106 protein-coding genes, 1 tRNA gene and 1 other RNA gene (1 of these 108 only partly in view) are annotated in these 112,722 nt (G+C 65.1%); 54 read left to right on the plus strand and 54 right to left on the minus strand.

The window, feature by feature from the left end; genetic code table 11:
* The first annotated feature begins 91 nt into the window (after positions 1-91).
* From cpaB to GIW81_RS14550, 7 genes are read left to right on the plus strand one after another with little or no spacing between them, the layout of a single operon-like run.
* Complete coding sequence (cpaB, locus tag GIW81_RS14520) at positions 92-892, plus strand: Flp pilus assembly protein CpaB (protein ID WP_324615050.1); 801 nt, start codon at positions 92-94, stop codon at positions 890-892.
* A gap of 42 nt (positions 893-934) precedes the next feature.
* Positions 935-2,629 carry a type II and III secretion system protein family protein gene (locus tag GIW81_RS14525; protein WP_154740087.1) on the plus strand — a complete coding sequence of 565 codons (1,695 nt, stop codon included), beginning with the start codon at positions 935-937 and terminating at the stop codon, positions 2,627-2,629.
* Positions 2,630-2,650: 21 nt separating this feature from the next.
* Positions 2,651-3,394 carry a CpaD family pilus assembly protein gene (locus GIW81_RS14530; RefSeq protein ID WP_229309314.1) on the plus strand — a complete coding sequence of 248 codons (744 nt, stop codon included), beginning with the start codon at positions 2,651-2,653 and terminating at the stop codon, positions 3,392-3,394.
* Between the two features lie 27 nt (positions 3,395-3,421).
* Entirely contained in the window at positions 3,422-4,738 is a 1,317-nt protein-coding gene (locus GIW81_RS14535) for an AAA family ATPase (RefSeq protein ID WP_154740088.1), read from the plus strand.
* A gap of 9 nt (positions 4,739-4,747) precedes the next feature.
* The gene (locus tag GIW81_RS14540) at positions 4,748-6,214 is read left to right on the plus strand and encodes a CpaF family protein (RefSeq protein WP_154740089.1); all 1,467 of its coding nucleotides are present in this window, start codon (positions 4,748-4,750) and stop codon (positions 6,212-6,214) included.
* On the plus strand, positions 6,207-7,199 hold the full coding sequence (locus GIW81_RS14545) for a type II secretion system F family protein (RefSeq protein ID WP_154740090.1): 993 nt from the start codon (positions 6,207-6,209) through the stop codon (positions 7,197-7,199). The genes GIW81_RS14540 and GIW81_RS14545 overlap by 8 nt, the downstream gene beginning before the upstream one ends.
* A 34-nt stretch (positions 7,200-7,233) precedes the next feature.
* Positions 7,234-8,202 carry a type II secretion system F family protein gene (locus tag GIW81_RS14550; RefSeq protein WP_154740091.1) on the plus strand — a complete coding sequence of 323 codons (969 nt, stop codon included), beginning with the start codon at positions 7,234-7,236 and terminating at the stop codon, positions 8,200-8,202.
* Positions 8,203-8,250: 48 nt separating this feature from the next.
* Here GIW81_RS14550 and GIW81_RS14555 read toward each other — a convergent pair whose 3' ends face one another.
* A complete protein-coding gene (locus GIW81_RS14555) occupies positions 8,251-9,471 on the minus strand; it encodes a tetratricopeptide repeat protein (protein ID WP_154740092.1) in 1,221 nt (406 codons plus the stop codon).
* Positions 9,472-9,564: 93 nt separating this feature from the next.
* Positions 9,565-10,230 carry a glutathione S-transferase family protein gene (locus tag GIW81_RS14560; RefSeq protein WP_154740093.1) on the minus strand — a complete coding sequence of 222 codons (666 nt, stop codon included), beginning with the start codon at positions 10,228-10,230 and terminating at the stop codon, positions 9,565-9,567.
* A 190-nt stretch (positions 10,231-10,420) separates the two neighbouring features.
* Here GIW81_RS14560 and GIW81_RS14565 point away from each other — a divergent pair, with 190 nt between their 5' ends.
* Together GIW81_RS14565 and GIW81_RS14570 are read left to right on the plus strand one after the other, a co-directional pair.
* Entirely contained in the window at positions 10,421-11,770 is a 1,350-nt protein-coding gene (locus tag GIW81_RS14565; protein WP_229309422.1) for a leucyl aminopeptidase family protein, read from the plus strand.
* Positions 11,767-12,681: a C40 family peptidase gene (locus tag GIW81_RS14570; protein ID WP_154740094.1), complete on the plus strand. Its 915-nt coding sequence runs from the start codon at positions 11,767-11,769 to the stop codon at positions 12,679-12,681. Before GIW81_RS14565 ends, GIW81_RS14570 begins: the two co-directional genes overlap by 4 nt.
* On the opposite strand, the gene GIW81_RS14575 is transcribed toward GIW81_RS14570, so the two are convergent.
* From GIW81_RS14575 to GIW81_RS14610, 8 genes are all read right to left on the minus strand, one after another.
* The gene (locus GIW81_RS14575; protein ID WP_154740095.1) at positions 12,678-13,142 is read right to left on the minus strand and encodes a hypothetical protein; all 465 of its coding nucleotides are present in this window, start codon (positions 13,140-13,142) and stop codon (positions 12,678-12,680) included. The genes GIW81_RS14570 and GIW81_RS14575 overlap by 4 nt on opposite strands.
* A gap of 237 nt (positions 13,143-13,379) precedes the next feature.
* Positions 13,380-14,021, minus strand: a complete 642-nt coding sequence (locus tag GIW81_RS14580; protein WP_154740096.1) for a glutathione S-transferase family protein — start codon at positions 14,019-14,021, stop codon at positions 13,380-13,382.
* Positions 14,022-14,046: 25 nt separating this feature from the next.
* Complete coding sequence (locus GIW81_RS14585) at positions 14,047-15,675, minus strand: ABC transporter ATP-binding protein (RefSeq protein ID WP_154740097.1); 1,629 nt, start codon at positions 15,673-15,675, stop codon at positions 14,047-14,049.
* A gap of 5 nt (positions 15,676-15,680) precedes the next feature.
* Positions 15,681-16,790 (minus strand): ABC transporter permease, encoded by a 1,110-nt coding sequence (locus tag GIW81_RS14590; RefSeq protein WP_154740779.1) that lies wholly within the window; start codon positions 16,788-16,790, stop codon positions 15,681-15,683.
* Positions 16,791-16,909: 119 nt separating this feature from the next.
* Positions 16,910-18,031 (minus strand): microcin C ABC transporter permease YejB, encoded by a 1,122-nt coding sequence (locus GIW81_RS14595; RefSeq protein ID WP_154740098.1) that lies wholly within the window; start codon positions 18,029-18,031, stop codon positions 16,910-16,912.
* A 10-nt stretch (positions 18,032-18,041) separates the two neighbouring features.
* Positions 18,042-19,865: an extracellular solute-binding protein gene (locus GIW81_RS14600; RefSeq protein ID WP_154740780.1), complete on the minus strand. Its 1,824-nt coding sequence runs from the start codon at positions 19,863-19,865 to the stop codon at positions 18,042-18,044.
* Positions 19,866-19,888: 23 nt separating this feature from the next.
* On the minus strand, positions 19,889-21,931 hold the full coding sequence (locus GIW81_RS14605) for an extracellular solute-binding protein (protein ID WP_324615051.1): 2,043 nt from the start codon (positions 21,929-21,931) through the stop codon (positions 19,889-19,891).
* 197 nt (positions 21,932-22,128) lie between these two features.
* Positions 22,129-22,671, minus strand: coding sequence for a c-type cytochrome (locus GIW81_RS14610; protein WP_154740100.1), 543 nt, complete (start codon positions 22,669-22,671; stop codon positions 22,129-22,131).
* Between the two features lie 150 nt (positions 22,672-22,821).
* Between GIW81_RS14610 and GIW81_RS14615 the strand changes: the two genes are divergently transcribed.
* Positions 22,822-23,559, plus strand: coding sequence for a 3-deoxy-manno-octulosonate cytidylyltransferase (locus tag GIW81_RS14615; protein WP_324615052.1), 738 nt, complete (start codon positions 22,822-22,824; stop codon positions 23,557-23,559).
* A gap of 5 nt (positions 23,560-23,564) precedes the next feature.
* On the opposite strand, the gene GIW81_RS14620 is transcribed toward GIW81_RS14615, so the two are convergent.
* The 3 genes from GIW81_RS14620 to GIW81_RS14630 all read right to left on the minus strand — a co-directional run bounded on the left by GIW81_RS14620 (position 23,565) and on the right by GIW81_RS14630 (position 26,030).
* Complete coding sequence (locus GIW81_RS14620; protein ID WP_154740101.1) at positions 23,565-24,131, minus strand: hypothetical protein; 567 nt, start codon at positions 24,129-24,131, stop codon at positions 23,565-23,567.
* Between the two features lie 5 nt (positions 24,132-24,136).
* A complete protein-coding gene (locus GIW81_RS14625) occupies positions 24,137-25,276 on the minus strand; it encodes an SMP-30/gluconolactonase/LRE family protein (RefSeq protein ID WP_324615053.1) in 1,140 nt (379 codons plus the stop codon).
* Positions 25,277-25,388: 112 nt separating this feature from the next.
* On the minus strand, positions 25,389-26,030 hold the full coding sequence (locus GIW81_RS14630) for a tetratricopeptide repeat protein (RefSeq protein WP_210251944.1): 642 nt from the start codon (positions 26,028-26,030) through the stop codon (positions 25,389-25,391).
* A gap of 219 nt (positions 26,031-26,249) precedes the next feature.
* On the opposite strand from GIW81_RS14630, the gene GIW81_RS14635 reads away from it, so the two are divergent.
* Positions 26,250-27,155 (plus strand): prephenate dehydratase, encoded by a 906-nt coding sequence (locus GIW81_RS14635; protein WP_154740104.1) that lies wholly within the window; start codon positions 26,250-26,252, stop codon positions 27,153-27,155.
* 12 nt (positions 27,156-27,167) lie between these two features.
* Positions 27,168-27,917, plus strand: a complete 750-nt coding sequence (locus GIW81_RS14640; protein ID WP_154740105.1) for an SDR family oxidoreductase — start codon at positions 27,168-27,170, stop codon at positions 27,915-27,917.
* Between the two features lie 2 nt (positions 27,918-27,919).
* Here GIW81_RS14640 and GIW81_RS14645 read toward each other — a convergent pair whose 3' ends face one another.
* The 4 genes from GIW81_RS14645 to GIW81_RS14660 form a co-directional block, all read right to left on the minus strand.
* Positions 27,920-28,300, minus strand: a complete 381-nt coding sequence (locus GIW81_RS14645; RefSeq protein WP_154740106.1) for a hypothetical protein — start codon at positions 28,298-28,300, stop codon at positions 27,920-27,922.
* Between the two features lie 14 nt (positions 28,301-28,314).
* Positions 28,315-28,857 carry a hypothetical protein gene (locus GIW81_RS14650; RefSeq protein ID WP_154740107.1) on the minus strand — a complete coding sequence of 181 codons (543 nt, stop codon included), beginning with the start codon at positions 28,855-28,857 and terminating at the stop codon, positions 28,315-28,317.
* 20 nt (positions 28,858-28,877) lie between these two features.
* Positions 28,878-29,387: a hypothetical protein gene (locus tag GIW81_RS14655; RefSeq protein ID WP_154740108.1), complete on the minus strand. Its 510-nt coding sequence runs from the start codon at positions 29,385-29,387 to the stop codon at positions 28,878-28,880.
* Positions 29,388-29,455: 68 nt separating this feature from the next.
* Positions 29,456-31,564, minus strand: coding sequence for an alpha/beta hydrolase (locus GIW81_RS14660; protein ID WP_154740109.1), 2,109 nt, complete (start codon positions 31,562-31,564; stop codon positions 29,456-29,458).
* A 193-nt stretch (positions 31,565-31,757) separates the two neighbouring features.
* Between GIW81_RS14660 and ffs the strand changes: the two genes are divergently transcribed.
* From ffs to GIW81_RS14695, 7 genes are all read left to right on the plus strand, one after another.
* Positions 31,758-31,853: signal recognition particle sRNA small type (ffs, locus tag GIW81_RS14665), an RNA gene on the plus strand.
* Positions 31,854-32,073: 220 nt separating this feature from the next.
* Positions 32,074-33,912: a DNA polymerase III subunit gamma/tau gene (locus GIW81_RS14670; protein ID WP_154740110.1), complete on the plus strand. Its 1,839-nt coding sequence runs from the start codon at positions 32,074-32,076 to the stop codon at positions 33,910-33,912.
* Between the two features lie 24 nt (positions 33,913-33,936).
* Positions 33,937-34,257, plus strand: coding sequence for a YbaB/EbfC family nucleoid-associated protein (locus tag GIW81_RS14675; protein ID WP_154740111.1), 321 nt, complete (start codon positions 33,937-33,939; stop codon positions 34,255-34,257).
* A 10-nt stretch (positions 34,258-34,267) separates the two neighbouring features.
* The gene (locus GIW81_RS14680) at positions 34,268-34,729 is read left to right on the plus strand and encodes a YbhB/YbcL family Raf kinase inhibitor-like protein (RefSeq protein WP_154740112.1); all 462 of its coding nucleotides are present in this window, start codon (positions 34,268-34,270) and stop codon (positions 34,727-34,729) included.
* Between the two features lie 18 nt (positions 34,730-34,747).
* Positions 34,748-35,485 carry a M15 family metallopeptidase gene (locus GIW81_RS14685; RefSeq protein ID WP_154740113.1) on the plus strand — a complete coding sequence of 246 codons (738 nt, stop codon included), beginning with the start codon at positions 34,748-34,750 and terminating at the stop codon, positions 35,483-35,485.
* Between the two features lie 53 nt (positions 35,486-35,538).
* Positions 35,539-35,751 (plus strand): hypothetical protein, encoded by a 213-nt coding sequence (locus GIW81_RS14690; RefSeq protein ID WP_154740114.1) that lies wholly within the window; start codon positions 35,539-35,541, stop codon positions 35,749-35,751.
* 63 nt (positions 35,752-35,814) lie between these two features.
* Entirely contained in the window at positions 35,815-36,156 is a 342-nt protein-coding gene (locus GIW81_RS14695) for a cupin domain-containing protein (RefSeq protein ID WP_154740115.1), read from the plus strand.
* A 2-nt stretch (positions 36,157-36,158) separates the two neighbouring features.
* Here GIW81_RS14695 and GIW81_RS14700 read toward each other — a convergent pair whose 3' ends face one another.
* The 3 genes from GIW81_RS14700 to GIW81_RS14710 all read right to left on the minus strand — a co-directional run bounded on the left by GIW81_RS14700 (position 36,159) and on the right by GIW81_RS14710 (position 39,058).
* Complete coding sequence (locus GIW81_RS14700; RefSeq protein ID WP_154740116.1) at positions 36,159-37,235, minus strand: glycosyltransferase family 4 protein; 1,077 nt, start codon at positions 37,233-37,235, stop codon at positions 36,159-36,161.
* Entirely contained in the window at positions 37,235-38,032 is a 798-nt protein-coding gene (locus tag GIW81_RS14705) for a UDP-2,3-diacylglucosamine diphosphatase (RefSeq protein ID WP_154740117.1), read from the minus strand. Before GIW81_RS14705 ends, GIW81_RS14700 begins: the two co-directional genes overlap by 1 nt.
* Positions 38,033-38,179: 147 nt before the next feature.
* Positions 38,180-39,058: a transporter substrate-binding domain-containing protein gene (locus GIW81_RS14710; RefSeq protein WP_154740118.1), complete on the minus strand. Its 879-nt coding sequence runs from the start codon at positions 39,056-39,058 to the stop codon at positions 38,180-38,182.
* Between the two features lie 114 nt (positions 39,059-39,172).
* On the opposite strand from GIW81_RS14710, the gene GIW81_RS14715 reads away from it, so the two are divergent.
* Positions 39,173-40,684, plus strand: a complete 1,512-nt coding sequence (locus tag GIW81_RS14715; RefSeq protein ID WP_154740119.1) for a glycosyltransferase — start codon at positions 39,173-39,175, stop codon at positions 40,682-40,684.
* 110 nt (positions 40,685-40,794) lie between these two features.
* Here the strand turns inward: GIW81_RS14715 and GIW81_RS14720 are convergent, their stop codons facing one another.
* The 8 genes from GIW81_RS14720 to mscL all read right to left on the minus strand — a co-directional run bounded on the left by GIW81_RS14720 (position 40,795) and on the right by mscL (position 47,467).
* Complete coding sequence (locus GIW81_RS14720) at positions 40,795-41,616, minus strand: nucleotidyl transferase AbiEii/AbiGii toxin family protein (protein WP_195930581.1); 822 nt, start codon at positions 41,614-41,616, stop codon at positions 40,795-40,797.
* Positions 41,603-41,818: a hypothetical protein gene (locus tag GIW81_RS14725; protein WP_154740121.1), complete on the minus strand. Its 216-nt coding sequence runs from the start codon at positions 41,816-41,818 to the stop codon at positions 41,603-41,605. The genes GIW81_RS14720 and GIW81_RS14725 overlap by 14 nt, the downstream gene beginning before the upstream one ends.
* Positions 41,819-41,894: 76 nt before the next feature.
* The gene (gene ligD, locus GIW81_RS14730) at positions 41,895-43,745 is read right to left on the minus strand and encodes a DNA ligase D (RefSeq protein ID WP_154740122.1); all 1,851 of its coding nucleotides are present in this window, start codon (positions 43,743-43,745) and stop codon (positions 41,895-41,897) included.
* Between the two features lie 57 nt (positions 43,746-43,802).
* Positions 43,803-44,213, minus strand: coding sequence for a response regulator (locus tag GIW81_RS14735; RefSeq protein ID WP_154740123.1), 411 nt, complete (start codon positions 44,211-44,213; stop codon positions 43,803-43,805).
* A gap of 112 nt (positions 44,214-44,325) precedes the next feature.
* Positions 44,326-45,465, minus strand: a complete 1,140-nt coding sequence (gene nspC, locus GIW81_RS14740) for a carboxynorspermidine decarboxylase (RefSeq protein ID WP_154740124.1) — start codon at positions 45,463-45,465, stop codon at positions 44,326-44,328.
* An 83-nt stretch (positions 45,466-45,548) separates the two neighbouring features.
* Positions 45,549-46,763, minus strand: a complete 1,215-nt coding sequence (locus GIW81_RS14745) for a saccharopine dehydrogenase family protein (protein ID WP_154740125.1) — start codon at positions 46,761-46,763, stop codon at positions 45,549-45,551.
* Between the two features lie 180 nt (positions 46,764-46,943).
* A tRNA-Gly gene (locus GIW81_RS14750) sits at positions 46,944-47,018 on the minus strand.
* 71 nt (positions 47,019-47,089) lie between these two features.
* On the minus strand, positions 47,090-47,467 hold the full coding sequence (mscL, locus tag GIW81_RS14755) for a large conductance mechanosensitive channel protein MscL (protein WP_195930693.1): 378 nt from the start codon (positions 47,465-47,467) through the stop codon (positions 47,090-47,092).
* A gap of 132 nt (positions 47,468-47,599) precedes the next feature.
* Between mscL and GIW81_RS14760 the strand changes: the two genes are divergently transcribed.
* From GIW81_RS14760 to GIW81_RS14775, 4 genes are all read left to right on the plus strand, one after another.
* Positions 47,600-47,935 (plus strand): DUF4212 domain-containing protein, encoded by a 336-nt coding sequence (locus GIW81_RS14760; protein WP_229309320.1) that lies wholly within the window; start codon positions 47,600-47,602, stop codon positions 47,933-47,935.
* Between the two features lie 32 nt (positions 47,936-47,967).
* Positions 47,968-49,800 carry a solute symporter family protein gene (locus tag GIW81_RS14765; RefSeq protein ID WP_154740127.1) on the plus strand — a complete coding sequence of 611 codons (1,833 nt, stop codon included), beginning with the start codon at positions 47,968-47,970 and terminating at the stop codon, positions 49,798-49,800.
* 23 nt (positions 49,801-49,823) lie between these two features.
* Positions 49,824-50,801 (plus strand): prolyl aminopeptidase, encoded by a 978-nt coding sequence (gene pip, locus GIW81_RS14770; protein WP_154740128.1) that lies wholly within the window; start codon positions 49,824-49,826, stop codon positions 50,799-50,801.
* 100 nt (positions 50,802-50,901) lie between these two features.
* On the plus strand, positions 50,902-51,363 hold the full coding sequence (locus GIW81_RS14775; RefSeq protein ID WP_154740129.1) for a hypothetical protein: 462 nt from the start codon (positions 50,902-50,904) through the stop codon (positions 51,361-51,363).
* A 266-nt stretch (positions 51,364-51,629) separates the two neighbouring features.
* Here the strand turns inward: GIW81_RS14775 and GIW81_RS14780 are convergent, their stop codons facing one another.
* Positions 51,630-51,932 (minus strand): hypothetical protein, encoded by a 303-nt coding sequence (locus GIW81_RS14780; RefSeq protein WP_154740130.1) that lies wholly within the window; start codon positions 51,930-51,932, stop codon positions 51,630-51,632.
* Between the two features lie 314 nt (positions 51,933-52,246).
* A complete protein-coding gene (locus tag GIW81_RS14785; protein WP_154740131.1) occupies positions 52,247-53,704 on the minus strand; it encodes a coniferyl aldehyde dehydrogenase in 1,458 nt (485 codons plus the stop codon).
* A gap of 115 nt (positions 53,705-53,819) precedes the next feature.
* On the opposite strand from GIW81_RS14785, the gene GIW81_RS14790 reads away from it, so the two are divergent.
* Entirely contained in the window at positions 53,820-54,422 is a 603-nt protein-coding gene (locus GIW81_RS14790; RefSeq protein ID WP_154740132.1) for a TetR/AcrR family transcriptional regulator, read from the plus strand.
* Positions 54,423-54,480: 58 nt separating this feature from the next.
* Here GIW81_RS14790 and GIW81_RS14795 read toward each other — a convergent pair whose 3' ends face one another.
* Positions 54,481-54,918: a secondary thiamine-phosphate synthase enzyme YjbQ gene (locus GIW81_RS14795; RefSeq protein ID WP_229309325.1), complete on the minus strand. Its 438-nt coding sequence runs from the start codon at positions 54,916-54,918 to the stop codon at positions 54,481-54,483.
* 215 nt (positions 54,919-55,133) lie between these two features.
* Here GIW81_RS14795 and GIW81_RS14800 point away from each other — a divergent pair, with 215 nt between their 5' ends.
* The 3 genes from GIW81_RS14800 to GIW81_RS14810 all read left to right on the plus strand — a co-directional run bounded on the left by GIW81_RS14800 (position 55,134) and on the right by GIW81_RS14810 (position 60,164).
* Positions 55,134-58,169: a tetratricopeptide repeat protein gene (locus tag GIW81_RS14800; RefSeq protein ID WP_154740134.1), complete on the plus strand. Its 3,036-nt coding sequence runs from the start codon at positions 55,134-55,136 to the stop codon at positions 58,167-58,169.
* Positions 58,170-58,386: 217 nt separating this feature from the next.
* A complete protein-coding gene (locus GIW81_RS14805; RefSeq protein WP_154740135.1) occupies positions 58,387-59,316 on the plus strand; it encodes a sulfite exporter TauE/SafE family protein in 930 nt (309 codons plus the stop codon).
* The gene (locus tag GIW81_RS14810; protein ID WP_154740136.1) at positions 59,316-60,164 is read left to right on the plus strand and encodes a TIGR02186 family protein; all 849 of its coding nucleotides are present in this window, start codon (positions 59,316-59,318) and stop codon (positions 60,162-60,164) included. The genes GIW81_RS14805 and GIW81_RS14810 overlap by 1 nt, the downstream gene beginning before the upstream one ends.
* Before the next feature lie 4 nt (positions 60,165-60,168).
* On the opposite strand, the gene pdeM is transcribed toward GIW81_RS14810, so the two are convergent.
* Positions 60,169-60,891 carry a ligase-associated DNA damage response endonuclease PdeM gene (pdeM, locus tag GIW81_RS14815; protein ID WP_154740137.1) on the minus strand — a complete coding sequence of 241 codons (723 nt, stop codon included), beginning with the start codon at positions 60,889-60,891 and terminating at the stop codon, positions 60,169-60,171.
* Positions 60,879-63,455, minus strand: coding sequence for a ligase-associated DNA damage response DEXH box helicase (locus GIW81_RS14820; protein WP_154740138.1), 2,577 nt, complete (start codon positions 63,453-63,455; stop codon positions 60,879-60,881). The genes pdeM and GIW81_RS14820 overlap by 13 nt, the downstream gene beginning before the upstream one ends.
* Positions 63,456-63,567: 112 nt before the next feature.
* Here GIW81_RS14820 and GIW81_RS14825 point away from each other — a divergent pair, with 112 nt between their 5' ends.
* Entirely contained in the window at positions 63,568-63,867 is a 300-nt protein-coding gene (locus GIW81_RS14825) for a DUF6460 domain-containing protein (protein ID WP_154740139.1), read from the plus strand.
* Here the strand turns inward: GIW81_RS14825 and GIW81_RS14830 are convergent.
* Both GIW81_RS14830 and GIW81_RS14835 read right to left on the minus strand, forming a co-directional pair.
* Positions 63,864-64,946 (minus strand): quinone-dependent dihydroorotate dehydrogenase, encoded by a 1,083-nt coding sequence (locus tag GIW81_RS14830; protein ID WP_407658207.1) that lies wholly within the window; start codon positions 64,944-64,946, stop codon positions 63,864-63,866. The genes GIW81_RS14825 and GIW81_RS14830 overlap by 4 nt on opposite strands.
* Positions 64,943-65,305 (minus strand): DUF952 domain-containing protein, encoded by a 363-nt coding sequence (locus tag GIW81_RS14835; protein WP_154740141.1) that lies wholly within the window; start codon positions 65,303-65,305, stop codon positions 64,943-64,945. Before GIW81_RS14835 ends, GIW81_RS14830 begins: the two co-directional genes overlap by 4 nt.
* A 242-nt stretch (positions 65,306-65,547) precedes the next feature.
* Between GIW81_RS14835 and GIW81_RS14840 the strand changes: the two genes are divergently transcribed.
* Positions 65,548-67,305, plus strand: coding sequence for a DUF262 domain-containing protein (locus GIW81_RS14840; protein WP_154740142.1), 1,758 nt, complete (start codon positions 65,548-65,550; stop codon positions 67,303-67,305).
* 9 nt (positions 67,306-67,314) lie between these two features.
* Here the strand turns inward: GIW81_RS14840 and GIW81_RS14845 are convergent, their stop codons facing one another.
* Positions 67,315-68,967 (minus strand): lysine--tRNA ligase, encoded by a 1,653-nt coding sequence (locus tag GIW81_RS14845; RefSeq protein WP_154740143.1) that lies wholly within the window; start codon positions 68,965-68,967, stop codon positions 67,315-67,317.
* Between the two features lie 146 nt (positions 68,968-69,113).
* Between GIW81_RS14845 and GIW81_RS14850 the strand changes: the two genes are divergently transcribed.
* The 3 genes from GIW81_RS14850 to GIW81_RS14860 all read left to right on the plus strand — a co-directional run bounded on the left by GIW81_RS14850 (position 69,114) and on the right by GIW81_RS14860 (position 72,579).
* Positions 69,114-69,545 (plus strand): tellurite resistance TerB family protein, encoded by a 432-nt coding sequence (locus GIW81_RS14850; protein ID WP_154740144.1) that lies wholly within the window; start codon positions 69,114-69,116, stop codon positions 69,543-69,545.
* A gap of 213 nt (positions 69,546-69,758) precedes the next feature.
* Positions 69,759-71,915, plus strand: a complete 2,157-nt coding sequence (locus tag GIW81_RS14855; protein WP_195930582.1) for a putative bifunctional diguanylate cyclase/phosphodiesterase — start codon at positions 69,759-69,761, stop codon at positions 71,913-71,915.
* Between the two features lie 115 nt (positions 71,916-72,030).
* The gene (locus GIW81_RS14860; RefSeq protein WP_154740146.1) at positions 72,031-72,579 is read left to right on the plus strand and encodes an SRPBCC family protein; all 549 of its coding nucleotides are present in this window, start codon (positions 72,031-72,033) and stop codon (positions 72,577-72,579) included.
* A 288-nt stretch (positions 72,580-72,867) separates the two neighbouring features.
* On the opposite strand, the gene GIW81_RS14865 is transcribed toward GIW81_RS14860, so the two are convergent.
* Both GIW81_RS14865 and GIW81_RS14870 read right to left on the minus strand, forming a co-directional pair.
* Positions 72,868-74,469, minus strand: a complete 1,602-nt coding sequence (locus tag GIW81_RS14865; RefSeq protein WP_195930583.1) for a helix-turn-helix domain-containing protein — start codon at positions 74,467-74,469, stop codon at positions 72,868-72,870.
* Between the two features lie 426 nt (positions 74,470-74,895).
* Complete coding sequence (locus GIW81_RS14870; protein WP_324615054.1) at positions 74,896-75,540, minus strand: alpha/beta family hydrolase; 645 nt, start codon at positions 75,538-75,540, stop codon at positions 74,896-74,898.
* 108 nt (positions 75,541-75,648) lie between these two features.
* Here GIW81_RS14870 and mepA point away from each other — a divergent pair, with 108 nt between their 5' ends.
* Positions 75,649-76,806 (plus strand): penicillin-insensitive murein endopeptidase, encoded by a 1,158-nt coding sequence (gene mepA / locus GIW81_RS14875; RefSeq protein WP_154740148.1) that lies wholly within the window; start codon positions 75,649-75,651, stop codon positions 76,804-76,806.
* Positions 76,807-76,811: 5 nt separating this feature from the next.
* Here the strand turns inward: mepA and msrA are convergent, their stop codons facing one another.
* Positions 76,812-77,471, minus strand: a complete 660-nt coding sequence (gene msrA, locus GIW81_RS14880) for a peptide-methionine (S)-S-oxide reductase MsrA (RefSeq protein WP_154740149.1) — start codon at positions 77,469-77,471, stop codon at positions 76,812-76,814.
* 152 nt (positions 77,472-77,623) lie between these two features.
* On the opposite strand from msrA, the gene GIW81_RS14885 reads away from it, so the two are divergent.
* Positions 77,624-78,469 carry a hypothetical protein gene (locus tag GIW81_RS14885; RefSeq protein ID WP_154740150.1) on the plus strand — a complete coding sequence of 282 codons (846 nt, stop codon included), beginning with the start codon at positions 77,624-77,626 and terminating at the stop codon, positions 78,467-78,469.
* Positions 78,470-78,476: 7 nt separating this feature from the next.
* Here GIW81_RS14885 and GIW81_RS14890 read toward each other — a convergent pair whose 3' ends face one another.
* Together GIW81_RS14890 and GIW81_RS14895 are read right to left on the minus strand one after the other, a co-directional pair.
* A complete protein-coding gene (locus GIW81_RS14890; protein ID WP_154740151.1) occupies positions 78,477-78,791 on the minus strand; it encodes a hypothetical protein in 315 nt (104 codons plus the stop codon).
* Between the two features lie 36 nt (positions 78,792-78,827).
* Positions 78,828-80,726: a methylmalonyl-CoA mutase subunit beta gene (locus tag GIW81_RS14895; RefSeq protein WP_154740152.1), complete on the minus strand. Its 1,899-nt coding sequence runs from the start codon at positions 80,724-80,726 to the stop codon at positions 78,828-78,830.
* Between the two features lie 270 nt (positions 80,727-80,996).
* Here GIW81_RS14895 and GIW81_RS14900 point away from each other — a divergent pair, with 270 nt between their 5' ends.
* Complete coding sequence (locus GIW81_RS14900) at positions 80,997-82,484, plus strand: helicase HerA-like domain-containing protein (RefSeq protein ID WP_154740153.1); 1,488 nt, start codon at positions 80,997-80,999, stop codon at positions 82,482-82,484.
* Positions 82,485-82,565: 81 nt separating this feature from the next.
* Here GIW81_RS14900 and GIW81_RS14905 read toward each other — a convergent pair whose 3' ends face one another.
* Positions 82,566-83,165 carry a superoxide dismutase gene (locus GIW81_RS14905; RefSeq protein ID WP_154740154.1) on the minus strand — a complete coding sequence of 200 codons (600 nt, stop codon included), beginning with the start codon at positions 83,163-83,165 and terminating at the stop codon, positions 82,566-82,568.
* A gap of 553 nt (positions 83,166-83,718) precedes the next feature.
* Between GIW81_RS14905 and GIW81_RS14910 the strand changes: the two genes are divergently transcribed.
* The 5 genes from GIW81_RS14910 (at position 83,719) to GIW81_RS14930 (ending at position 89,488) form a co-directional block, all read left to right on the plus strand.
* Positions 83,719-84,030: an H-NS histone family protein gene (locus GIW81_RS14910; RefSeq protein ID WP_154740155.1), complete on the plus strand. Its 312-nt coding sequence runs from the start codon at positions 83,719-83,721 to the stop codon at positions 84,028-84,030.
* Between the two features lie 139 nt (positions 84,031-84,169).
* Complete coding sequence (locus GIW81_RS14915) at positions 84,170-84,727, plus strand: type 1 glutamine amidotransferase domain-containing protein (RefSeq protein ID WP_154740156.1); 558 nt, start codon at positions 84,170-84,172, stop codon at positions 84,725-84,727.
* A 227-nt stretch (positions 84,728-84,954) separates the two neighbouring features.
* Positions 84,955-85,269, plus strand: coding sequence for a co-chaperone GroES (locus GIW81_RS14920; RefSeq protein WP_154740157.1), 315 nt, complete (start codon positions 84,955-84,957; stop codon positions 85,267-85,269).
* Between the two features lie 44 nt (positions 85,270-85,313).
* Complete coding sequence (gene groL, locus GIW81_RS14925; protein ID WP_154740158.1) at positions 85,314-86,960, plus strand: chaperonin GroEL; 1,647 nt, start codon at positions 85,314-85,316, stop codon at positions 86,958-86,960.
* Positions 86,961-87,193: 233 nt separating this feature from the next.
* On the plus strand, positions 87,194-89,488 hold the full coding sequence (locus GIW81_RS14930) for a L,D-transpeptidase family protein (RefSeq protein WP_154740159.1): 2,295 nt from the start codon (positions 87,194-87,196) through the stop codon (positions 89,486-89,488).
* Positions 89,489-89,493: 5 nt separating this feature from the next.
* Here the strand turns inward: GIW81_RS14930 and GIW81_RS14935 are convergent, their stop codons facing one another.
* Genes GIW81_RS14935 through GIW81_RS14945 form a run of 3 tightly spaced genes read right to left on the minus strand, consistent with a single transcriptional unit; the run spans position 89,494 to position 91,708 of the window.
* Positions 89,494-90,768, minus strand: a complete 1,275-nt coding sequence (locus tag GIW81_RS14935; protein WP_154740160.1) for a CCA tRNA nucleotidyltransferase — start codon at positions 90,766-90,768, stop codon at positions 89,494-89,496.
* A gap of 14 nt (positions 90,769-90,782) precedes the next feature.
* Positions 90,783-91,049: a DUF6111 family protein gene (locus GIW81_RS14940; RefSeq protein ID WP_154740161.1), complete on the minus strand. Its 267-nt coding sequence runs from the start codon at positions 91,047-91,049 to the stop codon at positions 90,783-90,785.
* Positions 91,046-91,708, minus strand: coding sequence for a CoA pyrophosphatase (locus GIW81_RS14945; RefSeq protein ID WP_154740784.1), 663 nt, complete (start codon positions 91,706-91,708; stop codon positions 91,046-91,048). Before GIW81_RS14945 ends, GIW81_RS14940 begins: the two co-directional genes overlap by 4 nt.
* A 202-nt stretch (positions 91,709-91,910) precedes the next feature.
* On the opposite strand from GIW81_RS14945, the gene GIW81_RS14950 reads away from it, so the two are divergent.
* Positions 91,911-93,071, plus strand: a complete 1,161-nt coding sequence (locus GIW81_RS14950) for a hypothetical protein (RefSeq protein ID WP_210251945.1) — start codon at positions 91,911-91,913, stop codon at positions 93,069-93,071.
* Positions 93,072-93,182: 111 nt separating this feature from the next.
* Complete coding sequence (locus GIW81_RS14955) at positions 93,183-93,857, plus strand: outer membrane protein (protein ID WP_154740163.1); 675 nt, start codon at positions 93,183-93,185, stop codon at positions 93,855-93,857.
* A 16-nt stretch (positions 93,858-93,873) separates the two neighbouring features.
* On the opposite strand, the gene hemF is transcribed toward GIW81_RS14955, so the two are convergent.
* Positions 93,874-94,800, minus strand: coding sequence for an oxygen-dependent coproporphyrinogen oxidase (hemF, locus tag GIW81_RS14960; protein ID WP_154740164.1), 927 nt, complete (start codon positions 94,798-94,800; stop codon positions 93,874-93,876).
* 181 nt (positions 94,801-94,981) lie between these two features.
* On the opposite strand from hemF, the gene GIW81_RS14965 reads away from it, so the two are divergent.
* The 5 genes from GIW81_RS14965 to GIW81_RS14985 all read left to right on the plus strand — a co-directional run bounded on the left by GIW81_RS14965 (position 94,982) and on the right by GIW81_RS14985 (position 100,783).
* Positions 94,982-96,847 carry an ABC transporter ATP-binding protein gene (locus GIW81_RS14965; RefSeq protein WP_324615055.1) on the plus strand — a complete coding sequence of 622 codons (1,866 nt, stop codon included), beginning with the start codon at positions 94,982-94,984 and terminating at the stop codon, positions 96,845-96,847.
* A gap of 247 nt (positions 96,848-97,094) precedes the next feature.
* The gene (petA, locus tag GIW81_RS14970; protein WP_324615056.1) at positions 97,095-97,667 is read left to right on the plus strand and encodes a ubiquinol-cytochrome c reductase iron-sulfur subunit; all 573 of its coding nucleotides are present in this window, start codon (positions 97,095-97,097) and stop codon (positions 97,665-97,667) included.
* Between the two features lie 17 nt (positions 97,668-97,684).
* Complete coding sequence (locus GIW81_RS14975; RefSeq protein ID WP_154740166.1) at positions 97,685-98,959, plus strand: cytochrome b; 1,275 nt, start codon at positions 97,685-97,687, stop codon at positions 98,957-98,959.
* Positions 98,960-98,972: 13 nt separating this feature from the next.
* Positions 98,973-99,860: a cytochrome c1 gene (locus GIW81_RS14980; RefSeq protein ID WP_154740167.1), complete on the plus strand. Its 888-nt coding sequence runs from the start codon at positions 98,973-98,975 to the stop codon at positions 99,858-99,860.
* A gap of 44 nt (positions 99,861-99,904) precedes the next feature.
* Positions 99,905-100,783 carry an S-methyl-5'-thioadenosine phosphorylase gene (locus tag GIW81_RS14985; protein ID WP_324615057.1) on the plus strand — a complete coding sequence of 293 codons (879 nt, stop codon included), beginning with the start codon at positions 99,905-99,907 and terminating at the stop codon, positions 100,781-100,783.
* Between the two features lie 63 nt (positions 100,784-100,846).
* Here GIW81_RS14985 and GIW81_RS14990 read toward each other — a convergent pair whose 3' ends face one another.
* A complete protein-coding gene (locus GIW81_RS14990) occupies positions 100,847-101,599 on the minus strand; it encodes an SDR family oxidoreductase (protein WP_154740169.1) in 753 nt (250 codons plus the stop codon).
* A 100-nt stretch (positions 101,600-101,699) separates the two neighbouring features.
* On the opposite strand from GIW81_RS14990, the gene GIW81_RS14995 reads away from it, so the two are divergent.
* Both GIW81_RS14995 and GIW81_RS15000 read left to right on the plus strand, forming a co-directional pair.
* On the plus strand, positions 101,700-102,614 hold the full coding sequence (locus GIW81_RS14995) for an AraC family transcriptional regulator (RefSeq protein ID WP_154740786.1): 915 nt from the start codon (positions 101,700-101,702) through the stop codon (positions 102,612-102,614).
* A gap of 95 nt (positions 102,615-102,709) precedes the next feature.
* Positions 102,710-104,137 (plus strand): OprD family outer membrane porin, encoded by a 1,428-nt coding sequence (locus tag GIW81_RS15000; RefSeq protein WP_154740170.1) that lies wholly within the window; start codon positions 102,710-102,712, stop codon positions 104,135-104,137.
* Here GIW81_RS15000 and GIW81_RS15005 read toward each other — a convergent pair.
* Complete coding sequence (locus GIW81_RS15005; RefSeq protein ID WP_154740171.1) at positions 104,134-105,063, minus strand: ketopantoate reductase family protein; 930 nt, start codon at positions 105,061-105,063, stop codon at positions 104,134-104,136. The genes GIW81_RS15000 and GIW81_RS15005 overlap by 4 nt on opposite strands.
* Positions 105,064-105,192: 129 nt before the next feature.
* Positions 105,193-105,483: a YARHG domain-containing protein gene (locus GIW81_RS15010; RefSeq protein WP_154740172.1), complete on the minus strand. Its 291-nt coding sequence runs from the start codon at positions 105,481-105,483 to the stop codon at positions 105,193-105,195.
* A gap of 130 nt (positions 105,484-105,613) precedes the next feature.
* Here GIW81_RS15010 and pip (GIW81_RS15015) point away from each other — a divergent pair, with 130 nt between their 5' ends.
* On the plus strand, positions 105,614-106,573 hold the full coding sequence (pip, locus tag GIW81_RS15015; protein ID WP_154740173.1) for a prolyl aminopeptidase: 960 nt from the start codon (positions 105,614-105,616) through the stop codon (positions 106,571-106,573).
* A gap of 3 nt (positions 106,574-106,576) precedes the next feature.
* Here the strand turns inward: pip (GIW81_RS15015) and GIW81_RS15020 are convergent, their stop codons facing one another.
* The gene (locus GIW81_RS15020) at positions 106,577-106,795 is read right to left on the minus strand and encodes a hypothetical protein (RefSeq protein ID WP_154740174.1); all 219 of its coding nucleotides are present in this window, start codon (positions 106,793-106,795) and stop codon (positions 106,577-106,579) included.
* A gap of 77 nt (positions 106,796-106,872) precedes the next feature.
* Here GIW81_RS15020 and GIW81_RS15025 point away from each other — a divergent pair, with 77 nt between their 5' ends.
* On the plus strand, positions 106,873-107,691 hold the full coding sequence (locus GIW81_RS15025) for a cytochrome c (RefSeq protein WP_154740175.1): 819 nt from the start codon (positions 106,873-106,875) through the stop codon (positions 107,689-107,691).
* Here GIW81_RS15025 and GIW81_RS15030 read toward each other — a convergent pair.
* From GIW81_RS15030 to GIW81_RS15045, 4 genes are all read right to left on the minus strand, one after another.
* Positions 107,688-108,545: a hypothetical protein gene (locus GIW81_RS15030; RefSeq protein WP_154740176.1), complete on the minus strand. Its 858-nt coding sequence runs from the start codon at positions 108,543-108,545 to the stop codon at positions 107,688-107,690. The genes GIW81_RS15025 and GIW81_RS15030 overlap by 4 nt on opposite strands.
* Positions 108,546-109,073: a hypothetical protein gene (locus tag GIW81_RS15035; protein ID WP_154740177.1), complete on the minus strand. Its 528-nt coding sequence runs from the start codon at positions 109,071-109,073 to the stop codon at positions 108,546-108,548.
* 72 nt (positions 109,074-109,145) lie between these two features.
* A complete protein-coding gene (locus tag GIW81_RS19385; protein WP_210251946.1) occupies positions 109,146-110,288 on the minus strand; it encodes a DMP19 family protein in 1,143 nt (380 codons plus the stop codon).
* 116 nt (positions 110,289-110,404) lie between these two features.
* The gene (locus GIW81_RS15045) at positions 110,405-110,785 is read right to left on the minus strand and encodes a hypothetical protein (RefSeq protein ID WP_324615058.1); all 381 of its coding nucleotides are present in this window, start codon (positions 110,783-110,785) and stop codon (positions 110,405-110,407) included.
* A gap of 150 nt (positions 110,786-110,935) precedes the next feature.
* On the opposite strand from GIW81_RS15045, the gene GIW81_RS15050 reads away from it, so the two are divergent.
* Entirely contained in the window at positions 110,936-111,466 is a 531-nt protein-coding gene (locus GIW81_RS15050) for an adenine phosphoribosyltransferase (RefSeq protein WP_154740178.1), read from the plus strand.
* Positions 111,467-111,713: 247 nt separating this feature from the next.
* On the plus strand, positions 111,714-112,722 hold the 5' portion of the coding sequence (gene mtnA, locus GIW81_RS15055) for an S-methyl-5-thioribose-1-phosphate isomerase (protein ID WP_154740179.1). Its footprint extends 89 nt past the window's final position; only the first 1,009 of its 1,098 coding nucleotides appear in the window; it begins with the start codon at positions 111,714-111,716; the stop codon falls past the right edge of the window.

Genomic DNA, 112,722 nt, shown 5'->3' on the forward strand with positions numbered 1-112,722 from the left:
AATCTGCGACGGCGGTTAACCTCGCGTTGACGTTTGTCCGTCAGTGTCTCCTGAACAGTAATTCGAACTATTGGTCGAAGGACCAACAGCCGTGAAGCGCGGACAATTGATAGGCATTGCGATTGCGGGTGGGGCCGGTCTCCTCGCCTTCCTTCTCATGCGTTCGATTGTGAGCGGTCCGTCGGCGCCGACTCAGGTGGCCGTGCCGGTGAATGCGACGGAGGTGCTCGTCGCGCGCCGCGATATTCCGCTGGGCGAGGTCACCAAGGAGACCGACTTCCGCTGGCAGACGTGGCCCGCCGACGCGGTGACACCGTCATTCATTACTCAGGCGGATGGCGAAGCAGGGATGAAGTTCGTCTCGGACGCCATTGCGCGTGCGCCGCTTCTCGAGGGCGAGCCGGTTACGCGCCAGAAGCTTATCAAGCCCGGCCAGGGAGGCGTGCTCGCAGCCATCCTGCCGAGCGGCATGCGCGCGATCTCCACGAAGATCAAGGAAGAGACGTCGGCGGGACGGCTGATCCTGCCGAACGACCGCGTCGATGTCCTCCTGACTCGCCGCGAGCGCAGTCCCACAGGGCAGGACGAGTACGTTTCCGACACGCTCTTCTTCAACGTTCGCGTTCTCGCCATCGGCCAGGACCTCGCGAGCAAGGAAGGCGCAAAGGCTCCCGAGGGAAATGCGAACACAGCGACGCTCGAGTTGACGCCACGGCAGGCCGAGTTGCTGGCCCGCGCCAACGCGCAAGGTGAGATCAGCTTGTCGCTGCGCAGCGTCGCCGATGGCGACCCGAAGGGCAAAGGCCCCACCGCGGCCATGAACGATCAACGCGGCACTTCCGTGCGTATCCTGAAGTACGGCGTGCCATCGCGTGCGTACGGCGTGAACTGAGTTGCGTCATTCAGTTTCGGCTGTCGAAAAGGTTATCGAAACATGCGAACGACCCTGAAGTGGGCGCGCGCCAGCATGGCTGCCGTTTTCTTCGTCACGACTTGCGTCGCTGACGTGCGCGCGGCTGACATGCCGGGCAAGGCAGGCGGTCAGGCGGCGAACGATTCTGTGCTGCGCATCCCCGCCAATGCAGCATTCCCGCTTTCGAAGCGAGTTGACCTCGGCGTCGGCCGCTCGCTCATCGTGCAATTTCCAGTACCGTTGAAGGACGTTCTGGTGTCGGATCCGGCGGTGCTCGACGCGGTCGTGCAATCGGCCGATCGCGTGTTCCTCATCGCCAAGGGCACCGGACAGACCAACGCATTCTTCTTCGACGAGTACGGTCAGCAGATCCTCTCGCTCGAGGTCGCCATCGGCGCCGACCTTTCGGCGCTCGACTCCCTCATCACGCGCCTCATACCGGGCTCGAACGTGCGCAGCGAGATCGCCGGCCGCGCCCTCGTCCTCACCGGCAGCGTACGCACGCCGATCGATTCGAACCGAGCCGCGCAAATCGCCGCGCAGTTCGCGGCCGCGAACGCCGAAGTCGGCAGCATCATCAACTCGAGTGCGCCGAGCGCCACCAACAATTCGCAGACCACGACGTCGAACACCACCAACATCGGCGGCCGTGGATCCAGCTACCAGCGCACCAACGACCCGGGCGGCGGCTCCAACTCCGACGCCGCCGACGTGTATGGTGCCAAACCGGTCATCAACCTCCTCACCGTCGAAGGCGAGGAGCAGGTGATGCTGCGCGTCAGCGTCGCCGAAGTGCAACGCACGACGCTGAAGCAGTTTGGCATCAACATCGGCGCCATGGTCAATTCCGGCAACTTCACCACCGCCGTTCTATCGTCCAACGGCTTGCCGTTGACGGCAGCCGCGCTCGGCACCTTGCCGACACCAGGCATCGGCTCTGCCGGTGACATTGCGGGTGCGCTGCAATTCTTCAACAATGGTCCGGCCGCCGCCGCCGGCACCGCCTTCGGCAACTCGGGCGTCGCCACACTCTGGCAGTCGGGCAATCAGGCGGTGGGCGGAGCGCTGCGCGCACTCGAGCGTGATGGCCTGATCAAGACCCTCGCCGAGCCGAACCTGACGGCCGTCTCGGGCGAACCCGCGAAGTTCCTCGCCGGCGGCGAATATCCGGTTCCGGTGGTGGATAGCCTTGGCCAGGTGAGCGTCGTCTACAAGGAATACGGTATCGGCCTCGCCTTCACGCCGGTCGTACTCTCCGAGGGGCGCATCAGTCTGAAGATCGAAAGCGAGGTGAGCGAGCTCACCCTCGAAGGCGCCGTCGTCCTCTCCGGTATCCAGATACCGGCGCTGAAAAAGCGCCAGGCCAACTCGACGGTCGAGCTTCCTTCGGGCGGCTCCATCGCCATCGCCGGTCTGTTGTCGGAAGACTCCCGGCGCAACATCGACGGCTTCCCTGGCCTCAAGGATCTGCCGATCCTCGGTACTCTGTTCCGCTCGAACGATTTCCAGCGGCACGAGACGGAGCTTGTCGTCATCGTCACTCCCTACATGGTTCGCCCCGTGGCGCGCCAGGAGCTCGCCCGGCCTCTCGACGGTCTCGCCGATCCGACCGATCGCAAGGCCAACTTCCTCGGTCACATCAACCGCATCTATGGCGGCGGCCGGCCGGCTCCGGTCGGCGATCTTAAGGGCGACTACGGATTTATCGTTGAATAACGGATGGGCTGGAGACGTGTCATGACTGCCAGGACTACGATGCGCTCGCTGAGCTCATCCGCCTCCCGAACGCTTGCCGCCAAGCTGCTGATCGCCTCGGCGGTCGCCGTCGCGATGGCCGGATGCAAAACCACCGACGATCCGACCCGCGTCGCGGGCTGGACGCTCATCGACTCGTCGCAGCGCCATCCGATCCTCGTATCGCAGGAACCGACGAACCACCTCATCCGCATCCGGCAGGGCGCGAACGGGCTCAACAACGCGCAACGCTCTGAGCTCGTCGGCTTCACCAATCGCTACCGGGCGACGGACTCCGGCAATAGCCGCCTCGTCGTCTCGGTGCCGAGCGGTGGTGGCAACGAGGTCGGCGTCATGCATGCCGTGGGCGAGATTCGCGCGCTGCTGAACGACCACGGCTTCGGGCAGGACGCCATCTCGGTGGAGGCCTACAGCGCCGACGGCGCCGCCGATCCGCCGATCCGCGTTTCCTATCTGCGGTACGTTGCCGAGCCGCCCCAGTGCGGCGACTGGTCGACGAACCTCGCCTACGATCCGACGAACCTGCCGTATCCCAACCTCGGCTGCTCGCAGCAGCGCAACCTCGCCGTCATGGTCGCCAACCCTTCCGACCTGCTCGGACCGCGCAGCGAGACCGCACGCTCCGGCGAACGGCGCGATCAGGTCTGGGGCAAGTACGTCACCGGCCAGCCGACCGGCGCACGCAAGAGCATCGACGAGCGCGTGAACAGAGACAACAGCAACTAGTGTAGCCGAGCCGAGGGCGCCGCAGTCATGTCGAACCAAGCCAAGCCCATCGCGAGCCCGGAGGAAGTCGTGGGCGTAGGCGCGCCTCTGGCCGAGCTTGAGGAAGGCTTCACAGCACCCGTGGCTTCGGCGCGCGCTCGGCCCATTCCCCGTGTCTCGATCCAGGCGTTCTGCGAGCATCCGGCGACCGCCGAGATCATCCAGATCGCGGCGGAGGATCGGCGCCTGGCAAAGGCGCACGTCAGCGTACACATGGGTGGTGTGGAAGCAGCTGTCGCCCACTATCAGCAGAACCCGACGCCGAACCTCATCATCATAGAATCGAGCCTGCCGCGCGACCACATCCTCGCCGAGCTTGATCGGCTCGCCGAGAACTGCGATCCCGGCACCAAAGTGCTGATCATCGGCCATGCCAACGACGTGATGCTCTATCGCGAGCTCTTGAAGCGTGGCGTGAGCGAGTATCTTGTCGAGCCGGTGGCTCCGCTCCAGCTCATGGAAGCGATCTCCAACCTCTACAACAATCCGGAAACGGAGCCGGTCGGCCACGTCTACGCCTTCATCGGCGCCAAAGGCGGCGTGGGCTCCTCGACGGTGTGCCACAACGCGGCTTGGTCCCTTTCGGAGATGTTGAAGGTCGACGTCGTCATCGCCGATCTCGACCTCGCATTCGGCACCACCGGGCTCGACTTCAACCAGGACCCGATGCAGGGCATCGCCGACGCCCTGTCGAGCCCTGACCGCCTTGACGAGGTGCTGCTCGACCGCCTGCTGACCAAGTGCTCCGAGCACCTGTCGATCTTCCCGGCTCCCGTGGTGCTCGACCGCGACTACGACATTTCGGTCGAGGGTTGCGATCAGGTCATCGATGTCGTCCGCCAGAACGTGCCTTACGTCATCGTCGACCTGCCGCACACGTGGACCGCGTGGGTCAAGCACACGCTCCTGCAGGCAGACGAGGTGATCATCACCGCGGCGCCCGACCTCGCCAATCTGCGCAACGCCAAGAACATCGTCGACCTGTTGCAGCAGGTGCGCCGCAACGACGCGAAGCCGCGCCTGGTCATGAACATGGTCAACATGCCGAAGCGGCCCGAGATCAGCGTCAAGGAGTTCGAATCGGCGATCGGCCTGAAGGCGATCAGCGTCATCGATTTCGACAGCGAGACCTTCGGCCAGGCTGCCAACAATGGCCAGATGATCGAGGAGCTGAGCGCCAAGGCGCGCTCTGCGTCTGCCTTCCGAGATATCGCGCTGTCGATCAGCAATCGTCGCGACACGCAATTGACGAAGAAAGCCTCCGGGCTCGCCCCGTTTCTCGAGAAGTTGAAATTCAAGCGCTAGGAAAAGTAGATGTTCGGTAAGCGTACCAGCGAAGCCGCTCCTCGCCGCGTCGGCCAGTCGACGCCCCAGGCGGCACCCGCACCTGGACCGAACGAGACGGCCGTACCGACGAGCCGTCAGGCCGTGGTGCCCGTGGCGACGGTCCAGCAGTCGCGCCCGCATTCGGAAGAGTACTACGACGTCAAGACGACGGTCTTCAACGCGCTCATCGACACGATCGACTTGACGCAGCTCGCCAAGCTGGATGCCGCGTCGGCGCGCGAGGAAATCCGCGACATCGTCAGCGAGATCATCCAGATCAAGAACGTCGTCATGTCCATCGCCGAGCAGGAGGAGCTGCTCGAGGACATCTGCAACGACGTGCTCGGCTACGGGCCACTCGAACCGCTGCTCGCCCGCGACGACATCGCCGACATCATGGTCAACGGCGCCAACACCACCTATATCGAGGTCGCCGGCAAAGTGCAGCGGACGGGTGTCCGCTTTGCCGACAACCTGCAGCTCATGAACATCTGCCAGCGCATCGTCAGCCAGGTGGGCCGGCGCGTCGATGAATCGAGCCCGATATGCGACGCGCGCCTACCTGACGGATCGCGCGTCAACGTCATCGCCCCGCCCCTCGCCATCGACGGCCCGGCACTCACCATTCGTAAGTTCAAACGCGACCGCCTCAATCTCGAGCAGCTGGCTCGCCTCGGCACCCTGTCGCCCGACGCCAGGAAGATCTTGGAGATCATCGGCCGCGTCCGCTGCAACGTGCTGATTTCCGGAGGTACCGGCTCCGGCAAGACGACGCTGCTGAACTGTATCACCGGCTCGATCGAGGACGACGAGCGCATCATCACCTGCGAGGACTCCGCCGAGCTCCAGCTGCAGCAGCCGCACGTGGTGCGTCTCGAGACAAGACCACCCAACCTCGAGGGCGAGGGCGAGATCAAGATGCGCGATCTTGTCCGCAACTGTCTGCGTATGCGTCCCGAGCGGATCATCGTCGGTGAGGTGCGCGGACCGGAGGCCTTCGATCTTCTGCAGGCGATGAATACCGGCCACGACGGCTCGATGGGCACGCTTCACTCCAACTCCCCGCGCGAGGCAATCAGCCGTCTGGAATCGATGATCATGATGGGCGGCTTCCAGCTACCCGTGCACACCATCCGCGAAATGATCACCGGCTCGGTCGACGTCATCGTGCAGGTCGCGCGTCTGCGCGACGGCAGCCGCAAGGTGACGCACATCACCGAGGTGCTGGGCATGGAAGGCGACGTCGTTACCCTGCAGAACCTGATCCTGTTCGACATCAGCGGCGAAGACGCGAACGGGCGCATTCTCGGCCGCCATCGGTCGACCGGCATCGCGCGGCCGCGGTTCTGGGATCGCGCCGTCTACTACGGACAGGAAGGGAAGCTCGCCGAAGCGCTTGCCTCGTCGGAGGTTCTCGACGAGCACGGCAACCCGCTGGGAGACACCAATGTCTAGCGACCTCGTCGCACTCAGCGCCGCGATGCTGGGGGCGCTAGCGGTGAGCAGCCTCGCCTACGCATTTCTTGCGCCCTACTTTTCGAGCGATCGCGAGAAGGACACGCGCGTCAAGGGGATCGTCGGGCCCAAGCGCGATGTCACCAGCGTGCTGGAGCAGGCCGCAGCGCGCCGCAAATCAGTGGCCGAGAACCTCAAGGAGTTCGAGAGCCGGCAGAGGAAAGAAGATAAGGCGTCGCTCCGCCTGCGGTTGGAACGCGCCGGACTCGACATCACGCCGCGCGTCTATTGGCTCGCAAGCGTGGTCAGCGGCGCTGTATTCGCCTGCGTCGTCGTGCTCGCGCTGCCACCCAGCGGAACGCGCATGTTCCTCGCGATCGCCGCCGGTCTCATAGGCGTGTTCGGCGCCCCTCGCTGGTTCGTCAACAAGGCTATCGCCCGGCGCCAGTTGAAATTCCTTACCGAGCTGCCAAACGCGATCGACATCGTGGTGCGCGGCATGAAATCGGGTCTGCCGCTCAACGAATGTCTGGCGATCATCGGCCGTGAGAGCGAAGAGCCGCTGGGCGGCGAGTTCCGCGAGGTCATGGAGGAGCAGCGCGTCGGCGTATCGCTGGGCGAAGCCCTCGAGCGATTGACCAAGCGCATGCCGCTGCCCGAGGTGAAATTCCTGGCGATCGTCGTCTCTATTCAGCAGCAGGCGGGTGGCAACCTTTCGGAAGCGTTGAGCAACCTGTCGACGGTGCTGCGTGATCGGTTCCGCCTGAAGATGAAAGTCAAGGCACTCAGCGCGGAGGCAAAGGCATCCGCCATGGTGCTGGCGTCGCTGCCACCAATGGTGATGTTCATGCTCTACCTGTCCGCCACCGACTACATCGCCGTCCTATTCGACACACGCACTGGGAACTTCGCGCTGCTGGCGTGCGGGCTTTGGATGCTGATGGGCGTGCTGGTCATGCGGAAGATGGTCAACTTCAAATTCTGAACGGGACGCCGGCCGCGTCATAGGTGCTGTGCCCATGGATTTCATCGAGACGTTCACCAACCCGACCTTTCTCGTCACCATCCTGACGGCGATCTGTGCTTTCGCGACCGTGCTGACCATCGCGCTGCCGATGCTCGCGCAGGATCGAATGAACCACCGCATGCGCACGATGGCCGTCGAGCGCGACAAGATGCGGGCGGAGCGCATGACGGAGATGTCACGCGACCGGCAAGGCCGCTTGCGGCAGACACCTGCGGGCTTCATGCAGCAGATCGTCAACGCGTTGAATTTGCGCAAGATGCTCGATACGGAGGAGTTGCGCGACCGCCTGAAGCGCGCCGGCCTGCGCGGCCAGGCGCCCCTCGTCGCCTTCATGTTCTTCCGTGTCGCGGCGCCGGCGCTCTTTTTCGTCGCGGCCATGGTCTACATGTTCATCATCGATGACATCGACTATCCGCCGCTGATCAAGTTGATGATGGCCCTCGTAGCAGCTTTCATCGGCTCGTACGCGCCGAACATCTTCATCGAGAACTTGATCCAGAAGCGCCAGACATCGATCAAGCTGGCTTTCCCGGACGCCCTCGACATGTTGTTGATCTGCGTCCAATCCGGCATGTCCGTGGAGGCCGCGTTCGGCAAAGTCTCGAAGGAGGTCGCGGGCCAGTCGCTTGAGCTGGCCGAGGAGCTCAGCCTCACCACCGCCGAGCTCTCCTATTTGCAAGATCGCCGCCAGGCATTCGACAACCTCGGCAAGCGCACAGGCATTCCGGGGGTTCGGGCCGTCACGACCGCCCTGGTGCAGGCGGAACGCTACGGCACACCCGTCGGCCAGGCGCTGCGTGTCATGGCCAAGGAGAACCGCGATATCCGCCAATCGGACGCCGAGAAGAAGGCCGCGGCGCTACCGCCCAAGCTCACCGTGCCGATGGTTCTGTTCTTCTTGCCGGTGCTGTTCGTGATCATCCTGTTCCCGGCAGCCATTCGCTACTGGGAGTGGACCTGATCCAACGTCGACGGTGCGGGCAGCCGGGTAGCTGCCAGCCCCTCGCCTTCAGGGCTTGGCTTGAGCGACGACCGGCGACCAGGCCTGCTGACCGGCGCCCGACTTTTGCGCGGACTGCTTGGCAGGCTTGGCACCGTTTTTCGGCTCTGGCACAACTTCGTTGGCGCCGTCCTCGTGGACGGCGAACTGCTTTGCCAAATCTGCAACCGACATGACCTTCGCTACAGGTTCGGTGGGAGGCGATGCCGGCGCGTCGGTCGAGACGACCCACGCCGTATCGCCAGCGGCTTGCGGGTCGAGCGGCGCCATATTCTGCGTCTCGGCAACCTTCTCCACCGGCACGGCAGCGAAGACTTGCTCTTCAGCCACGGGCGCCTTGGCCACCTTCGCTTCGGCGATCCAATCGGCCGGCACCGGATCCGAGTTCGGAACCGACTTCGGATCGAGCATTGTCAACTGTTGCAAGATTTCGGCGTTCTCGGCGGCATTCGTCATCGGCATATCGCGGACGGCGACGAGCTTCGCCTCGTCGTATTTGCCCTGCAAGCCGAGCACGAGCGCCAGGTTCTGGCGGATGCGCGGCGAGTTGCCGTCGGTCGCCGCCGCCCGACGAAGCAGCGATTCCGCCTTGGCCGGTTGGCCGTTCATGGCCTGGGCCAGCGCCAGATTGCTCAGCACCGACGGCTGGTCGGGCGACAGTGCGAGTGCCTTCTCGAAGAAGGGGATCGCTTCGTCGTAGTTGCCTTCCTTGGCGAGGACGGCACCGCGCGCGGAGACCACCCGCCAATCGGGCCTCCCGGGATCATCCGCAATGGCGAGGAGCTGCTTGGCGGCCGCAACCTGGTCGAGGTCTAGGGCGAGGCGTCCGTATTCACCGGCCAGCTCGCGGCTTTGGCCGTGGTAGAGCGCCGCCTGCTGCAATACTGCAAGCGCGCGCCGCTTCTCGCCCATGGCCTTGAGATTGCGCGCATAGTTCAAGGCCGGCACCAGCTCGCGCGGGCTCTTGGCGTAGGCCTGGCCCCAATAGTCGGTGGCCCGAAGAAGATCGCTGCCAACGCCTCCCTGCGTCTCGGAATTAGCCGGGCCTGCCGTCTGGGTCTGGGGCGCCCGTCGGGGCGTTTGCTGCCCATTGGTGACGGAGATCAGCTCGCCCGCGGTGCCCGGCTGCATCGACTGGCCGCAAGCGCCCAGCATGAGCGAGGCAGTGAGCGCAGCGATCGTGCCCCCCCGCCGGAGCCTGCGAGCTGCGGAATGCGATGCGGACGCCATTTTGTTCTCCCTGATCGGCAAGGCAGAGACGCGGCGTCAGCCCGAATCTCTGCCCTTTGACCGTCAGGGTGTGGGACACTTCTCAACAAACCCTTAACCTTGGCTAACCGCCATTTCGTCTTTGGCGCCTTCGATCCAGGCGTGCATCTCCGGCATCGCAAAGATCGTATCGACATAGGCGGCAGCGGTGCCGTCGTCGCCGTAGGCCCCTAGATCTGGCACGTAGGTTCTGAACCGCGATGCGACAGGCGCGTACATGGCATCCGCCGCCGTGAATTCGCCGAACAGGAATGGGCCGCCCTTGCCATAGCCGCGCCGGCATTCCTGCCAGATGCCGACGATGCGCCGAACATTGCCGGCAACGTCATCCGGCAGCGGGTCGAGCGGGCTGCGCGCCAAGATCTCCATCGGGCAGGTCGAGCGCAGCGGGACGAAGCCCGAGTGCATCTCGGCGGCAACGGAGCGCGCCACGGCCCGCGTCCGCCGGTCGGCTGGCCAAAGGGCCGTCTCGGGGTGCGCGTCCGCCACGTATTCGATGATGGCGAGACTGTCCCAGATGGCCAGGTCACCGTCGAGCAGCAGCGGCACCATCCCGGAGGGGCTGTACTTGGCGATAGCGGCTTTGGAATCCGCCTGCCGCAGACGCACGTTAATCTCCTCGAACGGCACCCCCACGCGGCGCATGGCCAGCCATGGCCGCAGGCTCCAGCTCGACCAATTCTTGTTGCCTATCACCAGGCGATATCGATTCGTGGTCATGCTCTTGCCTTGCCCTCCGTGATCCTGTCTTGTGCGCCGCGCACCCCACGCCGTTTCATGCCCGATATGCTCGGGCCATGCCAGCAGCGAGCGTCCGTACATGAGCGATGAACCGATGAACGCCGCCAAGCCTTCCGTCGATGAGATTCTGCTCAGCGGCGGTGCCGCGGAGAACGAAATCCCGATCTGGATGCTGGCCAAGGACTCGGCGCTCGACGCATTGCCGCTGTCGGCCGAGCAGCGCAAGTGGGCCGAGGGTGTCGGCTTCAAAGGAACGGCCAAGCAGCAGACGTTGCTGCCCGGTTCCGACGGCCGCATCGCCGGCGTGCTGTTCGGTCTCGGCGACGGCAGTGCGGGCGAGCCGTCCGGCCCATCGGAGCTGCTGATCGGGCAGCTCGCCCAGTCGCTACCCGCAGGCACCTATCGATTGGCGCAGGATCCGCGCGAACCGACGCTGGCCGCGATCGCCTGGGGTCTCGGGTCCTATCGCTATACGCGCTACAAGACCAAGCGCAATGGAGCGGCACAAGCGGCGGGCCTGCGATTCCCGCAGGGGGCCGACCGCGAGCTCGCGATCAACACGATCGAGGCGGTGCGGCTCGGGCGCGATCTCATCAACACGCCTGCTTCCGATCTCGGGCCCGCCGAGATCGAGGCTGCCGCCCGTGACCTGGCCAAGCGCCACGGCGCGCGCATCGAGGTCACCGTCGGCGACGAGCTGCTCGACAAGAACTTCCCTATGATTCACGCCGTCGGCCGTGCCAGCCCGCGCGCCCCGCGTCTCATCGACCTCAGCTGGGGCCGCGAAGGCGCCCGCACCATCACGCTCATCGGCAAGGGGATCACCTTCGACACCGGCGGCCTCGACATCAAGCCGTCGAGCGCGATGCTCTTGATGAAGAAGGACATGGGCGGCGCCGCTGCCGTGCTGACGCTGGCGCACATCGTCATGGCGCAGAAGCTCGACGTCCGCCTGCGCGTCCTCATTCCGACGGCCGAGAACAGCGTATCGGGCGACGCGTTCCGCCCTGGCGACGTCCTCGTCTCGCGCGCCGGCACGACGGTCGAAATTGGCAACACCGACGCCGAGGGCCGACTCGTGCTTGCCGATGCGATCTCGCTTGCCGACGAGCAGGCGCCGCAGAGCATGTACGTATTCGCCACGCTCACAGGTGCGGCGCGCGTGGCGCTCGGTCCCGACCTGCCGGCCATGTTTACGAACGACGACGCGTTCGCAACCGAGATGGTCGCCACGGCGGCGAGCGTCGGCGATCCCGTTTGGCGTCTGCCGCTCTGGCCCGGCTACGACTGCAAGCTCGACAGCCCCGTGGCCGACATGAACAATGTGTGGGAAGCGCCGTTCGCCGGCTCCATCACCGCCGCCCTGTTCCTCAAGCGCTTCGCCAAGCAGGCGCAGCGCTTTGCGCACTTCGACCTGTTCGGCTGGCGGCCGGCCGCCAACGCACTTGGCCCGCGCGGCGGTGAACCCCAGGTTGCGCGCGCCCTCTACACCGTTCTCGCCAAGGAGCTGTGCCGATGAGCGATGCGGATACCGAGACGTCGGCGGCTCCGCCGCCACCCCCGGCCGCCGGGCTCGACCCGCGGCGCCATGCCTTCCGGCCCGACCTGGCGGCCGAAAGCCTCTACGGCAAGGTGAGCGCGCCGCGCTATGCCGAGGCCACGCCGGCGCAGGTCGTCCGCGCGTCCGTGCCGCTGCGCCTGCGCCCGTCGCCGACCTGCGGGTTCGAGACCGAGGCACTATTCGGCGAGACCGTCGATGTCTACGACATACGCGACGGCTGGGCGTGGGTGCAGCTTACCCGCGATCGCTACGTCGGCTACGTGCCGGCCGACTCGCTGTCGGAGGATATCGACCCCACGACTCACCGCGTGCGCTCGCTCGGGACGTTCGTCTACCCGGTGCCCGACATCAAGTCGCCGCCCATCATGCACCTCAGCCTCAACTCGGAGCTGTGCATCGCCAGCGCCGACGAGCGCTTCATGATGCTCAAGGGCGGCGGCTTCGTCGTCACCCGCCATGTCGCCGAGCGGGGCCGTCGGGCACCCGACTTCGTCGAGCTTGCCGAGCGCTTCATCGGCACGCCTTACCTATGGGGCGGACGCACCCGGCTCGGCATCGACTGTTCGGGGCTCGTCCAGGTGACGCTGGAAGCTGCCGGCATCGCTGCCCCGCGCGACACCGACATGCAGCAGGCCGAGCTCGGCACCGAGGTGGCGATCCCCGACGTGCTCGATGGCATGCAGCGCGGCGACCTCATCTACTGGAAGGGGCACGTCGGCATCATGGCCGACAGCGTCACGCTCGTGCACGCCAACGCGCATCACATGCAGGTGGTGGCCGAAACGCTGCCGGAGGCCATCGAGCGCATCGCCAAGCTCGGCGCCGAGATCGCCGCCGTGAAGCGGCTGCCGGCGCTATCGGGCAGCTAGCGGCGGTAGGGGAGGAAGCGGCGCTCGCGTAGCTCCGTCCCGTCATCGTCGAGCGTTGGCGTCCAGTGCACCTCGCCGCGCGCCTCGCGCCAGACACCCCCGTTCGGCAGCGTCACCAGCGTCTCCACCGAGCGTTCCAGCCCGGTCAGCCGGCTGATCCAATGCCGGCGCACGACCTTACCGTCGGCCACCGCCTCGGCCATCGGTAAGAACCACTCGAACGATTCTATCGGCCGGCTGTCATAGCTTTCCCCGCCAATGTGCAGGTCGTAGCGCTGATCTGCGTGCAGGACGAGCTCGAACGGGCAGCCGCTCGGTACCTCAGGCGTTACGGCGAGCTTCCAATAGTCGCCCGTCTCGCTTTCCTTGAGACGCGCCGCGTCGGCGATCGACGGCGCCCAATATCGCAGCGCGGTGATCGTCGTCTGGAGCCGTGCACGAAAGACGTCGTCGGGCAGCATAGGTTCGGATTGCCGGATGAGCGATGCCGACTACGATGCCGCAAAAAGGCGCGCGTTCAAGCGGAATATCTTTCTAGTGTGATGATCGAGAAATTCGCCGGCGCTCGCCAGCCGGGATTGTGAGCGAATCTCTCGATCTGAATCACACTAGCGAGATATTGATTCTAGTGTCCCTGTGATTCCGAAGTTCGCTCAGGACGCCAGCATCGAGGTTCAGCGAACTTCGGAATCGGGACACTAGCCGCTCGTCTGTCGTGCATACGCCTCGTCCTTGGCAAGCTGCCGCTGCAACGCTGGGTGCTTCTTGAGGGTGTCGGTGTACGCGACGAACTCGGGCAACTCCGGGATGAGCTTGAACTGCATCAACCAGCGAAGACTCGACCCCACGACGACGTCGGCGGCCGTGAAGCGCTCGCCGAGCAGATAGGGGGCCGATTTGGCAGCTGCCGCGCGCAACACTTCGATCACCGTATCGTAGTCCGCCCAGCCGGCTGTCGAGCGGGGCGGTGGCGGCCGGTTCATCGCCTTGTCGAGCACCGCCGGCTCGACGCAGCTCGGCACGTAGAACAGCCACTTGAGGTAGGGACCGCGCAGCTTGTCGTGTACCGCCGGCGCCAGTCCCGCTTTCGGATAGGCATCGGCCAGATAGCAACAGATGGCGGACACCTCCGACACGATGGTGCCGCCGTCATCGAGCGTCGGCACCTTGCCCATTGGATTGACGGCGAGATACTCGGGCTTGCGCTGATCGCCATTCTTCAGGCTGAGCAGCTCAATTTCGAATGGCTCGCCCAACTCCTCGAGCATCCACAGGGTCACCGACGAACGCGACGGCGAAGCGTGATAGAGCTTCAGCCGCGGCTTTTGTGCTTCGGGCATAGAGAACTCCTTGTTGAGGGGAGCGTCAGCTCGCGAGCGCGGATTTGTGCAGCACGCTCATGTTGAAGGCCGCGGCAAGCAGCGCCTTGGTGTACTCCTCCTTGGGATGGGAGAACACATCCGCGGCTGGACCTTCCTCGATCACCTTGCCGTTGCGCATCACCATCACGTAGTTGCACAGCGCGCGGATGACCTTGAGGTCGTGGCTGATGAACATGTACGAGAGGTCGTGCTTCTTCTGCAGATCGCGCAACAGGTCGACGATCTGCGCCTGCACCGACATGTCGAGGGCACTCGTCGGCTCGTCCAGCAGCACGAACTTCGGCTGCAGCACCATGGCGCGGGCAACGGCGATGCGCTGGCGCTGGCCGCCGGAGAACTCGTGGGGATAGCGGTCCTGGGCGTTCGGATCGAGACCGACCTCCTTCAGTGCAGCAGAGACGCGCGCACGCCGCTGGTCGTAGTCGAGCTCAGGCGCCTGAATCGTCAAGCCTTCCTCGATGATCTGACTTACCGACATGCGCGGCGACAGCGAGCCGTACGGATCCTGGAAGACGATCTGCATCTCTTTGCGCAGCGGTCGCATCTCGCGGCTCGTCAGTCCGTCGATGCGCTTTCCCATGTAGACAATAGGGCCGTCGGACGAGATCAGGCGGAGAATGGCCAGTCCGAGCGTCGTCTTGCCCGAACCGGATTCGCCGACCACGCCCAGTGTCTGGCCCTTGCGGAGCTTCAGCGTGACGCCATCCACCGCTTTGACGTGGTCGACGGTGCGGCGGAGCAGGCCGCGCTTGATCGGGAACCAGACCTTCAAGTCGTCGGTCTCGACGACGACGGGCGCCGCATCGTTGGCGGGAGGCGGCGTGCCCTTGGGCTCGGCAGCGAGCAGCTTCTTGGTGTAGCCGTGCTGCGGCTTGGTGAAGATATCCTCGGTGACGCCTTCCTCGACGATCTCGCCGGCGTTCATGATGTAGACGCGGTCGGCCATCTTGCGGACGATGCCGAGGTCGTGGGTGATGAGCAGCATCGCCATGCCCATCTCGCGCTGCAGCTGCTTCAGCAACTCGAGGATCTGCGCCTGAATGGTGACGTCGAGGGCAGTGGTCGGCTCGTCGGCGATGAGCAGGTCCGGCTCGTTCGCCAGGGCCATCGCGATCATCACGCGCTGGCGCTGGCCGCCGGAAAGTTGATGCGGGAAGGCGTCGAGCCGCTTCTCGGGATCGCGGATGCCGACCTTGTGCAAAAGCTCGAGCACGCGCGTGCGGACCGCCTTGTCGTCCATGTGCCGATGGACGCGTAGCACCTCGCCCACCTGCCGCTCGATGGGGTGCAGCGGGTTGAGCGACGTCATCGGCTCCTGGAAGATCATCGAGATACGGTCGCCGCGCACCGACTGCAGCTGGGATTCCTTCAGCTTCAGGAGGTTGCGCCCCTCGAACCAAACCTCGCCCGACGGGTGCGAGGCCGCCGGGTAGGGCAACAGCCGCAGGATCGACAGCGCCGAGACGGTCTTGCCGGAGCCGGACTCGCCGACCAGCGCCACCGTCTCGCCCTTGGCGATGCGGAACGAGACGCTGTCCGCGGCGACGACGCGGCCGCCCGAGAAGGCGACGGACAAGTCCCTGACATCGAGAAGTGCCTTAGCGCTCGTCATCGCACCTACCGGAACGTCTTGCGCGGGTCGAATGCATCGCGCACCGCCTCGCCGATGAAGATGAATAGTGACAGCATGATCGCGAGCGAGAAGAAGCCAGTGAGGCCGAGCCACGGCGCCTCGAGGTGACGCTTGCCCTGCAAGAGGAGTTCGCCCAGCGACGGCGAGCCGGGCGGCATGCCGAGGCCGAGAAAGTCCAGCGCCGTGAGCGCGGCGACGGCGCCCGACAGCATGAATGGGAGGAAGGTGAGCGTTGCAACCATGGCGTTCGGCAGCATGTGCTTCCACATGATCTTGCGGTGTGACAGGCCGAGCGCGCGGGCCGCCTTCACGTACTCGAAGTTGCGGGCGCGCAGGAACTCGGCGCGCACCACGCCGACGAGGTTCACCCATTCGAACAGCAAAAGGATGCCGAGCAGCGTCCAGAAACCTGGGACGAGCACGGAGGAGATGATGATCAGAACGAACAGCGACGGGATCGACGACCAGATCTCCAGGAAGCGCTGGAAGATGAGATCGGTCTTGCCCCCGAAGTAGCCCTGCACGGCGCCGGCGGAGACGCCGATGATTGCCGACAGAGCCGCGAGCAAGAGTCCGAACAGCACCGAGAGGCGGAAGCCATAGATGACGCGCGCAACCACGTCGCGCCCCTGGTCGTCGAGGCCGAGCCAGTTGGTGTTGCCGAGTGCGTTGAAGCGCGCGAGCTGGTCGGCAGGGGCATCGCATAGCGGCATGCTGGTCGACCATGGCGGAGGCGCGGGGAAGCCGAGGCACAGCCCTCCCGAGCTCTTGCGGCCCGGATAGTCTTTGTTGATCGTGTCGTAGGAGTAGGAGATGGGCGGCCAGATTGCCCAGCCGTTATTCTTGATCTCGTCGAGGATCACCGGGTCCTTGTAGTCGGTGACGGCGAGGAAGCCGCCGAACTTCGATTCCGGATAGGTGGTGAGGACCGGCGACAGAAGCTCGCCCTTGTAGCTTATCAGGATCGGTCGGTCGTTGGCGATGAAGGCCGCGAACAACGAGAGGACGAACAGGACGATGAAGACGCACAAGCTCCAGTAGCCACGCCGGTTTGCCCTGAAGTTGGCAAGGCGGCGCTGGTTGATGGGGTTCATGTTGTCCAGCGACGGAAGCCGCCGCTTCAGCCAGCTCGGTACGAGCTCGCGATGCTCCTCTTTCGGGGGAGGTTGCGATTGCGGCAGCGGCGTCTCGAGCGCGCGCAGGTCATCCACCGCTACACCTCCCTGCTTTCGAAGTCGATGCGGGGATCGACGAGCGTATAGGCAAAGTCGGCGACGATGTTGAGGATGAGACCCATCAGCGAGAAGATCCACAGCGTGGCGAACACAACCGGATAGTCGCGCTTCTCAATGGATTCGAACGACAGCAGCCCGATCCCGTCGAGCGAGAAGATGGTCTCGATCAACAACGAGCCGGCGAAGAAAGCAGTTATGAATGCGCCGGGGAAGCCGGCGATGATCAGCAGCATCGCGTTGCGGAACACGTGCCCGTATAGAACCCTTTTCTCGTCGAGGCCCTTGGCCCGCGCCGTGATCACGTATTGTTTGCGGATTTCGTCGAGGAACGAGTTCTTGGTCAAGAATGTCATGGTCGTGAAGGCGGTCAACGACATCGCGATCAGCGGCAGCGTCAGATGCCAGAAGTAATCGACGACCTTGCCGAAGAGCGAGAGCTGGTCCCAGTTGTCGGACGTCAGCCCGCGCGATGGAAATATCTGCAGGAACGACGAGCCGGCAAACAAGATGAGCAGCAGCACGGCGAAGAGGAAGCCGGGGATGGCGTAGGCGACGACCAGCACCGTGCTCGACCACGTGTCGAACGGCTCGCCGTCGTGCACCGCTTTGCGGATCCCAAGCGGTATGGAGATCATGTAGGATAGCAGTAGCATCCAAATACCGAGTGAGATGGAGACCGGCAGCTTCTCCTTGATCAACTGGAGCACCGAGACGTCGCGGAAATAGCTCTGGCCGAAGTTGAAAGTGAGGTAGTTCTTCATCATGAGGAAGAAGCGCTCGTAGGCCGGCTTGTCGAAGCCGAACTGCTTCTCGAGGCTCTTGATGAACTCCGGGTCCAGACCCTGCGCGCCGCGGTACTTGGAGGTGATGGCGTCCGCCGCGCCCTGTCCAAGCTGCGCCTGACTGTTGTTGCTCGACAGCGCGTCGTTGCCGCCGCCGCCGATGCGCGAGACGATCGAAGAATCGCGGCCCGAGAGCTGGGCGAGGATTCGGTCGACGGGGCCGCCGGGCGCGAACTGGATGATGGTGAAGCTGATCAGCATGATGCCGAACAGCGTCGGGATGATCAGCAAAAGGCGCTTGAGAAGATAGGCGGCCATGAGCCTCGACTCAGTTCTTTTTCAGCTTCGCAGCTTTATCGGCGTCGTACCACCACGTGTCGATGACGCCCTCGTCGAACTTCGGCTTCACCTTGGGACGGTCGAACTCGTTCCAGAAGGCGACGTTGTGCTCTGCCTTGTACCACTGCGGCACCCAGTAGTGTCCGGCCCGCAGCACGCGATCCAGTGCCCGCGCCGCCGTGACCAGCTCCGCACGTGACTTCGCTTCTACTACCTTGGTTATGAGCGCGTCGACCACGGGATCCTTGATGCCGGCGAGGTTGAAGCTGCCGTCCATACCGGCGGCGTCCGAACCCCAGTAGCTTTTCAGCTCGACGCCCGGCGTGAGACGGAGCGCATAGCGCTGTATCGACATGTCGAAGTCGAAGGTCTTCATGCGCCGCTCGTACTGCGCCGGGTCGACGCGGCGCAGCGATGCGTTGACGCCGATACGCTTTAGGTTGTCGACGTAAGGAAGGATGATCCGGTCGAAACCGTCCTCGAAGGAGAGGATCTCGACGGTCAGCGGTTTGCCGCCGTCGCCGTAACCCGCTTCGGTCAGCAGGTCGCGCGCGCGTTTGAGGTACTGGCGGTCGCGCCCGCTCGCATCTGTCACCGGCGGCGATACCGGCTCGCCGAAGACCTCCGGCGCGAGCTTGTCCTTGAAGGGCTCGAGAAGCGCCAGCTCCTCCTTGCTCGGCAGCCCCTGCGCCTTCATGTCGGAGTTTTCAAAGAAGCTGTGGGTGCGCTTGTAAATCTCGAAAAACAAGTTCTTGTTCGACCACTCGAAATCGAAGGCGAGACCGAGCGCCTCGCGCACGCGCTGGTCCTTGAAGGGCTCGCGGCGCGTATTGATGAAGAAACCCTGCGCGCCGGAGGGCCGCCCGTCGGGCTGGGTCAGGCGTAGGAGTCGACCCTCCTTGACCGCAGGGATGTCGTAGCCGGTCGCCCAGTCGATGGAGGTGAATTCCTCGCGGAAGTTGAAGGCGGCAGACTTGAGGCCCTCCAGTTCGAGCGTGCGATCGCGATAGTACTCGTATCGCACTTCGTCGAAGTTGAAGCGCCCGCGGATGACTGGCAGATCTTTGGCCCAGTAGTCGGGGCGCCGCTTGTACGCGACGAAGGTGCCGGGTTTGAAGTTGCCGATCTCGTACGGCCCCGATCCGAGCGGCTTTTCGAGCGACGACTGGTCGAAGGGATGTTGCGTGTAGAAGGCCTTCGACAGGATCGGCAGCTCGGCGACGACCAGCGGCAGATCGCGCACGAGGTCACCTTTGAATTCGTAGCGCACCGTTTGCGGGTCGATCGCCTCCGCCTTTGCGACGTCGCGCAGCGAAATCTGGAAGTTGGGGTGCCCTTTCTCCTTCAGGGTGTTGAAGGAGAAGACCACGTCATCGGCAGTAACGGGCGTGCCGTCGGCGAACTTCGCCTCGGGCCGCATCTTGAAGACGACCGACTTCTTGTCGGCAGCAATGTCGCCGCTGCTCGCGACGAGCCCGTAGACCGCGTCGGGCTCGTCCATCGCCCGCGTCATCAGGCTGTCGAACAGGTATTCGAGCCCCTGGGCGGCGTCACCCTTGAGGAGGAAGTTGTTGAAGCTGTCGTAGGTTTTGGCGCCGCCTGTGCCGGTGGACGAGATCTTTCCGCCCTTCGGCGCATCCGGATTGACGTAGTCGAAGTGCTTGAAGTCCGCCGGATACTTGAGTTCGCCGAACGCCGACAATCCATGCCGCGGCTCGGCCGAGGAGGGGCCGGCGAACGCCGCCGCGGCGATCGCGGCGGCGGCGAGGAGGATGAGTGTCGGGTGGCGCCGTTGCTTTCTATGTACCGGCATGGGCGCTGCCTCGATCGTCGCCATTACCGGCCCCGCTTGGCGTCGATCGCTTTTTGCTTGTCGGCGTCGAACCACCAGATCTGCGACAGCGCCGCGGTCTGCGACGGGAGTTTCTCCGGGCGCCCGAACACGTCCCAATAGGCGATGCGTTCGAACGGATAGTGCCACTGCGGCACCACGTAGAAGTTCCACAAGAGCACGCGGTCGAGCGCGTGCGTCGCCGCCAGAAGCTCCTCGCGGTCCTTGGCGAACACGACCTTGTCGATCAGCTTGTCGACCGCCGGGTTCCTGATGCCGGCGGTATTGCGTGAGCCGTCGCGGTCGGCGGCGGCCGAGCCCCAGAAGTCGCGCTGCTCGTTGCCGGGCGATTCCGACTGGGCGAAGTTGTCGACGATGATGTCGTAGTCGCGCGTGTCCTCGCGCCGCTTGTACTGGGCGCCGTCGACGACGCGGATCGACGCTTTGATGCCGAGCTTCTGCAGATCCTGCACGTAGGGAAGCACGATCTTCTGGAACTCCGGCGATTGGATGAGGAACTCGGCGTCGAGCGTCTCACCCTTGTCGTTGCGGAGCAGGTTCGCCTTCGGGGCCGACGACAGGCCGACCGACCGCAAGATCGAGCAGAACGTGCCGCAGTTCGGATCCTCGACCTCGACCTCCTGCAGCTTCCAGCCCGCATCGGCGAGCAGGTTGGAGGCTTCGCGCATGTGGCTGCGGAAGGAGTCCGGGGCGTCGTTGACCGGGTTCTTCCACTCGGTGGTGAACACCTCGGCGGGAACCTCGTCTTTGACTTCGTTCAGAAGCTCGAGCTCGCGTCCCTGGGGCAGCCCCGTAGCGGCGAGCTCGGAGTTGTCGAAGTAGCCGCCGACGCGCACGTAGGAATTATAGAAGAGCTTCTTGTTGGCTTCCTCGAAGTTGAAGGCGAGCCCAAAGGCGCGGCGCACGCGCGGGTCCTGGAACTGCTTGCGGCGCTGGTTGAAGACGAACGCCTGCATCGGCGCCACGCGCTTCACCGGAATGGCTTCCTTCTTCACGAGGCCGTTGCGCAGCGCCGCGAAGTCGTAGCCGGTCGCCCAGTTGCTGGCCGTGCTCTCCGACCAATAGTCGATCTTGCCCGACTTGAACTCCTCGAACGCCGGCGTACGGTCGAGGAAGTAGGTCAGCTTGAACTCGTCGAAGTTCCACTGTCCCTTGGCAACGGGCAGATCCTTGGCCCAATAGTCCTTCACGCGCTCGTAGGTGATGGAGCGGCCGGCATCGATGCTCTTGACGCGGTAGACGCCGGAGCCCAACGGAATCTCCATGGTCGTCTTGGAAAGGTCGCGCTTCTGGCCGTCGGGGCCGTTGCCCTCCCAGAACTTCTTCGGCAGGACGCTGAGCTGGCCGACGATCTGCGGCAACTCGCGGTTTCCTTTGACGTCGAAGGTGAAGGTCACCTCGTTGTCGCCGGTCTTCTCCGCCTTGGTGACGTTCTTGTAGTAGAAGGCCGAGCGCGGGTGCGCCTTCTTCTGCTCGTCGAACGAGAAGATCACGTCCTCGGGCGTGATTGGCGAGCCGTCCTGGAAGCGTGCCTTGGGATTGAGTCCGAAGGTCACTGACGAGAAGTCGGCCGGATAGGACACCCACTCGCAGATGAGGCAGTACTCGGAAGACGGCTCGTCGGGGCTGCCGGCCATCAGCGAGTCGAACACAAGGCCGAGACCACCGGCCGGATCGCCCTTCACCGAGAACGGGTTGAGGCTGTCGAACGAGCCTTCGGCAAAGCCGCGCAGCGTGCCGCCCTTCGGGGCGTCGGGGTTGACCCAGTCGAAGTGCGGGAAGCCGGCCTGGTACTTCGGCTCGCCGATCAGCGACAGCGCGTGGCGGCGCTGGTTCGCCTCTGGGGCGGCTGACGGCACCTGGTCGGCCGGGCTCGCCTGATTGGCAGGGGGAGGCGTAGTGCTCGGCGCCGGCTGCGTTTCGGTTGCGGGGGGCGAAGGCGGCTCTTGCGCCAGGACCGGCAGAGCGATGGTCAGGCCAAAGAGGGCGACAAAGCAGGCGGCGGGGGCGTGAAGACGCGGAAGCACCAGTCGGTTTCCCTTATCTGCGAGGGGACGGAGGGCGGGGCGGTGGCGGCTCGGCCGAAAATTCGCATGGCTCAGCGCGCGCCAAGTGAGACTTGCAAGACGTAGCATCGCCCGGAGCGTCGCAAAATACGGGCCGCCGGGCGAGTTAACTTGCTGTCATTTTGGCGCTCAGGACCGCAGGTCGCGGTCCGCGCTGACTATTTCACGCTGTTAAGATAGGCGAGCAAGTCGCCGAGGTCGCCCGGATCGGCAATCCCGGGGAACAGCATCTTGGTGCCGGGGACATTTCCCTTGGGGTTGTGGATGAAGCCGGCGAGGTCTTCGAGCGTCCAGTTGCCGCCCTTGGCCTTCATCGCATCGGAATAGTTAAAGCCGGCATGGCTCGCCTTGGCGCGGCCGACGACGCCCGCGAGGTTGGGGCCGACCTTGTTGGGTCCGCCGGGATCGATCGAATGGCAAGCCTGGCACTTGCCGAAAATCTTCTGGCCGTTCGGCGCATTGCCGGCTCCGGCGGCTTCCGCCACGGCTTTGGCGTCGAAGGTGGGCGCGGCAGGTGCAGCAGCGCCACCCGCGGGTGCGGCCGCCGGCGTGGCTTCCGGCATCGGCAGCACGTAGCCCGGCTTTTCCGGCGCCTTGCCGTGCTCGGCAATTTCCAGCGCCACCTTGAAGCCGACGATCACCAGGAAGGCGGACAGAAAGGCACCGGCAATCTTGGACAGCTCGAAGGAATCGAATTGCATTTCGCCGCTCCGCCAACGTTCGCCCGGCCGGGTCGAACAATTGCCGGGACTATAGAAACTCCGCATCGGCTTGCAACCGAGCGTGCCTCCGTTCTATGTGCACCCCACCGGGACCAATTGCCTCGGCCCAACACCGATAGGTGCGGACAAGTGCCCAATACGCTCGTTGTCATTCCTGCGCGCATGCAGGCGACGCGCCTGCCCGGCAAGCCGATGGTCGATATCGCCGGCGCTCCGATGATCGTGCAGGTTTGGCGCCGCGCTATCGCCGCCAAGGCGGGCCGCGTCGTCGTAGCGACCGATGCACGCGAGGTGAAGGCGGCCATCGAGGCGGCCGGCGGTGAGGCGGTAATGACACGGGCGGATCATGCGTCCGGCTCCGACCGCATTTTCGAAGCGATCTCCATAGTGGATCCCGATGCGCGCGCCGACATTGTCGTCAACCTGCAGGGCGACCTGCCGACCCTCGAGCCGCACCTGGTTGCAGCCTGCATCGCGCCGCTCGCCGATCCGGCGACCGACATCGCGACGCTCGCTGCCGAGATCACCGAGGTGGAGGAGCGGACCAATCCCAACGTCGTCAAGGTCGTCGGCTCGCCACTCGCTTCGCCAGGCCGCCTGCGTGCGCTCTATTTCACGCGTGCCACGGCTCCGTGGGGCGACGGCCCGCTCTACCATCACATCGGCCTCTACGCCTATCGTCGCGCCGCGCTGACGCGCTTCGTGTCGCTGCCTCCTTCGCCGCTGGAGAAGCGCGAGAAGCTCGAGCAGTTGCGCGCCCTCGAAGCCGGCATGCGCATCGACGTCGCCATCGTCAACACCGTTCCACTCGGCGTCGATACTCCTGCCGACCTGGAGCGTGCCCGCCGCCTCCTGAGGGTCCGCTAAACTGCCTACCTCGCTTTCCACAGGCGGATCGTGGCGATCGAAGCCTGCGTGTAACCGAGCGGATCGGTGTCGCCTCCGTAGGGAGCTTTGCTCGTCATCGTATTGGTCGTGAGCAGCCCTCCCACATACGGAGCCGGCAATCCGCTGAGAATAAGCTGGCAGCGGACGGGAAACAGCCCGGTTTCCGGCGTATTGATTGCCAACGCCGTGCACTCGCCATTGCCGCGAAACGAAATCGAGCCGAGCTGCACTTCGGCGTAGAAGTTCTGCCGTGCTCGATCGGGGGTCGGGCCGAAGCAGGCGTGCAGGGAAGCGACGCGCGAGCCCTTTGCGTCTACGACCATACCGTCGTTGGGCCGCGAGCGAACGCTCCAGAACGAGAATACGCGCTCCGCGTCGGCCGCGAACGGCTCGAAACCCGTTTTGCTCGGCGCGCACCAGCCGGCGACGGGCTCGGAAGGCTCGCGAATGCTGCGGAGGATGTAGATGTCTTCCAGCGCGGTGGCCGGCGGTGGCCCGTCCTCGGCGAGCGCCGTGCAAGCGAACAGCGCCGTGAACATCAGTGCGCGCATGAGTATCATCGTGGAAGCCAGCCGATTGCGCGGGCGTTGAGGCTGTGGATGTAAAGGCGCTCCGCGGTCTCCGTCGCGCCGGTCGTCTCGGGATAGCCGGCAGCCGGATCCTGCAGGTCCTCGGTGACGCGGCCCTCTTCGTCGATGGCGAAAACGTGCCCGTAGGACTCGCCGAGCGGCAGCAGGAAGCGCGGTAGGCGCACCAGCATCTTGCGCATGAACGGTTTCTCGGCGAGGCCGTCGGCGGCCGGGTTGCGCGGCTTGAACAGCCCAACCCAGATGCGGCCGTCGCGCCCGCGCATGAGATTGTCGGGATAGCCCGGCAGGTTGTCGAGCAGCACCTGCGCTTGCGGCGAGCCGCTGCGCACGTCGAGGTCGCTGGCGCCCGCGTCGACCTTCCAGATGCGGTAGCGGCCCGTCTCGGTGACGAACAGGCTAAGCCCATCGGCCGACAAGGCGATGCCGTTGGCGAACGAGAGGCCGTGCGCGACAACGCGGCATCGCTTGGTCGCCGGGTCATAGGCGAGCACCCGGCCGCTGGCGGATTGCTCCATGATGTCGAGCACGCTCGCCGCGTAGGTGCCGCCCCAGTACCGCGGCGCGAAGCGCGTCGACGCATCGGTGAAATAGATGGTGCCGCCCGGCGCCACGACGATGGAGTTGGCGTATTGGATCGGATCGTCCGGGCTGACGTGGTCCGTCAGCACGCTGACGCGCGCGTCGGTCGTGATGGCGAGCAATCCCTTCATGGGGTCGGCGGCGATCATCTGTCCCGCGGCATCGAAGTCGAAGCCGAGCACCCGCCCGCCCGTCGTTGCAAATATCTCCTGCTTGCCGCCGTCGGGGTCCATGCGCAGAAGGTCGCCGCTCAACATCGCCGCGTACAACTTGCCGTCCGGCCCGATAGCGATGTGCTCCGGGCCGGACTCGTTGCCGATGTCGATCGTGCGCAGTCCGGACAAGCGCGCATTCGGTGCATATGCGCCCGTGAACCCGGGTGGCGTCTGGGCCTTCCATGGCACGGGCTCTATCGGCACCGGCCAGAAGGCAAGGTAGGCGGCCACTCCGAGAACGACGAGCGCCGCAATGGCGGCAACCCGTCTAACAATCGACCCTCTCAAACCACTTCCCCCATTTCCCGTCACGGCACTGTCATTGCGCCGTTATAGGGAGCGTAAATGCAACCAATATCACGTGGCCGTGCGGTCGTGAGGTCGGTTGCTTGCCGGATCGCATCCGCGGGGTCTCGCACGCTGCTTACTTCCTGAAGGCTTCGAGGAGCTTCTTCGCCGTCTCGTCGTACGGGTCGATCTTCAGAGCGCTCCGGTAGTCGGCTGCGGCGCGCGCCTTATCCCCTTCGGCCTCGTAGATGCGGCCGCGGCGCACGTACGCGGCGGCCGTCCCCGGATCTTGCTCGATCGCCTTCGTGAGGTCGGCGATGGCGCCGTCGGCATCGCCGGCGTCGGCGCGCGCGACACCGCGCAAGTACACGAACGACGTGTCGTTGGGATCGATGCGCATGGCTTGGTCGAAGTCGGCAACGCACTTCTCGACGTCGCCCTTTTGGCAATACGCTTCGCCGCGTTGCGCGTAGGCGTAAGTGTTGCCAGGTTCGATGGTGATCGCTTGCGTGCAATCAGCGATCGCCAGATCGTTCGCCTTGCGTTGGGTGTGGACAAGGCACCGGTTCGCATAGGCCGTCGCGAGCTTGTCCTTGCTCAACTTGCCGCCGTCGATGAGCGCCGTGCAGCCGGCGAGCGCCTCGTCCTGCGTCTTCTCCTGGTCGGCGAAGCACCAATCCTCGTGCTCGCCGGCCTGGGCACTTCCGCCCGCCATCAACGCTGCCGCCGCGACGAGAGCGAGCATTTGTATTCGGACGAGCCCCAAGGTCTTTGACATCTGCGCCCCATGCGAAAATTGTCGGCAATATTTCATTGGAGGGTTGAACGAGCGCAATACCATTTTTCGGCGGGCGGGCACCTTGTTTCGTCACCAAGCCGGCTGGAACCGGCCTCCGTGAGAGGGGGACGGCTTGCGGCCCGTTGTCGGGAAGGGCATAGAACGGCCTCCAACAATTCGGCTTCAACGCGCTCAACCCAACCCAACCCCAGTGTCTCGATGACCTTATCCAGCAAGTCCGCGGCAGACCGCATCGTCTATCAGGGCGAGCCCGGCGCCAACTCGCATCTCGCCTGCCGCGAGGCCTTTCCCGACATGGAGGCCGTCGCCTGCCCGACGTTCGAGGACGCACTGCAGGCGGTTAAGGCGGGCGAGGCGCGCCTCGCCATGATCCCGATCGAGAACTCGGTCGCCGGGCGCGTCGCCGACATCCATCACCTATTGCCGGAAGCCGATCTCTACATCGTCGGCGAGCACTTCCTGCGCGTGCGGCACCAGCTGATGGCCGCGCCGGGCGCCGACTTGAAGACGATCAAGCGCGTGCTGAGCCACACCCAGGCGCTCGGTCAGTGCCGCCGTAAGCTGATCGAGCTTGGTCTAAAGCCGGTACCGGAGGCCGACACCGCCGGCTCGGCGCGCATGGTGAGCGAAGCCAACGACCCGACGCTTGCCGCCATTGCCTCCTCGCTTGCTGCGGAGATCTACGGCCTCAAGATCCTCGTCCCTGATGTCGAGGACGAGATGCACAACACCACCCGCTTCGTCATTCTTTCGGCCGAAGCGGACGATGCCGATGCCGACGACGCCCCGGTCATCACTACCTTCATCTTCCGCGTGCGCAACGTGCCGGCCGCGCTCTACAAGGCGCTGGGTGGCTTCGCCACCAACGGCGTCAACATGACGAAGCTGGAAAGCTACCAGCTCGAGGGCACGTTCAACGCCACCATGTTCTATGCCGACATCGAAGGGCATCCGCTGGATAGAATGGTGCGCCTCGCGCTCGAGGAGCTGTCGTTCTTCTCGTCGGAGAAAAAGGTGCTCGGCACCTACCGCGCCAGCCCCTACCGCGCCGAGGCCGCGCGCCTCGCCGCCGAAGGAAAGATTCCCGTACGCCGCGTCCGCTGAGGTGAGGTCCACATGAAGCTCACAGGCAAGGTTGCGATCGTCACCGGCGCAGCTTCCGGCTTCGGCCGCGGAATAGCGGAACGTTTCCTGCTGGAAGGCGCGAGCGTCATCGCCGCCGACCTCAACGGTCAGGGCGTGCGCGAGCTGGCCGCCGGCTACGGCGACAAGGTCCACGCGGTGCAGGGCGATGTCTCGCAGAAGGCCGACGTCGACCACATCGTACGGGCGGCGACCGAGGCTTTTGGTGCGCTCGACATCATCGTCAACAACGCCGGCTTCACGCATCGAAACCAGCCGCTGCTCGAGGTGAACGAGGCCGAGTTCGACCGCATCTACGCGGTCAATGTCAAATCGATCTACCTGACGACCCTCGCGGCGGTGCCGAAGATGGAGAAGCGCGGCGGCGGCATCATTATCAATATTGCCTCCACCGCCGGGGTTCGCCCGCGTCCCGGTCTGACCTGGTACAACGGCTCGAAAGGCGCGGTGATCACGCTGACCAAATCGATGGCGGTGGAGCTCGCGCCGAAGAACATCCGCGTCAACGCCATCAACCCGGTGATGGGCGAGACGGGCATGCTCGAGCGGTTCATGGGATCCGCCGACACGCCGGAAAACCGCGCCAAGTTCCTCGCCGGCATTCCGCTGGGCCGCCTGTCGCGCCCGCACGACATCGCCAACGCGGCGATGTTCCTTGCCGACCCGGCATCGTCGTTCATCACCGGCGTCGCCCTCGAGGTCGACGGCGGCCGCTGCATCTAGCTTCAGCCCTTCGCCGGACGATCGTCAGCCGTTATGATGCGTGCGATCAGCGCGGCCGACTCCTTGATCACGGTAGGATTTTGCCAGTAGCGCAAGTGGGCGCGCATTACGTTGGTATATCGCGGCAGAAGCATCGCGCGCAAAAAACCTTCCGAATAGACGGCGCGGTCTTCAATGCGCGGTTCATTGCCGTACGCACTGTTGAGTGGCTTCAGTGGATAGCCGAGCAAATCGTTCGCGCTGAAGAAATTGATCCATTTTGCGTGCGCTCGAGTCGCCGGGCTTAGGCCGTGACCCGGAAACGCTGGCTGCCGTCCGTCTTTGAAATCGTGGGTGATGGGGTACACACGATCTGGCCCGAAGGTGAAAGTGAAGAGGGGCATATTGCTGCCCATCGTTAGCCGGCGAACGTGTCGAGGCGCCGGAAAGGCGATGCCGATTGCAGCCGGCTCGCCAGCCGGTCGGATTCCTCGCCCCACTTAACGACATCCTCCAACGGCATCTGCTTCAGTCGGTTGATGTCCCAAGCGTAGGACGAAGTTATGTGGCAGCCGAGCGAATGTGCGATGACAACAAGCGGCCGGTTGGGATCGTCGCCAGCATCTATGTCGTCTAGCGCTTGTGTGACGCGGTCCTGGATGCCGAAATAGGCCGAGTTGTCGCGCTTTCTCGTCTTCTGATAGGCCGCTGCGTCGCCCAGCCCCTCGACCACTAGGCGCCGGTAGGCGCTATCCGCCATGACGGTAGAGGCACGCGCCTGGTGCAGGTATGCCTGCGACCGCCCGCGCACGATGTCGGCCCAGAAGATCGATTTGTATTTCACAAACGGGCGAAGCTTGCGGGGCAGAGCGCGCGTTAGCCGTTCGCGCATCGAGATCGAAAAGTTGAGGTCCGTAGCGTTGATGCCGTGAACGAACGCTACCGCAACAGGGCGGGGCATCAGATACCTCTGCTAAGGAGCTAGTGTCGGCAGCCAAACCAACCGGCACGCCGCTTTACATCTTTCTTCCAACTCTGAAATGTTCCCTCGAATTCGCGCGAGGTAAGAAATTCCCCATCTAACTGGGTCGAGTGCACGTACCAGTCGTAGCGCCCTTCAAGCATGCCTTCTTCCCGCACACAGTCTTCCTTGATCACAAGAAGTGGAAGTTTGCGCGCATAGCTGAATGCGGCCTCGATCTGGTTCCACGGTGTGGTCAGGGCGCCGGTAATGGGCCGCGCCGCGTCCGAGCCGCGCCTATCGATGGCGGTCTCCAGGAATAGGCGCTCGAGAGCGATGACGAGCGTGCCGGCACAACGATCCATGAGCTCGTCGACGAGTTGCAACGGTTGCTTGTGAGTAAACTCGTTGCGACCGACGGTGCGCGAACGCAGCCCCTTGCTCGCCAGATATTCCTCGACGCTGGCGACAAACGACTCCTGCACGGGGGTGTTGGTGCGCCCGACGCTTAAGAAGACGTTGATGGCCAAGGCAGACCCCCCAAGGCGTGCCGACACAACCCCAGGATACTGCAAAGTCCGCGCACGTCCAGATTTTCCTAGGGGGTGGTGCCCGTGGCGGTGGGCTGTTGCACGGGCTGCTGTGCCGTCGGCGGACCCGCGGGTGCCGGAGCTGAAGACGGTGTGGGCGCCGGCGCCTTGCGTTTCAGCCCTTCCTGCACTGCTTCCTTGGCATCCGCCAACGGTCCCTCGGGCAGGGTCGCCCAGAACTTCTTACCGGCGATGCCCTTGTACGGCATCGTCTTGAAGACCTTGCCCTCGGGATCGCGCTGGCTCGGGTCGCCCTTAGGCTGGCCGGTGATCACTGTCTGGATGTCATTGAGGATCACCTTGTCGTCGACGTAGTCGGCGTGGGTGTACTTGAAGAACTTCCAGAAGTCGTACTCGGGAGGCGTCTTGTCGACGACGAACACGTTGCTGGCGTTGACGTAGAGCGGCTCGCCCCACGGCGTATGGCCGCCGGCGCGGTCGTTCAGCCCACGCAGGAACGACGACAGCCACAGCACCCAGTCGCCGCCCGACGTGTAGATGGTCACGCGCTGGGCGAGCTTCGCCCAGGTGAGGATCTTGGTGTTGAACACTGCCGCCGAGACGTCGGGCGCCGCGAACACCACCTGCCCCAAGCGCAGCATGCCCTCCTCGTGCCGGCGTCCGTCGAGGATGCCGCGGATGCCGCCCATGACGCGCATGAGCTGCTGCGAGCCCATGGAGTGGGCGACGATGTCGAGCGTGCGGATGTTGTTGTCGCGCAGGATCGCGGCGAGGAACGCCTGCAACGATCCCTCCGCCTCCTCGGCGTTGTCGACGTCCTGCAGGTAGCGCAGCGATTTGCTGACACTCGGCCAGGAGAACATGAAGACGCGGCCCTTGTAGTCGGCGCCGCCGGCGATCCTCGCCACCGCCTGCATCGCGTCATTGAACGAGTTGTTGTAGCCGTGGATGACGAGCAGCGCGTGCGTCGCGTCTTCTGCCGCGGACGAGTCGATGATCCGCACATAATTTTCGCTCGCGCGGTCGATCGGGTCGGTTAGCAGCTTGATGCGGGCGTTCGCCACCCGCGCGCCGCCGCGCCAGGCTCCGCGATACGTCTGATCGCCGCGCTGCATGGAGAAGCGCGGGTTCACCTGGACGCAGCCGATGCTGATCTTGTCGCTGGCCGTATTGCCGAACATGGTGGTCATGTCGCCGTCCTTATTCGCCACAGTACGGGTAGTGGCGAACACGATGCGCACGCCGCCGCGCCGCGCGCGCTTCTGCGATCCGAACACGCAGTTCTTGGTGGTGATCTCCTGCCAGCCGTTCTGGTCGTAGAAGTCGGAGGCGACGATGTTGAAGACGGCACGGGCGATCAGCGCCCAGGCGACCTCCGCCTCAGTGGGAACTGCCGTGCTGCCCGCAGTGATGAGCTTGCCGATCTGCTTCTTGATCTTGTCGAGGCGGGCAGCCGGCAGGATCTCCGGCGGCGGCGTGAAACCCTCCGGCGGCTTCATGTCGAAACGAATGTAGATGCCGCGCTGGCCGCCCTGATACTCGAACGTCATGTTGTGGAAGTAGTAGCGCGATCCCCACCGGCTGCCGGCGCCCTCGGCGATGAGCTCCGAGCCCGAGTTGTGGATGTAGGCGAGCTGCAGGGCATTGTAGGACTGGTAGCCGCGTGAGAATGAGTTGGTGGAGGACTCGCGCCCCGACACGCGGAACACGTCGATGCCGACGCGGCTGACGGCGGGGTTCTCATACTCCTGCCAGCTCAGTTCGGAGGGCTTTGCCTCCGGCGGCAGGAGGCCGGCCGGAAACGTCATCTTCAGCTGATTGACCGGGTTGATGACCTGCTTGAAGCCGATGAAGGCGTAGACCGCATTGTTGTTGTGCTTGAGCGTGTCGCACTCGGCCTCGGTGAGGACGGCTTGATCCCCTCCCGGCAAGTTGTTGGCGGTGCGGAAGTCAGAGATGGCTACGCGCATCAACTTCTCGTTGGCGCGCCCGATTTCGGCAGCGAGGAAGCCCGAGAGGATAAGCTGGCGCTGCACCTCTTTGTCGCGCAGCTGAATGTCGAGATCTTCGGCCTCGGGGCACGCGGCGTGGGCGGCCGGCGATGACAGTGCAATGAGCGTGCAAAAGCACGCAAAAAGCGACGCAACAGGCTTCATGTGCAATCTTTCCCCCCGGATGAATGCGCGGCAAGCCTATGGGGCGCTTGCTCGCCCTGTCAAATAAACCGTCTTTGGCGGTCGCCCCTTTGTGCCGCGACCCTAGAGCGGAAAAATGACAGAGCGTGGAAGGTGTTCGCGCCGCAGTGCGGGAGGGTTGTAACCTTAGGCCTCACCCTCCATAATCTCCGCGGGAGACTGGCGGCGGACGTATCCCTCGCCAACCGGGTCAGGTCCGGAAGGAAGCAGCCCTAACGATCAGGACGCGGGTCGTTCGTCAGTCTCCTCTTTATATGATCGCATCGCGTGTGGTGCTGCCGCGACCATCGCCTCCCTTTCACGTCATTCCCGCGGAGGCGGGAACCAGGCCACGCCGGGACGAGGCGCGGTTGACGTGATCCTTCTCCCGCCGCTGGGCTTTGATCGTCGGCGGCCAGGCATCGAGGTGCACTGGGTCCCCACCTCCGCGGGGATGACGTTGAGCAAGTGGGCACCGCAGCGCGACTCGCATGGCAAAAAAGAAATCGGACAGTTCAACGACGATGTCGCCTCCGAGTGATGGTGCGTCGAAGCCGTATGTCGTGCTGGCGCGGAAGTACCGCCCGCAGAGCTTCGAGGACCTGATCGGCCAGGAGGCGATGGTCAAGACGCTGCGCAACGCCATCGCGTCGGGGCGCATCGCGCAGGCCTACATGCTGACCGGCGTGCGCGGCGTCGGCAAGACCACCACCGCCCGCATCATTGCCCGCGCGTTGAACTACGAGACCGACACGATCACGGGGCCGACCTTCGACATGCCCGTGCTCGGCAAGCACTGCGCCGAGATCATGGAGAGCCGTCATCCCGACGTGATCGAAATGGACGCCGCGTCCAACACCGGCGTCGACAACATTCGTGAGCTGATCGAGAGTGCCCGCTACAAGCCGATCATCGCCCGCTACAAGGTCTTCATCATCGACGAAGTCCACATGCTGTCGAAGGGCGCCTTCAACGCTCTTTTGAAGACGCTCGAGGAACCGCCCGAGCACGTCAAGTTCATCTTCGCGACGACCGAGATCCGCAAGGTGCCGGTGACGGTGCTGTCGCGCACGCAGCGCTTCGACTTGCGCCGCGTCGACGTGCCGGCGTTGAGCGGCCACTTTGCCAACATTGTCGTCAAGGAGGCTGCCAGCGCCGATGACGACGCGCTGGCGCTCATCGCCCGCGCCGCCGAGGGCTCGGTGCGCGATGGTCTGTCGCTGCTCGATCAAGCGATCGCCCTGGGCGAGGGCGAAGTGCGCGCCGAGACGGTGCGCTCGATGCTCGGCCTCGCCGATCGCGGTCGCATCTTCGATCTGCTCGAGCAAGTGTTCCGCGGCGACGTGAAATCGGCGCTGCTGTCCTTCGACGCGTTGCATCGAGATGGCGCCGAGCCGGTGCAGCTGCTCGCCGACCTGGCGGAGGCAGTGCACGCCGCTGCCCGCGTCAAAGCCGTCGGTAGCGACGCCGGCAGCGAGGGCATGAGTGCGGAGGAAAAGCGCCGCGCCTCCGCCATCGCCGATCGGCTGTCGACGCCGCTCCTGTCGCGCGCATGGCAGATGCTGTTGAAGGGTGGCGAGGAGACGTCGGAGGCGGCGAACCCGCGCGCTGCGGCCGAAATGGTCCTTATCCGCATCGCCTACACGGCAGACCTACCAGCGCCCGACGAGCTGATCCGGATGCTCGGCGGCGAAGGCGCCCTCGTCCGCAGCGGCAAGCCGGCCGCGGCCGACAATGGCCGCACGCGCGATGCACCGCTGAACCAGGCGCCAGTGGCGAATGTGCCGGGGCCGGCCGAGGTTCTGGGCATTTCACAGTCGTCGCCCGCATCACGCGACGAGACCCTTCCAGAGGACGACAGTCTCGGGCTCGATGCCGACTACGATGCCTCTTTTGCCGATCTCGTCGGCGAGGCCCGGTCGACCGCGCTTGCCGATCCGCGCTCCTTCGACGAGGTCATCGCGCTCGCCGGCGAGCGGCGCGACATGATCCTCAAGGTGCATCTAGAAGATCGCGTCAGTCTCGTGAAGTTCGACGGTGCCGCGGGCTCGATCGATGTCTTCCTGCTGCCCGGCGCCCCCCCGCAGATGGCCAACGATCTGCGCGAGAAGCTCAACGCCTGGACATCCCGCAAGTGGGTCGTGGTGCTGTCGAAAGCCATGGGCGAGCGTCCGCGCGGCGAGGTGCGCCGTGAGCGGGAGGCGGCCGAGCTCGAGGCGCTTAAATCGCATCCGGCAGTGAAGGCGGTGCTCGACGAGTTCCCCGACGCGAAGATCGCTGACATTCGTCCGCTAATTTCACCGAGCCGCGACGAGACCGGCACCGGCTAGTTCATCCACTGGAGGCGTGCACGTATGAAGGATCTCATGGGCATGATGAAGCAGGTGGGCCAGATGCAGGCCCGCGTGCAACAGATGCAGGAAGAGCTCGCTGGCATGGAGATCGACGGCCAGTCCGGCGGCGGCCTCGTCAAAGTCACGCTCACGGGCAAGGGCGACGTGAAAAAGGTCAGCATCGATCCGAGCCTCATCAAGGCGGATGAGGCGGAGATCCTCGAGGACCTCATTGTCGCCGCTGCCGGCGATGCCAAGGGCAAGCTCGATGCGACGCTGCAGGCAAAGATGCAGGAGATGGCAGGCGGTCTGCCGCTGCCGCCGGGACTGAAGCTTTTCTAGGAGCTGCGCCATGCAGATCACGTCTTCGGCTTTCAAAGACGGTGGCGAGATCCCGGCGAAGTACACCTGCGAGGGCAAGGACCTGTCGCCGCCGCTGACGTTCTCCGATGTTCCCGAGGAGGCGAAGAGCCTGGTGCTGATCGTCGATGATCCCGATGCGCCCGATCCGGCGGCGCCGAAACTGACGTGGGTGCATTGGGTGCTTCTCGACATTCCGCCCGACACCGCAGGCCTGCCCGAAAGCGTCTCGACGCTTCCCACCGGCACGAAGGGGGGTATGAACGATTGGAAGCGCACGGACTATGGCGGTCCGTGCCCGCCGATCGGACGGCATCGCTATTTCTTCAAGCTATATGCACTCGACACCACGCTCGAGCTGACGAGCCCGACCAAGACGGCAGTGCTCTCGTCAATGGACGGGCATGTGCTTGCCGAAGCGCAGATGATCGGCACTTACCAGAAGGCCGGGTAGAAAAGCCCCGCGCGACATATGCGAAGTGCCCTGGCCGCCGCACTCCTCCTAATGGCGCACGCGGCGCATGCGGGCTCGCCGCCGCGCGGCTTCGTGGACGCTGCCACGGTCATTCCCGGTCTTGTCGTCGAGATGCGCTACACGACGCCGCAGAACTTCATCGGCCGGCCGATCCCAGGCTACAAGGCGCCGCGCTGCTATCTCACGAAACCCGCGGCGGACGCTCTAAAGTGCGCGGCCGACGGGCTACATGGCCACGGCTATGCCCTGAAGGTCTACGATTGCTATCGGCCGCAGCGGGCGGTGAATGCCTTTGTCGCCTGGGGCCGCGATCTCCGCGACCAGAAGATGAAGCAGGCCTACTACCCCGACGTCGATAAGCGCAGTCTTTTCCGCCTCAACTACATAGCCTCGCGCTCCGGCCACAGCCGCGGCAGCACGGTCGACCTCAGCATGGTGCCGCTGGAACGCAAGGTGGCGCTCGAATCCGGGAGAGCCGACATCCGCGCCTGCGATTCGAAGGCCGGCGCCCGCACCGACGATGGCAGCGCCGACATGGGCACCGGCTTCGACTGCTTCTCGGACATGTCCCACACGGCCTCACCCAGGGTCAGCGAGACGCAGCGTGCGAACCGAAACCTGCTTCGATCGTTCATGCGAGAGTGCGGCTTCTACAACAATCGTAGCGAGTGGTGGCACTACACCCTGCGCAACGAACCCTACCCCTCGACCTTTTTCGACTTCCCGGTGGAGTAACCGGTAACCACGGGCAAGTACGTTCGCCGGACGACAGAATGAGGAAACGGCAAATGGCATTCGAGGAAGTCAAGGCTGAGCTCGGCATTCTCATGACGCGCATGCAGAACGAGCCGCAGGACAAGCACGAGCTCTACCTCCAGCTGATGGAGAAGCTGAACGAGCTGAGGGCCTATGGCATGCCACTCCCGCAGGATCTCGTCGCGCTGGAGAAGGCGCTGGAGGCTGAATTCGCCGCCGAGAAGACGGCCGCCGAGGACGAGTAGCCTCGGAACGGCTGGTGCGGCCACGCGTTTCACGTGTGTCTACGCACCAGGACCACTCCCGCGATGAAACGCAAGCAGCTCAGCTTCAAGCGCGGCTTTCATGTCGCCATCGACGAGAAGCACGCCCAGGCCGCCGAGATGACGATCGCACCCGGCGGCGAGGAGGGTGGACCCGACAACCGCCATCGCGGCGCGGATCAATGGCTGTTCGTCGTCTCGGGAAGCGGCGAGGCTCGCATCGAAGGCCGGAAGCTCGGGCTGGTGCCGGGCATGCTCGTCTTGATCGAGCGGGGCGAGAAGCACGAAATCTGCAATACCGGCGCCGAAGCCCTCAAGACGCTGAATTTCTACGTGCCGCCGGCGTACACCAAGGCTGGCAACGAGCGATCACCCGGAAAATCCTGATGTCAGATGCGCGCCTGCGGAGGACGCGCGGGCCTCGCCACCGGTAGCTTCCGAGCTGCCTGCGCGGTCCGCTGTGGGCCATTGAGGCAGGCGCCGGTGATGTTGGCGAGGAATAGCCGCGCCGCGTGCTCCCAGCTGTATTCCGCTGCCTTATCGGCGACGCGTGCACGATCGAGCGAGAGCGCTGCAAGCGCTGCCTGGCGCAGATCGTTGGAAAGAACGCCGGTGATGCCGTCCGTCACCACGTCTTGCGGTCCGCACACGGGCAGGGCCGCCACCGGCAGGCCGGAGGCCATGGCCTCCAGCAGCACCATGCCGAAGGTATCGGTGCGGCTGGGGAACACGAACACGTCAGCCGAGGCGTAGCATTCGGCAAGCTCCTCGCCAGTCTTCTTTCCAGTGAAGAGCACGTCGGGGTACTTCGCCTGAAGCGGTTGCAGATCGGGGCCGGCGCCAACGACCACCTTGCGCCCGGGCAATTCGAGATCAAGGAACGCGGCGATATTCTTCTCGGTCGCAATGCGTCCGACATAGAGGAACACGGGGCCCTCGCCGAAGAGGCGCACGGGCCGTGGACGAAACAACCCCGTATCGACACCGCGTGTCCAGGGAAGCACGCGCTCGAAGCCTTGGCTCTCCAGCTCGCGCGCCAGCGTCGGCGTCGCGACCATTAACCCGGCGCCGGCACTGTGGAAGCGGCGCAGCAGCGCCAGGGTCAAACCCGTCGGGATGAAGAAGCGTTCCCGCAGATACTCTGGAAAGCGCGTGTGGAAGCTCGTCGTAAAGCGGATCCCGCGCGTGTGGCAATAGCGCCGCGCCATCCAGCCGATCGGACCCTCTGTGGCGATGTGCACGGCATCGGGTTTCAGCATGCGAATCCGCTTCGCCACGCGGCTCAAGCCCGGAAGCGCCAGGCGGATTTCCGGATAGGTGGGGCAGGGGAGCGTGCGAAACTCGTGCGGGGCGAGCACGGTCATTTCGACACCGAGCGCAGCGAGTTCGATGGCAAGCCGCTCATATGTGCGCACGACGCCGTTCACCTGGGGGTGCCAAGCGTCCGACGCGACGAGGATGCGCATCACGCGACCTGCAGGGCTTCTGCAAGCTGCGACGCGGTTACCTTCTCGCGCGCCTTGACCACCTCGTGCCAGCGGATGAGCTCAAACGCCCCGTCGCTGTTCTCACCGATAGCCGTGCAGCTTTCCACCCAGTCGCCGGTGTTCAGATAGTGCACGCCGTCGATGTGGCGCGAGGCTGCGTGGTGGATGTGGCCGCAGATGACGCCGTCGACCTGATTGCGCCTGGCTTCGTCGGAGAGCGACTTCTCGAACTCGCCGATGAAGTTCACCGCCGTCTTCACGCGCAGCTTCAAGTGCGCGGACAGCGACCAATAGCCAAGCCCGAACCGGCGGCGGATGAAGTTCAGCGGATGGTTCATCCACAGCGCCAGCTCGTAGCCGCGGTCGCCGAGGAAAGCGAGCCACCGCGCATAGCGAACGACGACGTCGAACTCGTCTCCGTGAATGACGAGGTAGCGCTTGCCGTCGGCGGTGGTGTGCACCGTCTGGTGCTCGATCTCGATGCCGCCGAAGTGCTGGCCGCAGTACTGGCGCAGGCCCTCGTCGTGATTGCCCGGTATGAAGACGACGCGTGTGCCCTTGCGCGCCTTGCGCAGGAGCTTCTGCAGAACGTCATTGTGCGTCTGAGGCCAGATGGCGCCGCGGCGGATGCGCCAGAAATCGACGATGTCCCCGACCAGGTAGATGGTGTCGGCCTCGGTCTCCTTTAGGAAATCGAGAAGCATCTCGGCTTGCGCGGACCGCGTTCCGAGGTGGACGTCGGAGATAAACAGCGTGCGATAATGGACCATGCCCATCCCTTTGAGCAGTAAGGACTCCTCAGCGTTCGATGGGGCTCAAATGACGGGATTCAGTTGCAGTATTGTGACAAGCGCGGCTTCGCCCCCGGCATTCGTGGTTAACGGGTGGCGGCAGGGTGACGCCCGGCCCATGGAATATGGGATTCAATAGACCTTTACCGGGAAATAGCGCTCGACCAACTCGTCGAGCCGCCCATTGCCGCGCAGGCGCGCGAGGGCGCCGTTGATCAGGGTTTTGATCTGCGAATCCGTCTTGGGCACGGCGATGGCGATGCCGTCCCCGAAGTACTTGGGTTCCAGATAGGGGCCGCCCTTCAATTCGCAGCAGCGCTTCGATGCCGTGCCGTGCAGCCAGAAGATGAGGCCGATGCCGTCGTCGAAGATGTAGTCGACCTGCCCCTGAATGAGCGCGTCGCGGGCGATGTCCGAGTTCTCGTAGGCCTGGATGGCGCTGGAGCGGAAGAACGTGCGCAGGAACGCTTCGTGCGGCGAATTCTTGGCGACGCCAATGCGCTTGCTTTCGAGCGTCTCGGGCGTGATTTCAGCCGTCTCGTCGCCCCGGCGCGCGGCGAAGCGGCCGGGCGTCTGGAAGTAGCGGTCGGTGAAGTCGACCTCGGCGAGGGATTGCGGCGTTACGGCATGCGCGGCAATGACGGCGTCTGCCTCTCCGCGGCGCAGTGCCAGCAACAGCTCACCCCACGGGCGCACCTTGATGTCGCACGCGGTATTGAGCTCCATGCAGATGGCGCGCGCCAGGTCGACGTTGAGACCGACCAGCGTCCCGTCCTCGTCGTAGAAGTTGAAGGGTGGATAATCGCCTTCCGTCAGGAAGCGGACGACGACGCGCTTTGAAGGCTCGTCAGCGTCGGCCTCTGCGTCAGCCGGCGCCGGCACCCCTTCAGTCGGAGGCGGAGTGTCCTGAGCGAGGGAGGCCGCAGGCGTATAGGCGAGCGCGGCGAGAAGCGCCAAGAGGCTCAGCACCAGACGCGGCAGGAGGGTCGAAGGTGTTGGGCAGGCTTGCATATTTGGCGCCATGGTCGGTCGAATCCGCGAAGCGGGCAGGCTCAATCGCGCCCACTATGGTGAAACGCAACACTATGGCAAGATGATCGTCGGCCCACCGGGGGGAGGGCCAGCGTGTCTAGCGTATTTACCGTTGATCCGCGCGGCAATTGCGGCCGCAGCGATGAAAGCAGTGCATCCACTGAGACGCTCGCGGGTAGCGACCCGCGGCTCGACGAAGCCGTTTACGGCTTGCGCTCGCGCACGCCCGAACTTTCGGCGGCGACGGGTCTGTGGAGTTGGCAGCGACGCTCGCTCGCCGTGTTGCTCGCCACGCTGTGCATCGGCGCCGTCGTTGCACGCGAGACGACGTTGACCGCGTTGCTTGCCATCATGGCCGCCCCGTTTCTGTGCGTGGTGATGCTGCGCACCGTGGCGCTGTGGCAGTTGCGCAGGCGCTCGCTGGACGGAGCCACTCCGGTCGCCAGTGACCCTGAGCTGCCCCTCTACACGGTCTTGGTTCCGCTGGCCCGAGAGGAGGGAATTGTTCCGCAGCTGCTCGCGTCTCTGCGCGCGATCGACTACCCAGCCGAGCGTCTCGAGATAATGCTGGTCGTCGAGTGCGCGGATGCCCTCACGCAGCTCGCGCTGCAGCGCGCCTCGATCGATGCCCATATGCAGATCGTCGTCGTTCCCGAGGGGGACCCTCGCACCAAGCCGCGCGCCTGCCAGTACGCGCTGCAGTTTGCGCAAGGCGATTACGTGGTGGTCTACGACGCCGAGGACGTGCCGGAGCCCGACCAACTTCGCCTGGCAGTCGCGGCGCTCAAGGCCGGCGGCTCCCGCATGGGGTGCCTGCAGGCGCAACTCAATATCTACAACTCGGACGCAACCTGGTTCACGCGCCAGTTCACCGTCGAGTACACGGCCTTGTTCGACTGCATATTGCCGACGCTCGAGCGGCTGCAACTGCCGGTACCGCTCGGTGGAACCTCGAACCATTTTCCGCGTGCCGTCCTCGAAGCGGTCGGGGGATGGGACCCCTACAACGTCACCGAGGATGCCGATCTTGGCATCCGCCTGGCGCGCGAGGGTTGGCACGTCGGCGTGCTGCGGTCGACGACATGGGAAGAGGCGCCACCAAGTTTCCGTGTGTGGAAGGGACAGCGGACGCGCTGGCTGAAAGGCTGGATGCAGACCTACCTTGTGCACATGCGCGAGCCCGGGCGCCTGTGGAGCGAGCTCGGCACCCGGCGGTTCATCGGCTTCCAAGTGCTGATGGGGGGCATGATCCTCTCGTCGCTCGTGCATCCGTGGTTCTACGTCCTGCTTGCCGTTGATCTCTGGCAGGGCAGGCTGCTCGGTGTGCCCGATAGCGTCTTCGGTCAGTGGCTGTTGGGCATCGGTCTCTTCAATCTCATTGCCGGGTACGTGAGCGCGATCGCGCTCGGAACGGTTGCGGCGGCGCGTCGTGGGCGGCTGAGGCTAGCCGCCCACGCGCTGATGATGCCGGTCTATTGGCTGGGCATCTCGTTCGCCGCCTACCGGGCCCTGTGGCAGCTCGTGTTCGCGCCCTACTATTGGGAGAAGACCGAGCACGTCGGGCGCGCCGACGCTGAACAAACGGAGAGGCCCGTCACCTTGTGAGGGGCACGCGAAGCCGCGCAATAACGTATATTGCGCAGTCGTTTAGGGTCCATCATGTGCTGTGTGCCATATGGCGTCAGGAACTGCACCTTTCTGCCGATCGCCGCGTGCTATTCCTTATCGCCGACGTGGCGCCGGATCATCTCTGAATCAACCTCGGGCGAGCCGGGCCAGCGTCCACGTCGGGTTGCATGATGGCGGAAGTAGCGCTCAAGCGCCGTCAGATCTGGCTGCACCGGCTTCCCATTATCGAGAAAGAGGCAGCCGACTGCATCGCTGGGAATGTCCCCAACGAACCGTTCCGCATCTTCCAGCATCTTTTGAATTCTGACGCGAAGGCCGGCCGCATCGAGAGGCTGCGTCGTGGCGAGAGCCTGAAGCTCGGGAGCCGTGAGGCGCGAGTGCCAGCGTATTTCGCCGAGCATTCCCTCGGGGCTCGGTCCGGGGAACCTTCCGAGCGCAGCGGTGATAACTGCACCGAGGGGCAAGATCGTCTCGTGGATGGTCACAAGATCAACGATGTCACGGGGCTCGCGGCGGTCGGCGGCGGCGGCGGCCTTGTTTGTCGCCAAGTCGATCGGGTGGAGCACGAAGCCAAATTCGTTGTCCGGGACAGCGGGGAAGTAACGGAAGTCGCTATCGGCTACCCAATCGAGCTTGGTTGTCTCCTCGCCCCGTATAATCTGTGCACTCATCTTTGCGCTCGTACGGGGCTCGATCCACTGCACCTCTAAGCCGGCCTTGCTCAGGGCTGCAACGTCAGCCTCGGCCGTGCCCGCCAGCGATTGCTCCCTGTCATGAAATATATCGATGTCGTTGGACATGCGGGGACCCTCTCGGTTGAGGGCAGTTCCCCCGGCGACAAAGCTTTCGTCCGTGCGGTGAGCGGCCAGGAGCTTGAGAATATCGGATTGCAGCTTAGTGAGTGGCACGGGCGATTTGCTCGATCTGCTCGGCCAAGCGGCGGCCGCGCATCTTTCCGTAGGTTCTCAAAGCCCTGGTGATCGCCAAGGCGTCATCGCGGGTCGGGTTCTCGACCGGACGCATGTTCCAAAGGGCCTCGGACGAAAATGTCCTGAAGGCCTCAGCATAAAGCTCGGCGAGCGTTGGCCTCTTCTTATTGTCGCGGGTCATGCTGTTACTACTACCAAAAAGGGGTCAAAAAGCAACGAATCCGCGCGATTGGAGACCGGATGCGACCGTCACCTTGTCAGGCGAAGAAGCGCAGAGCATCGCGCGAGATGCATTGGCGCACTGAGGAATAGTCGCTCCAGGGATCGGTCTTGCGCTTGAGGCGCTGGAGCACGATCGGGATCGTGAACACATTGGCACCCTCGATGCGGGACAACTCGGACCAGCCCACCGGGGTGGCCACGCTCGCCTCCGCCTTGGCGCGAGGGGAATATGGCGCAACCGCTGTTGCACCGCGCTCGTTGCGCAGCCAGTCGATGAAGATACGGCCCTTGCGCTTGACTTTCGCCATCGTGGCGACGAAGCGCTCCGGCTCGGTGTCCGCCAGCTTCGTAGCCACGCCCCGCGCGAAGCTCTTCACCGTGTCCCAATCTTGTGAGGCGTCGAGCGGGACGACAACGTGAATGCCTTTGCCGCCGGTCACCAGCGGGAAACTGGTGAGGCCCGCCGTCTGCAAGAGATCACGCACGTCACGCGCGGCGTCGCGCACGGCGGCAAAGTCGACGGTAGGATCGGGATCGAGGTCGAAGATGAGCCGATCGGGCCGCTCCAGCTTCTTTGCGGTCGATCCCCACAAGTGGATCTCCACACCGCCGATCTGCGCAACCGAGACGAGACCCGCCGTGTCGTCGATCATCAAATACTGGGCGATCTCACCGTCGCCCTCCTTGACGTCAACCGACTTGAGCGCCTCCGGCATGCCCTTCTTGATGTGCTTCTGGAAGAAGCACTGCTTCGCTACGCCTTCCGGGCAGCGCACGAGACTGAGCGGCCGCCGGCGCACGTAGGGCAGCATGCGCTCGCTGGCGGCAAGGAGGTACTGGGCGAGGTCGAGCTTGGTCAGCGCCGCCTCGCTGAAGAGAACGCGCTCCGGGTTCGACAGCTTTACCCCGCCGACGTCGTCATTTTCACTCATGGTGATCACCTCTTGCGCCTGCACCTCGCGCGCCGGCTTGTCGCCGCGCAGCCCCAGGTAAGCCGGGTGGCGTAGGATTCCGTCCGTTGTCCGTTCGGTGAAGGCGATCTGGGCGACGAGACGCGGCTCGATCCAATGGGCGTCGCGGCTGATTTCGCGCGGTGCATCGACGAACGGGCTCGTCTTGCGGCGCAGCTTGGCGAAGCGGGCGCCAAGATCATCGAGCGTAGCAGTATCGAAGCCAGTGCCGACGCGCCCGCGGTAGTGCAGCTCGTCGCCGACGAACTCGCCCAGCAGCAGCGACGCGAACGGACGTCCTTTTTTGTCCGAGACGCGATAGCCGCCGATGACGAACTCCTCGTTACCGAGGCATTTGCTCTTCAGCCAGCTGTGGCTGCGGCGCGATACGTAGGGCTTGTCGGCTTGCTTGGAGACGATGCCTTCCAACCCCAGCCGGCAGGCCTGCGCCAAGACTTTATCGCCCTGCCCGGCAATCTCCTCGCTATATCGGATCGCTTCCGGCGCCCCCTTGAGAACCTTGCGTAGGACTTTCTTGCGCTGGCTCAGCGGCTCTTGCCGGAGGTCGTGGCCGTCGAACTCGAGGATGTCGAACACGTAGTAAATAAGCGGCGTTCTTCCTTCCTTGAGCGCATTCTGCAAGCGCTGAAAGCTGGAGCGGCCGTGTTCGTCGAGAACGACGATCTCGCCGTCGAGCAGCGCGCTGCCGATCTTTAGCTTGGTGAGCTCGGCGGCGATGCCGGCGAACTTGTCGGTCCAATCCTGGCCGGAGCGCGTATAGATGCGGCCGCGGCCGCCACCGATGGCGGCGATCGCACGGTAGCCGTCGTACTTGATCTCGTGCAGCCAGTCCTTGCCCGCCGGCGGCTCTGCGACGAGCGACGCGAGTTGCGGAGCGACAAATGCGGGAAGCGGATCGGTCGAGCGCGCGGACATGGGAATTCACGCTGCGGGACGGGCAGCCTAAGTCGCATGCGTCGGGTAAAGTTCCCTTTAAGGTAGCTCGTCGGACGTGGGCTCAGGCAGGCTGACCCTCGGGTCGGCGACCTCGCGCAGGAGCCGGAGCAGCGTCGACGCCTTGACGGGCTTCGTCAAGAAGCGGACGCCCCCTGGCAGGTGGACGACAGGCTCGATCACACCGGAGACGAGCACAACTCCGGTCCGCGGCGACTCTTCCCGGACGCGGCGCGCCAGCTCGAAACCATTGACGGCGCCCGGCATCGACACGTCGCTGACGACGGCGCAAACGCCGCCTCCGGCAAGGACCAACAGCGCCTCTTCGCCAGTCGACGCCTCGACCACGTCAAAGCCGGACTGCCCGAGCAGGTCGGAAACATAGTCGCGCACCAGCGGCTCGTCTTCGACCACCAGCACCGCTGCCGCACTCAAAGACTGCTTGCTCATACCCTGCACAACGATCGGCGGACGCACACGTTCCCATGTAAGACACCGAGACTTGCATACGAGAGGATAAGCCTGCGGCGAGGCGCCGCTGCAACACGATGGGGCCGTCAACCTAGCCGAGCGAGTGTCGATAATCCTCGTAGCCGAACGAGCGCACGACACGGAAGCTGCCGTCCTCCTCGAGCACCGCGAGATCGGGTCGCGGCGTGCCGTTGAAGGTCGTATTCTTCACGAAGCTGTACTGCATCATGTCGGTGAAGACGATGCGGCTTCCCAATTGCAGCGGCTCGGCGAAAGAGTACTCGCCGATGACGTCGCCGGTCATGCAGGTCTTGCCACCGAGGATGTAGTCGTGCGCGTTCACGCCCGACTCAGCGGCGCCGATCAGGGTGGGCCTGTAGGGCACCTCGAGCACGTCCGGCATGTGGCAGCTCGCCGACGTGTCGAGAATGGCGATGTTCTTCTCGTTCCAATGCAGGCCGATGACGCTGGCGACGAGATAGCCGGCGTTGACGACGATTCCGCCGCCCGGCTCGAGGATGACCTCGACTCCGAACTCGGCGCGGAACGCTTTGATGGCGGCGATCAGCTTGTCGACGTCATAACCCGGCTTGTTGATGAAGTGGCCGCCGCCGAAATTGACGGCCTCTACCTGGCGGATGTACGGCGCGAACTCGCGCGCCACATGCTCGATGAGCCCGACCGAACCGTCTGCCAGGCTCTCGCACAGCGTGTGCACGTGGAAGATGTCGATTTCGCCCCACGGCAGCTTGTCTATCTCCGCCCGCGTCGTCCCGAAGCGCGAGCAGGGCGCGCACGGGTCGTAGAGGGGGCCGCCGAGCGTCGCGTTCGAATAGCCAGGATTGATACGCGCGCCGATCTTGGCGCCGGCGGCCTTGGCGATGCCGCCGAGACGGGCGATCTGCTCGGGCGAATTGAAATAGATATGGTCGGCGATCGCGGTCAGGCGCTCGACCTCGCCATCGGCATAGGCCGGCGCGTAGACGTGCACCTCCTTGCCGAACTCCTCGCGGCCAAGACGCGCTTCGAATTCGCCGCTGGCTGTCGAGCCATCCAGCGCATCGCGCATCATCGGAAACGCTGCCGGCATCGCCCACGCCTTGGTCGCGAGCAGGACCTTGCAGCCTGCCTCGCGCCTGATGCGGGCGATGGTTTCCAGATTGCGCTTCAACGCCGCCGCGTCGAGGACGTAGGCAGGTGTGCGGATGTCGTCGGGGAATGTCGGCGCCATGGGCGGCGATCCTCAAACAGCGGAGCCGGGCGTGCCCGGCTCCATATTCAAGTCATTGCTGGCGTTCGGAGCGATGGAGAACGTTACGTCTTGACGGCAAACAGCTCGCTCTGCTCGCCGTCCTCCAGCTCGCGCGTGTGCCACGGCAGACCATGCTGGCCGATCTCGTCCATGAACGGCTTCGAAGGGAGCTGCTCGACGTTGTAGACACCGGCGCCTTTCCACGCGCCCTTGAACACCATCATCGCGCCGACCACGGGTGGAACGCCGGTCGTGTACGATACGGCCTGCGCGCCCGTCTCCTTGTAGGCCTGCGTGTGCTCGCAGACGTTATAGATGATGGCGCGCTTGTCTTTGCCGTCCTTCTTGCCGGTGAAGATGCACCCGATCGATGTGCGCCCCGTGTAGCCCTCGCCGAGTGACGACGGCGGCGGCAGCAGCTCCTTCAGGAACTCCATCGGAATGACGGGATTGCCTTTGTACATGACGGGATCGATGCGCGTCATGCCGACGTTCTGCAGCACCTCGAGATGCTTGATGTAGTTGTCGGAGAAGGTCATCCAGAAGCGAATCTGCTTCAGGCCCTTGATGTTCTCGACGAGGCTTTCCTCCTCCTCGTGATAAATCAAGTAGCTCTTGCGCGGGCCGACCTCCGGGTAGTCGATCATCGTCGCGATGGACAAGGGGTCGATGTCGATCCACTTGCCGTCCTTCCAGTACTTGCCGCGCTGCGTCACCTCGCGGAGATTGATCTCCGGATTGAAGTTGGTGGCGAAGGCTTTGCCGTGGCTGCCGTCGTTGCAGTCGATGATGTCGATCGTCTCAATGGTGTCGAACAGGAACTCCTGCGCGTAGGCGCAATAGATGTTGGACTGGCCGGGATCGAACCCGCAGCCGAGGATCGCCATGATCCCCTTGTCCTTGTAGCGGTCCTGATACTTCCACTGCCACGAGTACTCAAACTTCGCGACATCGCGCGGCTCGTAGTTGGCGGTATCCAAGTAGTGGACGCCCGTCTCCAGGCACGCGTCCATGATCGCCAGGTCCTGGTAAGGCAGCGCCATGTTGATCACGAGGTCGGGCTTGACCTTGTTGATCAGGGCGACCGTCTCGGCGACGTTGTCGGCATCGACCTGGCTGATCTCGATCGGCGTGACGCAGCGCTTGGCCACGGCCTCGCAGCTCGCAAGGCGACGGGACGCGAGATGGACGCGCTTGAATACGTCGCGGTTCATCGCGCACTTCTGCGCGGTGACGGATCCAGCGGCGCCGGCGCCGATGATGAGGACACCTTCCAATTCAGTCTCCTGCGGTCAGTGAAGTCGGGAGCGCGCCGTCGAGGGACGACGGGCGCCTGTCGAATTAGTGCAGTAGCCCCCGCAGTACAATACCTGTTGGGCCAACCTGTTTTGTGACAGGGCCGTCATAGGCGCAGCTCGCAGAATGATGCTCTTCTGACCGGTTGCTGTCAGGGCCTTTGGAGCGGGCGATCGGGATCGAACCGACGACATTCAGCTTGGGAAGCTGACGTTCTACCACTGAACTACGCCCGCACTCCGCGACGCATGTAGCACACGGCACACCCCGGCGAAAAGCCGAGGAGTGCCTGTGGAGCCGGGTGTCCTCAGGCTTTGCCTTTGACCAAAGCGTCGCGGATCTCCTTCAAATAAATCTCCGATTGGGTCGGGGCGGTGGCGGCGGCGGCGGCGGCGGGTTTGCGGACCATATTGATCGCCTTGATGAGGAAGAACAGGGCGATAGCCGTGATCGTGAACTGAATTATCGCGTTGATGAACAGCCCGTACCTGATCTCGACGCCCTCGACCGGGGTCGCGGTAAGGGTGGAAAAATCTATCCCCGCGGTCACGTAGCCGATGATCGGCATCATGATGTTGGCGACCAGCGTGGCGACGATCGGCGTGAAGGCGGCGCCGATGATCACGCCAATGGCAAGGTCGATGACGTTGCCCTTCATCGCGAAAGTCTTGAATTCTTCCCACATCTCTTTCATCGGCGGCTCCCCTCGGGCTTTGGCGGGTCTTGGGCCACGTTTCGGCCCGCAGGGGCAAGTCTAGGCCAAGAAAAGCCAGCGCTGAACCGGCCTTAAGGTTGAGGCCGCGGCTTACCGCCATATATGCGTCGCACTGTTGACGTGTACCTCAAGGTTGCGCCGGGGCTTTCCGGCGGCAGGGCGAGGGAGCTCAACGACATGATGGAGCGCAAGGAGCGCAAGCCGTATTGGCGGCACACCAAGTGGCAGATGCTGGCGAGCGTCGTGCCCTTCCTGGTGCTCATCATCGTGCTGCCGCTCTACGCCGAGAGCCTCAACACGGAGCGCTTCTTAGGCTTTCCCCTCGGCTACTTCCTGAGCGCGCACGGCATCGCGATCATCGCCATCTTCACGGTCGCCAGTTTCGTCAATCGCCAGGACGCCATCGATCACTGGCACGGGGCGCACGAGGACAACTGAGCGCGAGCCCCCCAGATAGCCCGTAGATAGCCATGTCCGTCACCTCGCGCACCCGCTTCGTCAATCCGCGGCTCGGCACCTATTTCGGCATCTTTGCCAGCTCGCTCGCCGGCCTCGTCATGCTGCTCCTCATCTTCGAGGAGCTGGGCACCGCGGACGCGCTCCTGCGCTGGGCGATGCTCCTCGGTCCGATGTTCCTCTATGCGGCCATCGGACTTTGCGTGCCGACCCAGGAGCCGCTGGAATTCTTCGCCGCCGGGCGCCGCGTGCCGGCGGGCTACACCGGCCTCGGCATCGGGGTCGCGGCGATGGGTGCCACCGGCATTGTTGCCGTCACCGGCGTGTTCTTCCTCATCGGCTTCGACGCCTTGTGCCTGATGATCGGCGGCCTCGGCGGCTTCGTCATCATGTCGGTGATGCTTGCCCCGTTCTTCCGCAAGTTCGGCGCCTTCACCGTGCCGAGCTACCTCGGACGCCGTTTCGAGAGCAAGACCGTGCGGCTGTTGTCGGCGGCCCTGCTCACCGTTCCGGCGCTGCTGATGCTGGCCGCCGAGCTGCGCATGGGTGCCTATGCGGCCGGTTGGCTATCGGGGCAGCCGGCGTCGCTGATGATTGTCCTGCTCGTCGCCGCGTTCATCGCGATGGTCGGCTTGGGCGGGATGCGCTCGCTCACCTGGTCCGGCAGCGCTGCTGCCATCGCTGCCGTGCTGGCGCTGCTCGTGCCGGTCACCATCGTCGCCGTCATGGTGACGAACTTCCCCCTGCCGCAGCTCACGAACGGACCGCTCCTGCGCGCCCTCATGCACAGCGAGGCGGCGCACGGCCTGCCGATCGCAGACGCATCCGCCCTGGCATTCGGACTGCCGGGCGAAGGCTTCGTCCACATTGCCAAGCGCTTTACCGCACCGTTCGGCGCCATCGGCCCGACGGCTTTCGTCGTGGCCACGCTGACCGTGATGGCCGGTGTCGCCTCCTCGCCCTGGCTGATACCGCGCGTGACGATGACGCCCGGCGTTTACGAGACCCGCAAGTCGCTCGGCTGGGCGACGGTGTACTTCAGTCTCATCATGCTGACGGCGGCCGCCGTCGCCGTTTACATGCGCGACTACCTCATGGACGTAGTGAATGGTGGCGCGCCTGCAGCGCTCCCCGAATGGATGCGGCGGCTCGTCGACCTCGGGTTTGCGACCGTCGATACGGCAGTGCCGCTGACCTATACCGGCTTCGCCATCGCCCGCGACTCGGTGCTGCTCAGCCTGCCGGTCGCCGCCGAGATGCCGAGCGTGTTCGTCTACTTTGCCGCCACCGGCATCGTCGCCGCCGCACTCGTCGGCGCCGGAGCGGTGGCCAGTGCGCTGGGCAATGTCATCGCCGAGGACGTGGTCAACGGCCTGTCCTGGGAGCCCCTGCCGCGTACCGGTCGCGTGCATATGGGGCGGCTGGCGATCGTCGGTGCCGCGGTGGTGGGTGGTCTCGTCGCGCTGGTCGCGCCGACCGACCCGTTGCGGCTGCTGTTGTGGTCGCTCGCCCTCAGCGGCTCGACCTTCTTCCCGGTCATCGTCCTGTCCATCTGGTGGAAGCGGATGAACGCGTTTGGCGCCATCGCCGGCATGAGCTGCGGATTTGGCGTCGCCGTGCTTACCATCCTTGCCGGCGCGGCAAATATTCTCGGCCTCGATGGCGCCTTGGCGGGTATCCTCGGCCTGCCCGCCGGTGTCGCCGGCGCGGTTCTCGCCAGCATCACCACCCCGGCGCCGGGTCGCAGCGTGCTGGAGTTGGTGCGCGAGATCCGCGTACCCGGTGGCGAAGTGATCTACGATCGCGAGATGCGCCTATTGCGGCTCAAGAACCGCGAGCGCACGTAAGTCGCTAAGCCAGGAAGAGCGCAATGACCATTCACGAGCGGCTCACCCTCTATCCGTCGCTCGAGCCGTATCGCAGTGGCACGCTCGACGTCGGCGACGGCCACAGCATGTACTTCGAGGAGTGCGGCAACCCCGAAGGCGAGCCGGCGCTGCTGGTGCACGGGGGGCCGGGCGGCGGCTCGAACCCGACCATGCGCCGCTTCCATGACCCCAATCACTACCGGATCATCCTCTTCGATCAACGCGGTTGCGGCCGCTCGACGCCGAACGCGTCGTTGGACGCCAACACGACCTGGCACCTGGTCGCCGACATGGAACGGCTGCGCGAGCACTTGCAGGTCGCGAGCTGGCAACTGTTCGGCGGTTCCTGGGGGTCGACGCTGGCGCTCGCCTACGCCGAGACGCATCCGCAGCGGGTCGAAAGCCTGATCCTGCGCGGCATATTCCTCGTTCGCCGCGCCGAGCTCGAGTGGTTCTACCAGGAGGGCTGCAGCTGGATCTATCCGGACGCGTTCGCCCCATATCAGGAGGTCATCCCGCCGGCCGAGCGCGGCGACATGATCGCCGCCTACTATCGGCGCCTCACCGACAATGACTCGAGGGTGCGTCTCGCCGCGGCCAAGGCGTGGAGCGTGTGGGAGGCTTCGACCTTGTCCCTGTTGCAGGACGTCGAGCGCATCCGCAACTTCGGCGCCGATGCCTACGCGCTCACGTTCGCCCGCATCGAATGCCACTACTTCATCAACGGCGGGTTCTTCGCTAGCGACGATCAGTTGCTGGCCGACGCGGGACGGCTGCAAGGCATTCCCGGCAGCATCGTGCATGGCCGGTACGATGTCGTGACACCGGTGAAGAATGCCTGGGATCTGCATCGCGTCTGGCCGACGGCGGATTTGCGGATTGTTGCCGACGCCGGGCACGCGATGAGCGAAGCCGGCATCGCCCACGAGCTCGTCTCGGCAACGCGCCGCCACCGGCGGGCTTCGCCAGGCACTCAATAAACATGCACAAAAAGTCAGAGTCGTTTGCTGGTGACGAAACATCACGACAGCGATACGGTCCAAAAGATCGTTCGTTCAGGCCAGTGGGGAGGTCGACAATATGAAAGTCCACACGCGAACCGGCTCTGGGGAGTTGATCTGGCAAGGTCGAATACAAATCGGAGACGAACCCGGCGTCTACGGCGACGCAAACTACAGTGGTCTCGCGGCTGAGTTCCCAATTACGTTGACGGCGTTCGGGTCCGGCACCCCAACGGTTGAGTTTGAACTTTCAGCGGAAGGCGCCAGCAATTTCGGACCGCCGTACAAGGGCCACAACGTTACACTGTTCGCGCTCACTGAATCCAATCCGGCCGTCTGGCAAAAGGCAATGATTGCACAGGGACAATTGACTTCCGATTCTTTCAAGTTAGCGGCGCCGTTGCCGGCAGGAGTGCGTTACGTCAGCCTCCGTGTCGAGGCCGATACGAGCGTGACACCCGGATTTTACGATGACTTCGTGCTTACTGGCCTTACATTGCACGCCGCTTCCCACTACGCTGATTTCGGCTTTCGCGCCTAGTCACACAATAGCCTGCCGGAGTGCTGACGCGTCGGCGGAGCAGCCTAGGCGAGGCTTCTGCGCGCGGTGCCGCATGGGCCAGGAGCGGTCAATGACCCGCTGTTCCGCAACGCTGCTCATCAACGCCACAGTGTGCCTCACGACCCTCCCCGCACACGCGCACACGGCCTGCCATCGCAGGTCGCAGACTTTATTCTCGCGCTTCTCGTACTCGCACTGATTGCCGATGAAGTGCAGTGCCACCGCACGCCGATCCGGCGTCGCGCTCACATGGGCAAGCAAAGCCAGGCGCCTAGGCAGGTGGCGGGTGAGCCGCCGCTGCACGCCGTCTGCGAGGCGCGACACGTCGTCGTCGTCGAGCCGTCTTTGCACGACGTGTGGACGGGGCCTTTGCCCACGCGGCCCTTGCCAGCGATGATGTTCTTGAGGCCGTTCGTGGCAAAGAGATGGGCGATGTCATGGGTCACGGCTTCGCCGACCGACTCGACCTTGATGCAGTCGGCCTGCGCCGTCGCCGAAAGTGTGCAGATCACCGCCATGGCGGCCAAGCCCAGTTTCAAAGAGCGCATTTGCCCCTCCGGAGAATGATTTAGCCCGTTCGCGGTATGAGCTAAGCACGAGGACTATGGCGCCGGCGTGCGGCAAACGGGTTTGTCACACAAGCAACGGGAAAGCGTGCCGCATTTGCCACGCACGCGGCGGAGGGGCGCCGACGCGGAACGCCGCGCTGAGGTCGTTGGGCTGCGTCACAAATCGCCACAACATTGAATGCCGTACGCGGGACGCTTCCAGCTCTCGTCAGCCTTGCCCTTGGCTGCGAACGCGCCATGTTCTTGCCAACAGGCGACCGGCCTGCGTGCCGCATGGCGCGCAGGCCGGAGACTTACCGCATCAGGTACCACGTCACGAAGCGCGTCATGAGGCCGAAGGGCGGACGCAGCGCACCCGTCATGTTCCAGCGGCTCTGCTCGAAGACACCCTTCGCGTGGCTCAGCGACTTGAAGCCTTCGACGCCGTGGTAGGCACCCATGCCGCTGGCGCCGACGCCGCCGAACGGCAGATCGTCCTGCGCGTAGTGCAGCAGCGTGTCGTTGATCGTCACGTTGCCGGACGTGGTGTGGTCCAACACCTTGCGGCGATCCTCGCCGTTGCCGCCGAAATAGTAGAGAGCCAGCGGCCTTTCCCCCGCATTGATGTGCGCGACGGCGTCGTCGATCTTCCGGTAGGGCACGATCGGCAGCACCGGTCCGAAGATCTCTTCCTTGAGGATTGCCATGTCGGCGGTCGCACCGAGCACCACGGTCGGCGCCAGCGTATGCGGGCGGCTTCGCGCAGCTTCCGGATTGGCGCCGACCTCGATCACACGCGCGCCCTTGGCACGCGCTTCGTCGACAAGCCCGCGCAGCCGGTCGTAGTGCCGCTGGTTGATGACCGAAGTGAAGTTGTCGCTCGCGGGGCCTTCGGGATAGAGCGCGCGCACCGCCGCGTCGTACGCCGCGACGAAGGCTTCGACGTCATCCTCGGGGACGAGCGCGTAGTCGGGCGCCACGCAGACCTGCCCGCCGTTGGCGAGCTTGCCGAAGGCGATGCTCGAGGCGGCGCGCTTGAGCGAGAAACCCTTCTCTACCACGACGGGCGATTTGCCGCCGAGCTCGAGCGTCACCGGAACGAGGTTGGCGCTGGCGGCCTTCATCACCGCCTTGCCGACTGGGGTCGAGCCGGTGAAGACGAGGTGATCGAAAGGCAGGCCTGAGAACGCCGCGCCGACATCCGCGCCCCCGGTCACGACGGCGACCTGGTCTTCGGGGAAAATTCCGGCCAGCATCCTCGACAGAAGATCCGTCGTCGCGGGCGTCATCTCGGACGGTTTGATCATGGCGCGGTTGCCGGCCGCGATCGCCGTGGCGAGCGGCATGAGCGAGAGGCCGATGGGGAAGTTCCAGGGCGACATGATGCCGACGACGCCGAGCGGCTGGTACACGACGCGCGAACCGCCAGGGAGGAAGTGCATTTCCACGTGACGCTTCTGCGGACGCATCCACGCCTTCAAGTTGCGACGCAGATAATTGATGCCCTGCACGAGAGCCATGCCCTCGAGGATCGCCGTCTCCTTGGCGGAGCGGCCTTCGAAGTCGGCGTGCAGCGTCTTGGCGAACTCGGGCAGGTGTGCCCGCACCGCCTTCTTGAGCTTGGCGAGGTCGGCCATGCGGGCGGCGAAGGTGGGCGCGCCATCGCGCAGGAACGCGGCGCGCTGGCGGGCGAGGATGTCGGCCAGGTCGCTCTGGACCGGAGCGAGTTCGGACCCGAGGACGAATTTGGCTGTGGGGACATGGGCATTCATGACTTGATCTCCTATGTTGACAGTGGAAACTTGTGAGGGCACATATAGGGCCCACGTGTTGACACTGTCAACATATGTTTTCACTGTCACCATTCACGAGATTGCGAGCCCGTAAATGCAGGAAGATTCCGCCCGCCCCTACCACCACGGCGACCTGAAACGCGTCGTCATCGAGACAGCGCAAGCGATGCTGCGCGAGGACAAGGGCTGGCAGTTCACGCTGCGCGAGGTGGCGCGCCGGGCCGGCGTCAGCCACGCCGCGCCCTACAAACACTTTCCCGACAAGAGCGCGCTGCTCGCCGAGTTGGCGACGCTTGGCTTCCATCAGCTCGGCGCAGCGCTCTCCGATGCGATCGCCCGTCCACTGCGCTCGGCGCGCGCTGAGTTCATCGCTGCGGCCAAGGCCTACATTAACTTCGGCACGGCCAATCCTTCCCTTTACCGGCTGATGTTCAGCGGCGACGTGGACAAGAAGGCCTTTGCCGATCTCGATGCTGCCGGCGCGGCCGCATTTGGCGGGCTGCTGGGCATCCTGGAGCGCGGCCAGCAGAGCGGCGCGTTCAAGCAGCACCCGGTGCGCGGCCAGGCCGCCGCCGCGTGGGCGCTCGTGCACGGCTTCACGCTGCTGGCCATCGACGGGCAGCTGCTGCCCGAAAAGGTTGGCGCCAAGCCGATCGACGCGGTGCTCGCATCCCTGCTCGAAGGCCTGGAGGTTTGATGGCGGTCTTGGCCTCCGCTCGATCAGAAGCGGCCACGGCGATGTTCGCGTTCACGACCTAGCCGCCGAGCGTGCCGAGAAAGTGGAGCACGACCTCGCGCCGGTGCGGCCGGTCGCGGTGCTCGACGACGTAGATCCCCTGCCAGGTGCCCAGGACCATTCTCCCGGCCTTGACCGGTATCGCGAGCGAGGTGGCCGTCAGGGCCGCCTTGATGTGGGCCGGCATATCATCGGGCCCCTCGACGTCGTGCACGTAGGCACGGCCGCGCGGCGCGAGCCGCTCCAATGCCTCGAGGAGATCCGTGTGGACGTCGGGATCGGCGTTTTCCTGGATCAGGAGGGACGCCGAGGTATGGCGGATGAATAGCGTGAGCAGCCCGTCCTGGGCGCCGACGCGGGCGAGCCACGAGGCGATTGCAGCCGTTTGATCCGCGAGGCCGGGGCCGCGCGTCTCGACGCTCAAGGTCTCGAACGCCTGGCCGAGAGGCTTGGTCATCCGCTCCATGCCTCCGGCGCCAGGGCGGCGATCACCCCCCGAAACCGACTAAATGCGCCCGCCAGTACGATTTTCACCCGCTGCTTAACCTCACGTTTACCGCGACTCGCAAAGCCTGTGGATGAGCGGAATCTCGTTTTGCGCGTCCCGATTCGCCAATTGCAGCCGGAAGATCGGCCCACCAGGGCTCCAGCGACCAGCGCCAAGGGATTGAGATGTCTAACCAAGCCTACAACGAAAACTATGGCGCACGCGTCGGTGCCGCGTCCATGGCTTCGCAAGAACCGTCCCAGGATCGCATGCTCGACCAGATGCGCGACCGGCTCGCTTCGCTGAGCGACGAGGCGCGGTCCATCAGGGCGCAGGTGCCATACGAGTTCGAGCCGGACGTCGAGCGCATCCAGCAGCAGATGCAACGCTTGGGCGAGCGGCTCTCGGATCTGAGCCGCGGCGCGCTGGTGCCATACAACCCGGCGCAGCGGCTGAATGAGACCCGCACCAAAGCCATCCGCTACGTGACGGAAGAAGACGTGCGCGTGGCGCGTGTGCGTCCGACCGACATCATCGCCCTCGGCGGTCCGCATGGCCGCCCGGCTGGCGCCGAAAGCATGGAAGTGTGGGACGATGCCGCCGCGAATGCGCTCGCCCAGCTCTACGAGTCGGGTGAGGCCTACGCCGCGTCGGTGCGCGAGCAGACCCGCGCCGGCAGCATCCGTCCGCCGGCTCAGTCATCGGTCCCGGCCCGCACCGCGCAGGCGGTCTACGCAGCGTCATCCTCTGTCGCCTTCAGCTCGCAGGAGCCGCAGCGCGGCTGCGCGATGGACACGAACTACCTCGACCAGCGCTTTGCCGACATTGCGGCGCGCATCGAGCAGTCGCTCGCCCAGATTCGTCCCGAGAACGCTCTCGCCTCGCTCGGGCGCCGCTTCGACCAGCTCGAGACGCAGCTCAATTCGGTCCTCGGCCACGTCGCGACGCGCGCCGATCTCGACGAGCTGCGCATTGCCGAAGGCCAGATCGAGGAGATCGCCGGGCAGCTCGCGCAGTTCCGCCGCCAGCTTGCCCGCCTCGACGTGATCGACGCGCATCTCGGCACGTTGACGGAACAGCTCTCCGACGAGCGCCTGACGCGCCTGTTCAACGAGGGAGTGCAGGTCACCGCCGACGTCGGCCGCCTCGACGCCATCGACGCGCAACTGCGCATGATCGCCGTGCAGCTTTCCGACGAGCGCCTGACGGGCCTTGTCACGCGCTCTACCTCGCGCGACTACGAGGACCTCGCCGAGGCTGCCGCGCAGCGCGCCGCCGCGAGCTTTGCCGATACCGAGTACCGCGGGCGCGACTTCGGCGAAATGCGCGGCATGCTCGAGAACCTGATCAACGAGCGCCGCAACAGCGACGAGAACAACGCCAGCATGCTGGAGACGATGCAGCAGGCGATCATTCGCGTGCTGGATCGCATCGATGCGCTGGAGATGATGCAGAGCGCTTCGGCGAGCGCGCCCGCGCCGGCTCAATACATTCCGTCGCACCGCGCGGCGTCGTTGTACATGGGCGCCCCGGTCGAGCCTGCCGCCCCGATGCCTTTCGAGCATCCGGCGCAGTCGATCCCGGCGATGCCGGCTTCGATCGACGACCTGGTGCCTGCTTCGGCCACCGTCTACGCGGAAATGGCGCAAGCCGACACCGACCATTCGGACTTCATGCCGATCGAGGACGCCGTCGAGGCCAATCTGCGCGCCTTCCGCGAGGCCGCCGAGGCCGACCAGGCACCGCCGCGGGTCCCCTATACCACCGCCAGCTTCGACCTCGACGCAGCCTTCTCGCGTTCCCGGGATGCGGAGGCCGAGAGCTTCGGCGAGCCGCAGCCCAAGCGGTCGATGGAAGTGCTGCGCCACGATTTCATTGCCGATGCGCATCGCGCCAAGCTGAAGGCCGCAAGCCGCCCCGATACGGCAGGGGCCGACAGCGACGTGCGTGTCGGCCAGCTGTCGGCCGGGCCGCGCGATGCGGCGGCGAAGCCGCGTCGTCGCTCGATCTTCAGCTTTCGCTCGCAGCGTGTGGCGATGAGCTTGCTGGTGCTGCTCGCGGCGATACCGGCGGCCATCTTCTTCATGCCGCGCACCGCGCCGCAGATCGACGCCATCCCCGCGGCGGCGACCATCGCACCGGCTGCTCCCGCGGCTGTCGACGACGCTGCGCCGATGATCCACGACGCAGCGCCGACGATGAATGATGCGCCGATGATGCCGGAGGTTGCCCCGCCGGCCGCCGCGCCGCCGCCCAAGCAGACGAAGCAGGTCGTCCCGCCCCTCGAGAAGGGCGAGTACGAGGACGTGAACGCCGACGGCGTACCGGTCGACACCGCGTCGCTGCCCGACGGCATCACCATGCAGGACAACGACGCGTCCGGCCAGCAGCTCGCGCAGGCCAGCGAACAGCAGCGCATGGCCTATCTTTCCGGCCAGCTCGGCGCTGTCGCGGCCAAGGTCACGCCGGCCGCGTTGATGGAAGAGCACATTCTGAAGCGCAACGGCGGAGCCGCCGCCGCTACGGCGACGGATGCCGATTTCTCCCCGGCGAACGACGGCTCGAAGCTGCCGCCAGCGACGGTCGGCCCGTTCTCGCTGCGCATCGCCGCCGCGAAGGGCGACGCCTCCGCACAGTTCGAGGTCGCCTCGCGCCTCGCCGAGGGCAAGGGCCTGGACCAGGACCTGAAGGACGCCGCGATCTGGTATCAGCGCTCCGCCGCCAACGGCTTCGCCATGGCGCAGTTCCGGCTCGGCACGCTTTATGAGCGCGGGCTGGGCGTGAAGGTCGATGCGCAACGCGCCAAGGTCTGGTACGAGCGCGCCGCGGCCCAGGGCAACGTCAAGGCGATGCACAATCTCGCGGTGCTGGCCGCCTCGACCGGTCCGAAGGGCGACTATGAGGCCGCGGCCCGCTGGTTCCAGGCGGCGGCCGACTTCGGCCTCGCCGACAGCCAGTACAATCTCGCCGTGCTGCACGAGAACGGCATGGGCGTCGGCAAGGATCTCCAGCAGGCCTACAAGTGGCTGCTGCTCGCCGCCAAGTCAGGCGACAAGGACGCCACCGGACGGCTCACGGCGCTGAAGCCGAAGCTTTCCGAAGGCGATGTCGCTTCCGCCGAGGCGCAGGCGCAGGAATGGCACCCGAAGCGGATGGACGGCCTCGCCAACGATGCACGCGTCGCGGGCCAGGTGTGGAAGGACACCAGCCGCCGCGGCTGAGCCGTACAATCGTCGGGAAGATTTGAGCGCGCCGCGGGCAATCGTGGCGCGCTTTCGCTTTCGGGTACGCCAAATTTTACTTAGCTCGCATATGGTACGTGTGGCCGGCGGCTCTTTCCTTGACACGGCGTAGGGGGCGGAGCATCAGGCGGCTGTCTGCCGCCGCGCAGCGCCGATTGTCAGGCGCGCTCCCGAGGTTCGTCCGCTAGCGAAACTGATGAACATCTACCTGCCCATCGCCGAGATGTCCGTCAATGTAGCGCTCTTCCTCGGCATGGGCTGCGCCGTCGGCTTTCTGTCCGGGCTGTTCGGCGTGGGCGGCGGGTTCCTGCTTACGCCGCTCTTGATCTTCATGGGCGTGCCCGCCCCCGTCGCCGTCGGCACCGGCTCGATGCAGATCCTCGCCTCGTCGGTCTCCGGCGCCATGGCCCAGTACCGCCGCAACAACGTCGACGTGAAGCTCGGCGCGGTGCTGGTCGCCGGCGGTATTGTTGGATCGGTCATCGGCGTGGCGCTGATGAAAATTTTGCGGCAGGCCGGCCAGTTCGACCTGTTCGTGTCGCTGAGCTATGTCACCTTCCTCGGCGCGGTCGGGGCGCTGATGCTGATCGAGAGCGTCGGCAGCATTCAGAAGACGCGGTCGGGCAAGCCGGTGTCGGCCCGCAAGACGCGCCAGCACAGCTGGGTGCACGGCCTACCCTTCAAGATGCGGTTCCATCGTTCGAAGCTCTACATCAGCGCCGTGCCGGCGGCGATGATCGGCGCCTTCGTCGGCTTCATGGCGGCGATCATGGGTGTCGGCGGCGGCTTCGTCATGGTGCCCGCCATGATCTACCTGTTGCGCGTGCCGACCAGCGTCGTCATCGGCACGTCGCTGTTCCAGATCGTCTTCGTCATGGCGGTGACGACGCTCCTGCAAGCCATGGAGAACAAGGCGGTCGACGTGGTGCTGGCCTTGCTGCTCATCGTCGGCGGCGTGATCGGCGCCCAATTCGGCGCGGCCGCTGGTGGCCGTCTCAAGGGCGAGCAATTGCGCTTCATGCTGGCGGCGCTGGTGCTGCTGGTCTGCCTGCGCATCGGCTGGGACCTGATGGTTAGGCCGACCGAGATCTACTCGATCGGTCCGCTGATCGGGGGAGGCATCTGATGCTCCGCCTTCTGCTGCCTGTATTCTTGCTTCTCGCGTGCGCGCTGCCAGCAGCCGCGCAGGGTCCGGCCGCGCCGCGCTCCGTGCCGCGCCCCACGTTTGCGCCGACGCCGTCCGTCCCCCAAGAAAAAGTCGAGGCCGATATCTCGACGCGGACGCTCGAAGTGACGACCGGATTCACCGGTCACGAGATCATCGTCTTCGGCAGCGTCGACAACAGCCAGGCGCCGCGGGAGCAATACGCGGGCTATTACGACGTCGTCGTCGTGGTCGAAGGCACCCCGTTCCCGATTGTCGTTCGGCGCAAGAGCGACGTCGCCGGCGTGTGGGTCAACACGTCCTCGGTTACCTTCGGATCGGTGCCGAGCTACTACGCCATCGCCTCGACGCGTCCGATCGAGCAGGTCGCCGGCCCCGGCGTCCTCGAGCGGCACGCCATCGGGTTGCAGCACATCAAGATGACCCCCTCCGGCGCGGCGCGCAGCGGCTTCAAGGATTACGAGGTCGCGGCCTTCCGGTCGGCAGTCATTCGCCTGAAGAAGAAGGACAACCTGTACGTCCTCGCGCCAAATGGCGTGGAGTTCGTCGGACGCAGCCTGTTCCGCAGCACCATCGCGCTGCCGGCCAACGTTCCCGTGGGCCCGCTGGTAGCCCGCACCTACTTGTTCCGCAATGGCGAGGTGGTGAGTGCGCACATCGCCCGCGTCACCCTGCACCGGACCGGCATCGAATGGCTCGTGCACAACTTCGCGTTCGTCTACCCGATGAGCTATGGCCTGATCGCGGTTCTGATCGCCGTCGGTTGCGGGTTGATCGCCTCGGCGTACTTCCGCCGGCAGACGGCGTAGCCGATCAGTCTTCTTTCAAGAGCCGCGTCGCGACGGGATAGAGCCCCTCCTGGCCGAGCATCCACACGTGCATGCCGTCGTTGCCGAACAGAGGCTCGAACGGATCGGTGAGGATGTTGAGCCCCCCGGTGTATGTCCCGAACGCTGGAAGCACCAGGCGGTGCCCGTTCCCGACGAAGCAGGGCCGGCGCAGCGTGTAGCCGTGCATCGATAATTTCGCCGCCGGGTGCAGGTGGCCGGCGATCTCGTGCGTGACGTGCCCCGGCCGCGGCTCATGACGCAGCACGATCCCTTCGACCTCGATCTCGGCGACGACGCTGCCACCAAGCCGCTCGCCAACCTTGGGGTCGTGGTTTCCCGTGACCCAGATCCACTCCCGATCGTCCTGCATGATGTGCAGGATCTCGAGCTCCTCGAGCCCGATGCGGCCCGACGCATCGATGTCGTGGAGGCTGTCGCCGAGAGCGATTACGGTGCCGGCATCATAGCGGTCGATGGCGGTCGCCAGCTTTTGCAGCGTCTCGCGGGTGTCGTAGGGCGGAACGAGCTGGCCGCGCTTCGCCAGAGACGAGCCCTTCTCGAGGTGCAGGTCGGCGACGATCAGCGCGTCTTCGCTCGGCCAGTAGAGGGCGCCGGACATGTCGGCGCGAAACAGTTTGCCGCAAACTGAGATCGCCTGTTCCTGGAAGTCGTCGAAGGCGAGGCGCTCAGGTTTCAGCTCGAGCATTGCGTCTCCTCTAGCGTCGTGCGCGGCGCCATTTCGGCGGCGGCCTCGCGCAGCAGCTCCTCGCGCGCGAAGCCGGCAACCGCCTCCTTGCCGATCTCGAGGAGGATCGGCACAGAAAGCGGCGATACCCTGTCCAACGGTTGATGCCTGATTCTACCGTCGATGCGGCGTAGAAAATCCCCGAGTCGCGCGATGTCCAGCAGGCCTGTGGCCGCGTCGGTCCACGCCGCTTCGAGCAAAATGTGGTGCGGATCGTGGCGGCGCAGCACGTCGTAGATGAGATTGGTCGACAGCGCGACCTGACGTCCGGTCTTTTCCCGCCCCGCCGAGCGGCGCTCGACGAGCCCGCCGATCAGCGCCACCTGGCGGAACGTCCGCTTCATCAAGTTCGATTCTGCCAGCCACGCATCGAGATCGTCGCCCAGCATGTCCTGCGCGAACAGATCCGCAAGGTCGAGCCGGCCCTCGGTGACGAGCGCCGAGAGATCGCCCAACCCCCACAGCGCCATACCGTAGTCGTTCGCCACGAAGCCGAGCGGTGAGGCGCCGGCGCGATCGAGGCGCCGGGTGAGCAGCATGCCGAGGGTCTGGTGGGCGAGGCGTCCCTCGAAAGGATAGGCGACCAGGTAATTCAAGTTGCGGCGCGCGAACGTCTCGACCAACAGCTCGTCGCGGCCAGGGATGGCCGAGCGCTCGCGCTGCATCTCGAGCCAGTATTCGACGTTCGGCGGCAGGCGTCCCCATTGATCCGCATCGGCCAGCATCGTCCGCACGCGCTCGGCCAAGTGCGTCGAGAGCGGGAACTTGCCACTGTTGTAGCTGGGGATGATGGGATCGCGGGCGCTCGCACGGGTGACGAAGGCTTCGTTCTCGCTCATGCCTTCGAAACGCAGGACCTCTCCGGCCAGCACGAAGGCGTCGCCGGGACGCAGCTGCTCGATGAAATATTCATCGACCTCGCCCATGACACGCCCGCCAATGAGCGGCTTGCGCGACGTGGTGCGCCGCCCGACGAGGCGCACCTTGATCAGCGGCGCGGCGACGATCGTTCCCGCGTTCATTCGATAGGCCTGCACGAAGCGGGGATGGGTGATGCGCACTTTGCCGTCCGAAGTCGTCTTCAGCTTGGCGTAGCGCTCGTAGTTCTTGAGCGCATATCCGCCGTCGGTGACGAAACCGAGCACGCGATCGAACGTGGATCGCGTCAGCGTCGCGTAGGGAGCGGCGGACGTTACTTCGGCGTAGAGGGCGTCGGGGTGGAAGCTCCCGGTGCAGGCCGTGCCGAGAATGTGCTGCGCCAGCACGTCGAGCGCCCCCCGGCGCGAGAAGGTCACGTCCTGCTCGCCCGCCTCGGCTGCATCGACGGCCGCACGGCACTCGAGGACCTCGAAGCGGTTGCCCGGCACGAGCATCGCTCGCGAGGGCTCGTCGAGCCGATGGTTGGAGCGGCCGATACGCTGGATGAAGCGGCTTGCGCCTTTCGGCGCGCCGACATGGATGACGAGATCAACGTCGCCCCAGTCGATGCCGAGGTCGAGCGTCGATGTGGCGACCACCGCGCGCAACGTGCCGGCGGCCATCGCCGCCTCGACCTTGCGCCGCTGCGTGGCGTCGAGCGATCCGTGGTGCAGGGCGATCGGCAGTCCCAGCTCGTTGACCCGCCACAGGTCCTGGAACAAAAGCTCCGCCTGCATGCGCGTGTTGACGAACAGCAGGCTGAGGTGGTGCGCTTCGATGGCGTCGTAGATCTCGCCGATCGCATAGCGGCTGGTGTGGCCGACGGCGGGCATCGTCTCGTTGAGCTCGAGGATGTCAATGTGCGGTTTGGCGCCGCCGCCGACGAGCACGAGGTCGGCAAGGTCGATCTGCGCGGCCGGGTCCGGCTGCGGCACGAGATAGGCGCGCAGCTCGGTCGGGCGCGCGACCGTCGCCGACAGCCCGACCGTGCGCAGTCCGGGTGCGAGCGTCCGCAGGCGCGCGAGGTCGAGCGCCAGCAGGTCGCCCCGCTTGGTCGCCGCCAGCGCGTGCGCTTCATCGAGGATGACAGTATCGAGCGCGCCGAACAGGTCGGCGCTATCGGGATGGCTGAGCAGCAGCGTCAGCTGCTCCGGGGTCGTCATCAGGATGTCGGGTGGCGTACGTCGCTGCCGGGCACGGCGTGCGACCGAGGTATCGCCCGTGCGGGTCTCCGTGCGGACGGGGAGCTGCATCTCCGAGATCGGCGCCGTCAAATTGCGCGCCACGTCCGCCGCAAGGGCCTTGAGCGGCGAGATATAGAGAGTGTGCAGGGTGCGCCGGCCGTTGGCACGCCCGCGCGACGTCAAGTCTACGAGACTGGGCAGGAAACCGGCGAGCGTCTTGCCGGCGCCGGTGGGGGCAATAAGAAGGGTCGAGCGGCGCTGGTGCGCGGCCTCGATCAGTGCGAGCTGGTGTGGCCGCGGGGCCCAGCCACGGGCAGCGAACCAGGATGCGAACGGTTCCGGCAGCGTCGGGACGGCTGGCACTTGCGCCCGCTTCCGCGGAAGCCGGACACCGGCGCCGGTGATCGGTTTGGCGATGCTCATCTCGCCTACGCAACGCTCCACTGTCGAAACGCCCCCGCAACTATGCTAAGGGCGATACCCGATATAGGGCGGCCACCATGGGTCCGCCACCGCTGGCTGGGAGAACGATCGGATGGACCGCAACACTTTCCTTGGCGGCAGCGTGCTGGGCGTCATCGTCCGCCTCCTGGTGCTCTCCCTCGTCGTCGGCGTCATACTCTCCGTCTTGGGTATCACACCGGAGAATATCTTCGACAGAATCAACGTGATGCTGCGGCGGATCTACGACCTCGGCTTCGGCGCGATCGAGTCCGTGCTCGGCTACGTCATTCTCGGGGCCATGGTCGTGGTGCCGATCTGGTTCATCTCGCGCCTGATCAAGGCCACGCGCGGTCCCGACGTACCGCCGCCGCCGCGGGGCGGATCGGTCTAGTCGATCGACTGGGCCGCCCATTGCGCGGAACGGCGGCCGACAAGGTCAGAAAGGCTGCGTGCACCGGCGCGCCGCATACCCGTGGCCAACTCCTCCTTAATGCGCGCAATCAGGCCAGGCCCTTCGTAGACGAGGCCGGTATAGAGCTGCACCAAAGTCGCCCCAGCCTCGATCTTGGCGAGCGCACTGGCACCTGAGTCGATCCCGCCAATGCCGATGAGAGGGATTTTTCCCGAGGTCGCCTCGTAGACGCGTGCGAGCATCACGGTGGAGCGGTGGAACAGCGGGCGACCGGACAGGCCGCCGGTCTCGCGTGCACTCGGATCCGACAATCCCTTGCGCGACAGCGTCGTATTCGAAACGGCGATGCCGTCGACGCTCGCGGCGGCGAGTGGCGCGATGACCTGCGGCAGCATCTGCTCGTCGATGTCGGGGGCGAGCTTGACGACGATCGGACGGCGCGGCTTGCCGGCGTCGACGTGCTTGGCGCGCGCGGTCATGAGGCGACCGAGCAGAGCCTCGAGCGCGGCGGGATCCTGAAGGTCGCGCAGGCCAGGCGTATTTGGTGACGAGATGTTGATCGTGAAGTAGCTCGCGACACCATAGAATGTGTCGAGGCCGCGGACGTAGTCATCGACGCGGTCCGTTGCGTCTTTGTTGGCGCCGATGTTGACGCCGACGACGCCCGTTTGCGTGCGCTGCTGAAGGCGGCGCAGCGCCGCTGCGTGTCCGCCGTTGTTGAATCCGAGCCGATTGATGACGGCGTGGTCGCGCTTAAGGCGGAACACGCGCGGCGTAGGATTGCCGGGTTGCGGCAGTGGCGTCACCGTGCCGATCTCCGCAAATCCGCAGCCAAGGCCGAGTATGGCGTCGGGGACGCGCGCGTCCTTGTCGAAACCTGCTGCGATGCCAATGGGGTTAGGTAGCGCAAGCCCGCAAAATTGCACGCTTTGCGCGGGATCTGCATCCGCGGCAGCAGGATAAACGCCGAGTTCCAGCGATCGCAGCGTCACCTCGTGGGCCTGCTCGGGCGGCAGCAGCGCCAGCGCGCGGGGTGCAAGATCGAACAGCTGCCTCAGCATGTTGCGAGATCCTCCGGCAGCATGGGGATGCCGTCTTTTCCCGGGTGCAGCGTGCGGACCGCCATCGCATGGCTGGTCGGAAGGCCGGCGTAGTGATGCGGGAAGAGTTGTCCTCCGCGCGAGACTTCCCATCGCAGCGCCTCGCCGAGCGCACGCGTCTCGAACTGGATCAGCACGAGATCGTCTTGGCCGCGGAAGTGCTTGGCAAGTGTGCCGGCGAGCTGCTCGCACAACGACAAGTGGATATAGCCGTCGCGTACGTCGTCCGCCGAACCTTCATAGGTTCCGGCGCGACATGCTGCATCCCACGCGGCGCGCGGCGCGACCTTGTAGACGAATTGGTGAGGCGTGGTCATCGCTTGACCGACAAAGTTCCGCGCGCGGAAAATAATTCACGTGTGTGGCGCGTCGCATCCGCGCGCGGCGCTGCGCCACGCGCCTGTCGCACGCGATCAACACCCCACGAACGTCGTTTGCCGGAAAGGTGCTTTTCTAAGATGGAAGCTGTCGCGGCGGGTGTAGTCATGATACCTTCATGTAACTGGCGCCCGCGGCTCGTTCCCGGCGCTTGCGATCGCCAAAACGCAAAAGAAGATCAATGTTCCCCGGTCTCCCTACAGCGTCTCTGACCCTAACGCATCTATTCTCCGCGCCCTTCCACTTTTCCGTGCCCGGCTACCAGCGTCCCTACTCGTGGACGACGGCCGAGGCGGGGCAACTTCTGGAAGACGTCCTCGGTGCGGCTGGGCTCGGCCAGACGGGGGCGGAGGAGCCCGACTACTTCCTCGGCACCATCCTGCTGCTCGATGGCACGGGCGGCGATCTGCCGAAGCCGAAGTCGCGCGAGCGCGAGCCGCGCTTTTTCGAGATCATCGACGGGCAACAGCGACTGGTCACGCTCGCCATGCTGGCGGGAGTGTTGCGCGACCTCGGCACGGAGCGGTGGCTGTGGGGCTCGCGCAACCGGCTCGACTATCTGATCGCCGCCGATGCCGCTGCGGTTAAGCAGCTCGGCCGGAAGTATCGCATCGAGGTCAGCGCGCGCGAGCAGTCCTTCCTCGAGACCTACGCGCAGACGCGGGGCGGCAGCCTGACGGCGCCGACGATCGAGGTTTTGAGCGAGGCCGAGGAACGGCTGCTCAAGGTGCGCGATCATTTCGTGCGCGAGCTGTCGTCGCTCGACGAGGCCGACCGGCGGCGCCTGACCGACTACCTTTGCGACCAGTGCCACTTTGTCGTTGTTCTGACGCGCGACATCGACCGGGCGCACCGGCTGTTCACGGTGCTCAACGAGCGTGGCCGCGCCCTGCAGCGCAACGACATCCTCAAGGCGGAGCTCTTGAAGAGCATTCCGGAGGATCGCGCCGCCGCAGCGCTCGATAAGTGGGACAGCGCGGCCGGGCTCCTCGGCGCGAACTTCGAGACGTTCTTCAGCCACGTGTTCGCCATCTACGGCCGCGGCGACACCAAGATCATCGCCGGCGTGCGCCGTACGATCCGCGAGGTCGGCGGCGCCGAGGCGTTCTTGAACCAGGTCGTCGAGCCGCTATCGAAGGCCTACCACACGGTCTTGAGTGCGGCAGACGTCAATCTCAGTATCGATCCCGAGGCGCGCCGCTACCTCGTCTATCTCGGACGGCTTCCCGAGGGCGACTGGGCGCCGGCGGCCATCCTGGCGGTCCACCAGTACGCCGACGATCCCAAGCGCGCGACGATGCTGCTTAAGGAGATCGACCGGCTCGTGCACCTCCTGCGCATGCTTTGCCTCGGCGCCGGCAAGCGGGCGCGCCGGCTCGCCAACGCCGTGCAGCTCATCAAGGCACACGCGGCGCTGCGACCCGGCGACGGGCCGTTCGCTCTGACGCGCGAGGAAGTCCGCAACATCAGCTATCACCTGCGCTCGATGTACCGGCGCGACGCGCAAGTGTGCAAGCAGCTGCTCCTGCGGCTCAACGACGAGCTGACGCGCAGCGCCACGATCCTCGACCCAAAAGACTACAGCGTCGAGCACGTGCTGCCGCAGCGTCCAGGCGCGACGAGCGAATGGCGGCGTTGGTTCGCCGACGGCGAGGAGCGCGAGATCTGCACGGAAAGCCTCGGCAATCTCGTTGCCGTGACGCAGAAGCAGAACGACCGGGCGCGCAACCAGGAATTCTATCGCAAGCGGGAGATCTACCGCGGGATGGACGACGATCCGCCGGTCCTCGCGATTACCCGCGACGTCGTCGAATGCAACGTGTGGCGGGCGGGCGATATCCGCGCCCGCGAGGCGAAGCTGCTCGCCCTGATGCGCGAGATCTGGGGCATCGACATTGCCGCCATGCAGGGGCACGGCACGCGCAGCGACGTCGCCTGACACACCGGCTCAAGCGGCCTTCGTCAGCTCGCCGCTCAATGCCTTGTCGATCAGCGCGCGCGTCTCCTTAATCCCGTAGAGTTGCACGAAGCTGCCGAAACGCGGCCCCTTCTCCTCGCCCAGCAGCACCTCGTAGATCGTGTTGAACCAGGCGTTCGATACGCCGGGACGTTCCGGCGTCGCACCCTTGGCGTTGTGGTCTTGGTAGCGGGGAACGGCGCGCCCCACGTCGTAGATGATGCCCTGCAGATCTTCGGCAGTCGCGTCCGCGCTTGCAGTCTTCAAGGCGTTCGACAGTGCATTGAGGGCTGCCGTCTCCTCCGCGTCGGCAAGACGGTACTTCTTTCGCGGCTTCACGAAGTCGGTGTAGTAGCGCACCGCGTACCCGGCGAGCTGGTCGAGGAGCGGATGCGTCTCGGGGCTGACGCCCTTCACGTGACGGCGGATGAAGCCCCACAACACGTCCTTGTCGCCGGCGTTGGAGGCGGCGACTAGGTTGAGCAGCAGCACGAAGGTGAGCGGCACTTCCGCGGCGGGTGGATTGCCCGAGTGAACGTGCCAGACGGCATTGTCGAGCTTCGCCTTGCCGTCTTGGCGCGGATAGGCGGCGAGCAGCTGCAGATACTCGTCGACGGCGCGGGGGATGACGTCGAAGTAGAGCCGCTTCGCCGTCTTCGGCTTCTGGTACATGAACAACGACAGGCTCTCGGGGCTGGCGTACTTGAGCCAATCGTCGATGGTGAGCCCGTTGCCCCTCGACTTCGAAATCTTCTCGCCCTTGTCGTCGAGGAACAACTCGTAGTTGAAGCCCTCGGGCGGCGCGCCGCCGAGGGCCTTGCAGATGCGCGACGACAGCGTGACGGAATCGATCAGGTCCTTACCGGCCATCTCGTAGTCGACGCCGAGCGCGGTCCAGCGCATCGCCCAGTCCGCCTTCCACTGGCACTTCACCGCGCCGCCGGTCACCTTCGTTTCTATCTTCTCGCCGGTATCGGGATCGACGTAGACGATGGTCCCCTTGCGAGGATGCCGCTCGACCATCGGCACCTGGAGCACCCTGCCGGTGCGCGGGCTGACGGGCAGGAAGGGCGAGTACGTCGCGCGGCGCTCCGGCCCGAGCGTCGGCAGGATGATGTCCATGACCTTGTCGTAAGCCTTGAGCATCTCCAGCAGCGTCTCGTCGAACACGCCTGCCTTGTAGGCTTCCGTCGCCGACATGAACTCGTAGTCGAACCCGAAGCGGTCGAGGAAGTCGCGCAGCATGGCGTTGTTGTGGTGCGCGAAGCTCTCGAACTTCCCGAACGGGTCGGGAACGGCGGTGAGTGGCTTGTTGAGCGCGGCGTGCAGCAGCTCCTGGTTGGGGACGTTGCTCGGGACCTTGCGCAGACCGTCCATGTCGTCGGAGAAGCAGATGAGACGCGTCTTGCGGCGACCGTCGGTCAGCAGTTCGAAGGCGTGCCGGACCATGCTGGTACGCGCCACCTCGCCGAACGTGCCGATGTGCGGCAGCCCCGACGGGCCGTAGCCGGTCTCGAAGATGACCGTCTTTTCGTCGCCGCCCTTGATCTTAGCCAGCCGCGCGATGAGCCGCCGCGCCTCCTCGAAAGGCCAGGCCTTCGCTTCCGAGAGTGCGGCCGTGACGACGGAATCAGGAGAGGACATTGAAAAAGCGTTTCTATGCTGGATGGCTGAAGGGCGGTGGAACTAGCGCGCGCGGAACCCTATGTTCCGGCCGCCACTTACGTCAACGCCCGCAGTTGCGCCAGGGCCTTCTATGACGCGGTTTCACCGGCTTCGATGGAGAGAACGTGCAGAGCGACCAGACAATGAAGGCAAAGCTGTCGCCGCAGGAGGCGCTCATCTACGCCATGGTGACTGCCGCGGCCGCCGACCGGACGATTACGGAGCACGAGCTGGCGCGCATCAACACGATGGTGAAAGAGCTGCCTGCCTTCCGCGGGATTGAGCATGCATGGCTCAGTCGCGAAGCGCAGGATTGCGGAAAGCTACTTTCCAAGCCCGATGGGGTTCACAAGGTCGTGCGCTTGATCGTCGAGGCGTTGCCCGGCGAACTACGCGAGACTGCTTTCGCCCTGGCCGCCGAGGTGGCGGCGAGCGATCTAGCGATTCAAGACGGCGAGCGAGAATTCCTGACATTGCTTGCGACGGGCCTGCACATCGACGGCCTCGTTCGCGCCGCGTTGGAGCGGACCGCACAGGCGCGACACCGGGCGCCCTAGTTGGGGCAATGGCAAATGCGATGTCCTCTATAGGATTTGCCGCCTTTGGACGCGCCCATGGTAAATGAGCAGCGTTTTTTTGGCTGTCGAGCGTGTCAACGCCAATAAACGGATTTATTTCTCTAACTCTATATTTAGCGGAGTTTGTGATCGATTTAGTTTGCGGACTCAGGCCAGTCTCTCATGCGGGACAGCCAACAGGGCAAACTGCCAATGCAGGCGCGCGACCACGCGATCGAAATCCAGCACGCGCCGCATGCACCCATTGCACTCTTCGACGAGCAGGGGCGACTGCACGGGTGGTCTCCGGCGTTTGCCGACGACTGCGGACATTCGACGTTAGAATTTCGTGATCGGCTGATCGGCCACATCTGGCCGGAGTTCGACTCCGCCGGCTGGCGTGAGATTTGGCGCAAGGTCCAGCGGGATGGCGATGCCACGATCGTGCATGTGCTGGCGCGCGCCAAGGATGGGACGAGCAGCGAGGTCGTAGAACTCGAAATCGGCCGCTTCATCAGCCTGGGTAGGCCCCTCGCCAAGATCGAGATTCGCCGCTCGGCGACGCGGCGGCTGCATTTGCTGCAGCAGGAAATTCTCCAGGCAATGGCGACCGGCGTGCCGCTGACGGGGATAATGGAGACGCTGTGCCGGCGCGTCGAGGCCCTGGCGCCTTCGGTCATCTGCTCCGTACTTTCCGTTGATCGCCAGCAGCAGCTCCGTCATGTCGCCAGTCCCAGCCTGCCGGTGCACTATTCCAGCGCCATCGACGGGGCGCTGATCGGTCCGAAAATGGGCTCGTGCGGCACCGCTGCATTCCGTGGAGAGGCCGTCGAGGTCACCGACATCGAAACCGACCCGCTGTGGGAGGATTACAAGCAGTTAGCGCTGCCGCTGGGCTTGCGCGCCTGCTGGTCGAGCCCGATCAAGGGGGCGGACGGCCGGGTGATTGGCGCGTTTGCATTCTATTACCCGCGGTCGCGAGGACCGACGCCGCTCGAACGGCAGGTGGTGGCGACGTGCCTGCATCTTTGCACGATTGCGCTGGAGCACGAGGAAACCCGATCGCGTGCCTACGAGCAGGCCTTCACCGATCCGCTGACCCGCCTGCCGAACCGCGCCCGCTTTCAGCAGCGCATCAGCGAGACGATGGCCGTCGTGGCGGAGACGGGCCAGCGCATCGCCGTGCAATACATCGGCCTCGACCGGTTCCAGGCGGTGAACGAGATGCTCGGCTACTCTGTCGGCGACGAGCTATTGAATGTCATCGCCAGCCGCCTGCGCAGCATCGTCAAAGATCATGACGCGGTTGCACGCATGGGCGGCGACGAGTTTGCCGTCATCCAGGTCGGCGACTTCAACGAGCACGACATCGCGAAGCGTGCACTGCAGGTCATCGAGCTGATCGGACAGCCGTTCCTGGCCTGCGGTCAGCGCCTGGAACTCGGCGCCAGCACCGGCATTGCGCTGGATACAGATGCAAATACGGCCGACGAGCTCATCCAGGATGCGTCGCTCGCCATGCGCCGCGTGAAGGAGATGGGGCGGGGCACCTACTTCTTTTATGAGAAGGAACTCAACGCTCGTATGCAGGCGCGCCGGCGCGCCGAGGCCGACCTGCGGGACGGGCTGTCGCGGCAGCAATTCGAGCTTTATTTCCAGCCCATCTTGGATTTGCAGCGGTTTGCCGTGACCGGGGCGGAGGCGCTGCTGCGTTGGCGCCACCCCGAGCGGGGTATGATCTCGCCGTCGGATTTCATTCCGCTCGCCGAGCAATGTGGCCTCATCGAGCAGCTGGGAAGCTGGGTCGTCCGCGAGGGATGCCGTGCCGCGGCCCAGTTGCCCGCGGATATCCGCGTGGCGATCAACCTTTCACCGATGCAGTTCGACAGGCCGGGCCTCGTGCGCACGGTCGCCGCCGCCCTGGAGGAGTCAGGTGTCGAGCCATCGCGGATCGAGCTCGAGATCACCGAGTCCGTGCTGCTGCACGACAACGACGTCAACGTGGCGACGCTCGACGAACTCAACGACCTTGGCGTGACGATCGCGCTCGACGATTTCGGCACCGGGTACTCATCGCTCAGCTACCTGCATCGCTTCTCGTTCGACCGGATAAAAATCGACCACTCCTTCATTCGCGATATCTTGCGCAATGAGGGCTCGCTGATGATCGTGCGCGCGATCGTCATGCTGGCACACAGCCTCGGCCTGGTGGTGACGGCGGAAGGCGTGGAGACCGACGAGCAGCTGGCGGCGGTGCGCGGAGAAGGCTGCGATTCCGTGCAGGGGTATTACATCGGCCGGCCGATGCCGCTCGCCGACTTCCAGGTCGCCATCGGGAATTCCCGCGGCGCCAGCGTAACGGCCGCGTGATCTGCCGGATTTGCCCTCGCACTTTTGCCACCTGATCGTTACAATGTACCACTTCGCCGTTCTGCGACGGCGCACCAAAAACTGTGGGCGGTGCCGCCCTTACTGGGAGAAAACGATGAGACTACCGATCACCGCGCTGCTGTTGTCCGCCGCCATTTTCCCGCTGGTCGGGAGCGCCGACGCGGCGAGCCTCACCTCGGGCAAGAAGCTCGAGATCCGCGTCGACGAAGCCAAGGTCGAAGAGGAAAAGAATGCGCTGTGGGGCAAGTTCGGCGGCTGGTGCGCGATTGCCGAGTGGCATCCGGCCGTGAAGAAGTGCGAGGAGTCGAAGGAAGGCGATACCGAGTTCCGCACGCTGACCCTGCAGGACGGCGGCGTGATCAAGGAGAAGCTCGTCGAGCGCGGCAATGCCAGCTACCGCTACGAGATCGTCGAGAGCCCGCTGCCGGTGAAGAACTACGAGGCGCAGTTCACGGTGACGCCGGATGACGACGACTTGGACGAGGTCAACATCGTTTGGGCCGCGACCTACGACGCCGCCGACGGCAAGGAAGACGCGGACGCCCGCAAGACCATCGACGGCATCTTCAAGGACGGCATCGAGAGCATCAAGGGCAAGCTCGGCGACAAGGTCGTCGACAAGAAAAAGAAAAAGGACGACTGAGCTTGTTTTGTTGCGCGACACGAGGCGAGAGAAGATTCTTTTGCGGCTCTTGTCGCGCAAGCTGGGGACCGCGCCTAAGGCGCGGGGCCCGTCCATGCGGAGCATGGCTTCGCCATGACGCGCCCTTGCCGCCTTCGCCGGCCAAGCTTGAGCCGGCGCCAGCCGTGAATTCGGCTACGGCGTCGGCGGCGAGCGCGAGGTTGCCTTTGCGCGTGAAGCCGCTGCCGCCGCGCGGGCCGCGCGACTGAACCGCATAGAGGGTAGGCGCCCCACGCCTCTGTGCAGCATCTACGTGGCCTTCGCCTTGCGCAGATGCCTGTAGACGATCGAAGTGCTGACTCCGAATTCTTCAGCGATATGTTCAACGGTCTTACCAGCGTTTCGCGCTGCAACCACGGCAACTATCTGGTCAGCCGATAGTGAGCTTGGTCGTCCGCCTCCGCTCCTGTGCGGCCCGCGCTTAACGCGCCGCATCTTTTTCCGGACGAGCGGTACCGTCTCATCGGGGTACATCTCCCGCAACTTCTCAACCCCGCCTGGAAAGTGCTTGTAGATCGTTGCTGTGGTGACGTCGAGCATGGCGCTTACCTCTCGAACCGTCTTGTTCGACAGCAGCATTTTACGGATGCGCTCGAGGTCTGCGGGCCTAATTGCAGCCTGCCTGCCCCGCGGGTTGCCGGTTCTTTTGCTCCGCATGCCGATGGACCGTATCCGGCGAAGCGCTCGCCCGCCGACTGTCTGTAGCGCGTTGGAGATCGGCACTGGAGTGCCGGCGATCCAATAGCCCTGACCTTCGACATGCTGCAGTACTCCGCGCTTCTTGGCCTGCCAAAGTTTGTTGTACGCGTTCTTGATTTCGTTGATCCCCCCGATGGGCACTCCGAGCCGTCTCAACTCATCGACGACGTCCCCGCTCTGAAGCGGCCGCTGGCGCTGCCGCATCGCTATTAGAACTAGTCTTTCGAAAACACGCTGTGTGAGCCCGTGACCGGCCCGGCCCAATGTAGCCGGGGTCGTGGGCGAGCCTCCGTCGGCTGCCGGGGTATCGAGGGTGAAGCGCCGCGTGAGATTTCGATATGCATCAAGAGCGGCGAGTTCATGCATTAAACTAATCAAGTCCGCCTCTATAATGGCCTGCTTTTCGAGGTTATGCGCATTGTCGTCTCGATAGATGCGCTCACCGACGTCGAACATATCGAGGACACCGAGCGCATCTCGCACGCGTTCCTGAAGGTGCCGTTCTCGCTTATTTGCCGCCTCGGCAGGGCTAAGCGGTTCCTCTACTTGTTCCATCGTAGCAGTAACAGACGGCCTCTTCTCCAGTATGTCCGCGGCGGCCTCAAACGCGTCGAGCGTCTTACGGAACTGGGCAAACAAGAACTTGGTGCCGTCGTCGGCAAATTCGCACCAACGGCCGTAGAGGACCTCCGTAACGTCAGTGCCCACGCGCATGGCAGCGACTGTTCGCTTGATAATTGTTGGCGTCGTCTTCAGCGCATCGACTACTTTTTTCAGCCAACCCCGCATCACAACGGGCATGCTGATCTCAGCAGCCGCGAGCTGATTTAGGCCCCGTGCGTCGAGCAGCTGCCGTTTTAGATCGTCTGCTCGCGCGGAAGACGGCTGTGTAACTTGATCGACGGTCTCTCGAGCACGCTCAAGGCTCAGATCGAAAGCCTCGGACTTCGCGATTGCGGCATCTGTTGAGTTACTAGACACAACGATGCCAGCTTCGGGCGGAAGCTCATCGACATCGTCTTCGGCCGCGAGACGGCGGTATTCGTCGAGCGCCGTCGAAACGGATGCAATGAGGCTTGAGAGCTTCTGGTCAAAGCTCGCGCCTCGCGCCAAGCGCGGGTGCTCATCATCTGCGGCCGCTTCGTCGCTCAACACATACTGCCGCCGGATGGCAGGCAAGCGGCGTCGAGCGTATTCGAGCGGCGGACGAGACCCTTCGGCTGTTCCTTCGGGCAGCTGCGTTAGGGACCGGCAAATGTCCTTTAGCTGCTCAGAGGGAAAGTCTGGAGGCGGTGGGAAATTGAGGCCACGCTCCAACAACACGATGAGGTCGCGTGCGTCTCGCGCAACCTCTTGCAGTTCGAGGGATAGCGAATGTGGCGGCCGCGAGTGCTGTAGCGACATGGCCGTCAACCTGCTGAAACAGCGCCTCTCCCGCAACTACAAAGGTGAGTTTGGATCGCAAGGCGCGACACCCAGATGGCCGGGCTGCATCAGCCTGTGGATATCGTACTCAGCGACCTTGCAGACCGGCCCGTGGCTACCGACATCCGACACTAAGGAATAGGCGAGGCGTCGTCAGCCGGCGCCGGCCGTGAATTCGGCTACGGCGTCGGCGGCGAGCGCGAGGTTGCCTTTGCGCGTGAAGCCCCTGCCGCCGCGCGGGCCAAGATCGTGGTCGCCATCCCCGGCCCAGACAAAGCGGATGACCGGCGACAGTGCGTAGCTTTCAACCTCCGACCGGGAGCCGAACGGGTCGCGCTCGCCCTGCACGATGAGCGCCGGGCAGCGCAGATGCTCGAGGTGCGCGGTGCGCAGGTTGTCGGGCTTGGCTGGCGGGTGGAACGGATAGCCGAGGCACACCAGCCCCGCGACCGCGCCCTCGTCGAAAAGCTCGTCAGCGACGAGGCTCGCTACCCGGCCGCCGAGCGACTTGCCGCCGATGAACAGCTTCTGCTTCGCCGCGCCCTGCGCCCGCAGCTCCGCGACCGCGCGCTTATACTCCGGCACGAGCAATTCGGCGCGCGGCGGCGGCCGGCGTTTTCCGCCCTCGCGCCGCGCCGCCATATAGTCGAACTCGAATCGCGATACCTGCATCCCGCGCTCGACGAGCAGGCCGGCCATTGTCTCGAGAAACGGGCTGGTCATCGCCGCTCCGGCGCCGTGCGCCAAGACGACATGGATCTTGGCCCCAGGCGTGCCGTTGGTAAGAAATTGCGTCACAGATCAACCGCCTATCGCGACTGCGATCGTTAACTGGCTGCTGCAACCGAGGGTCGCTTTTTAGCCGTATGCGTTTAGTATGGCCTGAACATTGCTTTGGGGGGAGCTATGCATCGCACCCGAATTTTTTTCCTCATTGGATGTCTCGCCGCGGCACCGTACGCACTGGCGGCGGACCCCACCGCAAAAGTTCCAGCGCCGGTCCAGGCAAAGCGCACTCCGGCAGCTGCGCCCGCAGCCGTCCCCACGCCCGCGCCGAAAGTCGAGCAGGGCGCGGCCGGCAAGGCTGGCGACAAGAAAGCCGCCGACAAAAAAGCCGCCGACAAAAAGGAAAAGGACAAGAAGCCGAAGGTCCTCGCCCGCGATCTGTTCAGCAAGAAGCCGACCGCCTCGGCACTCGCGCCCCGGGCACTCGGCTGGTACTCCAAGGGCTGCCTCTCCGGCGGTGTCCACCTCGCCGACTCCGGCCCCGATTGGCAGGCGATGCGCCTATCGCGCAATCGCGCCTGGGGCCACCCCAAGCTCATCAAGCTGTTGAAGCGCTTTGCCAGTGAATCGCGCCAGGACGGCTGGACCGGACTTCTGGTCGGCGACATCTCGCAGCCGCGCGGCGGCCCGATGCTGACCGGCCATGCGAGCCACCAGGTTGGCCTCGACGCCGACATCTGGCTGACGCCGATGCCCGATCGCGTGCTGACGCGTCAGGAGCGCGAGGAGATCCAGGCGACCACGATGCTCGACAAGACGAGCCTCGCGGTCGATCCGAAGGTGTTCACCCCGGCGCACGTCGCGATCATCAAGCGCGCCGCGTCCTATCCGGCGGTGGAGCGCATATTCGTCAATCCGGCGATCAAGAAGGCGCTGTGCCAGGCCGCCGGCAAGGACCGTGCGTGGCTCGGCAAGGTGCGGCCGATCTGGGGGCACAACTATCACTTCCACATTCGCATCGGCTGCCCCAACGGCGGCTGCGAGTCACAGCCGGCGGTCTCGGGCGACGACGGTTGCGGCAAGGAAGTCGACAACTGGCTGAAGACGATCGAGGCGTCGCTGAAGAAGCCGCAACCCAAGCCCGGCACGAAGATCGTTCCCGACAGCGAGCGCCGTCAGGTCACGATGGAACAGCTGCCGGCCGAATGCAAAATCGTGCTCAACAGCCCCGGCACGAAGCCCGACACCGGCAGCGAGGTTGCCTCGTCGCCGCCGCCGGCACCGGCCGCCGCCGCGCCGGCAGCGCAAGCGACGCCAGCGTCAGCGGTGACGAAGTAGCCGGATCAGGCCGCTGCAACGCCGGTCGGCATCGGGCAGGTGACGCCCGTGCCGCCGAGCCCGCAGTAGCCGTGCGGGACCTTCGACAGGTACTGCTGGTGATAGTCCTCGGCGAAGAAGAACTCCGGCGCCGGGAGAACCTCGGTCGTGATCTGCCCCAAGCCGTTGTCGCCGAGCGCCTTCTGATACTCCGCCTTCGACGCCTCCGCCGCCTGCCGCTGCGCATCGGTGAAGTAGTAGATCCCCGAGCGGTACTGCGTGCCGACGTCATTGCCCTGGCGCATGCCCTGCGTCGGGTTGTGGCTCTCCCAGAACGTCTTCAGGAGCTGCTCATAGCTGATCTCCTTCGGATCGTAGACGACGAGCACGACCTCGTTGTGCCCGGTCTGCCCGGTGCACACCTCCTCGTACGTCGGATTGGGCGTGAAGCCGCCGGCGTAGCCGACTGCGGTGATCCAGATGCCGGCCCCGAGGTTCCAGAACTTGCGCTCGGCACCCCAGAAGCAGCCGATGCCGAACATCGCCGTCTCGAGGCCCGCAGGGTAGGGACCCTTCAGGGGACGCGAGAAGATGTCGTGCTCGTGGGCGGTGAGGATCGGCGTCGGACGGCCCTTCAGCGCCGTGGCCGCGGTCGGCATCGAAACCTTGTCTTTGCGGAAAAGCATGGCTCAACCCCGATTGGATGATGACAGGCCCTGATATAGTCTCTCGGCGGCTTACCCGGCAGACCCTCCTAGGGTCATGTTATTGTGATGTTATCTGAGCATGCTGCGGTGAAACGTTAAGGGGGGCTGGCGCGATGGCGGATGTTGCAGCGATGGGGGACGCAGCCCTTGCCGCGCCGATAAAAAAGCCCGAGCGCACACTTTATGCTGCCGGGGGCGGCCGTAAGTTCGCGTTCGCGTTTGTGTTTCTCATCCTCCTGCCGTTCTTCATCAGCCTGCCGCCGATGCTGTTTTGGCGGCTGTCGCAGGGGGTGTGGACCGGCACCTTCGGCCTGCTCGTGCTCGCCGCCGGATTCACCGTCATCATGTTTCTGTTGTTCATCGAGGTGATGCACTCGCTGATGACGCGCATCGAGCTGGGCGAAAACTCGGTGAAGATGACGCTGCCGGCCGGACGCGGTCCGACGCCTGTCGTGCGCTACCGCAGCCACGACATCCCCTACGATCAGATCAAGGCGGTCGAGACGCGCCGCGAAATCTACGGCGGCTCAATGGCGCCGGTGCTGCTGCAGGGCGCGCGCCTCGTTCTCAAGGACGATAGCGCGGTGAAGCTCGGCTACGTCAGCGAGGCCAACAGCGACCCGTGCTTCCCCTACCCGGAGATCGCTCAGAAGATCGCCGAGCGCGCCGGGTTGCAAGTCGAGCACAAGGGCAACGTGCGCCGCTCGCTGCAGAAGAAGTACTTCGGTCTCAAGAAGGAGTTTCTCGCGGAAGCCGCGGGCGAGGTCCCCGAGGCGGAGATCGAGGCGCTCAACAAGAGCCACCGCAAGTGGGTGATGCGCATCATCGGCCTGCTGGTCGGTCTCATGGTGCTGGGCATCGCGCTCGATATCGCCTACCCGCCGAGCAGCGGCCTGCCGCCGGCGCTGACCAGCATCACCAAGTCGATCATGGGCAGCGCCACCGCGCCGGCCGCCAGCCCGGCGAAGAAGAAGTAGCGCGCTCTTAGTTGACGTGGACCTTCATCTGCAAGCGGCGGCGGCCTAAGTAGCCGCAGACGAGTGCCAGGCCGCCGAACAGCACCGACATCGGAGCGGTGAGCACGCTCAGGATCATCGGGTTCCACACCCAGGGAAACGTCATGCTGACGATATTGGCGCGCGTGGCGACGAGCGATGCCGGCGCCAGCTCCGTCCAGTAGTTGATGACGCTATGCGCTTCGAACGGCCCCGTGCCGTTGAGCGCCGGCGTCGCGTCGGCGACGAGTGCAACGACGGCGATCAGCGCGAATAGACTGGCGAGAAAGCGCAAGCTGGCCACGGGGGTCCTCCGTTGCGGCGCTCCGACGCGTAATACTTAGCCCTGCGCGAGCGATTTGTGCAGGCCTTCCAGCGAGGCGATGGCGTCCTGTCCCGCATAGAGGAAGCCGTCGACGCCGGCGGCACGGAGCGCCGCCTCGGCCTCGCCGGGGCGTCCGGCCAGAAACACACGGGCCGCGCCGGCTGCCTTCAGGGCTTGCGCCGCGGCTTCGCCCTGCAGCGCATAAACCTCGTCGGACGAGCAGATGCAGGCGATCTTGGCGCCGGAAGCCTTGAATGCCTCGGCGGCTTCGGCCGCGCTCTTGTAGCCGTCGCTGGTCAGGCCCTCGATGCCGCCGGTGGCGAGGAAGTTCCACATCCATTGCGAGCGGCGGTTGTGCTCGGCGATCTCGCCGAGGTTGGCCATGAACACGCGCTTGCGCTTGCCGGTCTTGGCGAGAAAGGCGTCGCCCGCGTCGCGCAGCTTCTCGAACGCTTCGCCAAGCCGATGCGGGGTGAGCGCGCGCACGGTCCCCTGCGGCGCGGCGGCGGCCGCTGGGAACGGCGTGATCTTCACGCCGTCATCGCCGAGGAACGGGAACACCGAGACCCCGGTCAGCTCGACGCGGCCCGTTGCAATGTTCTTGGCGCGCATCTCGGCGATCTTGGCGATGTCGTCCTGCAATCCGCCCGACGACAGCGCGGCGATGATGCCGCCTTCGGCCTCGAGATCCTGGAAGATTGTCCACGCTCGCGTTGCGAGCTCTTCGGTGAGCTTCTCGACGTACCAGGAGCCGCCGATCGGATCGGCGACGCGGCCGAGCTGCGATTCCTCCTGCAGAACGAGCTGCGTGTTGCGGGCGACGCGCCGCGCAAAGCGGTCGGGAACACCGAGCGCCCAGGTGAAGGGGAGCACCGTGACGGCGTCGGCGCTGCCGAAGGCACCCGCCGCGCAGGCCGCGGTGGTGCGCAGCATGTTGGTCCAAGGATCGCGCTTCGCCATCATGCGCGCCGAGGTGACCGCCGTGATGTACGTCGAGGCAGCCGAGGCGCCACTCGCCTCGGCAATACGCGCGATGATCTTGCGCGCGGCACGCACCTTGGCCGCATTGAGGAACAGATCCGTATCGACCGACAGGGCAAAGGCGATTTGGGGGAAGGCGTCGTTCGGCGCCACGCCGGCTTTTTCGAAGGCGCGCAGGTAGGCGACGAGGGAGGCGGCGAGAAACGCCAGCTCCTGGGCCTCGCTGGCGCCGGCCTCGTGCGGCACGGTCGCGTCGACGAGGACCGTGGTCAGCGGCCGCTCCGCCTTGCGCGCCTCGGCGGCGAGCTTGACCGTATCGGCAACGGCCTGTTCGACGGGCGCCCACGTCGCGCCGAAACGCGCGAAGGTGCCGATGGGATCGACGTTGAGGCGCGACACCGCCGTTCCGCCGTCTTCCCGCTTCAAGGCGGCGAGCGCGCGCAGGTAGTGGCGCGCTGCCTCGAGGCCGGCGACGCCGCCCAAGAGCTGGATGGGCGCGTAGTCGACGAGCACGCCGGGCAGCGTCTCGGCCGCGTCGTCGGCGCTCGCGATCTTGATGCCGTACTGCCCCGGGCCGGCGATCTGCAAGACGGCGCCGTTGGCGCCGCCCTCCAGCTCTTCCAGGATCGCCTTGTTGGCCGCCTTCGGGTCGGCGTCGACGACGCGCTGGTGGATCTGCCAGCCGAGGTCCTGCGCCGCCGCGTGAGTGCCGCGCGTGAACGGCGCCTTGCCGGGGACCGCAGCTTGCGCGCCGGGGAGCGTGTCGGCGCGCGAATAGAGCGGCTCGATGCGCAGGCCGTCGGCAGTCTTGGCGACCAGCCGGCGCTCGAAATCGGCTCCCTTCAATGCCTTATCGACCAGCTGACGCCACTTCTCGTAGGTGGCGGGCGTAAAGCCGGAGGCGAGTTCGACGGGAGCGGACGTGTCGGTCATGGGCAGGCGATCTCGGTTGCAGGCGGCATCCGGCGGCGGACGCGTGGGCTCTCTCTATAGTCGGTTCCGGCGCGAATTCGCACGCCGAAAGCGTCGCTTGGCCCATCGCCGCGTCGCTTCGGCGCGCCGCGCTAAACCGGGTTCGTCACATCGATACTTTTCCCCAAGTCCGCCATGCAACCGATGTTTGCAAAGGGTATCCTCCCATGCCAAGAGCGAACGGCGGTCAGCCCCTTCGAGTCGGGCCGCCTTTGGAGGCCGGAGACAGCTATGAGCCAATCGGTTTTGCAGGACGGCAAGATCTTCGTCGGTAAGAGCGTCAAGCCCGAGTACCTCGATCTTACCCTGGCGAACCGGCACGGCCTCATCACCGGCGCCACGGGCACCGGCAAGACGGTGACGCTGCAGGTGCTGGCAGAAGGCTTCTCGCGCGCCGGCGTTCCGGTGTTCGCCGCCGACATCAAGGGCGATCTTTCCGGCATCGCCGAGGTGGGCGAGCCGAAGGACTTTCTGCTGAAGCGAGCCGCCGAAGTCGGCCTCGAGAATTACAAGAACAGCGCGTCGCCCGTCGTGCTGTGGGACGTGTTCGGCGCCGGCGGGCATCCGATCCGCGCCACCGTCGAGGACATGGGGCCGCTGCTCCTGTCGCGCATGCTGGAGCTCAACGACGTGCAGGAGGGCGTGCTCAACATCGCCTTCCGTGTCGCCTCGGAAGAGAAGCTGCCCCTCATCAACCTCGGTGACTTGCGCGCCATCATCAACAACGTGGCGTCGCGCGCCAAAGAGCTGACGACCAAGTACGGCAACGTGGCGATAACGTCGGTGGGCGCCATCCAGCGCCGCCTGCTGGTGCTCGACGAGCAGGGCGCCGATCATTTCTTCGGCGAGCCGGCGCTCGACATCTGGGATTTCATTCGCACGGCACCCGACGGCCGCGGCGTGATCAATATCCTGTCGGCCGAAAAGCTGATGGAGAAGCCGCGCCTCTACGCGACGTTCCTTTTGTGGATGCTGACCAAGCTGTGGCAGACGCTGCCCGAGGTCGGCGATCAGCCCAAGCCGAAGCTGGTGTTCTTCTTCGACGAGGCGCATCTGCTGTTCGACGACGCGCCCAAGGCGCTGATGGATCGCATCGAGCAGATCGCGCGCCTGGTGCGCTCCAAGGGCGTCGGCGTCTACTTCATCACGCAGAACCCGATGGACGTGCCGAACTCGGTATCGGCGCAGCTCGGCAACCGCGTGCAGCATGCGCTGCGCGCCTTCACCCCGCAGGAGCAGCGGGCGGTGCGGGCGGCGGCGGAGACGTTCCGGCGCAACCCTGAGCTCGACACCGAGCGCGTCATCCTCGAATTGAAGGTGGGCGAGGCGCTCGTCTCGATGCTGGAGAACAAGGGCGAGCCGTCGATCGTGCAGCGGACGCTGATCCGTCCGCCCGAGGGCCGCATCGGCCCGATCACGGACGCGGAGCGCCGGGCGATCATCGCCGCGAGCCCGTTCAGCGGCAAATACGATCAGGTGAAGAACCGCGAGAGCGCCGAGGAGATCTTAGCGCAGCGCGGCTCGCAGGCTGCGGCTTCGAAGGAGCAAGCTTCGGCCGGCGGCGGCTGGACGGACGTCATCTTCGGCGGCAAGGGGTCGAGCGGGCGGCATCGCCAGGGCATGGGCGAGATGATCGGCCGGGAAATGCAGCGCTCGATCTCGCGCAGCATCGTGTCGATGATCAAGGGCATCATCATGAAGAGCATTCGCGGGCGCTGAAACGCCTGCGCGGTGAACTTGAAATGAAAACAGCGCTGCCCGGGTGGACAGCGCCGTTTTCAGTTTCGGTGAGGCCTAAGATCAGGCCGACTTGGCGGCCATTTCCTCGACGTGCTCCCAATTGATGAGATTGTCGAACCACGCCTCGAGGTACTTCGGGCGGGCATTGCGATAGTCGATGTAGTAGCTGTGCTCCCACACGTCGCAGCCGAGGATCGGCGAGGCGCCGTGCATCAGCGGGTTCTCGCCGTTCGGCGTCTTGATGAGCTCGAGCTTTCCGTCTTTGACGGCGAGCCACGTCCAGCCCGAGCCGAACTGGGTCTTGCCGTTCTCGATGAAGTCGGTGCGGACCTTGTCGAAGCCACCATAGCCGTCGACGAGCTTCTGGACGGTGCCCGGCAGTTTGTTGCCGCCGCCGCCCTTTTTCATCCACTGCCAGAAATGGTTGTGATTGTAGTCCTGGCCGACGTTGTTGATGATCGGCTGCGCCTTGTCGGCGTAGGCCAGCTTGCAAATCTCCTCGATGCTCTTGCCTTCGTATTTCGAGCCGGGGATCAGCTTGTTGGCCATATCGACATAGGCCTGATGGTGCTTGTCGTGGTGATATTCCAGCGTTTCAGCCGACATAAACGGCGCGAGCGCGTCGTACGCATAGGGGAGCGGCGGCAGCTTGAATGTCATGATCTCAGGCCTCCGGAGGTGGTGCTGGGTCGGAATTGATTTGCGGCGGGAACCTACCGGCTCGCATGCGACATGGCAAACGCGGCCTCGGAGTTGGGAGTTCCGATCGGCGGCGCAGTGGCGCGCACGATTTGCAATCGTGGAATGAGCGGGAAAGGGGTGAGGGCGCAGCGACCCTGAACGCTGCGCCCTCGTGGATCACTCCGGGGAAGATGGGAGTTCAGGGTTGCACGACCCTATGGCCCGGCACCTGAACGGTGGCTGAACGTCCGGCGAACGCCGAATGATCAGGGCGCGGCCGGAATCGCCATTTGTTTTCAACCCGCCCCCGATGCCCTATTGGGCGGAATGAAAAATAGGCATCATTTATGTCGGGCGCGTGCACATGGTTTTACTGCGCGGTACGGTTGCAATGCCGCGGCTAACGAAGATACAGTTTCTCGGCCGATTTTCTTTGTGGCTGCTTGACAAATGGAAGGCAAAAAGTAATCCAAGCACTTCTAGATGTGGTAATGGCGAATTGCCGTGCGTTGATTAGAGGAAGGACTGCCGAATGGCCACCCCCAATGTCGATAAGATGTCGTTGAAAGATCTGCTGGAGCTCGAGGCCAAAGTGCAGAAGGCGATCAACGCCGCCCGCGATCGCGAACGGTCGGAAGTTAAGCAGGCATTGGCGCAGCTGGCTGAAAAGCGGGGCTTTTCCGTAAATGAGCTGTTTGGCGGTCGCGGTCGCGGCAAGTCGAGCGCGGCGAAGTTCGTCAATCCCGACAACAAGTCGGAGACGTGGACGGGCCGCGGACGCAAGCCGAATTGGCTCGTCGCCAAGCTCTCCAAAGGCGCCAAGATCACGGATTTCGCCATCTAATTTGGCATAGCCCGAGCATTTCAATGGACCGCTACGCGAGACGTGGCGGTCCATTTGCATTTGAGCCCAGAAAGTTAAGCCTGGAACGCCCCGGCGCTCTCTCCCGTTATCCCGTATCGCGCAACAAAGGGAGAAGGCGATGCCCGCGATAGACAAGAGCCGCATCCTCATCATGGCAACCAACGGCTTCGAGCAATCGGAGCTGGAAAAACCTCTGGAGCAACTGCGTGCCAAAGGCGCCAAGGTGGAGGTTGCGGCGCCGCAAGGCGGTGAAATCACGGGCTGGAAGGACGGCAACTGGGGACGGCCCGTCAAAGTCGACCTGACGCTCGATGCCGTGAACATAGACAGCTACGACGCGCTCGTGCTCCCCGGCGGCGTGATCAACCCGGACAAGCTGCGGGCCAACGAAAAGGCCGTCGGGATCGTCAAAGCCTTCGTCGCCTCCGGCAAGCCCGTCGCCGCCATCTGTCACGGTCCTTGGCTGCTCATCGAAGCGGGCGCCGTGAAGGGCCGCGAGGTGACGTCCTACACTTCGGTGCGCACCGACATGCTCAATGCCGGGGGCCGCTGGGTGGATAAGGAGGTGGCCGTCGACGAAGGGATCATCACGTCCCGCAATCCAGGCGACATCGACGCCTTCGTCGCCAAGATCATCGAAGAGGTCGGCGAGGGTCTCCACCGGCGCGCGGCCTAGGTAGCCACCCACCTCGAAACGCTCGCTAAGCGTTCATTAATGCGCCCGCGGGGATAGTGCGGGCGCCGCTGCTATCCGTGGTCATTTTTAGCACTCACACCTTGACTGTGCTAACAGCCTCGATCATATACGCGGAGCGGGGCCGAGGCTGCCACGACGTAGCTCCTTGCGGCTACCGCAACCCATTTAAAATCGCAGAAGTCCATCAATATCATGAGGTTGAACCCATGAAGTTCCGTCCCCTCCATGATCGCGTCGTCGTTCGCCGCATCGAGGAAGACACCAAGACTGCGGGCGGGATCATCATCCCCGACACTGCCAAGGAAAAGCCGATCCAGGGCGAGGTCATCGCCGTCGGCCCCGGCGCTCGCGACGACGCCGGCAAGGTAATCCCCCTCGACCTGAAGCCCGGCGACCGGGTGCTGTTCGGCAAGTGGAGCGGCACCGAGGTGAAAATCGACGGCGAGGACCTCGTCATCATGAAGGAGAGCGACATCTTCGGCGTGATCGAGGGCAGCACCAAGGTCAAGGCCGCCGCCTAAGCCTCCCCGACGCCGACCCCATAACAATCCAGGAGTTGCTCACCATGAGCGCTAAAGACGTCAAGTTCGGTCAAGACGCGCGCGAGAAGATGCTGCGCGGCGTCGACATCCTCGCCAACGCGGTGAAGGTGACGCTCGGTCCCAAGGGCCGCAACGTCGTCATCGAGAAGTCGTTCGGCGCCCCGCGCATCACCAAGGACGGCGTTACCGTCGCCAAGGAGATCGAGCTCGAGGACAAGTTCGAGAACATGGGCGCCCAGATGGTGCGCGAGGTCGCTTCCAAGACCTCGGATCTCGCCGGCGACGGCACCACCACCGCCACTGTTCTCGCCCAGGCGATCGTCAAGGAAGGCGCCAAGTCGGTTGCCGCCGGCGCCAACCCGATGGACCTGAAGCGCGGCATCGACCTCGCCGTCGCCGCCGTCGTCGACGAGCTGAAGAGCAAGGCCCAGAAGATCAAGTCGAACGACGAGATCGCCCAGGTCGGCACAATCTCCGCCAACGGCGACACCGAGATCGGCGCCAAGCTCGCCGAAGCCATGAAGAGAGTCGGCAACGAGGGCGTCATCACGGTCGAGGAGTCGAAGAGCCTCGACACCGAGCTCGACGTCGTCGAGGGCATGCAGTTCGACCGTGGCTATCTCTCGCCGTACTTCATCACCAACGCCGAGAAGATGATTGCCGAGCTCGAGAACCCCTACATCCTCATCCACGAGAAGAAGCTTTCGGGCCTGCAGGCCATGCTTCCCGTGCTCGAGGCTGTGGTGCAGTCGGGCAAGCCGCTTTTGATCATCGCTGAGGACGTCGAGGGCGAGGCGCTTGCCACGCTCGTCGTCAACAAGCTGCGCGGCGGCCTCAAGGTTGCTGCCGTCAAGGCGCCGGGCTTCGGCGATCGCCGCAAGGCCATGCTCGAGGACATCGCCGTCCTCACTGGCGGCCAGACGATCTCGGAGGACCTCGGCATCAAGCTCGAGAACGTCACCCTGCAGATGCTCGGCCGCGCCAAGAAGGTGACGATCGACAAGGAGAACACCACGCTCGTCGACGGTGCCGGCGCCAAGGCCGACATCGAAGCGCGCGTGAAGCAGATCAAGGCGCAGATCGAGGAGACCACCTCGGACTACGACCGCGAGAAGCTGCAGGAGCGTCTGGCCAAGCTTGCCGGCGGCGTTGCCGTTCTGAAGGTCGGCGGTGCCACCGAGGTCGAGGTGAAGGAGCGCAAGGACCGTGTCGACGACGCCCTGCACGCCACGCGTGCGGCCGTCGAAGAGGGCATCGTCCCCGGCGGCGGCGTGGCACTGCTGCGCGCCATCAAGGCGCTCGAGAACCTCAAGGTCGACAACGAGGACCAGAAGGTCGGCATCACCATCGTCAAGAAGGCGCTGCAGGCTCCGGCTCGCCAGATCTTCACCAACGCTGGCGAAGACGGCTCAGTGATCGTCGGCAAGATCCTCGAAAACGCTAAGTACAACTTCGGCTACAACGCGCAGACGCACGAATACGGCGATCTCGTCGCCGAGGGTGTCATCGACCCCGCCAAGGTCGTGCGCTGCGCCCTGCAGGATGCGGCGTCGATTGCCGGCCTTCTGATCACCACCGAGGCGATGGTCGCCGAGCTGCCCAAGAAAGAGCACTCGCACGGCCCGATGCCGGGCGGTGGCATGGGTGGCATGGGCGGGATGGACTTCTAAGTTCCGTTCACGTCGCAGGCTTGTTGAGGAATGGCGAAGCCCCGGCCGTCGGCCGGGGCTTTTTCGCGATTTAGGGGGGGTATTTGTTCGGAACTGTGGCCCTCCGGACCCATGTTAGCCTTGACGGGATATTCCATAGATAGCCACATGCCTTAGGTGCCGTTTGCGTCGATTCCGGCCCAGCCACGGCCATTTTCTCCACCTAGCTTGCAGGCGCTATTGGAGACCGAGGGATGATGAAAAAGACGGCTGTTTCCGCGCGCGCCAGGCTTCTGCCGGCGATCGCGGCGCTTTGCGTTACTGGCGTGGTGTCGGCACGCGCCGAGAACGCGCCGGCGACGACGCCGCCCGCGACGGCCGCCCAAGGCGCTCAGCCGGCGACGACTCCCGCCGCTCCTCCCGCCGCGCAGGCCAAGGTTGAGGACCCGAGCGCGAAGCTGACCGCGCCGGCCGCACCCGGTTCGGCGCCGGCGACCGCGCCTGTAGCCGCGGCACCCGCAGCCGCCACGCCTGCTACCACCACACCTGCCGCCACCGCGGCGACGACACCGGCAGCCCCGGCTGCAACTCCGCCCGCGGCCACCGCCGCGACCACGCCACCTGTTGCCCCGGCCGCTACTGCAACGCCGGCTCCCGCTGCTGCCGCTCCCGCTCCCGGGACGACGACTCCTGCTGCTGCCGCCACGCCTCCCGCGGCGCCCGGTGCGGCACCCAACTCCACCGCCGCGCTGCCCGATCCGGTCACCGGCGCTGCCGCGCAACCGGCGCAGGTCATTCCTCCGGCCGATCCCGTCGTCGCCGGCATCCGCACGCGACTGCCCGAGCTCGGCAAGAGAGCGGGTGAGGAAGAGGCTGCCGCTCTCGCCGCCTATTACGGGCAGATGACCGGGACGCCGGTCTGGGCATCGACGGCCGGCTTGACCGACAAGGGCAAGGCTGTCGTCTCCGAAATCAGCCGCGCCGAGAATTGGGGCCTGCCCGCCTCGGCATTCGAGCTGCCGTCCGCAGCCGCCGGCACGCAGACGGCGGAAGCCGCCGCCGAGATGGAGCTGCAGGTTGCGCTCGCCGTCCTGAAATACGCGCGCTATGCGCGCGGCGGTCGCATCAATCCGGCCAGCATCTCGCAGCTCATGGACCAGCAGCCGACGCTCGTTCCGCCAAAGACGGTGCTGACCGACATCGCTGCGGCAGCGAAGCCCGAGGCGTATCTACAGTCGCTGCACCCGAAGCATCCGCAGTTCGAAGCACTGCGTCAGGTGCTGCTGAAGCTGCGCGGTGGCGAGATCAAGGAAGAGGTCGCGGTCGTCGATTCGGCGCTCGCCGTGAAGCTGCCGATGGGCGGCGTCATTCGCCCCGGCGCTACCGATCCGCAGATTGCGCTGCTACGCCAGCGTCTGAAAGTGACCGCCGACGATCCGGCGAACGAGAACATCTACGACGAAAAGCTGCAGCAGGCGGTGGTCGAGTTCCAGCGCGCCAACAGCTTGCGGCAGGACGGCATCATCGGCAACGGCACGCGCCAGGTCATGAACGGCGGCCCCGCGCCGGCGCCGCCGGCGACCAACCAGTCGAAGATCGATCGCATACTTATCAACATGGAGCGCTGGCGCTGGGTGCCGGCCGATCTCGGCGAATTCCACGTGTGGGACAACGTGCCGGAGTTCCTCACGCGCATCGTCAAGAACGGCAAGGTGATCCACACCGACGAGATCATCGTCGGCCAGCCTTCCTGGCCGACGCCGATGTTTTCGGCCGACATGAAGACTATCGTGTTCCGCCCGAGCTGGGGCGTGCCCTCCGGCATCAAGGCCAAGGAGCTGGCACCGCTTCTGCGCAAAAGCTCGGGTGCAGGGTTCTTCGGCATCTTCGGCGGCGGCTACTCGGCCCAGGCCGTGCTCGACGCCTATGACCTGCGCGTTTACGCGGGTAACCGCCAGGTCGATCCCAACTCAGTCGATTGGGCCAACGTCAACATCCAAAACTACAGCTTCCAGCAGCCGCCAGGACCGAAAAACCCCCTTGGCGACGTGAAGTTCATGTTCCCCAACTCGCATGACGTCTACATGCACGACACGCCGGAGCGGAACCTCTTCGCCAAGTCGTTCCGCGCGCTGAGCCACGGCTGCATGCGCGTGCACGAGCCCCGCCGCTTCGCCGAGCTGCTTCTTGCCGAGGACAAGGGCTGGTCGGCGGATAAGGTGGGGAGCATGTTCAGCGGCGGCGAGGTGCAGCTCGATAAGCACATCCCGGTGCACGTGACCTACATCACCATGCGCGTCGACGACAGCGGTCAGCTGCAGACGTACGGCGATTTCTACGGTCTCGACGGCCGCACGGCCGCGGCGCTGACCGGCAAGTCGATCCGCTTCGAGCAGCCGGCCTACCCGGCCGACGATGTCGTCGCCGCGTCGGACGACGGCCCGATCGGCCAGTCGCAGCAGCAGTACAACCGGCGCAAGAAAAAGCAGGCGTCGAATTCCGGCCCGACAACCCTGTCGGATGCGATCCAGGGACTGTTCTCGCCCTAAGGGCTTCAGGCGTCGCGGCGGGCTCGGCGCTCGCCGCGCGCCAGCTCGGCGAGTTGCGCGGCAATGCGCTTCGGCTCCGTCGGAAAATCCGCCGCGATCCACCACATCTCGAACGCTTCCATGACGCGCCCGACGCCGGGGCCGGCCGGCACGCCGAGCGCGATGACGTCGGCGCCGCGCACCGGCAACTTGGGCGCGCTCCACCGCTCGGCAAGGCTCGCGCGCTCGGTCCGCGCCGCATCGTCGACGTCGGCGTTCGACCGTGCCCAGTCGACCAGCGCCCCGCCGGTGAACGCCGCAGCGCCGTTCCGGTAGATGTATTCCTTGGCGGCAAGCTCGTCGCGGCGCGGGTCGAGGGCCGGGGCGCCGCGCAGGGCCGTTGCGAGACCCTCGGCTTCAAGGCCCGACAGCTTGAGGCGCTCGCGTAGGTTCTCCTGCGTGCCCGCCGAAAGCGCCGCGAGCCGCAGCACTGGATCGGGCGACCGTGACAAGTGCCGCTCGATGGCCGCCAGCCGCGCGACGGTCTCGACGTTTCCGTCAACGCCGATGAGCGGCGCGATGAACCCGGCGTCGCGCATCAGGCGCAGCGCCGGCACGGCGCCGGGGGCGGCGAGGAGCAGGAAGAGCTCGGCGCGGATGCGCTCGCCCGATAGCTGGGCGAGACCGGCCTTTTCGGCGCGCACGGCGGCCAGGCCCTCGGGGTCCGGCAAATCGGCGTCGCCGTACTGGGCCATGAAGCGGAAGAAGCGCAGGATACGCAGGAAGTCCTCGCGGATGCGCGCGCGCGCGTCGCCGATGAAGCGCACGCGTTGCACCTCGAGGTCGCCGAGGCCCCCGAGCGGGTCGTGCACGGTGCCATCGAGATCGCAGTAGAGCGCGTTGATCGTGAAGTCGCGGCGCATCGCATCCTCGCGCCAGTCGGTCGTGAACGTCACGCGCGCGTGCCGGCCGAACGTCTCGATGTCGCGGCGCAGCGTCGTCACCTCGAAGGGTACCTTGTCGGCGATGACCGTCACCGTGCCGTGCTCGATGCCCGTCGGCACCGAATGCAGCCCGGCGCGCGCGGCGAGGCGCATGACCTCTTCGGGCGACGCCGTGGTGGCGATGTCGACATCCTTCACTGGAACGCCCATGAGCGCGTTGCGCACCGCGCCGCCGACCGCGCGCGCCTCGGCGCCGCCAGCGCGCAGGGCAGCGAACACCGCGCGCGTCGCGGGGCGTCGCAGCCATTCGGCGTCAGCCAGGCTCGGCAGCCCGGCGCTGTCGTCTGCGCGCGGCATGAAGCGTCCCGCTGCTATTCGATGTGGCCCGGCTCGATGCGTCCGTCCTTGAACGAGGGCGGTGTATAGACCTGCCCGGGTTTGCCGCCGGTTACCGAGCCGAAGCTCACGAGCGTGATGACGACGAGCGCCGCGCCGGCGACGAACAGCCAGATGAGCGGCGCATCGTCGAGCACGCGCATCGCGCCCTGCTTCTCCTCGCGCGTCATGTAGACGTAGGCGACGTAGACGATGGCCGGCAGCAGAAACAGCAAGATGTTTTCGGCGACGATGCGGATCATGCTGAAAAGAGCCTCTTGTGCATGTTCTTCATTATACCTGCAGTCGCGCCCCAAATGTATCGATCCTCGAACGGCATGGCATAAAAGCGCCGTTCCACGCCGAGCCAGGTGCGCGCTTCCGTGCGGTGGTTCGCTTCGTCCATCAGGAAGGCGAGCGGCACCTCGAAGGTATCGGCCACCTCGCGCGCGTCGAGTTCGAGGGTGAAGCCTTCGCGGACGAGGCTGACCACCGGAAAGATGCGAAACCCGGTGCCGGTGCGGTAGGCGTCGAGATAGCCGAGCGGCTCGACGAACGACGGATCGAGCCCGATCTCCTCCTGCGCCTCGCGCAGCGCCGTCGCGATCGGATCGCGGTCGGTCGGCTCCATGCGTCCGCCCGGGAAGGCGATCTGCCCGGCGTGGCGCCGCAAGGCTTCGGTGCGTTGCGTCAGCAGGACGGTCAGCTCGGGGCGCACGACGATCGGGATGAGGACGGCGGCGGGGGCAAGCGGCGCGCGGGCGATCTCGGGAACGAGCTCGGGGCTCAAGTCGAAATCGCTGGGCGTGTCGGGCGCATTGGGGTCGGCGACCGGCACCGATTTGCTCAGCACCGCCTCGGCCCGGCGCCGCAAGGCATGCTCGGTGAACAGGGAATGGGGGCGAGCGCTGGTATCGTGCATTGCGACCATACTATTGGATTCCAAGACAGGAATCGCTCCTTAACTGCCCGCATAAAACTTGCGGCTCGCTTACCTTCGGCAAATCACGATAACGTCCAAGTCCCACGAGAATCTCAGGCTTCGTTGCCGGAAGGAGGCCCTGTTGCGGTCACGGCGCTGCCGATGGAATGCCCTCGCGGCTGCCGCCTTGCTGGCGGCGGCGATGGGTGCGTGGCCCGGAGCCGCAGCGGCCGACAGCGTACAGGACTTCCTCGCGACGCTGCCCGCTGCGCAGCATGACGAGTTCATCGCCTGGCGCACGGCGAAGAACCAGCACGACCGGATGCTCGACGCCTACTGGCAGGACATCGAGAAGAAACGCGCCGGCCGGCGGCTGAAGCGCGCCAACACCAAGTTCTTCGACGCTGACGACTACGTGTGGACTTTTCCTCCGACCTATAAGGGGCCGCGGCTCGGCGCCGACCTCGACAAGCGCTGGGAGCGCTTCCTCGCCGCGCAGGAGCAACCGCAAACTTCCAAGCAGGAAAAGCCGATCCCGGGGCTCGCCGACTTTCTCGCCGCCAGTCGCCAGCATTACGCGTTCGAGCCGACGCGCATCCCCGAGCGCGAGTTCAAGCGCCGCTACGCCGAAGAAGCCATTGCCTTGGGTCTCGCCAAGGAGCAGGTCGTGCGCGTCTACGCGCTCGAGACCGGCGGCGACGGCACGGCCGACATGCAGGCCGGCATCAATCCGATCACCAAGAAGGGCAAGCCGATCTCCTCGGCCCTCGGCTACGCGCAGCTCCTGCACGCCAACACCATCGGCGAGCTGGTGAAGCACGGGGACAGCTTCATCAAGCGGCTGCAGCGGCTGAAGGCCGCCGCCCGCGATCCCGCCCGCGTGGACGAGCTGCACCGCAAGATCGCCTCGCTGCAGGCGATGCTGCGGACGGCCAAGTCCGTCCCCGACAACTGGTACCGTCACGTGGCCTTCGCGCAGACGGCGAAGGGCTACGGCATGCACGCCATCAACCTTGATGGCGACATCGGGCCCTGGCTGCAGTCCCTGAAGCTGCGCGGCCTGAAGGACTTCGCGGCCCGCAAGGGGGTGACGAACCTCTCGGGCGAGGAAATTGAGCTGATGAACCTGTCGGGGCCGGGCACGGGGCTGGAGATGATGCAACCGGTGGGCTTGACCGTCCCGACGCCCAACTTCTTTGCCCGCCGCGCCTACTACGTGAACAAGATGGTCATCGACAAAACCTCTGCCGAGCTACTGGCCGAATTCACCCGGCGCATGGACGCCAGCTCCCGCAAGCCCGGGGCGGTCGAGTTCGCCCAGGCGTTCGACGAGGCGCGCCAGGATAAGCTGCCCTGGCGCTGATCCTTGGCCCGGGGCCCAGGAAATATTCCTACCCACCGATGCCCATTTGCATCGGACAGGCCCCCCTTCCGCATCTATGATCCAACCAGCAAGTAAAACTGGGGCACGAGCATGCAGTGGCATAAGTTTGGGGGCGTTGCTTTAGCGTGCCTCGTTCTTACCTTCGGCGTTGCGGCCCCTGCGGCGGCCCAGCAATGGCGCCTTCCAAGCCTGAGCTACGCCTCTGACGACGAGGTCGCGTCGCTGGCGCGCACCGGCTTCATCATCTCTCCGGACTGGAGCCTCAGCGACGAGGTCAGCCTCGGCGGCACCGGCGGCGCGCTGCTGGAGGATCCGGAGGGCTGGGCCATCGGCGGCAAGCTCGGCTACGACCAGCAGTTCGGTCACGTCGTGGTGGGCGTGGTCACCGACGCGTTCTACTCGTTCGCCGACGGCAACGGCCGTGGCGCCGGCTTCGGCGTTTTTGAGTCCGACCTCAACTACTACGGCACCGTCCGCGGGCGCCTCGGCTACTCGTTCGGCCGCCTGATGGCATACGGCACAGCGGGCTACGCCTACGGCGGCCTCGAGGTGACGAACGTCATTACCGGCGCGAAGTCCGACGAGGGTCTCAGCGGCTGGACCTACGGCGGCGGCCTGGAATACTTCTGGAACCGCGACATCAACCTGCATGTCGGCTATCGCCGGATCGATTTCGACGACCAGAGCTTCGCCGTGCTTGGCGCCAACAACACTCTGTCGCCCGAGATGGACATCATCGATTTCGGCCTGATGACCCGCTTCTGAGAGAGGCGCCTCTAGATCAGGGCCATTTCACGACGGGCGGCATCGACGACAGGATCGAATCCACGTTGCCGCCGGTCTTGAGGCCGAACACCGTTCCCCGGTCGTAGAGCAGATTGAACTCGACGTAGCGCCCGCGGCGCACGAGTTGCTCCTCGCGCTCGGCATCCTTCCAGGCGAGCTCAAAGTTGCCACGCACGAGCATCGGATAGACGCGCTGAAAGGCGCGGCCGACGTCCCGCGTGAAGGCGAAGGCCGCGTCCCAGCCGCCTTCGTTCTCGTCCGGCGTCAGGTAGTCGAAAAAAATGCCGCCGACGCCGCGCATCTCCTTGCGATGCGGCAGGTAGAAATACTCCTCGCACCATGCCCTGTAGCGCGTGTAGTCGGCCACCGGATGCGGCGCGCAGGCCCCGTACATCGCAGCGTGGAAGGCGAGCGTGTCGGCGTCTTCCTCTTTGCGGCGCCGGTCGAGCACCGGCGTCAGGTCGGCGCCGCCGCCGAACCACCACTTCGAGGTCACGACCATGCGGGTGTTCATGTGCACGGCGGGCACGTTGGGGTTCTGCGGATGGGCGATCAGCGAGATGCCCGACGCCCAGAACTCAGGGTGCTCCTCGGCGCCGGGGATCTGCTTGCGAAACTCCGGCGCGAACTCGCCGTGCACCGTGGAGGTGTGCACGCCGACCTTCTCGAACACCCGGCCGTTCATCATGCTCATGACGCCGCCGCCGCCCGGCGCGCCGGAATGGTCGGTGCGCTCCCACGGCGTGCGCACGAAGCGGCCGGCCGGGCGGTCGGAGAGGGGCGCGCCGGCGGGCAGCTCGTCCTCGAGCCGCTCGAACGCCGAGCAGATGCCGTCGCGCAGCTCCTGGAACCAGGCGCGGGCCGTCTCCTTGCGAGCCGCAAGCTCCGGCGCTTCTCCGGCAGCCTCTTTGACGTCGCCCATGCCTTTTTTCCCGAACCCTTTTGTTGGCGCATTTCCCCCTATATATCCCCTGCAACGATGTCTAGGGGCGCACCACGGCAGGGCTCCAAGGCTGCAAAACCTCACATAGCGCGCCCACTGCTTCGTTAAGAGGAGGGGGCCGGCGCTACTTTTTCACGGCCCATCGGGCCGGGAGCTGATCATGATCGCCCGCATGTTTCGCTGGCTGGAACACCGCGTCGAATCCTTCCCCGCCGAGCAGCCCTCGATGCCGCCGGCGAGCTTTTGGGGATTCGTCTTTCACTACACGCGGCCCTTCTGGCCGCTGATCGGCCTTTCAGCCGCGCTGTCGGCGACGATCGCGCTGATCGAGGTGTCGCTGTTCGGCTTCCTCGGCAATCTCGTCGATTGGCTGTCGAAGGCCGATCGCGCCACGTTCTGGGAGACGCACGGGACGTTCCTCCTCGGCATGAGCGCGGTGGTGCTGCTCGTGCTGCCGACGTTGAAGTTCTTCTACGAGTCCGTCGTCCACCAGGGACTGCTCTCGAGCTTCACCATGCGTACGCGCTGGCAGGCGCACCGCTACGTGCTGCGCCAGTCGATGGCCTTCTTCAACAACGACTTTGCCGGGCGCGTCGCCACCAAGGTGATGCAGACCGCCATGTCGGTGCGTGAGGTGGTCATGAAGATCACCGAGGTGCTGCTCTACGTCGCGATCTACTTCACCGGCGCGGTGTTCCTGTTCGCAGCGACCGACTTGCGGCTGTCGGCGCCGCTGCTTCTGTGGCTCGCCGGCTACCTCGTCGCCATGCGCTACTTCATTCCGCGGCTGGGCAAAATCTCGCATATCCAGTCGGACGCGCGCTCGGTGATGACCGGGCGCATCGTCGACACCTATACGAACATCTCAACGGTGAAGATGTTCGCGCATGCCGACCGCGAGGATAGCTACGCGCAGGAAAGCATGTCGCACTTCCTCGACACGGTGCGCGAGCAGCTGCGCCTCGTGACGCTGCTGACCGTGGCACTGAACTGTCTCAACGCGGCCTTGCTGTTCTCGGTCGCCGCCACCTCATTGTGGCTGTGGTCGATCGATGCGGTGACGACCGGCGCCATCGCCCTGTCGGTGGGTCTGGTCCTGCGCCTGCAGGGCATGTCGCACTGGATCATGTGGGAGGTCGCGGGCCTGTTCGAGAACGTCGGCGTGGTGCAGGACGGTCTCGAGACGATCGCCCAAGAGCGCAGCATCGTCGACGCGCCGGACGCCAAGAAGCTCGTCGTCACCAAGGGTGAGATCCAGTTCGATCACATCCGCTTCAACTATGGGCGCGATGTCGGAACGGGGCGCGGCAGCGTCATCGAGGATCTGTCGCTGCGCGTGGCGCCGGGCGAGAAGGTCGGCCTGGTTGGCCGTTCGGGCGCGGGCAAGTCGACGCTCGTCAGCCTGCTTATGCGTTTCTACGACCTCGACGGCGGCAAGGTGCTGATCGACGGCCAGGACGTCGCGCACGTCACGCAGGACAGCCTGCGCGCTCAGATCGGCATGGTGACGCAGGACACCTCGCTGCTGCACCGGTCGGTGATGGAAAACATCCTCTATGGGCGCCCCGACGCGGTGGAGGCGGATGCCATCGCCGCGGCGAAGAAGGCGGCCGCGCACGATTTTATCAACAACCTTGAGGACCTGAAGGACCGCTCGGGCTACGAGGCGCATGTCGGCGAGCGCGGCGTGAAGCTGTCGGGCGGCCAGCGACAGCGGGTGGCCATTGCCCGCGTGCTCTTGAAGGACGCCCCCATCCTTGTGCTCGACGAGGCGACCAGCGCGCTCGACAGCGAGGTCGAGGCGGCGATCCAGGAGCAGCTGGTCAACCTCATGAAAGGTAAGACAGTCATCGCGATTGCCCACCGGTTGTCCACAATCGCCGCGATGGACCGGCTGATCATCATGGACGAGGGGCGAATCGTGGAGCAGGGCACGCACGCCGATCTTTTGCGCCGCGGCGGTCTCTACGCCGAGCTGTGGGCGCGGCAGTCGGGCGGCTTCCTCGCGCAGGACGCGGCTGAATGACCTTCGTCAGCGGCGACGGCTGGCGTGCGCCAAATTGCCTACGGCTATCTTGCTGACCGGGGTTGAGCGCTCTTTAGAACGATGTCAATAAACCGCATGGCAAATCGCCTGGTTCTATAGGCCAATCGCGCTGAACTTGCCGCGCTCGATGGCACGTCCATCGCGGTGCGGATGTCGTTGCAGCCGGCGGCAGCCGGCCAAGTAATCAGCGCTGCGCCCTAAGCCCAGCGATCTAGCGGAGGCTCCCGTGGCAATCGACGCCGAAGAACCAGACCGCAGGGACTTTCTAGTTCTCGCGGCCGGTGCATTCGTGGCCGTTGGGGGCGCAATGACGCTCTGGCCCTTCATCCAGCAGATGAACCCCGACGCCGGCGCCCAGGCGCTCGCGTCGATCGAGGTCGACCTCGCGCCGGTGAAGGAAGGCCAGGCGATCACCGTACTGTGGCGCGGCAAGCCGGTGTTCATTCGGCACCGGACGCCGGAGGAGATCGCGACCGCCAAGGCCGTGCCGATCACCGACCTCATCGACGAGTTCGCCCGCAACGACGCGTTGCCCGAGGACACGCCGGCCACCGATCCGAACCGCACCAAAGGCGGCCACGAGAACTGGCTGATCATGGTCGGCATCTGCACGCATCTGGGCTGCATCCCGAAGGGGCAGTCGCTGGGGGATGCCAAGGGCGACTTCGGCGGCTGGCTGTGCCCGTGCCACGGGTCGCACTACGACACTGCCGGACGCATTCGTAAGGGTCCTGCACCGCGCAATCTCGAGGTGCCGGTCTACAACTTCGTGAACGACACCAAGATCAAGATCGGCTGACAAGCGGCGAGCCAAGCATGTCTGGACTTCCACACGGAACGAGCTACGAGCCGACCACCAAGTTCGGCAAGTGGTTGGACGCGCGGCTGCCGATCGGCCGGCTGATGTACACGCAGTTCGTCGATTTTCCGACACCGCGAAACCTGAACTACTGGTGGACCTTCGGCGGCATCCTGACCTTCATGCTGGGGGCGCAGATCGTCACCGGCATCGTGCTCGCCATGCACTATCAGCCGAACGCCGAGATGGCGTTCGACAGCGTCGAGCGCATCCGCCGCGACGTGAACTTCGGCTGGCTGATCCGCAACCTGCACGCGGTCGGCGCCTCGATGTTCTTCCTCGCCGCCTACGTCCATATCTTCCGCGGCCTCTACTACGGCTCTTACAAGGCGCCCCGCGAGGTACTGTGGATCATTGGCGTGCTCATCTTCATCGTGATGATGGCGACCGCCTTCATGGGCTACTCGCTGCCGTGGGGGCAGATGAGCTTCTGGGGTGTGACCGTCATCACCAACCTCTTCTCGTCGCTCGACAGCATCTGGAAGGGTCTCGGCACGACGATCGTCGAGTGGCTGTGGGGCGGCTACTCGGTGTCTGGCACGACGCTAAACCGCTTCTACTCGCTGCACTATCTTCTGCCGTTCGTCATCGCCGGCCTCGTCGGCCTGCACCTGTGGGCGCTGCACATCGTCGGCCAGAACAGCCCGACCGGCCTCGACATCAAGACGGCATCGGACGCCGTGCCGATGAGCCCCTACGCGACCTCGAAGGACGCGGTCGGCATGTTCGCGTTCCTGCTGCTGTTCGCTTGGTTCACGTTCTTCCTGCCCGACTACCTCGGGCACGCCGACAACTACATCGAGGCCAACCCGCTGGTGACGCCGCCGCACATCGTGCCTGAATGGTACTTCCTGCCGTTCTACGCGATCTTGCGCGCCATCCCCTCGAAGCTCCTCGGTGTCATCGCCATGTTCGCGGCGATCGCGATCCTCTTGTTCGCGCCGTGGCTCGACACCAGCCGCGTGCGCTCGACCAAGTTCCGGCCGATCTACCGCTACTTCTTCTGGTTCTTCGTGTTCTCTTGCGTCGCGCTGGGTTGGCTCGGCTCCAAGCCGCCGGACGCCGAGTACGTGTTCTGGGCGCGCGTGTTCACGATCTACTACTTCGCGCACTTCCTTCTCGTCATGCCGCTGGTCGGCTGGCTGGAAACGCCGCTGAAGGTGCCGGGCTCGATAACCGAGGCGGTGCTGGGCAACGATAAAAGCGCCAAGCTGGCGCCGGCCAAGGCCTGACAGGGGGGCTCGCATGAAACGTCCAGAGCTCTCGTGGCGCGCTGCCGTGATCGTCCTGGCTTCGCTGGCAAGCGTCGCCGCGACGATGCACGCGGCGCACGCGGCCGGCGGCACGGAGACTCACATCGAGCGCCAGGATTGGTCGTTCGCCGGCTTCACCGGCCAGTACGACAAGGCGCAGCTGCAGCGCGGCTTCCAGGTCTACCAGCAGGTCTGCACGGCCTGTCACGGCCTGAAGCGCGTGCGCTTCCGCAACCTCGCCGAGCCGGGCGGCCCCGAGTTTCCCGAGGAGGCCGTGAAGGCGCTTGCCATCGGCTGGCCGTACAAGATTCCCGGCGAGCTCGACGATCAGGGCAATCCGATCGATCGCCTGCCGGGGCTCGCCGACCAGATCCTCGGCCCCTACCGGAACGACGTGCAGGCGCGCGCGGCGCAGAACGGCGCGTTGCCGCCGGATCTGTCGCTGATCGCCAAGGCGCGCTCGGTGGAAAGCCATGCGCCCTGGTACAGCCAGTGGCTTCACATGCTGGGGGACATCGTCATCGGCTATCAGGAGGGCGGCCCCGATTACCTTTACGCCCTGCTCACCGGCTACCACGAGGTGCCGGCCGGCATGCACATGACCGAGGGCATGTCTTATAACGTCGCCTTCCCCGGGCATCAGGTGGCGATGCCGCCGCCGCTGTCGAAGGATACGTTCATCGAGTACCAGCCGGAGTCCGGCTACAAGGGATCGCTCGAGCAGAACGCGAAGGACGTCACGGCATTCCTCGCCTGGGCAGCCGACCCGACCCTCGATTCACGCAAGCGGCTGGGCTGGCAGGTGATGCTCTATCTCCTCATCACCACGCTGCTGCTATATCTGGTCAAGAAGCAGATCTGGTCGCGCCTGAAGCACTGACGCCGCCGGCACAACGCAAACCGCAAGCTCGTTTAGGGGGACCCGTGGTCAAATCCGTCCTGGGCATCATCGGCGGCAGCGGCTTCTACAATCTGCCCGGCATTCAGAACCCGCACTGGGAAAAGGTCTCGAGTCCCTGGGGCGAGCCGTCGGACGACATCCTCTTTGCCGAGGTCGACGGCCTGCCGTTCCGCTTCCTGCCGCGCCACGGCCGCGGGCATCGCATCTCGCCGACGCACATCAACTTCCGCGCCAACGTCGATGCCTTGAAGCGGGCCGGCGTTACCGACCTCGTGTCGATCTCGGCCTGCGGCTCGTTGAAGGACCAGTTCGCGCCCGGCCATTTCGTGCTCGTCGACCAGTTCATCGATCGCACGTTCGCGCGCGAGAAGAGCTTCTTCGGCGAAGGCTGCGTGGCGCACGTCTCTTTGGCACATCCGGTCAGCCCGCTGCTCGTCGACGCGGTGGAGCAGGCATGCAAGGCCGAGGACATCGACCACACCAAGGGCGGTACCTATCTGGTCATGGAAGGCCCGCAGTTCTCCACCCGCGCCGAATCCTTCCTCTATCGGAGCTGGGGCTGCGACGTGATCGGCATGACCAACATGCCGGAGGCCAAGCTCGCTCGCGAGGCCGAGATCTGCTACGCGACCGTCGCCATGGTCACCGACTACGACTGCTGGCACGAGGAGGTGGCGCACGTCGACGTCGCCGCCGTGCTCGCCGTCATGAAGGGCAATACGGAGAAGGCGCAGCGGCTCGTGCACAAGCTCGCCGAGATATTCCCGCGCGAGCACCCGCCCTGCCCCATCGGCTCGAACACGGCGCTCGACGTAGCCATCATCACCGCGCCCGAAGCGCGCGATCCGAAATTGATGGCCAAGCTCGACGCCGTCGCAGGCCGCGTCCTCGCCAAGGCCTGATCGCGCTTTGGATAGCTACCCCGGGACCTGGAGCTTCGCCCGGGCCCCGGGATGGCGTTTGCCTCAGGCGGCGTCGCTCCTCTGCGCCAGTGCAACGGCATCGGCGCCGGCGGGGAAGCGGAGCTGCGGTGAGACATCGTTCGCCGCTCGCCACACGACCTGCGCCACGTCGGATTCGGTCGTCACCGCGGCCGGCTGGCCATACGCGGTGAGCACCGATTGCGCGAATGGCAGGTAAGGCTCGGTGATCATGTCCTCGATACGTGAGGGCGTGTTCTGGGTGAAACGCGTGGTCGGCCCGTAGCCCGGCTCGACCAGCTTGACGCGGATGCCGAAGCCATGGAGCTCGTGGGCGAGAGAGCCGGTGAAGCCTTCGATCGCCGCCTTGCTCGCCGTGTACGCGGCGACGAGCGGCATGGGCATTAGCGTTGCGCTCGAGGTCACGTTCACAACCACGCCGGACTTGCGCGCGCGGAACTGCGGCAGCACGGCTTGTGTCATCGTCATGACGCCGAATGTGTTGGTCTCGAACAGGCTGCGCACGGTCAGCATCGGCGTCGCCTCGAAGGCGCCGAACATCCCGATGCCGGCATTGTTGACCAGCACGTCGATGGGACCGGCCGCCTCGACGGCGGCAACAATGCTTTGAGGATTGGTCACGTCGAGCGCCAGCACGCGCAGCCGTTCTGATCGCGGCAGCGTGCCTTCGCGCGGCGTGCGCATGGTGGCGATGACGTTCCAGCCTTGCGCATGGAAGTGGCGGGCGGTCTCGAGGCCGTAGCCCGACGAGCATCCGGTGATCAGTACGGTCTTCATCGCAGGTCTCCGTTTTGCGTTCGACGAGGAGATGCTTACGGCTCATTGCGTGGACGATCTGCAATTGAAAGTCCGTATTTTATTTGTTATCGTCCAACAAATGGATGATCCCCTCTCGCAAGTCATCGCCCTGCTGCGACCGCGCACGGTGTTCTCGAAGGTCATAAGCGGGGCCGGTCGCTGGGCCGTACGCTATGCCGACTTCGGGCAGCCGAGCTTCTGCACCGTGCTCAACGGAAGCTGCCGGCTGGCGGTGGACGGTCACGAAACAATCACGCTCGAAGCGGGAGATTTCGTACTGCTGCCAAAGACCCCAGGGTTCACGATGTCGGGGTTCGAGCCGGCGACACCGGTGCGTATAGATCCGAACGCCGCTGCAGTAGCGACGGACGAGCTGCGCCATGGCACGCCCGAAGGCGATCCCGACGTGCGCCTGCTCGGCGGCTACTTCGTTTTCGAATCTCCGGATGCAGGATTGTTGGTGTCGCTGCTGCCAGCGCTGGTGCACGTGCGCGGGGCGCAGCGGCTTTCCACGATGGTGCGGTTCGTCGGGGAGGAGACGCGGGAGCAGAGGCCGGGTCGCGACCTGATACTGTCGCGCCTCGTCGACGTGATGCTAGTCGAGGCTTTGCGGTCGATGCAAGGCGAGGCCGCGCCGCCCGGGCTGCTGCACGGATTGGGCGATGCGCGGCTGGCGGTGGCGATGCGGAGCATGCACGCCGAGCCGGCGCGTCCGTGGACCGTCGAAGAGCTCGCCAAGGCGGCGGCAATGTCGCGTTCAGCCTTCTTCGACCGCTTCACGCGCGCGGTCGGGGTGGCACCGATGGAGTACCTGCTCGCCTGGCGGATGGCGCTGGCAAAGGATCTTCTGCGACGAGAGGACGTTGGAATCGCCGAGGTGGCCGAGCGGGTCGGCTATGGCTCGGCGAGCACGTTCAGCACTGCTTTCAGCCGTCATGTGGGATTGCCGCCAGGCCAATACGCCCGCGAGCAAAGGGCAGCGGTTGCAGCCTGATTGGCGCCCATCGAACGCCGATGCAACTTGCCGCTCCGCGGGGCGGCTGCTAGGCGGATAAATTGCGCCGGCGCATTTGATTCCCAAGAGATTTCATGCACGCCAAGCTGCAGCCGCGCGCCGCGTCGCGGGCTGCGTTGATGGTGGGCATGCTGCTGTTGACCGCGACGGGCGCCATCCGACCGGCCAGGGCCGATCAGGACGACGACGCCGAGCGCGTCCCGTCAAGTGCGGCCGACATCTATAGCCCCATCCAGCGGACCTTCCAGCACCAGGTGCCACTGCCCGGAGGGCCGCAGAGACCGTTCGCCAATGTGCCTGCCGACGATGGGCCGGTGCTGATGCAGGACGTGAAGGACCGCCTGCGCTTTGCCGGACCGTTCTGGCGCGACCTGAAGGTCGCCCTCTACTTCCGGACGCACGAGCTCGACCGCAACAATTCTTCGGGGCCCCCGTCGAATGCGTGGGCCGGTGGTTCGGCACTCGCCTTCCGCACGGGCTATCTCGACGATTGGCTGCAGTTCGAGGCGGCCGGCGCCACGTCGCAGCCGCTGCATGCGCCGGCCGGCGAGGGGGGCACCCTGCTGCTCACCGACAACCAGGCGGAGGTTTCGTCGTTCGCCGTCGCCAACGCCAAGCTGCGCGGGCTGGGACAAGAGCTCACCGTCGGCCGCCAGCTCATCAAGACGCCCTACATCAATCCGCAGGACAACCGCATGCTGCCGAATGCGGTGGAGGGTACGGTGCTCATGCGGCGGCGCGACGAGGCGGAGACGTTCGACTACGGGATCGGCTACCTGTGGGGCTTCAAGGCGCGCGACAGCTCCTACTTCGTCCCGTTCTCCGAGGAGCTCGGCGTCACCGAGGATCGCGGCGTGCTTGCCGGCGGCGCCAAGGTGGTGCCGATCCCTGGCCTGACGATAGGTGCCGTCGACTATCTCATCGCCGACGTGGTCAACACGACGTTCGCGGAAGCGGACTGGATCATTCCCGATGGAGCGATGACGTATCGGCTGAGCGCCAACTACACGGACCAGCGCACGGTGGGGGAGAATTTGCTCGGCGGCGCGCCCTATGCGACGGGGCAGGTTTCCGCCCGGGTCGCGGCGAGCTATCGCGAGGCGACACTGCTCGCGGCTGCGTCGAACAACGGCGACGAGGCGGCGCTCGTGGGCCCGTTCGGCAGCTTTCCCGCCTATACCGTGCTCGACCAGCTCAATTTCAACGACGCGGGCCAGAAGACGTTCGTCGTCGGTGCGGCGTACGATTTCTCGCGCATCATTTTCGATGGGCTGAAGCTGCAGACGCGCTACGGCTGGTCCTGGGACGCGATCGATGCGAGCGGCGGCCCGCGCCAGAACGAGTACAACATCGAGCTCGAGTATTTGCCGACGGCGGGTCCGTTCGAGAACGTCCACGTGCAGATCTTCTATTCGGCCGTCGAGTTTCCGGACAATCCGCCGGGCGAGACGCAGCAGCCGCAGGTGCGCGGCATGGTCACGTATCTCGTGCCGCTGCTCTAGGTTGCCGCGTCGAGCCGCCGCTCGTAGGCCTCGACGTGCGCCGCAGCAACGGCCAGCACCGGCGTAGCCAATTCATGTTTGCGGGCGCGCGCCAGCATGTCGCCGAGAATGTGCGCGCCCTCCGTGCGCCGGCCCGCATCGATGTCGCGCAGCATCGACGAGGTGAGCGGCGATCCCGGCTCGGTGAGGAGCGCGCGGTATTCGTCCATGAGCGTGTCCGGCGGCGCGAAGCCTTCGGCTACGGCGACGGAGCGTGTTTCCTCCAGCAGCCGCAGGATTCGCTCGCGTCCGCTGTCCGACGCCAGGATGATGCCGATGCTGGCGCGCATCAGCGAGGTGATGCCGGCAAATGCGGCGAGGAACAGGAACTTGTTCCACATGTCCTGGCGGATCTCGTGCGTGGCGTAGGCATCGACGCCGGCAGACTTCAGCCGATCGACGATCTCCGTCGCCACGGGGTCGCTGGACGAGGCGACCGGCCCGGTGATGACGGTCATGAACGACGACAGATGCTCGATAACCCCATCGGGGCGCAGGTTGGCGGCGCCGTGGATGATGCCGCCGAGGAGCAGCGTCTCCGGGAAGCGCTCGGCCAGCATGTCGATGTGGCGTACGCCGTTGAGCAGCGGCAGGAGGCGCGTGCCTGGCTGCAGCAGCGGCGCGACCGCAGCGAGTGCGGACTCGAGCGCCGGCTCCTTGCACGACAGCAAGACCGCGTCGGGTTGGTCGGCGGGTTTGTCGCCGGGACGAACCACTTTGACACGTCCAGCGAAATCGCCGAGCGGGCTCTTGAGCGCGAGGCCCTGCGAGGCAAGCTCCTGCGCGCGTTTCTCACGCGCGAGGAACGTCACGTCGGTGCCGGCCTCGATCAGCCGCGCGCCGACGTAGCCGCCGACGCCACCCGCTCCGAGAATGACGACGCGCATGGGTCCGTCTCAATGCCGTTGCTGAATGAGCGGAAGTTGAACCCGGCGCTCTCGATGCGCAAGGCGCAAATCAACGCGCAAAAGCCAGCGCCCCGGAGCGCTGGCTTCGCGCAGTTCAGATGCAAGCGATCAGCAGCCGTTGACCGTTTCCCAGTGCTTGTAGGTCATGACGCGCTGCATCTCCATCTTCGACAGTGACACGTCGCTCATGTCGTCGACATAGCAGCCGGCGTTGCCGAAGTAGTTGATGGCCTTGCTCGTCTTGAAGCAGTAGCCGTTGGCCTTGTAGATCTGGTTACGCTTCACCCAGAGCTGCTTGCAACTGAGCGCATCGACGGGCACGGCATGTGCCGTCGAGGCGACGACGCCCAGACCGCAGGCGAGCCCGAGGGCGGCCGCGACGAGGCGACTGGCGTACATTTTGGTTCCTCTCCTATCGTAGTCCCAATGCCGGTCACGCGGCGGGCAATAACGTCCACAACGCCGGCTGGATGTTATAGGAGCGCCGATTGGGCTTGCGCTGTTCTCTGGGGAACGGCACACACGGCGCATGCCCGATCAAGCGACACAGGCCGAGCCGCTACGCCCGTTCGATGCGCGCATGTTGAGTGTGGGCGATGGGCATTGGCTGTACGTCGAGGAGGTCGGCCGCGCCGACGGCATTCCAGCAATATTCCTGCACGGCGGACCGGGCAGCGGCTCGCAGCATTTGCACCGGCGGTTGTTCGACGCTAGTCGCTTTCACGCGTTCCTGTTCGATCAGCGCGGCGCAGGGCGTAGCCATCCATACTTGTCGCTCGAAGCCAACACCACGCAGCATCTCATCGCCGACATCGAAGCGATCCGCACGCACTTCGGTATCGAACGCTGGCTGGTGGTGGGCGGCTCGTGGGGCTCGACGCTGGCGATCGCCTACGCCGAGGCGCACCCGGAGCGCGTCACCGGCCTTGTAATGCGCGCGATCTTTCTCGGCACCCGCGCCGAGGTGGTGTGGGCGTTTGTCGATGGACCGCGGTTGTTCCGTCCCGAGCTCTATGCCGACTTCGTCGCGCAGCTTCCCGAGAACGAGAGGGCCGACCCGCTGGCTGCCTACCTGCGACGCCTCGCCGATCCCGATCCGGCGGTGCAGGTCCCGGCGGCGCAGACGTGGGCGGCGTACGAGCGGGCGCTGTCGGAGCTGGCTCCGGCGAACGTGCGGCTGTCGCCGCCGGTGGGACGCAGCGAGCGGCCGCCCCCGACGGCAATCGTCGAGGGACATTACATCCGCAACGACTTCTTCCTCGCGCCCGATCAGCTGTTGCGCGAGGCGCATCGCCTCGAGGGCATTCCAGGCGTCATCGTGCAGGGCCGCTACGACCTATTGTGCCCGCCCAAGGCCGCCTATGCGCTCAGCGCGGCGTGGGGCAATTGCGAGCTGCAGGTCATCGACAAGGCGGGGCACGCCATCAGCGAGCCCGGCGTCATGCAGGCGCTAGCCGCTGCGGTCGCCAAGCTGGGCAACCGGCGCTGAGGGTCACGGGCTGGCGGCCTTCGCGGCGGCGGCCTCGCGTCGGCGCTGGTACTCTTGCTCCATCGCCTCGATGTGCCGGTAGACGTTCGCCAGCTCCTCCTTGCGCTCCTCGCTCTGCGCTTCCTCCAGCCACTGCGCGAACTCCTCGCGCAGGGTGAAGAGCACGTCGAGCGCGCCGGTGATCTCGTGCAACTCGCGCTGTGCGTCCGTGCCGTCGGTCATCGTCGAGTTCCTTTGCGGGAGCGGATGCGGCCACGCTACAGTGCGGCCGGAGCCCGTGCAATTCTCGGAAGGCCGCCATGCGCATTGTCTTGCTGCCACTGCTCTGCACGCTGATCCTGTGCGCCGCGGCGCGCGGCGAGGACGCGGCGCTGACGCTTAAGCTCGGCGCCGAGGAGCAGCGCTTCACCGCCGCCGAGCTGCTGGCGCGACCGGATGCAGCGACCATCTCTATTCCCGACGATGTCTCCTACAAGCGGACGATGACCTATCGCGCCGTGCCGCTGCTGGCGTTGATCGGCGATACGCCAGACCCGGCAGTCGACACGCTCGAAGCGCGCGCGGCGGACGGCTTCGTCTCGCAGGTGCCGATGGCGCTGGTCGAGAAGGGTGCGAAGGGCGGCAGCGTCGCGTGGATCGCGGTGGAGGACAGGGCCGCGCCGTGGCCGCCGCTGCCGGGCAAGGATGTCTCCGCCGGGCCGTTCTATCTGGTGTGGGAGCATCCGGAGCGGTCGGGCGTCGGCACCGAGCTGTGGCCTTATCAGACCGTGGCGTTGACCGGCACGGAGTCTCCGCCGCATCGCTGGCCGCAGATGGCGGTCGACGCGACGCTGCCGGCCGACGACCCGGCGCGCCTCGGCCAGCAGGTGTTCACGACCCAATGCATGCCCTGCCACCGCATGAAGGGTGCGGGCGCCGCCGACGTGGGTCCGGACCTCGGCCAGCCGATGAACCCGACGCGGTATCTGACGCGGGATGGCCTGCGCGCGCTGATCCGCAATCCCAAGGCAGTGCGCACCTGGCCGCAGCAACAGATGCCGGCGTTCGACGTCAAGGCGTTGCCCGACGCCGACCTCGACGCCGTCATCGCCTATCTGACAGCGATGGCTCCGCGCTAGCGCTGGCCGTTCACAAGTTCGAAGTCGGACGCCAGGCCGTAGACGCGCAGGCTGGTGTCAGGCTTGAACGGCTTGAAGACGATCCAGTCCTCGCCGTCGATGGTGACGAAGCCCGCAGGCTGCATTCCTTGGTCCTTCGGGACGCAGATCGCCGACAGCGCGTTGCGATCGGGCAGGACGCGCACACGGACATTGTCGCGTTTGGCGAACGGCACGACGCCGCGCATCGATTGCTCCGGCGGGACGGGCGAGGTGATGAAGCGCCGCGTCGTGTTCTCAGGCAGTGGCGGCGGCTTGGCGGAGAGTGTCCGCTCGATACCCTCGAGGTTGGGCTGGCCGTAGATGGCCTGGATGCCTTCCCAAAAGATGAAGGTGATGGGCGTGCCCCACTTCTTCCCGGGCCTAAGGAAGCGCTCCTGCAGGATGATGTCAGTGACGTTCTGCACCTCGGCAATGAAGGCGCGCTGCTGGGCGTTGAGGCCGTCGGTCTTGGCGGAGTTCTGCTGGTAGACCCGGGTCAATGCCGCCGGCGTCCCGTCGGAAGCGAGATCGGCCACCTGTGCCGCGTGACGCTCGTTGCCGCCCTGCTGAACCGGAATGAAGCGGGCATCGAACGCGTAGCGATGACTACCGAGCGCCTGGAAAACGGACTTGCAGACCGGGCACCACGCCGCGCCGAGAATATAGACCGTCGGCCGCCCGGGCGTGACGCGCATGCCCGCCGTGAATAGCGATGAGAACTCGCGCCAGTTCTCCGCATCGCTGGCGCCGCACCAGTCGGCTCGTGCCGGTAAGGCGGCGATCAGGAGCGTGAGCGTGGCGACAAAACCGAAACGAGCTTTCGAGAGCGCCACTCAATGCTCTCCCGCGAAGTCAATGCACTGCAACGTGCCCGGCCGAGCCTGGGGGGGCTTCGTCTGGCGCGGCTTCTTCAAGTCCCAGGCGGAGATGACAGTCTTGGGGTCGCCACCCTCGGGATTGACGTTGATGCCGATGAGAATGTTGTCGGTGTCGTACTCACTGCCCATGACGTAGTCGTCGGAGGCGCTGCCGAAGGCTGCCTCGCCGATCCAGCCGTAATGGCCGTTGGCGGGGTTGCACCAGAAGACGACGATGTTGCCCTTATAGCCGGTGCGCGCCTTGCGCACGGTCACGGTCAGGTCGCGCCCCCACGACACGGGCGAGACAATGAATGTTTCCTCCGGCGGTGCAAATGCCTGCGGTGCAGGCGTGGTCACGGCCCCATTTTCGCGTCGCGTACTTTCGCGATACTCGGAGAGGAAGAAGCCCAAGATGCCGATCAAACCGCCAACGATGGTGACGACGATTCCAACGCGCGCGAGTGTGCGCCAACCTCCCTTTTCCGCTTCTCCCTCGGTCATGGTGCCTTCCCCATCTTCCCCGCTATTTTGCTACCAGCCCGGGTGCGGGTTAGGCAATACAACGTTCACCGATCAGCACGGCAGGAGCTTTTTTTCGCGGGCGTAGATGGTCATGGCCGACCAAAGATCGGGGCCGCCTGCGATGGCCGAGCTGTCGCCCACGCGCACGACCGTGGGGCCGCCGTCGAGGGCGTAGAACTCGTCGGTGAGCTTCTGGAGCTTCTCGTCCCACGGGCTCCAGCCGCTGTGCGAGAAGAACTTGTCGCGCCGCTTCTCGGTGTCGCGGATATACGTGCCGGGGAGCATGTCGAGTCCCTTCTTGAAGATTGCCGCCTGGCGCTCCAGCCCGATCTCCAGCAGCGCCGCGTGCACCTCGGGTGCGATGACGCCCGAGGAGTTGTAGAAGAACTGATGCACGCCGCCGTTCTCGAACTCGGCGTTGAACACCGAGAGCGCCGCGAGCGTGCGCTGCTCGAGCGGCAACGCGGCGAGTGCCGGGGCCGCTTCCACGTCCGGCTTGCCCCACATCTGCAGCCGGTCGAGCAGCGCCTGGTTCAGGTAGCGCAGGCGCGCCGTTTCGCCCAAGCGTGCGCGCTGGCCTTCGATACGCTGCCATAGTGCGGGCTTGCGCTCTATGAAGGCGACCATGACCTTGCCGAACGCTTCGCGGTCGCCGAACGATTGCGCGATCTCCAGCATGCGCTCGTCGAAGTCGTTCATCGGGGTGTCGAGGGAGGAATAGGAGAAGAAGGCGACGCGCCTGTCTTCGTCGACGGGATAGTCCGGGCCGAACATCGCCAGGGCCAGCGTGAACAGGTCGTGCTCACGCTTGAGGCCGGCGGTTTCCAGCGCATCGCCTATTGCCGGAGCGTGGCGCGCGACACCCATGAAGAAGAACGTGTGCAGGCCGTCGCGGCCGAGATTGTCGCGCAGGACGTCGAGAAACACGAGCGTCCGCGTGTCGGGGTCGAGGTCGGCGAGAGAGGCGTTGAATTTCTCCGGAGCGTCGAGGGAGGCGTGCACCGAATAGCGGCCGATCGTCTCGCTGATCAGCTCGGCGAACGGCACGTGGCGGATGTCGACATCGGGTCCCGTGAAGGCTTCTTGCGGACTGGCGCGCACGCGGCAGCCGTTGTCGCTCACGTCCTTGGAGTAGGACGGGATGATGACCTTGATGTCCTTGGGGTCGGTGCTCTTCTTTTGTGAGGGTGCCACGGGGTCTTCACCCTCCGTGGCTTCGCGGGCTGCTGAGATGCCGCTTACGGCCAGCAAGATGCAGGCCGCGAGCATTAGAATCACACGCACACTCGCCATCGATCCGCCGCTGCGCCTCAGTTGGGGAAGGTGACGAGGATCTGCATGTGGATCAGCTCCGGGTACATCGCCTTCACGACGTTGCCGCCGAGGTAGAGCAGCACGCTCAGCACAATGAGCGCCGGGATCGCGGCGAACACCGCCTTGATGAAGAACGCCACGAGGTGGCTGAAAGGAACGTCGAAGCGGTTGACGACCGTGCCGGAAAACCCTTCGGCCGGGGCGCGTCGCTCATCGCGGGAGTCGCTCGCGCCGAAATCGTGTGTCAATGTGGCGGCGCGCGCCTTGGCTTCCTTCTCACGGGAGGCACGCTCGCGCGCCTCGCGTTCCCGTCGTAAAGTTCGCGGAAGGTCATCCGATCCCTCATCCGCCATGAGGGGAAATTCAACGCTGGCCACGCCCGAGCCTCCTGAAAAGCGCCGCAGGCAACGCCTGCTGGGGCGGCTACGGCGCCATGCAATGTGTAGTAATCGGCGGCGGTAAAACGCCTACCGTCTTGTGATCGATATTGCTATTTTGCGCCGGCAATTTGGCGGGGAGGGTTCACTTTGGGCGATTTGCGGCAGCTTGTACGTACGATTCCGGATTACCCGAAGCCGGGCATCCTGTTCCGGGACGTGACGACGCTGATGGGCGATGCCAAGGGCTTCAAGGCGGCCGTCGAAGGCATGGCGGCGCCCTACCTGAACGACAACATCGATGCGGTGGCGGGCATCGAGGCGCGGGGCTTCATTCTGGGCGGCGCCGTGGCGGACCGGCTGTCGTGCGGCTTCATCCCCATCCGCAAGAAGGGCAAGCTGCCGTGGAAGACCATCGGGCAGCAGTATTCGCTGGAGTACGGCGTCGACATCATCGAGATCCACGCCGATGCCATCAAGCCGGGCGAACGCATCCTCATCGTCGACGACCTGATCGCCACCGGCGGCACGGCGGAGGCCGCGGCCAAGCTCATCAGCCGCACGGGGGGGCTCGTGGCGGGGCCGGCGTTTCTCGTCGATCTCCCAGATTTGGGCGGTCTCGACCTGTTGCGCAGCCACGGCATCCGCACCCATGCGCTGCTGGCCTTCGAAGGCCATTGAGGACGCGTGGCCGGCAATCCGCTTCCGCCCGACAAGCTACGCCTAGCGCTGCAGAGGATCGCCGAATGGCGGCTCAATCGGCTCCTGCCGGTCGCCTGTCCCGTGTGTGAGGCTAAAGGCCTCGAGATCGTCGACCGGTCGACCCGGCCGCACGCCGAAATGGTACGCGCTCAGCTGCCTCTCTTGCGGCCTGGAGCACACCATCCACATACCCATGGCGCCAACCCTGCCGAGCGGTGATTAGACGATGAAGATCAAGGGCAAGGCTTACCGGACGATCTGGCTCGCCCCCGACGGATGGTCGGTGGAGGTCATCGACCAGACGCGGCTGCCGCACGAGTTCTCCGTCATTCCGCTGAAGTCGGCCGAGGACGCTGCGCGCGCGATCCTGTCGATGCAGGTGCGCGGCGCGCCGTTGATCGGCGCCACGGCCGCCTACGGCCTCGCCATGGCCATCCGCCAGGACGCCTCCGACGAGGCGATCGACAAGGCCGTCGAGTTCCTGGCAAAGCAGCGGCCCACCGCCATCAACCTGCGCTGGGCTCTGGAGGAGATGCGCCGCGCCGTGCAGAACCTGCCGCGCGAGGAGCGCGTCGCCGCCGCCTACAAGCGCGCCGCCGACATTTGTGACGAGGATGTCGAGACCTGCCGGCTGATCGGCGTCCACGGCAAGGCGCTGATCGACGATATCGCCCGAACCAAGGGCAACGGCGAGAAGATCGAGGTGCTGACCCACTGCAACGCCGGCTGGCTCGCCTGCGTCGACTGGGGCACGGCCACGTCGCCCATCTACCAGGCGCATGACGCCGGCGTGCCGCTGCATGTTTGGGTCGACGAGACCCGCCCGCGCAATCAGGGCGCCTCGCTGACCGCATATGAGCTCGGCAGCCACGGCGTGCCGCACACCATCGTCGTCGACAACGCCGGCGGCCATCTCATGCAGCACGGCAAGGTGGACCTCGTCATCGTCGGCACCGACCGCGTTGCCGCCAACGGCGACGTGGCGAACAAGATCGGCACCTATCTCAAGGCCTTGGCGGCAAAAGATAATAACGTGCCGTTCTACGTGGCGCTGCCGCACTCGACCATCGACTGGGCGCTGCAGGAGGGGCTGTCGATCCCCATCGAGGAGCGCTCGGCGGACGAGGTATTGAAGATGCCGGGACGGCTGGCGGACGGCAGCGTCGTCACGGTGGAGATTGCCGCGCCCGGCTCGCCGGCCGGCAACCCGGCGTTCGACGTTACCCCGGCGCGTC

The organism is Hyphomicrobium album, from assembly GCF_009708035.1.
Taxonomy (GTDB): Bacteria; Pseudomonadota; Alphaproteobacteria; order Rhizobiales; family Hyphomicrobiaceae; genus Hyphomicrobium_A; species Hyphomicrobium_A album.

Bases quoted from the DNA above. Each gene is read 5' to 3' on its own strand.
- GIW81_RS14795 (WP_229309325.1), bottom strand. From the start codon at position 54,918: ATGACCAAGCCTCTCGGCCAGGCGTTCGAGACCTTGAGCGTCGAGACG.
- GIW81_RS14575 (WP_154740095.1), bottom strand. From the start codon at position 13,142: ATGCTGCCCGACGACGTCTTTCGTGCACGGCTCCAGACGACGATCACC.
- GIW81_RS15005 (WP_154740171.1), bottom strand. From the start codon at position 105,063: ATGCGCGTCGTCATTCTCGGAGCGGGTGGCGTCGGCGGCTACGTCGGC.
- GIW81_RS14680 (WP_154740112.1), top strand. From the start codon at position 34,268: ATGCAGATCACGTCTTCGGCTTTCAAAGACGGTGGCGAGATCCCGGCG.
- GIW81_RS14860 (WP_154740146.1), top strand. From the start codon at position 72,031: ATGAGACTACCGATCACCGCGCTGCTGTTGTCCGCCGCCATTTTCCCG.
- GIW81_RS14940 (WP_154740161.1), bottom strand. From the start codon at position 91,049: ATGATCCGCATCGTCGCCGAAAACATCTTGCTGTTTCTGCTGCCGGCC.
- GIW81_RS14735 (WP_154740123.1), bottom strand. From the start codon at position 44,213: ATGAGCAAGCAGTCTTTGAGTGCGGCAGCGGTGCTGGTGGTCGAAGAC.
- GIW81_RS14565 (WP_229309422.1), top strand. From the start codon at position 10,421: ATGCTGGCCAAGGACTCGGCGCTCGACGCATTGCCGCTGTCGGCCGAG.
- GIW81_RS14780 (WP_154740130.1), bottom strand. From the start codon at position 51,932: ATGCGCTCTTTGAAACTGGGCTTGGCCGCCATGGCGGTGATCTGCACA.
- GIW81_RS14645 (WP_154740106.1), bottom strand. From the start codon at position 28,300: ATGCCCCTCTTCACTTTCACCTTCGGGCCAGATCGTGTGTACCCCATC.
- GIW81_RS14610 (WP_154740100.1), bottom strand. From the start codon at position 22,671: ATGCAATTCGATTCCTTCGAGCTGTCCAAGATTGCCGGTGCCTTTCTG.
- GIW81_RS14915 (WP_154740156.1), top strand. From the start codon at position 84,170: ATGCCCGCGATAGACAAGAGCCGCATCCTCATCATGGCAACCAACGGC.
- GIW81_RS15025 (WP_154740175.1), top strand. From the start codon at position 106,873: ATGCGCATTGTCTTGCTGCCACTGCTCTGCACGCTGATCCTGTGCGCC.
- GIW81_RS14825 (WP_154740139.1), top strand. From the start codon at position 63,568: ATGGACCGCAACACTTTCCTTGGCGGCAGCGTGCTGGGCGTCATCGTC.
- GIW81_RS14980 (WP_154740167.1), top strand. From the start codon at position 98,973: ATGAAACGTCCAGAGCTCTCGTGGCGCGCTGCCGTGATCGTCCTGGCT.
- GIW81_RS14935 (WP_154740160.1), bottom strand. From the start codon at position 90,768: ATGCCGCGCGCAGACGACAGCGCCGGGCTGCCGAGCCTGGCTGACGCC.
- GIW81_RS14950 (WP_210251945.1), top strand. From the start codon at position 91,911: ATGGGTGCGTGGCCCGGAGCCGCAGCGGCCGACAGCGTACAGGACTTC.
- GIW81_RS14920 (WP_154740157.1), top strand. From the start codon at position 84,955: ATGAAGTTCCGTCCCCTCCATGATCGCGTCGTCGTTCGCCGCATCGAG.
- GIW81_RS14705 (WP_154740117.1), bottom strand. From the start codon at position 38,032: ATGGGCATGGTCCATTATCGCACGCTGTTTATCTCCGACGTCCACCTC.
- GIW81_RS14595 (WP_154740098.1), bottom strand. From the start codon at position 18,031: ATGGCCGCCTATCTTCTCAAGCGCCTTTTGCTGATCATCCCGACGCTG.
- hemF (WP_154740164.1), bottom strand. From the start codon at position 94,800: ATGGGCGACGTCAAAGAGGCTGCCGGAGAAGCGCCGGAGCTTGCGGCT.
- GIW81_RS14765 (WP_154740127.1), top strand. From the start codon at position 47,968: ATGTCCGTCACCTCGCGCACCCGCTTCGTCAATCCGCGGCTCGGCACC.
- GIW81_RS14845 (WP_154740143.1), bottom strand. From the start codon at position 68,967: ATGTCCTCTCCTGATTCCGTCGTCACGGCCGCACTCTCGGAAGCGAAG.
- GIW81_RS14635 (WP_154740104.1), top strand. From the start codon at position 26,250: ATGACCTTATCCAGCAAGTCCGCGGCAGACCGCATCGTCTATCAGGGC.
- GIW81_RS14580 (WP_154740096.1), bottom strand. From the start codon at position 14,021: ATGCCCGAAGCACAAAAGCCGCGGCTGAAGCTCTATCACGCTTCGCCG.
- groL (WP_154740158.1), top strand. From the start codon at position 85,314: ATGAGCGCTAAAGACGTCAAGTTCGGTCAAGACGCGCGCGAGAAGATG.
- GIW81_RS14775 (WP_154740129.1), top strand. From the start codon at position 50,902: ATGAAAGTCCACACGCGAACCGGCTCTGGGGAGTTGATCTGGCAAGGT.
- GIW81_RS14570 (WP_154740094.1), top strand. From the start codon at position 11,767: ATGAGCGATGCGGATACCGAGACGTCGGCGGCTCCGCCGCCACCCCCG.
- GIW81_RS14690 (WP_154740114.1), top strand. From the start codon at position 35,539: ATGGCATTCGAGGAAGTCAAGGCTGAGCTCGGCATTCTCATGACGCGC.
- GIW81_RS14630 (WP_210251944.1), bottom strand. From the start codon at position 26,030: ATGTCAAAGACCTTGGGGCTCGTCCGAATACAAATGCTCGCTCTCGTC.
- GIW81_RS15020 (WP_154740174.1), bottom strand. From the start codon at position 106,795: ATGACCGACGGCACGGACGCACAGCGCGAGTTGCACGAGATCACCGGC.
- GIW81_RS14585 (WP_154740097.1), bottom strand. From the start codon at position 15,675: ATGACGAGCGCTAAGGCACTTCTCGATGTCAGGGACTTGTCCGTCGCC.
- GIW81_RS14840 (WP_154740142.1), top strand. From the start codon at position 65,548: ATGTTCCCCGGTCTCCCTACAGCGTCTCTGACCCTAACGCATCTATTC.
- mepA (WP_154740148.1), top strand. From the start codon at position 75,649: ATGCATCGCACCCGAATTTTTTTCCTCATTGGATGTCTCGCCGCGGCA.
- GIW81_RS14820 (WP_154740138.1), bottom strand. From the start codon at position 63,455: ATGAGCATCGCCAAACCGATCACCGGCGCCGGTGTCCGGCTTCCGCGG.
- GIW81_RS14930 (WP_154740159.1), top strand. From the start codon at position 87,194: ATGATGAAAAAGACGGCTGTTTCCGCGCGCGCCAGGCTTCTGCCGGCG.
- ligD (WP_154740122.1), bottom strand. From the start codon at position 43,745: ATGTCCGCGCGCTCGACCGATCCGCTTCCCGCATTTGTCGCTCCGCAA.
- pip (WP_154740128.1), top strand. From the start codon at position 49,824: ATGACCATTCACGAGCGGCTCACCCTCTATCCGTCGCTCGAGCCGTAT.
- GIW81_RS14805 (WP_154740135.1), top strand. From the start codon at position 58,387: ATGAACATCTACCTGCCCATCGCCGAGATGTCCGTCAATGTAGCGCTC.
- GIW81_RS14990 (WP_154740169.1), bottom strand. From the start codon at position 101,599: ATGAAGACCGTACTGATCACCGGATGCTCGTCGGGCTACGGCCTCGAG.
- pdeM (WP_154740137.1), bottom strand. From the start codon at position 60,891: ATGCTCGAGCTGAAACCTGAGCGCCTCGCCTTCGACGACTTCCAGGAA.
- nspC (WP_154740124.1), bottom strand. From the start codon at position 45,465: ATGGCGCCGACATTCCCCGACGACATCCGCACACCTGCCTACGTCCTC.
- GIW81_RS14550 (WP_154740091.1), top strand. From the start codon at position 7,234: ATGGATTTCATCGAGACGTTCACCAACCCGACCTTTCTCGTCACCATC.
- GIW81_RS14540 (WP_154740089.1), top strand. From the start codon at position 4,748: ATGTTCGGTAAGCGTACCAGCGAAGCCGCTCCTCGCCGCGTCGGCCAG.
- GIW81_RS14835 (WP_154740141.1), bottom strand. From the start codon at position 65,305: ATGACCACGCCTCACCAATTCGTCTACAAGGTCGCGCCGCGCGCCGCG.
- GIW81_RS14785 (WP_154740131.1), bottom strand. From the start codon at position 53,704: ATGAATGCCCATGTCCCCACAGCCAAATTCGTCCTCGGGTCCGAACTC.
- GIW81_RS14710 (WP_154740118.1), bottom strand. From the start codon at position 39,058: ATGCAAGCCTGCCCAACACCTTCGACCCTCCTGCCGCGTCTGGTGCTG.
- GIW81_RS14660 (WP_154740109.1), bottom strand. From the start codon at position 31,564: ATGAAGCCTGTTGCGTCGCTTTTTGCGTGCTTTTGCACGCTCATTGCA.
- GIW81_RS14900 (WP_154740153.1), top strand. From the start codon at position 80,997: ATGAGCCAATCGGTTTTGCAGGACGGCAAGATCTTCGTCGGTAAGAGC.
- GIW81_RS14555 (WP_154740092.1), bottom strand. From the start codon at position 9,471: ATGGCGTCCGCATCGCATTCCGCAGCTCGCAGGCTCCGGCGGGGGGGC.
- GIW81_RS14855 (WP_195930582.1), top strand. From the start codon at position 69,759: ATGCAGGCGCGCGACCACGCGATCGAAATCCAGCACGCGCCGCATGCA.
- GIW81_RS14695 (WP_154740115.1), top strand. From the start codon at position 35,815: ATGAAACGCAAGCAGCTCAGCTTCAAGCGCGGCTTTCATGTCGCCATC.
- GIW81_RS14725 (WP_154740121.1), bottom strand. From the start codon at position 41,818: ATGACCCGCGACAATAAGAAGAGGCCAACGCTCGCCGAGCTTTATGCT.
- GIW81_RS15010 (WP_154740172.1), bottom strand. From the start codon at position 105,483: ATGTACGCCAGTCGCCTCGTCGCGGCCGCCCTCGGGCTCGCCTGCGGT.
- GIW81_RS14560 (WP_154740093.1), bottom strand. From the start codon at position 10,230: ATGACCACGAATCGATATCGCCTGGTGATAGGCAACAAGAATTGGTCG.
- GIW81_RS14895 (WP_154740152.1), bottom strand. From the start codon at position 80,726: ATGACCGACACGTCCGCTCCCGTCGAACTCGCCTCCGGCTTTACGCCC.
- GIW81_RS14760 (WP_229309320.1), top strand. From the start codon at position 47,600: ATGCGTCGCACTGTTGACGTGTACCTCAAGGTTGCGCCGGGGCTTTCC.
- GIW81_RS14945 (WP_154740784.1), bottom strand. From the start codon at position 91,708: ATGCACGATACCAGCGCTCGCCCCCATTCCCTGTTCACCGAGCATGCC.
- GIW81_RS14965 (WP_324615055.1), top strand. From the start codon at position 94,982: ATGATCGCCCGCATGTTTCGCTGGCTGGAACACCGCGTCGAATCCTTC.
- GIW81_RS14650 (WP_154740107.1), bottom strand. From the start codon at position 28,857: ATGCCCCGCCCTGTTGCGGTAGCGTTCGTTCACGGCATCAACGCTACG.
- GIW81_RS14640 (WP_154740105.1), top strand. From the start codon at position 27,168: ATGAAGCTCACAGGCAAGGTTGCGATCGTCACCGGCGCAGCTTCCGGC.
- GIW81_RS14545 (WP_154740090.1), top strand. From the start codon at position 6,207: ATGTCTAGCGACCTCGTCGCACTCAGCGCCGCGATGCTGGGGGCGCTA.
- GIW81_RS14955 (WP_154740163.1), top strand. From the start codon at position 93,183: ATGCAGTGGCATAAGTTTGGGGGCGTTGCTTTAGCGTGCCTCGTTCTT.
- GIW81_RS14590 (WP_154740779.1), bottom strand. From the start codon at position 16,790: ATGAACCCCATCAACCAGCGCCGCCTTGCCAACTTCAGGGCAAACCGG.
- GIW81_RS14790 (WP_154740132.1), top strand. From the start codon at position 53,820: ATGCAGGAAGATTCCGCCCGCCCCTACCACCACGGCGACCTGAAACGC.
- GIW81_RS14885 (WP_154740150.1), top strand. From the start codon at position 77,624: ATGGGGGACGCAGCCCTTGCCGCGCCGATAAAAAAGCCCGAGCGCACA.
- GIW81_RS15000 (WP_154740170.1), top strand. From the start codon at position 102,710: ATGCACGCCAAGCTGCAGCCGCGCGCCGCGTCGCGGGCTGCGTTGATG.
- GIW81_RS14530 (WP_229309314.1), top strand. From the start codon at position 2,651: ATGACTGCCAGGACTACGATGCGCTCGCTGAGCTCATCCGCCTCCCGA.
- GIW81_RS14675 (WP_154740111.1), top strand. From the start codon at position 33,937: ATGAAGGATCTCATGGGCATGATGAAGCAGGTGGGCCAGATGCAGGCC.
- GIW81_RS14905 (WP_154740154.1), bottom strand. From the start codon at position 83,165: ATGACATTCAAGCTGCCGCCGCTCCCCTATGCGTACGACGCGCTCGCG.
- mscL (WP_195930693.1), bottom strand. From the start codon at position 47,467: ATGTGGGAAGAATTCAAGACTTTCGCGATGAAGGGCAACGTCATCGAC.
- GIW81_RS14685 (WP_154740113.1), top strand. From the start codon at position 34,748: ATGCGAAGTGCCCTGGCCGCCGCACTCCTCCTAATGGCGCACGCGGCG.
- GIW81_RS14975 (WP_154740166.1), top strand. From the start codon at position 97,685: ATGTCTGGACTTCCACACGGAACGAGCTACGAGCCGACCACCAAGTTC.
- msrA (WP_154740149.1), bottom strand. From the start codon at position 77,471: ATGCTTTTCCGCAAAGACAAGGTTTCGATGCCGACCGCGGCCACGGCG.
- GIW81_RS14700 (WP_154740116.1), bottom strand. From the start codon at position 37,235: ATGCGCATCCTCGTCGCGTCGGACGCTTGGCACCCCCAGGTGAACGGC.
- pip (WP_154740173.1), top strand. From the start codon at position 105,614: ATGCCCGATCAAGCGACACAGGCCGAGCCGCTACGCCCGTTCGATGCG.
- GIW81_RS14525 (WP_154740087.1), top strand. From the start codon at position 935: ATGCGAACGACCCTGAAGTGGGCGCGCGCCAGCATGGCTGCCGTTTTC.
- GIW81_RS14810 (WP_154740136.1), top strand. From the start codon at position 59,316: ATGCTCCGCCTTCTGCTGCCTGTATTCTTGCTTCTCGCGTGCGCGCTG.
- GIW81_RS14535 (WP_154740088.1), top strand. From the start codon at position 3,422: ATGTCGAACCAAGCCAAGCCCATCGCGAGCCCGGAGGAAGTCGTGGGC.
- GIW81_RS14670 (WP_154740110.1), top strand. From the start codon at position 32,074: ATGGCAAAAAAGAAATCGGACAGTTCAACGACGATGTCGCCTCCGAGT.
- GIW81_RS14600 (WP_154740780.1), bottom strand. From the start codon at position 19,865: ATGCCGGTACATAGAAAGCAACGGCGCCACCCGACACTCATCCTCCTC.
- GIW81_RS14910 (WP_154740155.1), top strand. From the start codon at position 83,719: ATGGCCACCCCCAATGTCGATAAGATGTCGTTGAAAGATCTGCTGGAG.
- GIW81_RS15035 (WP_154740177.1), bottom strand. From the start codon at position 109,073: ATGACCGAGGGAGAAGCGGAAAAGGGAGGTTGGCGCACACTCGCGCGC.
- GIW81_RS14995 (WP_154740786.1), top strand. From the start codon at position 101,700: ATGGATGATCCCCTCTCGCAAGTCATCGCCCTGCTGCGACCGCGCACG.
- GIW81_RS14620 (WP_154740101.1), bottom strand. From the start codon at position 24,131: ATGCGCGCACTGATGTTCACGGCGCTGTTCGCTTGCACGGCGCTCGCC.
- GIW81_RS14800 (WP_154740134.1), top strand. From the start codon at position 55,134: ATGTCTAACCAAGCCTACAACGAAAACTATGGCGCACGCGTCGGTGCC.